Below are 115,343 nucleotides of genomic sequence, written 5' to 3' on the forward strand. Positions count from 1 at the left end.
CCCCTTTCGTCGAGCAAGCCGGGAAAGCTACCTGGCGCGGCCGATCAGTCGACCTCGCATCCGTGCCATCAGGGTAACATTTGCTGATGCGGCAATACGAGGGGTCAAAGTTGCAAGCCGATTGACACCGTAACTGACTGCAAGTCCTACGGACGGTAGGAAGTCATTGAATTCGGGTGGTGTCCGGGTCTCTAGGGGCTCCCCAAAAGCGCTTACCCAGACATCCGCTGAGATCGACGATATGCGGTTCGATCTGACTTCCGCTCATGGCCGTAGCCGGCTTTCTACAACTCATGCCTGCTAGATGGGCCGGCGGCGTCGCCCTATCTACGCCCGGCACCACTGATAAGCTTTCAGCTATTACCTTATCAGTTGGCCAACTGACTGCGTTTCGTATGATAGCTTCTCAGTCGGAAACGCGGTCGAGTATTGCGGGTCATCCGAGTTTAGAGCAGCAACTCGATGGAGGGAGAGAGCCTGGCCTCGAACCTTCTCCGCTCCATCAAAGGACGCCCATCTCAGACTGGGGTTAAAACCAAATAATTTTGTGAGGTAGTCGTCCGTTAAGAAGCGGAATTGAGCGGGGCCGGACAGGCGCGCGTGCGCCAGAGCTGGGTCAGGAACAGGCACAAGAGTTCTCTGAGCCAGGCGAGGATGCGGCGGAAGTTGTGGCCGACGGCAGAGAGGATGACGTTGGCCGCATCGCCAGCGCGGCCTTTGAGATAGCAGCGGCCGAGGTGGCCATCGGTCTTCAGGTGTCCGATGATGGGTTCGATGGCGGAGCGGCGGCGCAGCTCGCGCTTGATGACACCGAAGACGCCGCGCTTCTGGCCAGAGATGAAGATTCGGCGGGGATTTTGTGTGTCGTGGCCGCGGTATCCCTTGTCGACATAGGCCCGCTCGATCGCACAGCCGGTGAGCGTCTCGGTGCGGTCGATGACGTCCCGCAAGGTGTGACCGTCGTACGGGTTATCGGGCAGCGCCCTGACGTGCAGCACGAACAGGCCACCGGGAGCACGGCGGTTGTTGGTGACGAAGGAGGCTTCGACACCGAACTCGTAAGGCGCGGCTGCTTTGCCCTTGCCGATGCACTCCACCTCCGGGGCGTGGAAGGAATAGAGCTTCCAGCCGCGCTGGCGCTGCTGCTGCGAGCGGATCTGCGAGGCCCGGCCAAGCGGGAGGGCGAACGCGTTCTCGATCACGGTCTGACCTTCGATCTTGCGGCGGATATCGCGGATGATCCGGCCCAGTCGGCTGCGCAGAATGCGCAACTGCCGCTGATGCCGCTTGAATTGCTTGGCATGGGCGTAGCGCCCCGCCATCATTGCCGCGGTCTTGGCAATGCGAAGATAGGACTGCCGCAGCCTGACCCCGTGCTTCCTCGCCAGTCGATTGAGCCCCTTGATCGCCGCGTGCAGCAGCTTGGCATCGGTCGGGAAGGTGATGGCCTTCGGCTGCACGGTGGTATCGACCGTGACCCGCTTGAGGTCCTGGCCGCGTAACGCACCGGCCTCGTGCGCCACCCGCAAGCTCTCGGCCAGCAACAGCTCAAGCTTGTCGCCGAGCCGCTTGCGCCAATGGCTCAGGTCCGAGCGCTCGTGCGGGAACGCGTGCTGAAAGAACACTTCGCCGGTGAAGTACTGGAAATACGGGGTCGTGGACCCAACGCTCGCACACCCCCTCATCGGACAGGCCGTAAATGTGCTTGAGCAGGAGTAGCCCGATCACGAAGCGGGTTGCGATGCCCGGCCGACCGTTCTCGCTATAGAGCGGCGCGATCTCGCCGTCGATCCAGTCCCAATCGACCTTGCCGGCAAACTGAACCAGCTCGTGCTTCATATTGATGATCTGGTCCAGCTTGGCCCGGAACAGATCGCCCGATCCCGTCGTCCTGTGCTTCTTCGGTCGCATCGCCACCTCCGATGCGACGAGGGAATCATGACTGGCGATTCGACGGAATCCTGAAAATCAAATTGCAAGGTTCCGATGCCCCAAGCATCAAAACCCTGCAATCGCAAAACAGTCCACAACGACAAATGCGATTCTAGCTCAATCGCTTAGCCGCTCTTCACGGACGACTAGGTAAGGCGTCCCGGGAAGGACCGGCCGTCATTCTTGCGCTTCGCGGGTTTATACGCGATGGCAACCGGGTTGCTGAATGTCAGTGCCCTGATCCGAAAGGCTTGAGGGCACCGTACTCGCGAGTGCTCAGCATTGACGTCCAAAATGCTCGCTCTCTTCAGGTTTCGCGGAACGCGCGCGAGAAGCTGTCGAGGAAAGGCTTCATGATGTACTCGAAAAACGTGCGCTCTCCGGTCTTAATGTAAACGTCTGCGGGCATTCCGGGCGTCGGGATGAATTCAGGCATTCGCCTGAGAATATCGTCCTGGTCCAGGCGCACCCGAACCACATAGAATTCCCGACGGGTGTCACCGTCGGGACGGGTTTCGGTCTTCCCCTGCATTTGCTCCGACAAGGCGTCCGCTGACACGTAGATGACGCTCGCCCCCACCATGGGTGTGACGCGCTGGTTGAGCGCCGACAGTCGTACCAGCGCCTCCTGACCTACGCTCACATGCGAAATGTCCTTAGGATTCACATGTGCCTCGATGAGGCGCTCGTCCCCGATCGGCAGGAGCTCAAGGATCACGGCACCAGGAGAGACGACGCCGCCCGGTGTATGGAAGTTGTTCTTCACCACAATACCTCGGACCGGCGAACGGACATCGACCCGATCGACCACATCCTGAGCGGCGCGAATCTGCTCCTCCGCATCGTCCAGCTCCGCCTCGGTCTCGCGCAGCTCCTTGATCGCGTCCCGAAGCACCGCCGCGTGGAGCTGCGCTATTCTTTCGTTCGCCTGAGCGATCCGCTCCTTCGAATCGGCGATGCGGCCGAGATACTCGCCGAGGTCGCCCCCGAGACTCGCCTCTGAGCGTCGCAACGCTAGCACATCCGACTTGCGGACCAACTGCTGACCAAGAAGCGAATTCTTGTCCTTCAGCTCTTCGGCGAACAAGGCAATACGGTCTTTGGTGGACTGCACTTGCGCCTCATATCCGCGGATGCTTTCCTCCAGCCCAGCGATTTGCTTTAAGAGTACGCTTTCCTCGGCCACCCGACTGGCCCGGCGTGCCCAAAGTTCGGCACGTTGCCGATCAAGAATCGCTTTGATTTCCGGATCACGCGCGCTCTCGCTGAATGCAGCCGGAGTTTCGATTGCGTCCGAAGAGCTCATTTCGGCTTCTAGACGCGCCTTCATGGCGAGCAGTCGATGCTTCTTCAAAACCAGCCGTTTCAGCTTGGCGTTGGCAGCGGTATCGTCCATGCGAACGAGGATCTGGTTGGCCTCGACGACATCCCCGTCCTTGACTGCAATCTCGCGGATGATGCCGCCCTCGAAGTGCTGGACTAGCTTGTTTTGCCCGGTAGCCACGAATGTGCCCGAGGCGACGACCGCACTATTGAGTGGGGCGACTGCGGCCCAAACGCCGAAACACCCTAGCCAAACAACAAGGATGGCGAGGCCGGTGAAGATGGGCCATTTGGCGCTCAGAGGAACACCGCGGTACCACTCGCCGATGTCGTCCTTTACCGCTCTCATGCTGTCCTCCCGCGCCGGTCACCCGCCCGAGGATTCGATGCGTTGCGGCTGCTCCGGCTCATCTCCGCCGGCCCTGCCGGGCGACCGAACCAGGCGATGCAACACGTCGCTCGGAGAGCCGAATGCTTCCGCGCGTCCGGCCCGCAGTATGAGTACTTTGTCCACACTGTTCAGTAGCGCCGGTCGCAGGGTTACGACCACCGCGGTGACCCCCCGCCTCTTGGCGCGCTGCAGGGTCTCGGTCAGAGCCTGCTCGCCCGCCGCGTCGAGATTCGAGTTGGGCTCGTCGAGCACGACAAGGGACGGATTACCGAAGAAAGCCCGGGCGAGCGCGATGCGCTGTTTCTGTCCTCCCGAGAGGGGCCCACCGCCGCGATCGAGCACGGTCTCGTATCCTTGCTTCAACTGGCAGACCATGTCGTGAATGCCCGACAACATCGCCGCCTCATAGATGCTCTCGTCGGGCAAGTCGTCGCGCATGCGGCAGATATTCTGCTTGATGGTCCCGGGAAATAGCTCGACCTCCTGGGGCAGATAGCCGCTATATTCCCCGAACTGGCGGCGATCCCAGTTGCGCAGCTCTGTTCCGTCCAGCCTGACTTTCCCGGCTGTCGGCACCAGACAACCCACCAGAATGCGCGCGAGAGTCGACTTGCCGGATCCGGACGGTCCGACGATGGCCAAAGATTCTCCGGGCGCGAGCTCAAGCGACACACCATTGAGCACCGGCTCCTTCGAGGCCGGCGGCAGATACAAGACCCGATCAACGCTCAGGCGCCCTTGCGGTCTGGGCAAGCGCAGCTTGGGCGCCTCGCGCTGGAATGACTCGACCGCCTGCTTTACGCGGGCATAGGCCGATCGCGCCTGAACGCAGCTGCGCCATCCCTCGATCAAACCCTCGAGCGGCTGCAGAGCGCGGCCGGCGATGATCGAAGCCGCGATCATCATGCCCCCGGTGATCTCGGCGTGGAGGGCCAGATAGGCGCCGGTGCCGAGGATCGTGATCTGGGCCACGAGCCGGACGAACTTCGACGCACCGCTGATCCAGAAATTCCGATCAAGGGCCTGGCTCTGCACCGTCAGCGCTGGCGCCTGGCGGCGCCCCCAGTGGAGAATGCTTTCGCTCAGCATTCCCATCGCATTGATCACTTGCGAATTTCGCGCCAGGGACTCGGCCGCCGCATCGGCCTCGGCGGCATGCAGGCCTGCCTCGCTCAGACGCTCCGAGGTCGCTTTCTGGTTGATCAGCGCAATCAGTGCGAGCGCCAAGCCCGATACGACCGCGATCCAGCCCAGATGTCGGTGAACGAGGAATATGACTCCGAAGTAGAGGGGCGAGAGTGGCGCGTCCATCAGTAGAAGCATGATAGGGCTCGAGATGAAGCCCCGCACCTGGTGAAGACTGCGGATCGCCTGGATGGTTCCGCCCTCGCCAGCCCTGGCGTTGTTGATGCTGCTCGCCAGTACTGCGCCGCCAAGCACCGCTTCCATCTTGGTCGCAAGACGCCCCAGCACCTGCCGACGCAGAATGTCCACAATCGAGAGGATACCGATGAACGTCAGCGCGAGAGCCGAGAGCATCAACAGTGTCTCGAGACTGCGGCTCGTCAGCACACGATCGGATATTTGAAAAAGGTAGATCGGCAACGTGAGCATCAGCAGATTCACAACGACCGAAAATGCCGCGACCGCTATCAAGCTAGTGCGCGCGACCGAACGCCAAGTGGCCAGTGCGTTGACAGGTCCGACATTGTCGCGGGCCTGGTCGTTGGATACGACGCGAAATTGAGCTCCGGACTGGTTGCGCGGCGTATCGTCCAGTGTCTCGACAGCTGTCATGTTTGCCTCCTACTAGAGGATGGCATCGTGAGTTCCAACGTGATCGATCGGAGTACTATCCACGCTGTCGGGAGGCGGCGGCGCGGGTTTTTGGACATCGGCGGCCACCGGCGCCGAAATGTCTTGAGCCGATACGGCGTCCGACTGAGACACGGCAGTCTGGGGGGGCGCGATGTCGCTGCTTAGAGCGACGCCATAGTCTGTATACTGGGTTCCGTTGAACAGCGGATCTGCCGGAGGCGGTGGCGCATCGTTCAACGCGATCACATCGCCCGCGACGGCGGTTGTCGCAGCATTCGATGTGTCCGTCACAACGTTCTCCGGGGCACTGGTCACGGATCCCGAACTCTCGATCGATGCGTCAGTCGTGGCGGCGAGCGTCGAGTCGGCCGATCCAGGAGTTTGAGCGCTGCTGGTGTCCGGCGCGGCCGGCTGTACCGGCTCGGTCGCAGGGCTGCTGAGCGAATCTCCGGCGCTGGCGAGCACCGGCTCGCTCGTGTCCGCGACCGGCGCCGCACTCGCCGAAGCATCGCCAGCCACACTGCCCGTGTCGGCCGGATGCGACAGATCGCTCGGCGCATCGGTCGGAGCGGCAGCCGTTGTGGCGAGCACCGGCTCGCCCGTGTCCGCGACCGGCGCCGCACTCGCCGAAGCATCGCCAGCCACACTGCCCGTGTCGGCCGGATGCGACAGATCGCTCGGCGCATCGGTCGGAGCCGCAGCTGTTGTAATGAGCACCGGCTCGCTCGTGTCCGCGACCGGCGCCGCACTGACCAAAGCATCGCCAGCCACATCCGGGGGCTGTGGTACATCACCAGGCGTACCGTTCTCCGTAACCAGTGCCGACTCCGCGATCTCAAGAGCAGGCGCCGAACTATTAAGGGTGTGAACACCGGTGCTGTCCGATGCAGCTGTTTGCGACAACGCGGTCGACTGACTCTCTGAACCCGTCGTCGGGCCAACCACCTCGTTGCTCAGCGTGCCCATGTTGTCGGCCAATGTCGTGAGCGTCGGCTGTGCCGCCTCGACAGGCGCAATCGTTTCAGCCACGTCGCTGGGCAGGGTGCTGACGGTGTCGGTCGCCGTCGCGAGCGCCGGCGGCACCGCGGCCTCGACCGGCGCAATGGTGCCGGCCGCGTCGTTGCTCAGCGTGCCCACGTTGTCGGCCAATGTCGTGAACGTCGGCTGTGCCGCCTCGACCGGCGCAATCGTTTCAGCCGCGTCGCTGGGCAGGGTGCTGACGGTGTCGGTCGCCGACGCGAGCACCGGCGGCACCGCGGCCTCGACCGGCGCAATCGTTTCAGCCGCGTCGCTGGGCAGCGTGCTGACGGTGTCGGCCAATGTCGTGAGCGTCGGCTGTGCCGCCTCGACCGGCGCAATCGTTTCAGCCGCGTCGTTGGGCAGGGTGCTGACGGTGTCGGTCGCCGACGCGAGCACCGGCGGCACCGCCGCCTCGACCGGCGCAATCGTTTCAGCCGCGTCGCTGGGCAGGGTGCTGACGGTGTCGGTCGCCGTCGCGAGCGCCGGCGGCACCGCGGCCTCGACCGGCGCAATGGTGCCGGCCGCGTCGCTGGGCAGGGTGCTGACGGTGTCGGTCGCCGTCGCGAACGCCGGCGGCACCGCCGCCTCGACCGGCGCAATCGTTTCAGCCGCGTCGTTGCTCAGCGTGCCCACGTTGTCGGCCAATGTCGTGAACGTCGGCTGTGCCGCCTCGACCGGCGCAATCGTTTCAGCCACGTCGTTGGGCAGGGTGCTGACGTTGTCGGTCGCCGTCGCCACCGCCGCCTCGACCGGCGCAATCGTTTCAGCCGCGTCGCTGGGCAGGGTGCTGACGGTGTCGGTCGCCGTCGCGAGCGCCGGCGGCACCGCGGCCTCGACCGGCGCAATGGTGCCGGCCGCGTCGTTGGGCAGGGTGCTGACGGTGTCGGTCGCCGTCGCGAACGCCGGCGGCACCGCCGCCTCGACCGGCGCAATCACTACCACCACGTCATTGCTCAGATCGCCGACCATTCCAAGCAGAGGAAGGGAGGTGACGATCGACGGGGTAAACGAGTCGCAAGGTACATTAGACCAAATGGATTCGAGCGTTGACCCACCGGGCAATTGAGTGCTTCCGAGGTCGGAATCCGCTGTCAGCGAGTTGACGCAATTGACGCTACTAACGTGGGCCGAGGTGTGAGCATGGTGCTTGCAAAAATCGGCATCTTCGCCACCTCCGCCCCCATCCCCCCAGCTCGCAGCGGCCACTGCTTCGCCACGAGCTGTGCTCGGTCTGGGCGCGTCTTCATGCGGCTCCGCCAGAAGCCCGGTCGGATCGAGCTGAGCCGCATGCGTCTCCAACGAGGTGGCCCGCCCTTCGGGCCTTTCAGTCTCCGCGCCCGGTTTCGCGGGATCGCTCGCAGGGAGCTCCTCGTTCGTCGCTTGCGGCCCCGCACCTGCCCGAGCGGCTGTCGCGTCTTCTTGCTCGGCCAGCGCGGATTTGAACGGGGCGGCAAGAAACTCTTCGCAGGCAATCAGCGGGGCAATGAAGAATGACCAGGTCAAGAAACTGAAAGAGCCGGATCGCTTGTCAGCACGCTGCACTCCGGCTTCGAAAATCTTCCGCCCTTGGTCGAACAGTTCGCGCTTTTCTACCTGGTGCATGACCGCCGCCCTTCTCGTTCAAAAACCACTCTCGCCCGGCAGCTTTCACTGCCAAGCGAGTCTCTTCGGCATGTCAGGCGTCCGTGTCGTGCGACGTATCCGTCGCCGTGTCGAAATGCCCTACGTCGAAGTAATCCGTTGGGCCCATCAAACCGATGGCGTATTCGAGCGCATCGTCGGAAGACATCGAAGCGAGCGCACCGTGTATGTCACCCGAATGATCGGGACCGTGCGAGCTGAAATCACCCGGGAAATCACCATGGGAGAAGTCGCACTTGGCCAGCACTTCACCAGGACTGCGATCGGTCTCGCCCCTGCCGCCGTCGTCGTAGTCTTTGGGCTGGTATTCGCCGTCCTTGGCGTCCTTCCAACCACCATCGTGCTCTGGGTAGTCACCCTTGCCGTCTTTCGGGTACGCGGCAATGCCGCTAACTTTGGAATGATTGTCCTTGCCGTCGTCGGTTCTCAAGAAGTCGTCGTTACCGCTGTGATCGTCATTCCACTTTGACAGCTTGCCGTGACCGCAGTCGTCGGGCTTGGTTGACGTAGATTCGTCGGATGGGACGCGGGTTCCCGCAAGCTTTAACAGCCCGGTAATGCTTGCAACGCTGCTCAGGAAAGACATTGTTTCGCTCCTCGCTCAGGCGACGAACAAGGCACGTGCATCATGCGCGCGCCCTGCCTGGGCACCACGCCGTCACTCCTACTGTCGCCGAAGCACGCCTTTGGATGCAGCGGCAAAAAATAAGTTCACGCCTCATTCGAGCTGCCGGCGCATCGCCACGAGCTCTCGCCGGATCCACGCCTTGACGGTTCCTACGGGAACCCGGAGGTATTCGGCAATTTCCTCGTGCGTGCGCCCGTCAACGATTGCCAGAAGCAGGCTCGCGCGGCGCTGTGGCTCGAGTTGATCGAGTATGGTTCGCAGCGTCATACTGTCTGGGATACAGGACGCAGGGTTCGGAACGGGCCGCTCCCGCGCGCAGATGGCATTCAATGCGTCGTCCTCGAGCGCGAGTTCGCGCCTGGCGCTCCGCCGCATCTTGAGCGCCGTGTTGCGGACAATCGCGTAGATCCAGCCCCGGGCAGATCCGCGTGCAGGATCGAAGTTTTTCGCATATCGGAGAATCTGCGCGAATGCGTCGTGGATGACGTCCTCGGAGCGGGATCTGTCGTGCACGATACGGTGCGCCATCGCGCGCAACTGCTCCCTTTCCCGGGCGTAAATCTTGCCGACGGCCGATCGCGATCCGGAGGCGCACTCAAGCAGAGCTGTTTCGTAATTAAGAGCCGTCTCGCAATAGCTATCATGCCGCGCTGCGCCGGGGCGAATCTTTGCCTTCGTTAAATGGACGCATTGATGGGGCATGGTCGAGTCACCCCGGTCCTATCTTCACGCGCAGTGCCACTGCCTGCTAATTTAAACACCCTGCATTTAAATGTATTTCAATTATCTCTTTTAAAAAAATACGAAATCGGCTGTCGGCGAACTCAAGTCAGCAGCAGCGCCTTCGTTCCCGAAGTTTTCAAACTTTTTTGCCAATCGCCAAGCCGCGACGGTGGCGGACCATAACGCGTCGTGCTCGCTTGCCAGGTCGAGGCGCTGAGCAGCGACGCAACTCCTCGGGCCGCCTTCGAAGATGGGAGGCTTCAACACGGGCGCAAAGTCGCATCTATAACTTCGGGGCATGCATCGGATCCGATTTCCTTGATATGCCGTGTAACGCCATCAAGGGTCATTCGGAGCACTTTCAAAAAAGCTAAATTCCAACCCTTCACTTTCCTGCCTCTATCCAACCCGCCTGCAATGCGATCAGCTGGAAGCTTTGTCGTGCCAACAGGCGCGGCGACTGGCGCCATCGAAACAAACTAAAGCGCACCTTGGATCGAGCTCCGCCCCATGGCGTCCCAGCGCGCTTTCCATCTCCGCCGCACCGAACTGATCAGAGTCCAACTCACTATGACGAAACCGCACTGGCTCCTCACTGTAAGACACCTTGCATACGACGTTGCACAATCACGATGCAAACAAGCGTCAAACACGTGTCGCACAGAAAATTTATGCGACAGTGCATCCAGATTGGTCTCTTGCAACTAGTGATGACGTGGCAACCGTTACATCACCGTTCTGCCACTACATCGAAAGGAGACCAAGATGCTAGAGATGACCACTTTTACTCACCCGATCGAACTGTCTGATGAAGAGCTCGACCTCGTGGCCGCAGGCAACGGCGGCTGTGGCTGCCATGATGGCGGATCACTGATCAGAACTGGCGACATCAATGTTCTCAGCGGAAACCAAGTTCAGGTAGGCGTGCTGTCCAACCAATCCCAAACCTTCGTGGGATAAGGGCATGATGCACCGGCGAACCGCTTCTCCATAAGGGGGAGCGGTTCATCGGTATACATCCGCGTCTTGCTGTGGCGGAAAGATACTCCGCGCAGCGCTTAAATATGAAGCAGCGCTTAAATATGAATAAGAGCACAGCAAGGTGCGTCCATGGCGAGTCAGCCAGCTCTATTTCGCAAGGAAGCTATCGACTTTTTGCGCCAGCGCCACAGCTGGGGTGAGGTCGTACTGCTGCAGCCGCTATCAAGCACGCTCCTTAGCTGGAGCCTGGCTGCGCTCGTTGGAGTCATCTTGTGTTTTCTATCCATCGCGCAATACGCGCGCAAGGAGACCGTGTCCGGGTATCTCACGCCGACCTCCGGCACAGCTAAGATTTTCGCACCACAACACGGTTTCATCAAGGCGATACAAGTGAAAGAAGGGCAAGAGGTTGCGGAGGGTGACCCGCTCCTGACCGTAGTCACTTCCCAAATCACCGCCAATGGCGATGACGTCAATTCCACCGTACTTGCAGTGTTGGCGCAGCAACGCAATGTGGTGGAGCGACAGATCGATGCGGAAGATAGCCGAACCGCCTCGGAACAGGATCGCCTCGCTGCCACGATCAAGGGGATCGAAGGAGAAATTGTTCAACTCGAGGACCAGCGAAGCATCCAAAACGAGCGACTGAAGCTTTCCGAGAGTTTTGTATCGACGGGTGCAAAGCTAACCGCAAGCGGTGCATTGCCAACGATTGAGCTGAAACGCCGCGAGCAGGCTGCACTTGAGCAAAAGCAGAGCGTGGTGTCACTCGATCAGCAGATCACCGCGCGACGCACCCAATTGACAGATGCTCGGCATACACTCGAGCAACTTCCAACTGTCGCCGCAGAGAGGATTCGAGTACTGCGTAATGATCTCTCCTCGATCGAACAGCGCGTGGCCGAGGTGAACGGGCGGCAGGCTTACGTTATTAAGGCGCCAACGGGTGGGCGCGTGTCCACGCTGCAGGCGACTGTTGGCCAGATCGCTGATCCAAGGCATATGCAGCTCGAAATAATTCCCCTTGATGCGCACCTGCAGGCGGAGCTGTTCTTTCCGACACGCGCGTTTGGTTTTGTGCGCCCCGGCCAGCAGGTTAGGATACTTTACGATGCATTTCCTTATCAGAAATTCGGCACCTACCGCGGCAGCGTGACAAAAGTCTCTCACACAATCCTGACCGGCAACGAAACGACCGGGCCGATTACCCTCAAGGAACCGGCTTACCGTGTGACTGCGGTTCTCGAACGGCCCGACATCGACGCCCATGGCCGTAAGATGCCGCTTCAGCCGGACATGCTGCTTAGGGCCGACGTTATTCTTGAGCAGCGGTCCCTCATGAGGTGGCTGCTTGACCCGGTGCTAAGCGCAAGGATGTAGCGCATGCAGGGACTATTGAATTTCAGCGGACGCAGATTCCTCCCGCTCATCAGGCAGACGGAGGCGACGGAATGCGGGCTCGCATGCCTCGCAATGGTCGCGTTCTATCATGGTCATCGAACTGACTTGAACACACTGCGTCGCCGGCATCCAGTGTCCCTAAAAGGTGTCACTCTCCGCGACCTTATGGAGATAGCAGCTCACCTGGGGCTGGCATGTCGACCGCTGCGAATCGAGATCGGCCACCTCTGCCAATTGCGCCTACCGGCTATTCTGCACTGGGACATGGCTCATTTCGTTGTACTGAAAGCGTATAGGAAGAAAGGGATCGTGGTGCACGATCCGGCAGCCGGCGAAAAATGGTTTCCCCTCACTGAAGCATCTAGACATCTCACCGGGGTCGCGCTCGAACTCTCGCCCACTGAAGAGTTCTGCCGCACAGACGAGCGAGTACGATTGCCGTTCTCGATATTCTGGAGCGGAATGAACGGCAACACTCATGCCCTCGCCCAAATATTGGTTCTGTCAGTAGTCATCGAAATTCTTCTCCTAGCCGCCCCTTTCTATATGCAGCTCACCGTTGACGAGGTCATCGCGAGAGGGGACGTCGATCTCCTGGTCGTACTCGGGCTAGGGTTCGCTCTCCTTCTCCTGATACAGGTCGGGTCGACCGCTACCCGCTCGTTCACTATACTTGTTCTGCAAAACACGTTGAGCTTTCAAATCGGCGCCCGGCTGTTCCATCATCTGGTGCGTTTGCCACTCTCATTCTTCGAAAAGCGGCACATCGGCGACATCCTTTCTCGCTTCAACTCGATCGAGCCCATTCGCAACGTGCTCGCGGAGGGACTGATCACGGGGTTGATCGACGGTCTCATGTCAGTGTTAATGCTGGCGCTAATGTTCACCTACAGCGTCCAACTCGGACTTGTCGTACTGCTGGCGTTCGCGTTGTACGCCGCCTTGCGGCTCGCTCTTTTCGGGCTGTTCCGGCAACGGAGCGAAGCGGCCATTCACAGCAAGGCAGACGAGAACTCCGCCTTCATCGAAACCGTGCGAGCGGTGCAGAGCGTAAAGTTACTCAACCGAGAGAACGAACGGGAGAGCCAGTGGCTGAACCGCTATGCTGCGTATATAAATGCCAACGTGCGGCTTGGTCGTGCAAGGGTCAGCTTCAAAGCGATGAACGACACGATATTCGGGTTGGAGAACGTAATCACGATCTACCTCGCCGCTCGCCTCGCACTAGACAACCTCATCACGGTTGGCATGATATTCGCGTTCGTCAGCTACAAGCTGCAGTTCGCTGGACGGACAGCGCTGCTGATCGAGAAGCTGGTGGATGTCCGCATTCTCGGGCTGCACCTCGAGCGTCTCGCCGACATTGCGCTCACCCCGATCGAGAAGGGGCACGACCGGGACCTGTCATATGTCCGACAGATGCGCGGCGCGATCGAACTGCGCAACGTGTGCTTTCGGTATGCAGAAAGAGAGCCTCTGATTCTTAATAACGTCAACCTATGCGTTGCTCCGGGACAATTCGTGACGATCATGGGACCCTCAGGTTGCGGCAAGTCAACCCTTGTCAAAATTATGCTTGGGCTGCTTGAGCCAACGAGCGGAGAGGTCCTGATCGACGGCCTTCCGCTGGGCCAGATCGGACCGCGCGCTTATCGCGAGCAAATTGGCGCGGTGATGCAGGAGGATCAATTGCTGTCGGGATCGATTGCCGACAATATCTGCTTTTTTGACACAACATTCGACCTGCAAGGGATGATCGAGTGCGCGCGGATTGCCGGCATCCACGACGACATCATGGCAATGCCGATGAGCTACAACAGCCTCATCGGTGACATGGGAAGCTCGTTGTCTAGCGGGCAGAAACAGCGAGTACTGCTTGCTCGCGCGCTCTATCGCCGACCAAAGATCCTGTTTCTGGACGAGGGCACGGCCCATCTCGACACCGAGAAGGAAAAAGAAATCAATGCGAATCTCCGGCACCTAAATATGACGCGCGTGAGCGTAGCGCACCGACCCGAAATTACCCAGGGAGCCGATATCATCTTCCATCTTGCCGCGGCGGCCGGGGCGTTTCAGGTCGGAATGACGAGCCTCAGACCAGAAGCGGGGCCTGCGCGAGATGTCGCGGTCACCGAGTTTTCCGAAGGTGCGAAATCGGTCGAGACCGCGCACGGACACGATGACTGCCTCGTTGACGCCACGGGCGATTGCTCGAAGCGCAATAATGGCTGGAAGGACGCCGAGGACGACGACTGCCATCCACACAAGGACTACTGCCAGCCGCGGAAAGAGTGCAACCCCAAGCCGTCTGACGACTGCGGCAAAGGCGACAACCCGGGTGAAGCGCTGGCCAAGATCGACTTCTCACGACGCTGATTTCGGCTCGCGATATGCACTGCGCACTCGCTTCGATGTCGTCCGACGACGCTCGGAGGTGCCATGGGCCGGCCAAACGCGAGACTGATTAATACCGTGATGGCCAGATTCTGGAGGGCAATCGAGATAATGGCCGTTGCCACAGAAGATGGGGCTTGCGCGCACCAAGTTGGGCTCCACTCCCACCAACCTCGGTCTTGCCATTAAAGATCACCATACAGACCGCTTCTGGAGTTGGGCTGCGAAAGGCGTCCCCGCCGCACCTTCAGCATGCGGTTGCGAATGGCCAAATTTGCGCGACGGTGCATCCGGATTGTCAGCTTCCGACTAGAAATAACATGGCAACCGCTACGACTCACGAATGTATAGTTGTTGACGCCCAGGAAGAGCACGCGAAGGTTCAGAGGTAGCCATCGAATAGCGGACATCCGGGATCAGCAGTCGGACCAGAGGCCAAACCTTCGGCAGAGATTGGTCGGATCGGTCAGTTAACGGATTAGTAACGGCTTCTTGCCAGCCTATAACTATTGCAGATCGTCGCAGCAGCGACTTCAGAATCATATCGTCTCTCTCAGTTCATACCTGCTCGGTTGGCAGTCTCATCAAGGGACAAGTCCGCTATGTGCAAGGGAATTCTGATTTCGCTTATTGCGCTATTCTTTTTGCTGATTTGCGATCAGTTCTGGTCAAACGGCCGCTATACGGATGTTGCCATCGTCATGGCGAAGCACATCAGTCGCTCTTTCGGGGTCTGATGCAGCTAGTTTCCACGAGCTCGAAATGACTGACGCAGTTACTCTTGACGCATTGAACAAGAGAGAATGCCCGGATTGCTGGTCCAGAAGAATGTCATCTGGATTGCGGGTTGACATTGCGGAGCACTTGGAGTGCCTCGCCTGTGAGGCACGGTTTTACGTTGCTCCGCGACCTCCACATGCCAAGGTCTTCATCCGACAATAGGCCTGCGCGAGGATCAAAATGCGCTTGCTATGGATCAACAGCGCCTGCCGTCATTGCCGACTGCCTGCTTGCAGCCGCGGCAGATCGTAAAGCTTGCGTTTTAATGCCTCATCTTCTTGTTCGACCAGGTGCTGCGCCACGATGCTATCCGCCCTCGAATTGGGCTTGGAACCTCTTGCTACGCGGGACTTCATGGTTCGCGCCGCATAACCCGACATGTCATTATCGTCGAACCGTGCCGACGCTAAAGCCATCGTAGTCCACGGCTGGGCTGAGGACCGACGAAGGCGCACCGATCACTGGTGTAGACCAAGCCTTGTCGGACGCTCCCGGCGGGAGAGCGTCCGTCCGCGATAACGGCCCGCCATTGGTCTTTGCCGAAGGCCTCAAATTTTTGGCGAGCGCTCGTGGCGGCGACACTTTAGCCCGCTGCCGTTGTCGGCCAAGCGTTCTTAGGGGTGGCCGGAGGCGCCGGCTCCTATTCAGTAGAGGGCGGAGCAAGCGAAAGCGGCGGAGCGACTAAGGTCCGGCCTCTGGGCGCTGCCCTGCAACCAAACGCCAGCAGACACGATGCCAAGACCAAGAGCGTCACGCTTTTCATCCGCGTCCTTCAAACGGCTTTGTTTGACCCGTTGACGCATGACCCTCCGAGCCAAGCTAATGACTATCTAGCTCATATGGCGATCAATGTTGACGGAAATGGGCGGGAGGGGCATCTGCCCGGGCCTTGAGCTCATTTCATAGCGTAGCGCCGACGGCCCGCTCTAGACTTCAACTCCAGAACCGCGCTGCACCGCTCTCATGGACATGTTGGACGGAGACCAGACATTGCCTATTCGATCAAAGTGTCGCATTGCCGACTGATACAGGCCAATAGAGCTGACTTTTCTTATCCGGCTCGGTTCGACTAAAACAATTGGGCAAAAGAGCGTCCGCTTCGATTGTCGCGTGGCTAATCGAATGGCCGACCAACCAGTATTGCCGGCATGGAGCGAGGTATCATACTGATATGCAAGGGCCCTCCCCAGTCAACGAAGACCTCCTGAGTCAGCGCCTCATAGAGCTCGGGTCGGCAGCGAGCTGGGCGCCGCGGATCCTTCCGGATCTCGCAGGTTTTATTCACGCCTCCGGCGACTATGATCTCTTTCGCGTCAATCCTATCCAATACGCGACTGCCAACGGCCTAAGTGACGCCGAAGGAATCGAGCTGTTTGTGCACGCCGCGAAGGTTGGCCTATTCGAGATGGAGTGGCTGCTCATCTGCGCCTACTGTCCGCAGGTCGCAGGCACTTTTCGTGAGCTAGACCAGGTTCATCCACGTTTCCAATGCGAATTCTGCAACGCCCTCAATGAGGCGGCCCTTGACGACTACATTCAGGTCACCTTTACCGTCTCGAGTTCGGTTCGCGACATCATATATCGTCATCCGGACATGCTGTCCGTCCAGGACTACTATCTGCGTTACAACTTCTCCAAGGACTTCAAGCCCCCGCACGGAATGACACACGAGCGACTCGTTGCGGCACTCTCGCGGGGATTTGCCGATATCGAGGCGGGTCAGCGGTTGAACTTGGAATTCGACGTAACAGCCGGCCGTTTCGAGCTGCTCGATCTTAGCCATAAGCTTCTTCTGGTTTTCTTCGCGAACGGTGAACCGGCGGAGCGCCAGGAAACGCTGGTCCAGCTCGAATCGGGCCGGTTCGTAGTTGCGGATCGGCCCACTGGGCCGAGGAATATGATTCTTGGCGACGGACGCTTTGCATTTCGACAGACGGCCGATCTTAGCCCAGGCAAACATATTATCCAGATTGAGAACCGCACCAAGGATCGAGGCCGCTTCTGGTTTCTCCAGTACCCTTCCCAGTTCCAGCCCCATCTGGTCGAGTATGAGCCGTTTCTTTCCGGTAAGCGATTGTTGCTCACCCCCTGCTTCGGCGAACTCTATAAGACCCAACTGGTGGATGAGCGCGATAGTCTAGCCGTTTCCGACATCACCTACCTGTTCACTGATCTAAAGGATTCGACTTCGCTGTACGAAAGCATCGGCGATGTGAATGCCTACTTTCTCGTCCGTCAGCACTTCGACATCTTGAATAAGATAATTAGGAAGCGATCTGGCACGATCGTGAAGACGATCGGTGATGCAGTCATGGCTGGCTTCGAGCGTCCACAGGATGCCGTTCTTGCAACCGTCGAGATGATCGAAGAGCTGTCGCGATTCAACAAAACCGCTTCGCAGCCGCTAGGCCTTAAAATCGGCGTGCACAGAGGCAGGGCCATAGCCGTAAGGCTCAACGACCGGATCGACTACTTCGGACAGGACGTGAATATCGCCGCCCGTGTGCAAGGTCTAGCCGGTGTCAACGAAATATGCCTGACAGAAATGGTGATGGAGGCTCCCGGAGTCAGTGACATCGTCAAAGGATGCCCGGCGTCGCGCGACTACCAGAACTTGAAGGGCATCGGGCAGAAAATGGAAATACATCGGATCAAAATTCCTCCGGCGCAGAAATGAACGACCGCGCGCGTCCTGCGCAGCGGCAGACCGGATCTCGGCTGCCGGTTTGTGCGCCGATTTCGCGCTGCGGCGGTGGGTGCCTGTTTATCCCGGGCGGACGACGCCACCAGGCATCAGCGTGTCTGCGTTCCCAAGCCGCGGGATCGTTCGGGTATCCAATGTTATGGAGGAAGTCGGCCTTCGGGTGATTAGGCTCGCTCCAGGAGCCGCACACGTAAGCAGCACAACATTCGCATTTGTACGCCATCGAAGCCATTAGTTTGCAAGTGAGCGGAGGTGACGCCGACCTCTGCGTCCCTGAGAGAGCGAATCCTCTCCACGCCCTTAGGCTCGGCTCCCTCGGTCAAATGGCGTCGCTACTGCATCGCAACATCGCTAATAACCACGTTTCCGTTTTTAATCTATCTTTAGCGATCGACTAAGAATTCCGGTTTCAAGGTCGTCTCAAATGGGAGGCGACCCATGCCGTTGATGAAATATTTCGGGTTTGTCGGCAGCTCCCTTGTCCTATTGCTGATCGGATTGGGGTGGTGTTTGCCGCAGCAAGTGGCGGAACCTACCGGTGGCTCCACCGACAGGCCAGCCATAAGAATCGCCTCGGCCGAACGGTTACCCGAGCGGGTCATTATCGACACGAGTTTGCCGACGATTGTCTCGCCGCCGAGCGTACTGGAGTTTGCTGAACGATGGCCACAAGCAGCTGTTGCAGCTGTCGTCCCGCCTCCCAGGACAACGACTCCGGCGCCGGTTGGTGACGTAGCGATAAGGCCGAATCTCGCAAACCGAGAACGTTCGAAAAAGGTTGCTGTTCATCATGCAGCGTCAAAAACGAATATCGAACCTTCGAGGAACGACAAAGCCATGACTCCACCTGCAGTCGCTGAATTGTCTCTGTTGGACAGCTTGAAGGAAGGGTTGGGGCAAGCGCAGGAAAAACTGATGGCAAGCCTCGAACCCCTGGCTGCCAACGCTTCGAAGTCCCGGCTCGAAAAACGGCGATGATGTTACTACCGAACTTCGTCGTTGGGCGCTGACCGCGATCGCACCTACAGAAATGCCGAACACGACAGATGAGGCACCCGAAGGGGAGCAAGCGTTCCTCGAGCGAGATACTGCACCAGCACGAGGCTGTGTTTTCCAGCCTGCGAGCGCACCGATCCCGACGATCTATCGGAGGGGTCCGTCGTCGAACTGAAGCGCGCAACCAATGACGACGGCTGAGGGGATCATTTGATGATCTCGTCTCCGTCGCCAACAAGGTGACTGGGGGAGCGATGAATAGGAGATGCGGCGCCATGCACAATGTTTTCCTTGGCATCACTTTCGCCGGAGCCCTGGTGCTCGTCTTAGTCTCTCTTGTCGCACTTCAAAGGATAATCGAGTGATCGCCGCCTGACGATCCGTTGCACTGCTTGCGAGACCCTTTGGCCTGTCGCGGTTTCTTCCAAGTGTGTGAGCCATCTCTCACAAGTTTGCGTCGAGTCTAGCGTAAGTTCGGCGTGTAGGTCGCCTTCCGCAAACCATCGTGGAGATCGAAATGGCCAAAAATCCGACGGGCTCTGCAAGTGACCGTCTCCCGCATCCGTTCAGCGAATTACTCGCCGCCGCCACCGTACCGCCGCAAGCCGAGTTCCTCGTGCACAGCGTGAAGGTCGTGTGCGGCAGACAAACCGAGACGAACTGCTGCTGTACCGCAGGCGCCCGGCCGGGCGTGTACGCGACCGAGGTCAACATTCAAAATATTACCGGTCAGCCGGCGCAGGTCGCGAAATTCTTCGTACCCTTGATCAACGCGGGCGCGGTTATTGGGCGCGAACCCAAATTCGCCGATCCAGCCAAAATCTCTCAACACACCGGCGAGCTCATCACCCTTCCACCGCTGGCGGCGACGATGGACGATTGCTGCCACATCGCGGAGTTGCTGCTCGGCGGCCCCCCAAGCGGAGAGTCGGCGCTCACGATCGGCTATCTCACGATCGGGAGTTTCTTCGAATTGGCCGTCTCTGCGGTCTACACAGCGACCCCCCTGAGCGGGGACGGCATCAGCATTGACGTCGAGTACATTCTGCCGCGGCGCCTGGGACGTGGCCCGGGTCAAGGCTGAAAACCGCCTGACAGAACAAAGGTCATTGCGAGGTGTTGGTCGCCCTTTGCGCACGCATGGGCGGTCTTCCTTGCCGCGGAAATCCGCCTGCGGCGCAAGCGGGTCCCGGGCCTTGACGGATTCGGTCGCTGACGCATTTGGCATCTCGCGAGCAAGCATTCAGCTTCGTTTGAAGAACATCCGAGCCGCTGCGCGAGCAAGAACGGAGATTCGCACATCAGATGTTATGGAAGAAGTCGGTCAACGACCCGGTGCGGGCAAACCTGGGCGCACGCTGAGATCGCAAGCTGCAGCAGCGCACTAAGTCCGCCTCGCTCTATATGCGCGGGCTGAGGATGTCCCCCTTGTCCTGTAACGGGCATTGATGGCCTTGACCCAGTGCGGCGCCATTGGGTTGATAGGATTGCTCTCAGGTGTGATGGTGGGCGTGCCGGCCATCGCTCATGTGCTGCAACTCTGGCTCGGCCTCTGCGGCAGTCCGTCCGAGTGGCCGTAGACGTACATGTTTCTCGCGATGCTGATGTGTTTGTCGTTGGGGCGCCGGCCGTAGCCTCGGCTTTGCTGTTTGGCTGCGCGGCAAAGCCCGAGTCATGCGCGAGGAAAAAGGGCCCGATCAGCGGGTTCCTGCATATTGCGGGCTAGTGATTTTCTCATGAGTATCTGACGCAGTAGCTAAAGCGCAAGGCGCATGGATGGAGTTGCCCGTCACGATCAACCTCATTGACATCACGGTGGGCTCGTATCTTGAGCTCACAAGAACCGGAAGACCGCGCCTAAACCGGCTGGGAAAGCTTGGCAGGCCTGTGATGGCACTGGTCCGTGCAGCGACGCTGTTTGTGGCGTTTTCCGCAGCTCGCGCAGCCGCCGCCGACATCGGTCCTCTGGCTCCCCCCGGGGTCGCGGCAAAGGAGTTTCCCTCGCCTCAGCGCCCTGTTGCGCGGATCGTCAGCCCACGCCGCTCTGCCGAAGAGCTCCGCGACGCCCTGAATGAAGCCGGCCAAATCGTCGGTCGTCTTGAACTGAAGCCAGGCATGACGGTCGGCGACATTGGTGCAGGCAGTGGCTACCACACGGTCAGGCTCTCCCACCTCGTGGGGGCCGCGGGCTCTGTCGTTGCCCAGGACGTCACGCGCGATTACCTCATCGAGCTCGCCAAGCGAACGGAGCTCCTGAAGTTGACCAACGTCAAATTCGCGCTCGGCGAACCGCACGACCCGCGCCTACCCGCTTCCTCGCTGGATGCCGCAATCCTTGTGCACATGTATCACGAGATAGCCCAACCCTATGCCTTTCTCTACAATCTCATACCCGCCTTGAAGCGGGGTGCGCGAGTCGGAATTGTCGACCTCGAGCTCCCGACGTCGAAGCATGGGACGCCTATTGAGCTCTTGCGGTGCGAACTAGAGGATCATTTGCTCGCCACAACCCGCAGCCGGCTGACGTTCCACGATCATTTCGCGAGACTCCCGATTGTCGACGCTCTTTGTACTTGGCGACGCCGATGCAATGGCAAACTAGTAGTTAGGTGACCGCAACGCTAATGTTCCCGCCGTCAGGGACGCTATGCTAATCACGCTATGGCGTGGGTTGTGCGCAGCTGAAGCATTGAACGTCCTCCGAATTGATGGACACCTGTAATGTTTCAAGCGGCCAGGAGGCGCTGAATGGAGACGCCAACGTCTGTTATATGCAGGCTACTACAAAGCGGAAAGCAGTCGGCCTGGTGACCGAGCAGCAGCTAGGTCGGACGGCTGCCGAGGAGCTTGGCCTCTTTGTTGGAATTCGGAAGTGAGATCGCGCTTCAACGAATATCGCCGCGCTGACGTCTGTGACAATCCCGTTCGACGTGCGCGGGTGTCTCGCCCGCCCGCCGTTATGTTTGCGCCGCTGGCGTCGGAGAATAAGCATTCGCAGCGTTCACGACATCGGCAGGTGTACGGCAACACCAACGGATACTATAGCGACCCTCGCATTCAAGCCAAGCTAAAGCCTCAAGCCCGCTGCGTGACCCCCGGCCGCATCGAACGATTGATGCGCCATTCACCGTGTCCGGCCATCATGGGGCAGCCACGCGGTGCAGACCACCGAAAGCCGGCACGACTTTCCGATCACCCGATCCTGCTGCAGGCGCTACTTCAACGCCGGCGCACGCGATAAGGGGCAGTTCTTCCCATACCACTATCCACATGATCTCCATATCTGAAGTGGATATGGCCACGACGCCCGCGCGCCGATACCATTGAGCCAACAATAAGAATAATGGGCATACGCAAGAGGAGATCGAACATGGCGAAGGATGCCGCGCGGCATGGACGTACGTCGATTCCGGACGGCGTCGTGCTGGACTTATTGAGGCTCGAGCAACACTCAGAAAGCGGCGCGAGCGGAAGCGTGGAAGCCGCCGCCATTGCCCGCTCGGTCGGGCGCCGTTCCGAGGCCCGAAGAGACACGCGCCCTGCTGCGTATGCCCGTTCGATCACCGCATTGATGAGATTCGTCATGAGAGCGTTTCTGGTCTGCATTGTTGTCGTCCTGTCATCGGGCGCCCGGGCATTGGAGAAATGGCCGAGCCAGATCGTGCGGATCATCGTGCCATTTCCAGCCGGCGGATCCACCGATCCTGACCGCGCGGGAGGTCGCGCAAGGTCTCGCTGCCGAGTTTGGCCAGGCCTTCATTGTCGAGAATCGCGCGGGCGCGGGAAGCACGCTTGGAACCGCATCAGTCGCGAAGGCGCCGGCTGACGGCTACACGTTCTTGATCACCAGCAGCCATTACCCGATCGTGCCGGCACTCTACGACCTGCAGTACGATCCAGTGAAGGACCTCAAGGGCGTTTCGCTCCTGGTCAATCTGCCGGTCATCTTGGTGGCGACACCTAAGCTGCCGGTGAGCAACGTGAAGGAACTAATCGAATATGACCGCGCCAATCCAGGAGAGCTGAACTTCGGATCATCGGGAGCGGGTGGCGTAAACCATCTGAGCGGCGAGTTGTTCAACGCGACGGCGTCGACCAAGCTGGTGCACGTGCCCTACAAGGGAACGGCGCCTGCGATGCAGGATCTGCTCGGGGGCCACGTGCAGCTGATGTTTGATGCGATATCGACCTCACTGCCTAGCATCCGCTCCGGTTCGATCAAGGCGCTGGCATGGGCCGGCGCGAAGCGCGCGGCGATCCTGCCCGACCTGCCGACCATCGCAGAATCCGGCGTTCCTGGCTATGAGATGACGGGATGGCTGGCGATGTTCGCGCCGGCTGGAACGCCGGACGATATCATCCAGAGAGTCAGCACCGCCGTTCGAAAGGTGCTAAATGAGCCTGCCGTGAAGGAAAGGCAGGCCGTTCTAGGGATCGAGGTCGCCGCGTCTTCTCCTGCCGAACTCGATCAGACGGTGCGGACGGAGATGGAGAAATGGTCGGCATTGATCAAACAAATGAGCATCGGGGGCCGCTAGCGATAGTCAGTGGCCCCGGTCGTTTTAGGAACTGCAGATCGCGCGTAGGTTTTCTTCTCAGTCACCGCGTCCAGACGGCGCGAGCACCCTCCAGAGGCCTCAATCCCTGGGCTGGGGCCTTTTGCTGTCTGCTACTCGCATCAATTGAGGTCTAACGCGAAAGCCCCGCCCCGCCCCGCGTCCGCTTCGCTTTCCTTCAGGTCTTTGCTCCACCGAGCGTCGCCAGTCTGCATCTCGGGCTTTTGGCATTGCCTTTGCCGATGGCGTGCAGCTTCAGTTTGCTGAGATGGACCGCCGCCCAAGGGAGCCCCGCCAGCTCGCAGGCGAGTACGGCAGCTCCGAGCATGGGGAAGAGCGCTTTGACACTGGAGAACTGTCCTGAGAATGGCTCTTCAATGCAGACGCCGAAGCAGTCCGGTCCAGCGAAGCGCTGGACGACCCCGTCAACGCCGACCGTGCGACTTCCGGTGTTGCCTTCAAACCGAAGTGCCTAGGCATCGAGACCTCCATCAAGATACACCCTGCTAATGCCGAGTGTCGTTCCCAAGTCCAAGCCGAGCACGTAATTGCGGCCCGATCAAAGCGCTTTGATTGGTTTTCCGACAACGTACACAGGAAGCTTGCGCTTTGCTTGCGGATAGGGGGCTTAACCTCGTCCGCGACTTTGGCTGGCACACGAACAGGAGCGGTATGCTCACCGTACATCAGCGGGCGGCCAGGCCGGCGCCGGTGCGTGGCATGAATTGTCTGCATCGAGGAATCGTGGGCCGAATTGCGCGGCCCGTCAATGACGCTTCTTTCCGAATCGGGTCGGAAATACTCTGGCTTGCGTCAGGCTCTTCGATTCCGGCGTCAACATCCGGCGAGCTGTTGCAGTCGCACGGATCACCGGCACCACACCGGCAGCCAAGCTCTTCGCTCCAGGCCCGGTCTGGATGGTTCTCGCAGACAAAGCGTAGGCCGAAGCAGATGGGACAGTTGGGATTGGTCATGGCATGAAAAAGCGCGCGGGCCTTGCTCCAAAGATCGCAAGCATACCGGGCGCCTCGGTTACGCCGCCAATTCTTTGCGAACAGCGGCGGCCGAATTGCCTACCTTGTCGACGGCTTTCTGCAGCTCGTCCTTGGAGACACCAAGCTGCTTGGTCCAATACTTCACCTCGAAGTCTTCATGAATGTTGATTTTGCTACGCTCGCGCTGGTCCCGTTTGGTGAGATTGTCGCTCATCTTCCTCCTCCATCGCCTGTACAAGCCGTTCATCGTCAAGAACGGCCAGCAGGTCATTGATTGTATTCCGGCAGTCTCGCGGGCCGGGCTCGACATAGCGAGCCAGGATGGCTTGGGCTTCTTTTACCGCTTGGGTTACGCGATCGGGCATGCCGGTACTCCACTCACTCGTGGAGAAAACGCCGTCAGGAACGCCGCGTTCCCTTGCTAAGCCCCTTGAAAGAACTGGCTCGCAGCAGGCCTTCGGAGGTGATGTCGCGGTATTCGATGTCGGCGTAGAACTTCGGCTCGACCCATGTGGCCTTCGGTTTCTTGACGGGCTTTGTGAGCTTTTGCTTCGGCTGACGACGGTATCGAGGGCGTCTCTGATCTTGCCTGATGTAGTCCGACTCCAGCCCGTGCCGACCTTGCCCATATAGACCAGCTCTTTGCCTTCCTTCTTGCCGAGGTAGAGCGCGGCGACGCCGGATGGGTCCTTGATGAACCCGACGACAGGGAACTTCTCGCGTTGGACCGTCTTGATCTTTTGCCAGACCTCAACCCGCTCCGACCGGTACGGCGCATCAACCCGCTTGGACACGATGCCCTCGTAGTTGAGCTTGCTGGCCGCCTCGAACAGAGCCTGCCCGTCACCATCATGGTGCTCACTGTAGAAGATGGGAGCTTCGAGCCCGTTCTCGTCTATCAGCTGCTTCAGCAGCTCCTTGCGGGCAAGCTGAGATAGTCTGCGAAGGTCCTTGCCGTCCAGCCACAGGAGATCGAAGGCGAAGTAAACTAGCCGGTCCTGGTCGCCTCGGCCGAGGTCCGCCTGGAGTTCGGAGAAGTTGGTTCGCTCGTCATGGATGACGACCGCCTCGCCGTCGACGATCGCCTGACCCGGGATATTGAAAGCGCCGGCAATGATCGAGAAACGGTTGATCCAGTTGTGGCCGTTACGGGTAAAGGCCTTCCGGTCGTCGTGGTCGATGTGGAGCTGGATGCGGTAGCCGTCGTATTTGACTTCGTGAATCCACTGAGCCCCGGAAGGCGCTTTCATCTTCAGGGTCGCAAGCTGGGGACTGATAAATCCCGGCATGGAAGCTCGCGGCTTCTCGGTCGGTGCCGGGGTACGCTTTGCCACTAACGCAACTCACAAAAAGCCCGCCGCCGGTGTTGGGAGCCGACGGCGGGGCAATCTACCCAGCTTATTCACGACTCTCCAACCGCGAAGCCGAAACGGCGTTCCCCGACGTTCTGTCATACAACCGCAACCGAGATTCCAGGTTGTATTTTCAACGTCAACGAGAACGGCCGCCGAACGGCTAGGCAACGCGGTGTGCCAAAAGCAACGCCCTCAGTACTGTGGCCTCTTCGAAAGCTCCGGCAGGCGCGAGATCGCCTTTGCGATCCGCGTCGCCTCGTCACGAGTTAGGAATTGCTCGGCGTACTGGTACGGGCGCCGGTGAAGGTCTTCGCGGTGCGGGACAGAGCAGATGGAGAAGCCGTTGGCGTCCTTCACGCGGAAACATTGCTCCTCCTCCACCATTAAGGCTTTTTCGGCGTCTGATCGCACTTCAAGTGTTCAGGAAATCCTGCTGACCGCAAACCGACGATCATAGCTCCGCTCGATCCCTGTCACCGCCCGGCATGACTGATAAGCTTTCTCTCAAAACCTTATCAGTACCCGACGCCGAAAGCCTTCATTGGCGGCAGTTTTGATCGAAGTCGTCTCTGATAGTTGTCTCCGCAAAACGGGAATGTTCCCCGACAAGGTTGGAGACTTTTCGTGCGCGCAAGTCCTGTAGAGACCGCTCGCTTCCGCGCGGCCGGCTCTGCGACCCGTGCCGGCACGCGGCTCAAATTATCGCTTTAATAGGTCGCCCGCGTCCACGCCCAGCGCCTTGGCAAGCTTGCCAAGCATGGTAACCGAAGCGCTGTAGGTGCTGGTCTCCAGCTGGCTGATATAGCTTCGATCTACCTTCGCTCGAAATGAAAGCTCCTCCTGACTCCAGCCTTTTTCATGCCGAAGCCGCCGGAGGTTCTTTGCAACAATGTCTCGCATTCCGTCCATGAAAGACGGCATGCTTCTTGTTGAGCATACTCCTCAATTGAGTATACTCAACAAAGAGATTGCAGAGGCAGTATCCCGTATGAATGGTCCTGAGACAGTACCGCTAGAGCCGTTCGCAGAAGTTGCGGGGGATACTTATCGATTTGGATACCGCGCTATCGGAGTCAACGATTACGTTTTTGCGGTCGAAGTGCCTATCCAAATCGTAGAGCAAACGGTGCTGACGAGAGCTTCATTAACCGTAGGGATTGGTCTGGACGGAACGGTAATTCCGCATTTGCGATGGTCACATGCTGCAAACACCATCCCGTATCCGCCGACCCACCTCGAAGCGCTCGACGTCTTAGTTCGACGAGCCGTAAATTCCGAAAATCTTCGGATGGAGGAAGCAACTGTTTCAGACCTAAATTCGCTTCTGCAGCGACTTGAGTGTTCTATCAGTCTCGTGAAGGATGCAATCAGCCAGATATCAAACGAACCGATTACTCCGGTCTAGATGACGGAAATCTCTGGCTCGGTTCCTCCCTGGTAGCGGGCGGATAGGATGGTTCTTTGCTCTTGCTCGGGCTCTCTCCCAGCTCTTTCTGGGTAGACGGATTAATGAGACGTCGGGGCGCACCAATCGTCGTGTCCTTCGCGCCGCCTGCCCGGCTGGCTCGTTTGAAATCCGCGTCGCCATCAAGAAACGCCTCCAGCATGAACGGAATCAGCTCACCCACTTCCTCCTTAGTCCCGTAGGTTTCGGCGTAGAAGTCAGCATACTCTCGCAGCCTCTGTGCGAGACCCGGCGTGAGTACAACGCTCATCTTCACCGGCATCCGATCCGGTAGCCTCGCAAGCTTCATCCCTCACCTACCCTTTGCCGCTGTTTGGGCATCCTGGTATGGCTTCAGCACCAGATCCTTCGAAACAATCACCCGCAGCGGCCAGCCCAGCCGCACCATGATGGTCGGCTGCACGTCGAGCTCACGCTCCACCAGGCGCTGCCCCGCACGATTGGTCGTTTGCTGCGTGCTTTCCCGCAGAGCCTTCACGAGATCGCTCTCATCATTGCCGATCGATAACTGTGTCCCCACCCCGATCAAAGTTGCCAAGGCCACACCCTTGAGCAACTGCCAGGTATGGAAGTCCACCTGGTCTTCGAGCCCGGCATAGCCTGCAACGTCAGTAGCCGGAAGGTTTTCGATCACGATCGAATTCCCGTTCGGCAGGATCAGCCTTGTCCAGATGACCAGCGCCCGCTTCTGGCCAAAAGCGACGACACTGTCGTACTTGCCCACGATCCTTGTCCCTTGGGGGATCAAGAGATGCTCGCCCGTCACCGTGTCATAGACGTTCTCCGTGACCTGGCCGATGGTTGCCCCAGGCAAGTCCGAATTCAGCCCAGTGACGAGACTCGCCGGGATGATCGCCCCCGCCATCACCGCATAATTGGATGGTGCGGGTTTGAGCGCATGTGGATTAGTGGTCTCCGTGTCAGCCTTCGCGCCGACGAAGGCCAGCTTTCGCGCCTGTGACGAGGGAATGATCTCGCTGGATCGGTCAATCATCGCCTGTGCCGTCTTTGCAAGTTCCGCGGCGGACTGTCCTGTATCTGGCGTTGAAGGCCAGAATGCGGATGGGGCAGCAGCCGGCGCTTCCGTCGTGCTTGCCTGCTTGCGCTTCTCCTGTTTCTCCGACAGGCGGAAAAACAGTCCCGACTCCTTTGCTTGTTGCGCAACCCGCGTCTGACGGATCCGTTCGGCTCGCTCGGCATCCTCCTCCGGATTGGTCCGGAAGCCCGTGTCCGACGCCACAGCGGCTTTCTTCTCGTTTTCGGCAAAGGCCCGGCCGATGTCCCCAGGCGACGGCGGTCCAAGCCGCGGCGTCGATGGTGGCAACTCCTCATAGGACTTTGGCAGCTTGCTCAAGCCTTCGGCGGTCTGCTTGCGGTCGGTATTATAAAGCTCTGTCCGCTCCGACTGCTTGTAGGAGTGCGGTCGGAGCGCAATGAGTATTGCCCCGCCGATGAACAGCGCCGCGACGCCGCAGCCGATCATGAGGGCGCGCCTGTTGAGGCGCCGAACGGGCCGCGGACGTGCTCGCAGTTCCAGCGGCTCCGGATCCTGATCCAATCCGGTCGTCATGAAGCGCTCCCGGTGCTAGAGGCCTGCGACACCGGTCGCGCGTCGATGCGGATGATCCGGACGATGCGCTGTGGATCTTCGCCAAGGCGAAGCTCGGCGGCGCCGAACATCCGATCGACGATGTAGTAGGATCCGCGAACCCGGTAGTTGACGAGGTTCGGCCGGCCATCGGCTCCGGCGACGAACAAGGGTGGTGCCTCCCCTTGCGACACGCCGGATGGCATCTGGATGTAGACCTTGCGGCCGTCGTCGAAAGCGCGCAGCGGACGCCACGGGGGATCGTCTCCTTCAATCCGATAGCGGAAGTTCAGGCTGTCGAGCCGCACGCCGCGATCGGCGATCCGCTCCTCGTTTTCCTGAGCGGCGACATTCTGCTTGTGGAGCGCGACGAGCGTATCGGTCGGATACGTCCACGAGATGGACGCCATATAGGTCTGCTTGGTCGAGACGAGCTCGAGGTGATAGGCCCGCCGATCGGTCAGGACCACGAGGTTGGTCTGGATATCCGGCAATGTCGGCTTGACCAGGATGTGCACGCGCCGGGTGCTCCCCTGCCCGCTCAAGGTATCGCCGACCACCCAGCGAACCGTATCGCCGGTGGAGACATCGATCAGTTCCTCGCCCGGTTGAAGCGCGATGGTCGAGACCTTTTCCGGGCTTGCATAGAGCCGGTAAAGCGCGCCTTCCGTCCAGGGATACACTTGGATGGCATTGATATAGCCGGCGCGCGTCGGCTCCATCCGTGCCGCCTTGTTCGCTTTGGCGATCGCCTGCTCCGGCGGCAGCTTTTCTTCCTTGGCCGCCTTCGTCGGAAATGGCTTCAACTGGCCCGGCATCGGCAGGACCTTGGGCGTTTCGACGACTTGCACCGGCGCAGGCGGATCGGCCTCTGGAAGCGCCTTCTCAAATGTCATCTCGTCATAGGGCGCTTCGAGATTGAGCTTGGTGGCGCATCCGGCAAGCGTAAGCGACAAGGCAAGGACGCTGGTCGACGCGAGCTTGGTGAGGACTTTGGAATTCATTTGGCGTCTCCAATGAGGTCGCGCGACCAGTTGAGGGAATGGACGTAGAGGCCGAGAGGGTTCTTCCGCAGGGTTTCGGCATCTGCGGGTGGCTTGAGAACGGTGGTGACGAGACCTGTGAAGCGTTCGGTCTTTGCGATTGCGCCGTTCTCGTAGGTGTTCTCTTTCCAGCGGATCTCGAAGCTGTCGCCGGACGCGCGCACTACGGACGTAACTTCGGCAGTCACGGTCTTGGAGCCGATCTTTGTGAACGGATCGGCTTCCCGCGCGTAGTCGTTCAAGGCCTGCGCGCCGCGGTCGGTGACAAAGTCGTAGGCGTGCAGCCAGTTCGCCCGAACGATGATCGGATCGATCGACAGCGAACGGACGTTCTCGATGAATCGCGCGAGAAAGTGCGCAATCTGCGCGTCTGACGGCTGGTAGGCTTCGAGCGCCGGCCCGACTGCCCGGACTTCACCGAGCCGGTCGACCTCGACCACGTAGGGAGTGACGCCCGAGCGGGCGATCTGAGTAAAGATCGTCAATCCGAGGATGCTGGACAGGCCGATAGCTGCCAGCGCTGCCAGCCGCCAGTTGCTGGCCTGCACACGGGCAGACCCTAACCGCTCGTCCCAGACCTGGGCTGCCTTCTGATAAGGGGTGACCGGCTCGGGCGTCTCGCCATAGCGAACGGACACGCGCTGAAAGGGATGACTTGCCATGCCCTACTCCTCCCCCAGCTTCGGACCCGAAGAATGTCCGCCCTTGTCACCTTCTTTCAGCGTATGAGCGGCGACTTGCGCCGCTTCCCTTGCGTGTCCGCGTGCCGACGAAGCCGCCGCACGCCCCGCGCCTGAAGCAGACGCTCCGTTCGTTGCGCCGCCGGTGCTCGCGCTCGAGAGCTGATCCACGGTTGAGGCCCGGGCCGACGTGCCCGCCACCGACGACGCGCCGGTGAGCGATGCTGCGGAGCGAACCGCAGCCATTGAACCGCCCGCCGCAACGCGTAAGCCCCCCGCGGCCGCCGCTCCGCCGCCGATCGCGATAGCCGCCGCCCCCGCCACCGTTCCCGCGGCTGCTCCGGCGCCTAACTGGGGTGCACCTGAGACCAGTCCCGCCGCGATTCCTGGGCCGAAGATGCCAAGGCCAAACAGCGAAAGGGCCGCAAGCAACAGGCTCATGGCTGACACGATGTCGACCGGCCGCGTCAACGTGCTCGCGAGCTGACCGAAAATGGTCGAGCCGATGCCGATAATGATCGCAAGAACCATCACCTTCACCCCTGAGGCGACCACGTTGCCGAGCGTCTTTTCCGCAAGGAATGCTGTCTTTCCCCACAAAGCGAACGGCACGAGAATGAAGCTTGCAAGCGTCGTCAGCTTGAATTCGATCAGGGTGACGAAGAGCTGCACCGAGAGGACGAAGAAGGCGAGCACGATCAGGATCCAGCAGAACAGCAGGATCAGGATCGTCGGCAGATTGGTCAGCACGTCGAAGCCCGAGAATTGGCCGGTCTCCTCCAGAAGAGGATGGGCGGCCGTAAAGCCGGCGGAGGCAACAAAGCCCGGCCGCGCCAGATCGGCGGCGCTTAAGCTCCCGCCGGACGCCTTCAAACCGATGCTGGAGAAGGATGCAAAGACGATATCGGCAAGGCTCTTGAAGTTACCGATAATGAACGCGAAAGCACCGACATAAAGCACCTTCTTGGCAAGCGTGACCATGATGTGGTCGTCGGCGCGCATGCTCCAGGCAAGGCCAGCAAGCGTGAGGTCGATGCCGATCAACGTTGAACTCAGGAATGAGACGTCGCCGGACAGAAGACCGAACCCAGAGTCGATGTAACGCGAGAAGGTCTCGGTAAAGCGGTCGATGACGGAGAGATCAGCCATGGCGCCCTCACCTACCTGCCGCCGGTGTAGGCATGGCCATCGCCGATGAAGCGGGTAAATCGCTCCTTCGCCGCGGCCGACGAGGCCTGCTGTTCGGCGGCACGCAAAGTGTCGGCGCGCGCCTGGGTCGCCAGAAGTGCCTGGGTCTGCAGCGACTGCTTGATCTGGAGGCCGAGCAGTTCGTTGCCGGACTGTTGAGCCTGCAACGAGCCGACCGCAGCCGACGAATTGGCCATCAGGGTTCGAAGCGTCTGGCCGTCCTGATCCAGGCTGCTGACAATGGCAGATTGAATTGTGAGCGACTGCTTCAGCCCATCGTAGCTATTGTCCCAACGTGATGTCGCGTCCAGAACCATCTTGTCGGACGAAACGGCTGCTGCATATTGGCGGGGATAGAGGCGCTCAAAATCCTGCTGGGTTTTCTGAACATCGAATGAGATGTTCTTCGCTTGACCAATCAGACTGTTCATCTGAGTGATCGTCGATGTGAGCTGGCCAACTACGCTTGTGGGCAGGCTCGTAAGATGCTTGGCCTGATTGAGCAGTGACTGAGCCTGGTTTTCGAGGCTCCTGACCTGATTGTTGATCTGTTCAAGCGCACGCGCTGCGGTCAGAAGGTTCTGGCTGTAGTTCGTAGGATCGAAGACGATATCGAATGCCCCGAGCCGTCGGGATCCGTTCACGGCGATGACAAACGATAGTATTGTTGTTATGACAACCCTTGAGGTTGTACCCAAGAACGTGCGGCCGATACTTTCGATCATGGAGGACTCCAGCGATTGAGGTTGGGGTCAGGCTTTCTGGGCCTGTTCGAAGGTGCTGATCAGGTTCGCGGCCCAGTGCAGGCCTCGCTCGGTGAGATAGCGCTTGGCAAAGTGACGGGGACCGGCGCGGGACAGGACGGCGTCGATGGTCTGTTGATCCTCAGGCGAGGATGCTGCGGCCAGCGCGAGGGCCACCGGTCCGAGGCCGAGCTCAAACAGGCGGTTTCCGGCGCGGGACTGCAGATAATAGTCGCGCTTGGGGAATGCTTCCGCGATCAGGCGGACTTGCGTGTCGTTCAGGCCGAACCGGCGATAGGTCTCGGTCTGGGTCGGCTCCAGTGCACGCGGATTCGGGAGGAATATCCGGCTTGGACAGGATTCGATGATCGCAGGGGCAATCTGGCTGTCGGCGATATCAGCCAGCGACTGGGTCGCGAAAATCACAGCCACGTTCTTCTTTCGCAGCGTCTTCAGCCATTCGCGAATCCGGCTCGCGAACAGCGGGTCGTCCAGAAACACCCAGGCCTCATCGAGTACCAGCAGCGTAGGCTGGCCATCAAAGCGCTCTTCAAGGGTGTGGAAGAGATAGGTCAGAACCGGCGCCACCAGGGCGGGCAACGCCATCAGTTCTTCCATTTCGAAGGTGAGCACATCTGCACCGGAAAGACGGTCGGAATCTGCATCCAGGAAGCGGCCGTACGGTCCTTCCAGCGTGTAGGGCTGTAGCGCCTGCCGCAGCGCGTCGCGGGCAAGCAGCGCCACGAGTCCGGTCATCGTCCGCTGCGAGACCGGCGCAGAGCCGAGGCTCCTGAGCGCCGACCAAAGCGTCTCCTTGACCTCGGGCGTCACGGTCACGCGCTCATGGGCAAGCACGCCACAGAGCCAGTCGAGCGCCCAGAGTCTCGGCCCCTCTTCTGCGACATCCTTGAGCGGCTGAAAGGCGATGCCGCCCTTGGCGCCCAGCTCATACCAGGCCCCCGACAAGGCCAGCGTGGTGGCCCGGGCCGATCGGCCCTTGTCAAACGTGATCAGCTGCGCGTTCGGATAGCGTCGGAATTGAAGAGCGAGCATCGAGAGCAGGACCGATTTGCCCGCTCCCGTGGGACCGACAATGATGGTGTGCCCGACGTCGCCGGCGTGGAGCGACAACCGGAACGGGGTCGCGCCCTTGGTCTTGGCGATCAGAAGCGGCGGGCCATCAAGGTGCTCGCATCGCTCAGGTCCAGCCCATACTGCCGACAATGGGCACATGTGGGCGAGGTTCAGCGTATGAACGATTGGCTGGCGGATATTGGCATAGGCTTGACCCGGCAAGCCGCCGAGCCAGGCTTCCACAGCATTGACGTTCTCGCGTATGGCCGTAAAGCCCCGGCTATTGATTACCCGCTCGACCGCGCGGATCTTCTCGTCTGCTTGATGCGAGTCCTCGTCGCTTACGGTGACGGTCGTCGTGATGTAGCCGAAGGCAACGAGATCGTCGCCAAGCTCGGAAAGCGCGGCGTCGGCGTCGAGAGCCTTGTTGCTGGCGTCGGTGTCGAGCAGCGCCGCCTGCTCGTTGAACATGACCTCCTTGAGGATCGCTGCAAGAGACTTCCGCTTGGCAAACCACTGCCGTCGATAGCGCGACAGCGTTGCGTTTGCCTGCGTACGATCCAGCGGCATGAACCGGGTCGCCCAGCGGTAGGCAACGCCCAGCCGGTTCAGTTCGTCGAGCAGGCCGGGAAAGGTGACGTGCGGAAACCCAAGCACGGTCAACGCACGCAGATGGCTTCGCCCGATTGCAGGCGACAATCCACCGGTCAGCGGCTCATCGCTCAGGAAGCAATCGAGATAGGCCGGAATCTTGGGAACGCTGACCGGGTGGCGCTTGGTCGAGACGCAGCTATGAAGATAGGTGAGCGTCTCCGCATCGTTGAGGGGCCAGATTTCGGGCAAGACCGACGAAAGCAGATCGATTGCACGATCGGTTTCCTGGACGAACCTTTGAAGATGATCGCGATAGCCTTTCTCGTTGCTGTCAAATCTCTGCTGGTCGTCAGTCTCGCCGTCCTGGATGCCGCCTTGCGCAGGACTTTCGATCGATTGGTCGCGACGAATGCGCTTCCCCTTTCCCCCAACGCTGTGCCTCTCCTTGGGGCGCTCGAGAAATAGACCTTCGAGGCGCGAGACCCTGTCGGCAGGCGGCAGGTACATCAAGGTCAGATGCAGCACGCTCTCGAAATGCTGCCCACCGGGGCGAGACGGATCCTCCCATGCCACCCCGGCGGCGCCTGAGAACGCAGCCCGCCGCTCTTCATCCACCAGCCAGGACACCGCATCAGGGAATTCCGACCGCGGATAGTCGCCAGTCGGGATGCGCGTGGCATCAAAGAAAAGAGCCCAGCCTGAACCGAAACGCTTCAAGACATTGTTGACGCGTGAGGTGACGCTCATCAGCTCGGCCTCGGTCGCACTGTCGAGGTCCGGTCCGCGGTAGCGGATCGTCCGCTGAAAGCTGCCATCCTTGTTCAGGATGACGCTAGGGGCGACCAGGCAGGCCCATGGCAGCCAATCCGCCAGCCGATGGGCATCGCCGCGGAATTCTCTCAGGTTCAGCATGCGAGCCGCCCTTTGTGCTTGGTGTGACGGATGGCGACTTCGACGAAGGCCGGGTCGCGTTTGGCGAGCCAAACGGCTGTGCTGTGGCCGATGACCCAGAGCACCAGGCCAGCAAGCCAAAGGCGCAGGCCGAGTGCCAGCACTGCCGAGAGGGTCCCGATCAGGATAGCGGCGGCACGCGGCGCCCCGCCGATCAGGATGGGTTCGGTCAATGAGCGGTGGAGCACGAGTTCAAAACCTTCCGCGCGCATTAGATCAGTGCTCCACCACCGAACGAGAAGAACGAAAGGAAGAAGGAGCTCGCAGCAAATGCGATGGACAGGCCGAACACGACCTGGACCATCTTGCGGAACCCGCCGGAGGTGTCGCCGAAGGCGAGCGATATGCCTGTTACCGTGATGATGATGACGGCCACGATCTTGGCGACGGGCCCCTGCACGGATTCCAGGACGCGCTCGAGCGGGGCCTCCCACGGCATGCCTGAACCCGCGGCGTGGGCCGCCGAGACGCTGAGAAGTATGCAGGCCGATGCCGCGCCGAGCTGCATCAAGGACAGTCTGCTGATCGAGCAGAAGCCGCGAAGGCGCGAACGCACGTTGAGAGGCAGTCGAATGGACATATTGCAGTCTCCTTCAGGTCAGGGGCGGTGGGAGGTGTTTGGAAGTCCAGGCGGTGTCTCGAGCAGGTAGTCGCCCGACGGATCGAGGCCCTTGAGCTCGGCAACGGCCTCGATGCGCCGTGCGGGTCCCCGCCCCTTGATGAAGACGATCAGGTCGATCGCCTCGGCAATGAGCCGGCGCGGCACGGTTGCGACCGCTTCCTGAATGAGCTGCTCGATCCGGTAGAGCGCAGCTCGTGCCGAGTTGGCGTGAACCGTGGCAATTCCGCCGGGATGGCCCGTATTCCAGGCCTTCAGCATGTCGAGGGCCTCGGCGCCTCTGACCTCGCCGACGATGATGCGGTCGGGTCGCAAGCGCAGTGTGGACCGCACAAGATCGGCAAGGCTCGCCACCCCCGGCTTGGTCCGGAGTGTCACGGCATCCCTCGCCTCGCAGCGCAGCTCGCGGGTGTCCTCGATGATGACCACCCTCTCCTCGAGCCCGGCGATTTCTGCAAGAAGCGCATTGGCAAGCGTCGTCTTGCCTGAGCCGGTGCCGCCGGCGATCAGGATGCTGCGAGCGTCGGTGACTGCGGCGGTCAGCACTTTCGCCATCAATGGCGAGACAATCTGCGCCTTGACGTAATCGGACAGGCGAAACGTGGTCGTTGCGGGTTTGCGGATCGCAAAGCACGGCGCGAGCGAGACCGGTGGCAGGACGCCTTCGAAGCGTTCGCCCGTTTCGGGGAGCTCTGCCGAGACGATCGGAGACGAACCGCTCGCTTCGGCCCGCACATGGCTGGCAACAAGCCGGATGATCCGCTCCGACTCCTGCGGCGTCAGAACAACGCCGGTATCAGCGCGGCCCGTCCCGTGACGATCAAGCCAAAGCCTTCCATCGGGATTGACCATGACCTCGACGACATCGGGCTCTTCCAAAGCCAGGGCGATTGCCGGCCCCATCGCGGTCCGCAGCATGCCCTGGCGTCGTTCGCGGGTTTCTGGCGAGAGGAGATCAGACATTGCCGACCCCCTCTCGCCCTGCCGGAGAATGCTCCGGCGGCTCACCCGTCGCGCTCTGCGCGCGGGATCCAGTATCGTTGGGCGGGACGGCGCCCAGAGGGGCGCCCTCCTCGATATTCCGCATGAAGAGATCAGGCTTGGAAGCACTGACGCGGTCCATGACGTCGGCGACAAGCCGGCCACCGGAGGCAACGCGTTTGCCGACCTGGGCGACAAACATTTCGAACCGCTCGCGGCCCAGCGCACGCGCTGCATCCTGATCTTGCGAAGGCAGCGGCGGGGTGATGGTCAGGTAATAGCGGATGAAAAGTGCGATGGTCTCCGCCAGGACGCTCACGTCGCGGTCGGCTCGTTCCAGTTGCCGGCTCATCCGGTCCAGCCTTCGGATCAGCGCCGCATCGCCGCTCGTGTCCCGCTCAGGATTGAGAAAGCGATCAAGCGCAGCGTCCACGATCGCCGATTTATTGGTTCCCGGCCGCTTGGCCGCGAGTTCGAGCCGTTGCGCCACGCTATCGCTGACATAGGCCGACAGTTTCGGTTTCATCGGGAATGCTCTTCAGAATGAGGGGAGAAGATCGTCATCGTCGCGGGTGACGGCGTGGGCTCGTCGCACGGCGCTGGACGCACCTGCGGCTTGTTGCATCTGGTTGCGGTCGGCGGCGACGTCAGACTCGTCGTCAAGCAATCGCTCCTCGAAGGCGCGAGCATCGTTCACAACCGGTGCGGCTTCGTCGAACAACGCCAGTTGCTGCTTGAGGCCGCCTTCCTCGCCGCCCGTCTGCATGAGCTCGCGATACGGCAGGGTCGCGAGGCGAAGGTCGGTGGCGCGCACCTCGCCGCGCCAATCATTAGTGCGGACCGCCGGCCGATCGGGATACACGTCGCCCACCAAGGACGGGGGCTTGCGCAGACGACTGACGAAGTTTGCGTCCTCATAGTGCCGCAGCTTGATCGCCCGGACCGGTGCAAGGCCAGAAACCAGCACGATGGACTGATCGGGCGGCAGCTGCATCACTTCGCCTGGCGTTAGCAAAGGACGCGCGGTCTCCTGACGGCTGACCATGACGTGGCCGAGCCAGGGAGCCAGCCGATGACCGGCATAGTTGCGCTGTGCACGTAGCTCTGTCGCGGTGCCAAGGGCATCCGAGATCCGCTTGGCGGTGCGTTCGTCATTGGCGGCGAACGCGATGCGGACGTGACAATTGTCCAGAATCGCGTTGTTCTCGCCGTAGGCCTTTGCGATCTGGTTGAGCGACTGCGCGATCAGATAGGCGCGGATGCCATAGCCGGCCATGAACGCGAGTGCGCTTTCGAAGAAATCGAGCCGGCCGAGCGCAGGAAATTCATCAAGCATCATCAGGAGCTGGCGATGCTTGCTGCCAGTTGCATTGACGTTCAAGGTCTCGGTCAGCCGGCGGCCGATCTGGTTGAGGATCAGCCTGATCAGCGGCTTGGTGCGGCTGATGTCCGACGGCGGAACGACGAGATAGAGCGTCACCGGCTTGTCGGCGCTCACGAGGTCGGCGATGCGCCAGTCGCAGCTCTCGGTGTTCCGGCCGACGATCGGATCGCGATAGAGGCCAAGAAAGCTCACGGCGGTCGACAGAACTCCGGAGCGCTCGTTTTCGGACTTGTTGAGCAGCTCTCGTGCGGTCGCGGCGACGACGGGGTGCACCTTTGGCTCGGTCTCGGTGCCAAGATGATTGGTTGCCAGCATGATCCTGAGCGTCTTCTCAAAGGACTGCGCAGGATCGGCCAGGATCTCGGTGACGCGGGTAAGCGTCTTCTGCTCTTCCGCGTAAAGAACGTGGAGAATGACACCGACCAAGAGCGAGTGACTGGTCTTTTCCCAGTGGGTTCTGCGTTCGAGCGCCCCTTCGGGGTCGACCAGGATGTCGGCGATGTTCTGGACATCGCGGACTTCGGCCGCCCCTTTGCGCACCTCGAGCAGCGGATTGTAGCGGGCGCTTCTTGAATCCGTGGGGTTGAACAGCAGGCAGTGCGAAAACGTCGAGCGCCAACCGGAGGTCGATTCCCAGTTTTCGCCCTTGATGTCATGCACCACCGCCGATGACGTCCACGACAGCAATGTCGGCAACACCAGCCCCACGCCCTTGCCCGACCGGGTTGGCGCAAAGCACATCACGTGCTCCGGTCCATCATGGCGCAGATAGTTATTTTCGAGACGCCCCAGAAACACGCCCTGGGCTGCGAAGAGGCCGGCCTCCTTGATCTCTTTGGGCGTCGCCCAGCGGGCTGAGCCGTAAGTGGTCACGAGTTGGTTTTGCCGCGCCCGCCACACCGAGTTGAGGACTGCAAACAGTGCGCCGGCGATGCCGCCAGCGGCAGCAATGGCGCCGCCCTCTTCAAAGATTTCGGGGGCGTACGCCTCGTAGGCAAACCACCATTCGAACAATCGCCAGGGCAGATAGATCGGATAGTCGGCAACCAGGAACCAGGGCGCGCCAAGCCGCTCCTGAAAACCGAGAGCAGCCGCAGTCCATTGCGTGGCTCCCCACGTCGACGCGATCACGATGCCGAAGATGACAGTGATCTGACCGATGTAGATTTTTGCTGGAAACATCTTCCGCCCCATTCACTCGCGCTAACGAGCGCGGCGAGATGAAAAGCGGGAGAAGCTCAAGCATTCAACCGGAATAAAAATCGCGGTCAGCAACGAGATCCGTTGCGATCAACCTCATCTGTGAGAGATCGATGATGGGCCAGTTTCAGCGTGGTTGAGGAAGCGCCTCAATAGAAGGTGAACGGCCTGACCAAACTGGATCGGTCGTCTGGCTCAGCTGATTGCTCAGCTCACCGACGTGCAATCAAGGAAGCGGGCGACGAATCGAACGGACGCGTGGCGCGTCGTTTCTCGAATTTGCGGCATCAACTGAGAATCCGAAGACGGGTCCGCGAAACGAGTATAATTTTGCCCGAGAGAACGGTCGGCGGGGTCGTCCCATCGCCCCGTTCGGGCGCCATGGCCAAGTGATCGTCGCAACGACATTCGCGCGTCGGCGGATTTTCGGCCCGAGAAGCGTCGGGAGCGAGGTCGTTAGGGAAACCGCAACCATAGTCCCCGGCGCGATGCGGAGAACAGCCGCTCTATTCTCCGCATAAATTGCGGCGAACTCCCTTGCGGATGCGGAGAATAGCCGCCATATTCTCCGCAAGGAGTGCGGAGAATGCCGCGATATATCCACCAACTACCTGACTGGCCTCACTTTTCCTGGGATGCTGATGCCCTAGCGAAGCTGCTCGCGGGTGTCCGGCTTCGACAGGGCCAGCTGATAGGACGGATGCAGACCCTGGGTTTCGCACAGCAGGAAGAAGCTGTCCTGACCACCCTGACGGAGGAAGTCCTCAAGTCCAGCGAAATCGAGGGAGAGAAACTCGACAAGGATGCGGTGCGCTCTTCGCTTGCGCGTCGCCTCGGCATGGACGCGGGCGCCTTGCCGTCGGCAGACCGTAATGTCGAAGGCGTTGTCGAGATGATGCTCGACGCCACGCAGAAGTTCAAAGCCGAGCTTACTGCGGAAAGGCTGTTCGGCTGGCATGCGTCGCTCTTTCCGACAGGCCGCAGCAACCTGAAGAAGATCGCGGTCGGAGCCTGGCGGGATGCGTCGGCGGGTCCGATGCAGGTTGTCTCCGGCGATTATGGTCGTGAGCGCGTCCATTACGAAGCCCCAGTCGCCGAAAAGCTCGATGCTGAAATGACCACGTTCCTGAAATGGTACAACACCGAGGAGAAGATCGATCCCGTAATCAAAGCCGCGATCGCGCATCTCTGGTTCGTGACCATCCATCCTTTTGAGGACGGCAATGGACGTATCGCGCGCGCCATCGCCGACATGTCCCTTGCCCGCTCTGAAGGAATTCCGCAGCGCTTCTACAGCATGTCGGCTCAGATACGCAGCGAGCGGAAGACCTACTACGACATGCTGGAGAGCACTCAGAAGGGCGACCTCAACGTCACGCCGTGGCTTGAGTGGTTCCTGGGCTGCCTCGACCGCGCCTTCACAGGAGCTGAGACCATTCTCGCAGCGGTGCTTGAAAAAGCCGACTTCTGGAAACGGCATGCCACAGCCCGGATCAATGAGCGGCAGCGCGATATGTTGAACCGCCTGCTGGACGGGTTCGAGGGCAAGCTGACATCGAGCAAATGGGCCAGAATCGAAAAGTGCTCGCCCGACACAGCCTTGCGCGACATCCAGGACCTCGTTGATCAGGGCATTCTCGCCAAGGACGAGGGCGGGGGCCGAAGCACAACTTATTCGCTTGTCGCTTGAATGCCGTTGGTTGCGGCGAGCGCATCCCCTGGACCGCCAGCTTTCCCGGCGATCATTGTCCACCCTTGCAGCCACCGGTCCGCGGGCGGAAGCCCCACCGCGAGTTATGCCAATCTCGCGAAGACAGTATAACCATCAAGAGTTTCAGCGCGTTGCACGCGATTGCGAGAGCTTTGCGCGAACCGCCTCGCCGAAGAAGTGAGCTGGCTCCCGCCGGCAGCCAGCGTCCTTAACGTCCGATCCCGCGCCTGATGCCGATCGACCAGGATATGCCCTCACCGCCCACGTTGCCGGTGACCAACTGTCCGCGCGCCCTCTCCAGCACCGGCCGCCAGGGCACCAGTACGAAGTCATGCGACCGCTCGATCAGGGCATAGCGGCCGCTGTTCAGCGTCAGCATGCGCCGGTAGACGCCTGTGAAACTGTCGCCGGCCTTGATGTCGAGATGCTCAAGTCCGGTTCGCGCCGCAATCTCCGCAGTCGTCTGCCTGAGTTCACGCGCCTCAAGCGTCCGCAACAGATCCCGCGCGTAGCGCACCTGACCATCCTGCTCGCGCGCAAGCCCCCGCTCGATCAGCCATTGCCGTCTCACCCGCATGGCCGCCTCGACCTCAGCACCCATTCCGCTCGGCCCCAGCACCTCGCGCGTCTTGGCGACAAGCTGACGATCGAGCCAGGTCGCGCCCACCGCTTGCGGGAGATCCTCAAGCCTCTGCCATGACAGCACGGCAAGCCGCACGGGATGGCGGGCGCGCTGGCGGCTCTCATACTGAAGCGCTCGATCAAGGTGATCTTCACCCACGGCCCAAGTCCCGTCACTGAGCCTGCTGACCATGCCCTCCTGCCGCATCCCTTCCAGACGCCGCACATGGGATGCGACATACTCGCTTGAGGCCTTGGAGTCGAACTGGCGATGAAGGTGGTCGCTGTAACGGCCGTCATTGGCGGCGGCGATCTCCGCGATGGTTCGATCGATCTGGCGCGGCTCCGCGGCGCGAGAGCTGAGCTCGACAATCGTGTTCCGGACCGGTGGCTCATCCTGATTGGAGAGGCTGCCGATCTCCGCAAAGTGCGTCTGCCCGTCGATGCCATCCACGACGACATAGCGGCGCTCCCTCAGCTCGTCCGCAAATCCCTCACCGACGACACGCCCGACCAGCCGTTGGTTGCTCCGTCCTGGATCGAAGATCCTGTAGCCGCCAGGGGCCCGCGACAGTCCAGCCGCGGCAAGCTCGCGATGCATGATCTTGATGATATCGCCCCGCTCGCCCATGCGCCTGAGCTTTGCCTCGAGGGCGGCATCGATCCGCCACTGTCCGGGGCCGGTCTCTTCCGCAAGTCCCATCCGCTCGAGCGCTCGTAGCCGCCCCATCCGGGCGGCTTGCCAGACAGGATCTCTTGCCGGCGTCGCGCTGAGTTCAAGGGCGCCATCCGGCGCATCGCGCAGGATGGCCCGGTCAAGGCGCGTGAACCGCTCGGCTATCACCTCCTGCTGGAGCTTGCGTGTGACCTCGATTTCCGTCTCTGGACCGAGCTCCCGTGTGACGAGATCGGCGGCCCGCGCCCGCAGGCCGTGAGAGATATAATCGCGGGCGATCACGAGGTCCTGCCCTTCGTCATCCCTTCCGCGCAGCACGATATGACTATGAGGATGCCCCGTGTTGAAATGATCAGCTGCGACCCAGTCGAGCCTGGTGCCGAGGTCACTCTCCATCTGTTGCATCAGGTCGCGGACGAAGGACTTCAGGTCGGAGAGTTCCGCGCTATCGTCGGGCGCCACAATGAACCGGAACTGGTGGCGATCTCCCTCGCTCCGTTCCGTGAAGGCCTTGCCGTCGGCACGATCGTTGGCGGCATCGTAGAGCTCACCCGGCTCACCGTCCCGCGTGACGCCGTCGCGCTGCACATAGCGCAGATGGGCCCGAACGGCGCCGGCATTGCCGGCCTTGATGCGCACGATGCGCGCCTTGATCACGACCCGGCGCTGGCCCTTGGCTCTCGCCGACCTGGCCAGCACCGTGCCTTGCGCGTGCCCCCGACCTATTCGGCCACCGGAGAAGTTCGACGCACGGCGCGAACTGACGCCGGCCTTGTCTGCCGCCTGACGTACGCGCCGCAGATAGCTGGTAGCTTTCCAGGCTCTGCGATTGCCGATTCGGCCGAGCTTGGCTTCGAATTCGTCGTCATCGACGCCGTTCATGACCCGGCCTCCCGCTGCGAAGACCGCGCATATGTGAAGCCAATGAGCGACCGCCAAGTCGCAGACGCAATCAACGAACGACAGCATTGCCTTGGGGCCGAATTGGCGACATCGCAGCCTGCGGTGGCGCTAACTCTTGGATGTGCAGACAACGGCTTAAGGGCGCTCAAGCGCCAGTGCTTTTATCTTGCCTCCCAATCGCCTTCTGCGAAACGGGCTGGATGTCGTCGCCTCGGCCTTATCTCTATCTTGACCACAGCGTCATTGCGCATGAGGCGCACTGGCCGCAGCTCGACGCCGTCGTCGCTTCCGGCGGTGTCCGGCTGGCGGTTTCCGTCTGGAATTTGATTGAGATCGGCAGCGCGACCGACCGGAAGCAGCAGGAGCGAAGGCTCAATTTCCTCGAGCGCAACAATCCATTGTGGATCGTGGAGCGCGTCGCAGTTCAGCGCCAGGAGATCAAGCGATTTCTGGACCAGCCATTTCGGCGCAACGCCGGATGAGCTTTGCGTGTTCACGCCGCACCTTTCCGTGGTCGACGGGTATCTCTCCGGATCAAGAGTACGCTTGGGCCTAACCGCGCGAGGTTTCATCGACGGTGTCGATTTTGCGCGGATTGAAGAGAACAAGAAGCTGGCGCCGGACGCCTTGCGCCGGCTACAGATGATCGACCGGAAGGCTTTCAAGGCTCGCCATAGCGCCATCTTCAAGGCCTGGATCACGAACCTCATTCCAGACGCGGATCCCGACGGCAAAGCAGTCTCAGCTGCGCAAAAAAGGCGGTTGCTCGACTACTGCGAGCTGCACCACGACGAGTTCTTTGATGCCTGCCCATCGCTGGCCGTCGAGGACGCCATGACGGTGTTGCGCACCGCCGATCCGCGCCGAAAGCCGCAGGCTTCTGACGGCATTGACCTCATGCATGCGGTGATCGCGTTGGCCTATTGCGACTATTTTCTGGTTCGCGACGGCTACGTGAAGACCTGCGCCGTGCAGTCGACCAAGGCCCTTTCTCCGAGGCAACTGGCGCGGGTTTTTGACGATCCCGCCACGCTGTTGAACGAGCTGAAGCCGCCTGGCGCGGTGGCTTCGCCAATTTGCTAGCTTCCTATTCCTCCGCCATCTACCAACATTGAGTGAATGCCCTTGCAAATCTTCTACCTATGGTTACGCTGCCCTTTTCGGCCATTGCCGCTTGGGGGAGCAGCCAATGCCAGACAACGATTTTTCGCTCTTTGATAAGATGCGGTGGGGCTATCACGCGGTCCTCAACCAGTTCAGAACGCCGCCCAGCCGGGCAGAAATAGACGCCGTAGCAGCATCCATGCACGCTTCGTCCGGCGGAGCGGCACCGGCGGCCACGGGCATGTGCCTCATCGTTTTTCCGGGCACGGATCGGGAGGACTATTGCTACAACCGCATGACGAATGATGCCTGCCAGAACCTCGCAAAAACCATCGGCGGCTTCGGTCGCACCGTAATACCCGGCTCGGTCTGCCCTCAATGAAGTCACAAAGGGCACGGTACACGGCGACGTCAAAACGCTCACCATAGGGTTGGCGCTATGCTTTGCGGCCCTCTATTCCGTCTCTTCGTTTGGAGCATTTCGATTGTGCTATCAGGGTGCGCTGCGATCCCGCCGAACTTCGATGTCCCCAGCGACATGCATGGTGCGCCCTCGACCGGCACCATCGTGCAACGTATAAAGTGCGAGCTCATCGACCTTATCCGCGATGACGTGCCTCAGCCATATAAGCATCGGAAGCTCCTGCTTGGCTTCGACTACGAAGTGGCGATGCTGCTGAGCTTGGACGTCAACGATACCGGCGGGTTGGCGCCTTCCTTCAATCTCCCCTATGGCAATTTCGCCTTCAATTTGGGAGCCAATGTCAACCAATCCCGCGAGGATACGCTCAACATCAACTTGACTTACTCCATGAGAGATCTCGCTCATCGGTGGGATCAGGATAGGGACCTTTCCATCTGCCCGGCCATGGATACGAACCTTGCGGGCAATCTGGGCTTGAAGCGTATCGTGACGGCCGCACTTGAGACGCCGGACATGGTCGAAAAGGCGGATCTGTCGCCGTCGGGTGGAGAGTTCGGAGGAATCGTCAACTTCGTTTTGACCCGAAACCTTAATTCCGCGGGCCCGACTTGGACCCTCACTCATTTCGTTGGTCCTGGCAATTTGGCGTCCGTCTCCAGGGTCAATACCGACAAGCTCAGCTTCGGCTTTGCAGTGGGCAAGAACGCGGGAACACCCTTCAAATCGCACCAAGCCGCGCCGCCATCGACTTTCGCAGGCGCAAACCGCGTGCTTCAGCAACAGCTCCTCAACAACTTGGGCACGCAACTGAGCGGAATACGCAGTCTTCAACGGCTTCCGTAGCATACCAGGACGACCGAGAACTCTTGGCCACGCGTCTGGTCTCGTGCATGACTTGGTGAATGTCTTGGTTTTCAATCAAGACGTCCGCAGTGGAGGAACAAGAGCCATGGCGTCGCGCTGGAAAACACTGGTCATAGCGACCATCTTCGCTCTGCCGGCCATCAACTCCGTTATGGCACAGGATAAGCCTGCGCAGACGCTCCCTGCACCTTCCGTCACCATCCCACAGACAACTTGCAAGACACCGCTGGCGCAGGTCTCCGCGGCAGGTTTCACGCTTGCATGCAACAAGCGGATTCCGACGGGAACCTTCCTTGGTGCCTATCTTGTTTCGGCTCTTGATGGACTGAGCGAGTGCGTAAACCGCTGCACGGCAGACGGCAAATGTGTCGCCCTCTCGCTCGACAATCGCGACATCGCCAAACGTATTTGCACCCTGTTCGGCTCGATCGAAAGCCAGTCGGACGCACAGGATTGGATTGTGGGGCTCCGGATACCCGAGAAACCCGTCTTCCGCACCGCTCCGGTTGGGAAGAGTGCCGATATCCAGTGGCTGCAGGATACATCGCCCACTCTAACGAAGATGACTAGGGTCCCTTCTGACGTCACGAGCTTCAATCGGGCAAAAAGCAGCTCTACCAGTGGTCCCTTTAGCCAGTATTCGAACATCCTGGGCTCGAAGACCATCGCCTCGATCACCGGGCAAAAGGCTCCCACTGACACCGGCGCATGGGTGAATATTCCGCCGCCCAGCGATCCAAAGAACATTGAGATTTGGGGTAAGCCGCTGGTCCCGACCGCCGATATGAAGAGCCTGCAACCCGTCTACTTTGCTACGGATCGAACGCTGCCGGCCGGGCCGTTGACAGAAGCATCATTTACCGACGAGCCCACTCTGCAACTCACCTATGGTTATGCCGTAGTGAGCATCCCAACCATTCACGTCATCGGCAACGTCGAACGCCCCAAATTCAAGTGGTACAAGCTTGGTGTCGAGGCGGAATCCGATGCGAACGCTTTCCGGGTCAAGGCAATAGCGACACTCGATCGCAGCGCGTTAGTCGATCAGTTGAAGACCGATTCCGACAGCATCATGCTGTTCATACACGGATACAACGTCTCTTTCACAGATGCGATCTTCAGGGCTGCGCAGATTGCCTTTGACGCGAATTTCGCGGGCACGGTGGTGGTGTTCTCATGGCCATCGGCCGGCAATATGTTCAAGTACGACAAGGATCGTGAGAGCGCAGAGGCGGCCTCCCCTCACCTTGCACAACTTCTCCAACTTGTGTCTTCCGACATCGGCAAGAAAAACGTCTATGTGGTCGCGCACAGTATGGGCAATCAGATCTTGGTCAATGCGTTGCAACAACTCGCACTGGCCAAGTCTCCCATCGGGATATCGGAATTGGTCATGGCAGCCCCCGACGTGGACAAGAACGTCTATCTGAGCAAGGGTGATCAGATACGCTCCGTAGCCAAAAACATCACGCTCTATGCGTCGTCCGCCGACAAGGCCTTGCTTGCGTCGGGCGATAAGACCTTTGGCACACGCATAGGATACGTCGGACCGACCGGTCCGAGCATATTTCCTGGCATCGAGACGATCGACGTGACTGCAGTTGGAGACGACATGTTTGGTCTCAACCACAGCACGTTTTCAACCAGTCGCGTTGTCCTGGACGATGTCGGACATTTGCTGCGATCACTGGGGCACCTGGCTCCCGATATGCGAACACCGACACTTCGACTGATGCCGGACAAGCAGCATGTACAGTATTGGTTGTATCCGCCCTGAGGGGCGAACCTGCGAGAAGTTCATCGGGGGACGAACTGGCTGAAGAGGCCGGCAGGGTCTTCAGCCAGTTCGGTCGGGTCTTGGCTATCCCTCCGGATTCCACGTCCATAGCGGCCTTGCCACGCCCAGGATATCGCACCGCAAGACCGGCCCGAAATATCGGGAATCGAACGAATGCGGGTGCGGCTGCAGCAGGAAATATTCCCCCTCCATCAGTCTCATGCAGCCCTCCCAGGCAGGCAGAGGTCGCCCTTCCGGATCCTTATCGAGAACCTCGGCGACGATCTTGCCATTGATGGAAATGGTGCCGATCGGCGTTTTGGCGCGGCAGATCTCGTCTCCGCCGATCGCCTCGACCCGCTTCAGAAGGGGCACGGGGACGGGCAAGATCTGGTGCGCGATGATGAGGAGTTCGATCCCAGGGGGTGGCTTGAAGACCGCGAGTTCGCCGCGCGCCGGCAGCCGCTGCTCCAGATAGTAGAAGCCAAGCGGCGCGCTGCCAGTAGCATTGTAGATCAGAAGCGGTACCGCGGGCGCGGACGATATCAGTAGCGTGATGATGCCGGCGCACATGGCCGACAGAGTGGTGGCCTGGCGCCGCAGTCTTTTGCGATCAATCGGCATCGGAGGTCGACCTCCTCTTGCTCGCATGAGACCATTCCACGAGGTCTTCGATGTGATAGCGGACGTAGCGTCCGTGCTTGCGGTAGACGGGTCCCCGCCCCTGCACCCGCATCTTCTCCAGCGTATTCTTGGTGAGCCGCAGCCAGGTGGCCGCCTCCACCGTGTTGAGGAACGGCTTGTCCGGTTCCTTGTCGTCAGTTTTCGTGGTCATCCAACGCTTCCCTTCCCGCACTCAGCACAACCAGAGAATGCGAGAAGAAGCGTCGTCAGATCGCAGGCGTTTTGGGGAGTGGCGAAGATGGAAGCTTCTGTTTCGCCATCCCGCGCGAGGAAAATTCGTCCAAAAGAAAACGGAAAATTCGATCAGCCCAGAAGATCGCGATAGCCGCCCTTCATCAATTCGGCGCCCTTGGCAACAAGGCGCCGGGTGCGATCACGCAAGAATTGGCTATGACCGTGCCATTCCTCAGTAACTTTCTTCTCTCCGAAGATCGCAATTGAGATCTGTCGGTACGTCTTGCCCTTCAGGCTCTCATCGAGCGCGATGAGGGCGTGATGAAGTCGTTCATCGCTCGCAAAGGAAGGCTTTTGAATCGCTCTAAAATCGGCGTCGGTGAAGCGTTGCAGACGCTTCAAGAGCTCGGTTTGAGCTGGGAGGTCGTCGAGGTCATGCAGTTCAATGACCGGGACAAATGGCGCTGTCAGGGTGGAAAGACCGCTGATTTCGACGGGAACGCAAATGCCATTGCGCTTCATCATGACCAGCGGAACGCCATCGGCATTGATGACGGCCTGCCGATGGGCGTTGAAGTCGGCCAGCCGACGCACTGTCGCCCCTTCGCCTTCGGTCGGCCTCTTCGCATTCACCCTTACCACCCGCTTCAAGGCGTTGGCATGCCAGAACACATTTGTCTTTTGAGCGCAGAGTCTTGGATCGGCAAAGGCGTGTAGTCCCCACTCCTCTGCGCGCAGGAATCGTCGCCTGAGCCGCAACAGCTTTGTCCCGTCGCTCAGGGTGATGCACGGCAAATGCTTGGGTACGGAGCTTCGCCAGTCAGCAATGTAGTCGGGATTCCGCCGTAAGAACTCCCACGCCCAATCGCCGCCGTCATAGTCGGCGCGACCGCAGGAAGCGGCCCGATCATCGGAGCGACCAGGCGTCGAACTCACCGAAGGATTCAAATTGCGCCCCAGCAAAGTGCTTTCCCGGATCGTTCCGGCCAAATGAGGCAGGAGCGCGGCCCCCGACGAGCTGCTCTCGCGGGACCGCCCGACGTCAATCCACCAGACTCCCGGTCAGGGCAAAGACGCCCGCGTTATGACTGGCCGCGCGACCAGGAAGCGACAGGCTGACAAAATCCTTGCCGCTATCCTAGCCTCAGCGGATCCGGCCCTGCGCCGATCCCAGCGGCGCAACGGACGACGGCTCCTCGCCTGCTTGCCCGGTAAAGAAAGCCCACGGAAGGCACGCCGCCGTTGCGAGCGCTGATCGTGGGGTGATGCTCTTGCCAATGCACGAGCTCGGATCGAAGAGCGACTCAAAAGCCAGAACCAGCGCAAGCGTGACGTCTCAATGTCAATCCAACAAATTCGATGCTACAGTCTCTACCGTGCATGCCGATTCCAAGGTCTGCACGTTGATTGATTTGCTTCACTGGATTGACGGAGGGCTCATGGCCAAGAAAGCGAAGACGGCAAAGACGGCGAAGAAGACCACCGCGAAAAAAGCCAAGAAGAAAAAGAAGTAGGTCTTTTCCCTGACCTGCCTCGCTTCTAACCAGGGCGTCCACCGCGGTTTTCAAGCTCACGCGAAACCGCATCCAGTCGCTTTGGCGGAGGCGTACAACGCCAATGGCTAAGCCGGACCGCAGGCGCGGTTTTGCGCTATGCAGTCCGGCTTTTCATTTTGGGATGGTTCGATGCAGGATGCGCAAGCCTGCGTGCGAATTGGCTCCTTCGCCTCAGTTGAATCCGCCGATCACGGTGGACATCACCTTCGACAACAGCACCGCCGTCGAGGTCAGCGCCGACAGGCAAACAGCCGCTCGGGCGAGACAAATACGCCTCAGCGCGACCGCCTGCGGTTCGGGAAACGCCCTGAAGGGGTCCGCCATCGTCGGCTCCATAATGCGCGCGCGTTTGCGCAAGGCCCGACCTATAGGATGAGTCGCGGCCACCCTATCCGGCTAAATTTATAGTTGCCCCGATTGACTCCGAGACGACTCGGCAAGCGCCAAACCTTCGTACGAAGGAGCCTTCGCGCACCGAATCGAGGCCGCCAAAACCAGGTAAACAAAGCGTTAAGCGCTCCGCTGGTATGAGCGATTCCGAGTGCCTGATCGGGCACCGAAATTGCGCGGCGAGAAGGCCATACATTACCATGATAACCCCTCCGCGCGTCCGCGACTTCGGGCAGCAGCTCGTCGAGCCGGTCCTCACTTGGCATCACGGACGGTCGACTTGACGGACAGGACGGTGCGAAGGCCGCCGCCGTTCCTTCACGGCCGAACGGTTTTGCGCCACCTGCCGGACCGATCTAGTTCGGGGGCAGTGTGTGCCCGCTCCAGGGCTCCCTTTATGAGAAGCACCTGGTAGCGAGTGACTGCTTGAAGAATATCGGTTGAGGCGACGGCAGCGACTGACGGCCAGTTTCCTCGAGCGTCAGTCCGACTTGACCGGAGCGCTTGCGCCGGACGAGGAAGCCCCGCCCGATCTGTCGGGCGGGGCCTGGATGAGCCGAGTTTACTCACCGTTCTTGCGCGGCCGCGACCACAGGAGCGTGTAGCCTTGACCCCCTTCGTCGTCGAACAGGTTTGCGTAGATCGGCGCGTTGAATGAGGGGTCGTCGAGCTTGAGCGAGAGGTAGTCGCGGCCCTCTTCGGAGCGCTTCGACCAGGCTGCCCCAATCTCTGCTCGGCCCACATAGATGCGGTGGCTGGGAGCGTTGTCGTTGGATCGATTGGTCTCGGCGACGATACGGACGCCCTTGGCTTGCAGGCTAAGGGTGACGATCTCGCCCTGGAAATCGTTGCCGACTTTCTTGAATGAACCGATGTTGGCCATGTCTCTTCTCCTGTTTGTGTTTCGAGCCCGCGACCACCGCGGCCTCGATGGCGACGGCAGGCCGAGGACGATCGGCGACGCACCCGCTTGCGGGCCGAAGCACAGCGGAGGACGCCGTTGGAGCGACTTTCTTGCCTCGCGAGGAATGGGCGCAAGCCCAGGGGAAGAAAGTCGCGACAACGGCGTTGCGGCTCAGACGATCGAGGCGAAGCCGGTCTTCGGTCAGATCAAGCCATCAAAGAGGCCACGTGCGTCCGCGTGCCGAACCCCAATCTTACGGAGAAGACTTGGCAAATCTCGGTTGTGCTGAACAAGCGTCGGTACGGTTCGACGCACAAAGAGAAACAATCTGCCGCAAGGGGCGGTATCGTCCCGGAAAGAATGATCGAGCGCGGCGCGCCGCTCCACTGCAACTATGTGGACCAGACAGAGATTGGTTCGGCTTGCTTAAAGCGCTCCGAGGAGAAGTGCGGTTACCTCTCGCTCAAGCTCGACGACCCCTTGTTCAACGTAACGCGCCCCGCGGTCTTGCTCGATTGATGACGGCGACGAAGCGTCATCGCTCACGCCTGGCGGCTGTGAGAAGTGGTGCAGGCATATTCTCCACCGCCCCACCCGTCTCCAACGGGCGGGTCTTCGCGAAAACGGTCAAGCGCGCCCATGCCGTGCCGCCGATGCAAACCGCACCTACGCAAGCAAAGGCCTCGCGCCAAACCGGCGAAGGCACCCCAAGCTGCGACAGGGCAAACATCACATGATAGCCAGCGATTGCCGCAGGGATCGCAAATACGGATGCGATCGCGACGCGCAAGGTCAAGGACCGACTAACGGCGACGGCGACCTGACCAGCGGCAAGCGTGAGCGCGCCAGAAGAAATTCCGATAAGCAGTGCGCCGACGACGCCCGCGCCATCACGAAATGCCAACATCCCGACACTGAGCGCGACGAAAAACGGCAGCGCATACACCGCCAGCGCCAAGATCAGCCAGCAGAACAACCCGATGCCGAATGTGTTGAGGACAAGCCAAGGGCGAGCATGGCGGTGGCTCCAATGCATAGATGTACTAGTCGCGCCTTCCACCACCACCGCGGCACGGCTTCGGACCTAATATCGAAACGAGGCGGAGTTGCGGCGTGCAACTCCACCTTGGTCGTCTTAGAGGCCAGCAAGACGGCGCTCACGCGCCGCCGAACTTCCAGACGGGGATTCCGAGCCGCTTCGCCTTGTCGGCGAGATTGTCCTGAATTCCCGTGCCCGGGAAATGCATGACGCCGATTGGCAAAATCTCGAGCAATGCATCGTTGCGCTTGAAGGGCGCTGCGTTGGCATGTTTGGTCCAGTCGGGCTTGAAGGCGATCTGTGGCACCTTGCGATTGGTCGCCCATTTCGAGGCGATCAGTTCGGCTCCTTTCGGAGAGCCGCCATGGAGCAGGACCATGTCGGGATGCTTGGCGTGAACCTTGTCGAGGCGATCCCAGATGAGGAGGTGGTCATTGAAGTCGAGCCCACCGGTGAGTGCGATTTTCGGACCTGGTGGGAGCATGACCTCAGTCTCGGAGCGACGCTTGGCCGCGATGAAGTCGCGGGAGTCGATTACTGCCGCGGTGAGCGTGCGGTGATTGAGCAATGATCCTGACCGCGGGCGCCACGCTGAACCGAAGTGGGCCTCAAATCGCTCGATGGCCTGGTCGCGGAACAGTTCCAGGCAATTGCGCCGCTCGATCAGCGTAATGCCTTCCGCCGTCAGGCGTTCGAGTTCGACCGATCGCACTTCCGAGCCGTTCTGCTCGCGCTGGCTCCTGTGCTGCGCCTGTTCGTTGTCGTCGAGCTGGCGTTGGATGCGGTCCACGGCACGATGGAACAGATTGACGGTCGACCAGAGCAGATCGTCAAGGTCCGGCTCAAGCCGCGTGTCGTTCAGGGTCGCAACAAGGGCGTCAAAGATATCGACCACGGCGCCGACGATCATCTTGCCCTCCGGAAGCGGCCGTGGATCGGGCTGGTCGTCAAAGGGACGATAGCCGAAGAGCTGTAATTCGGTGAGGACGTGGTCCGTTGGAGACGAGGCATGCGGCGGTTCGATGTCGTCATGGTCGGTCATGGGAAGAGGTCCTTTGCCGGATCGGCCGCGACCATCGCGGCCTTCGTGGCGATCCTCTGACGGCAGGCGGAACGGGCCAGAACCCGAAAGGGCCGAAGCGACAGCGGAGGATGGCGAAGGGCGGCTATTTTGCTTCGCGATGCAAAGCGCGTTGGCCAAACGTTTGATGTGCCCTCACATCGCCGGCGCGCGGCGGAAAATAGCCGGACGCAGCCATTGCCGGCCCGGGCCGCTTGCCGTCCGATCGCCCTCTAGAAGGCCGAGGTCGCGGCCCCTCTTCCGGTATTGGTCTCGCCTATGACCGGCCTGGCAGCATCGATCGAAGACCGGAAGCTATTCCGCAACCGCCGTCGATGAATGCAGGAAGCGAACGACGTCCTCTGGCACGAGCTGAAGCCGCAACGCTGTTCGGAGGACATCGGGACCGAAGATGTGCAGATCCTCGTTGAAGTCGCCCAACTGGGGCAACAGCGCGATCGCTTCAATGCCGGCGTCTGCTGCGCGCTGGGTGAGAATAGCCTGTACCGCATCCCCGGCGGCATCGGCATCGCGGGCGATGTAGAGCCGGCGCAGGCCAGACGGCAGCAACATGGCTGAAAGATGATTGGCTGAAAGCGCAGCCGCCATCGGCATCGTCGGGAGCACGTAGCGCAACGACAGCATGGTCTCGATCCCCTCGCCGGCAGCGAGCACGTCGTCCGCAACGCCGAAGCGAACGGCATTGCCGAGAAGGTCGCCCATGGCCCGTCGCGGTGTGTCGACCGGGGCCTTGCCGAGCCGAATGCGATCAAAGCCGTTCGGATCGAGCCAGGTGCGGTGTGCGCCGGTGATCCTGCCTTCGAGATCCGTGACGCGGGCGATCATCGCCGGCCAAGTTTCGGTCGCCAGGTATTCATCGGGCCGATAGTAGCAACGTGGGTGGAAGCGAAGGCTGCCCCCATGGGGGATGCGGACTATCCCACGACGCCGCAAATAGGTTTCGACCGCCGTGCCTTCGATGGGGCTGGACATCGCGAAGAGCCGACGCGCGGATTCCTGCGACCCGATCGGAACGAGCGAACGAACGGGTTTCGGGGCCGATTGCTGCTCTGAACGAGGCAGCCTCAGAAACCGCCTCGCTTCCTCGGCGACCTCGCGGAAGTCTCGCAGACCCAGGCTTTCGCGGATGATGTCGAGGAGGTCGCCATGTTCTCCGGTCGCCGCATCGGTCCACTTGCCAGGCGGCCGCTTCGGCGATCCCTGGAGCCGCACGAACAGTGAGCGGCCCGGCGTGTTGTGGACGTCGCCGACCAGCCAGTACCGCCCCGCCCGTTTGCCATGGGAGAGATAATGCCGGCATACCGCCTCGGCCTCGCGCGCGAGGCGGCGTGCCAGGTCGCTAGCATCGCGGGGCATCAGGCGGCCTCCCGCTCACTGATGCGCGCGACCGGATAGTGGTCGAGCACCTTCGACAAGACCTCGAGACCGCTTGCATCCGCAGGCACGAACATGCGCAGCTTCCAGGAGATGATCTCTCCAAAGAGGCCGTAGGCCCGCAAGCGATCGCGCATGGTGTCGTTGAAGCCCGCCAGTTCGATGCGGTGTGCGCCCATCACCCGGACACGGCGAAGCTGGAGCCCCTCCGTAAGCTCGAGGACGGTCCGTCCCTCCATCAGCGCGGCAAAGGCAGTGTCCGGCGTCAACGCCGGCGCGTCCGTCGCGAGGGCGTTCGCGACCCAGGAGGCCGACACCTTGCGGCCGATGACGCGTTCGTCCGCATCGGTCTGGAGCCGGTAGACGCGGGTCGATTCGTTTGGCAGCCGCTTCCAGATCGGGAGCAGCAAGCCAGCCACGATTTGGATCGTGCTGTCCGTGTACTCGGGGACCTCGTCAAGCTCTGCCAGCCAGGCCGCGGCGAAGCGCTCACGATCTGCTTCCACCCAATGGCTCTCTGCCATCATGTTCAAGGGAATGTTATGCTGCTCCACCGGCCGGATCAGGCGGACGCGCCGCTCGATCTCGCCGTCGAGCATGGCGCTCGCCGCCGCGACCTGCACGGCGGCTCGTCCCGAGCGCTCATTGATTAGCAGGACGGAATGGTGATCGGAGAAACGAGCAAGTGCATCATCCAGGCTTACTGGGTGATTACGCTGGCGCTGGGTGACCGTGAGAAGCCGGGTTTCGGCGCCAGTGCCGGGATGGACGTAAATCGTGCGCCGGTCGGTGACGACAAAGCTCTCGGCGCGGAGCGTTTCCAGCCCGAGGTCATAGGTGCCTGAGGCAACCGCGCCTTCGATCCGAGCGGTCAAGAGCTGCTCGAACACGGTGAACAGGATATTCTGAAGCTCGATTGTGAGCGCCAGCAAGCGGTTCAGGAAAGTCGTGATCGGCGGCAGGTCGTCCCTGAGCCCGTTGGCATCCGTGAGCTTCAGGCCGGTCGCATCCTCGAACCGCTCGATCGAGCAGCCCTCGACCTTGCCGCGCGCCAGCAGCGTGTAGAGTTGGCGCAACGCGTCGCGGCCATACTGGCTCTCGAGATTGTCCTCGGGCCGAAACAGGCCCTGCCCTCCGGTCTGGCGCTGGCCGCGCGTGATGGCGCCCAACGTGTCGAGCCGCCGCGCAATGGTGCTCAAAAAGCGCTTTTCGGCCTTCACGTCGGTCGCAATGGGTCGAAACAGCGGCGGCTGCGCCTGGTTGGTCCGGTTGGTCCGGCCGAGCCCCTGGATCGCGGCGTCCGCCTTCCAGCCGGGCTCGAGCAGGTAATGGACCCGCAGGCGGCGATTCCGCGCCGACAGCTCGGCATGGTAGCTCCTCCCCGTGCCGCCCGCGTCGGAGAACACGAGAATGCGCTTGACGTCGTCCATGAAGGCCGAGGTCTCCGCGAGGTTGGCCGAGCCGGCCCGGTTTTCGACCACCAGCCGGTCGCCCTTGCGAACGATGCGGCGTGAGCGGCCGGTCACTTCGGCGACCATATCGGTACCAAAGCGTTGGACGATCTGATCGAGCGCCCCAGGCACCGGCGGCAGCGAAGCGAGCTTCTCGATGAGGCGGTCGCGGCAAGCGACAGCGTCCCGGCTCTCGACCAGCTGGCCGTCGCGATAGACGGGCCGGGAGCAGAGACTACCGTCCTGATCGGTGAAGGGCTCGTAGAGCTGAACCGGAAAGGAATGGGCGAGATAGTCGAGGACATATTCGCGTGGGGTGATGTCGACCTGGACGTCGCCCCAGTCCTCGGTCGGAATCTCAGCGAGGCGGCGCTCCATGAGCGCCTCGCCGGTCGAAACGATCTGGATGACGGCGGCGTGGCCGGCGTCAAGATCGCGTTCGATCGAGTGGATCAACGATGGCGTCTTCATCGAGGTCAGCAGGTGACCAAAAAAACGCTGCTTGGCGCTCTCGAACGCGGATCGCGCGGCCGATTTGGCCTGGCCGTTCAGCGTGACGGTCTTGCCGGTGATGTTCGCGGCCCGCATCGCGGCATCGAGATTGTTATGGATGACGCTGAACGCTCCGGCGTACGCGTCGTAGATCCGAACCTGCTCTGGTGCGAGCTGGTGCTCGACGAGCTCGTACGCGACGCCGTCGTAAGAGAGCGAGCGGGCCGCGTAGAGACCGAGCGCCTTGAGGTCGCGCGCGAGCACTTCCATGGCCGCGACGCCGCCCTCCTCGATCGCCTCGACGAACTCGGCGCGGGTGGCGAACGGGAAATCCGTACCTCCCCACAAACCCAACCGCTGAGCGTAGGCCAGATTGTGCACGGTGGTGGCACCGGTTGCGGAGACATAGACGACGCGGGCATTGGGCAGGGCGTGCTGGAGCCTCAGGCCGGCACGCCCCTGCTGAGAGGCCGCCTGGTCGCCGCGCTCGCCCTTCTGGCCTGCCGCGTTCTGCATCGCGTGGCTCTCGTCGAAGACAATCACTCCGTCGAATTCGGAGCCCAACCATTCGACGATCTGCCGAACGCGCGAAAGCTTTTCGCCGCGTTCGTCGGTTCGCAGCGTAGCGTAGGTGGTAAATAGGACGCCTTCCGCGAGCCTGATCGCTGCGCCCTGGCGAAACCGGGACAGCGGCGTCACGAGCAATCGCTCCAAGCCGAGCGCGGACCAGTCGCGCTGCGCGTCTTCGATCAGCTTGTCGGACTTACTGATCCAGACTGCGCGGCGGCGGCCCTTGAGCCAGTTGTCGAGCAGGATGCCCGCGACCTGCCGCCCCTTGCCCGCACCGGTGCCGTCGCCCAGGAACCAGCCCCGGCGAAAGCGGACGGCATTATCTGCATCGTCGCGTGCGGCCGCCACAACATCAAAGGTCGCATCCACCGTCCAGGAGTCCACAAGATACTCGGAATGCGCCTCGCCGGCATAGATGACGCTCTCGAGCTGCGCGTCGGACAGGATGCCATCCGCCACGAGTTTGGCCGGCAGGTGGGGCCGGTAAGACGGCTTCGGCGGCGCGACCGAGGCCATCGCGGCGGACTGCACGAGTTTGGTCGGATGCGCATGCGCGTCCGGAATACGGATCGCCTGCAATCCATATTCCTCATAAAGCGCGTCGGTTAATCGAGCGCTTTCCGGAGGTGTCCACTCGACCGTCTCGTAGGTGAGTTCGACGCCCTCTGGCGCGCCATCTTTTGAAGTGGACGACGGCTGTGCTGCAAAGGCACCTGCCAGCCGCGACGCCGCGGGACGTCTGATGACGTCGACCACGACAGGAGTGGCGACGGGCAGCCTTGGAGGCACATGCTGGATCACCCAGTTGAGCAAGGTGGCGACATCGCCCGCCATGCCCAGCGAGGCCTCAAAGATCTTCGGATCTGCGGCAGGCCGCTTGTCGATCACGAGCAGCCTTGTGTCGGTGTGCGTTCCATGTTTCGCGTAGACCGCGCCATCGATGGCGGCAGAAAACACCACCCGCCCGCGCTCCTGGAGGCGAACGAAGGCGTCTCGCCATGCCGGGTTATCCGGCGTAAGGCTCGCGCCGGTAATGGCGACCAGACGACCGCCGTCGCAAAGCCGCGCCAAGGCTGAGGCGACGTGCCGGAAAGCCACGTCCGCCATCCGTCGATCGACGTTCGCCAATGCCGAGAACGGCGGATTCATCAGGACGACGCTCGGCACGACAGCCGCGTCGAGGTGATCGTCGATCTGGGCGGCGTCGAACCGCGTTACCTCAACGTTGGCGAACAGTTGATCGAGCAATGCCGCGCGGGCCTCGGCCAACTCGTTCAATACCAAAGTGCCACCGGCGAGCTCGGCAAAGATGGCCAGTAAACCGGTCCCCGCGGAGGGCTCCAAAACCCGGTCGGAACGTGTGATGCCGGCCGCGGTGCATGCAGCGAGCCCAAGCGGGATTGGCGTCGAGAATTGTTGAAGGGCTTGGCTGTCCTCGGAGCGCCGCGTGTGGGTCGGCAGACAGCGCGCGATTGTCGCGAGCATCGGCAGCATCGCGGCCGGCGAGCCGGCCTTGACACGGATAGCCGGGCCGAACTTGCGAAGAAACAGCACCGTTGCCGCCTCGCAGACATCATAGGCGGTCTTCCAGTTCCAGACGCCGAAGGCGTCGGAACCGCCGAAGGCGGCTTCCATGGCGCTACGCAGGACAACGGCATCGATGCGACGTCCGCGCTCGAGATCGATCGCGAGCTGTCGCGCGGCCCTGACGGCGGCGGAGGTGAGAGTTGCAGCTGCGCGCAACGAGAGCGGCGCGGCGGCAGCGCCGCCTGCGAGAGATTCGGTCATGACAGAGGTTCTTTCGGAGAGCAGGAACGGGCCGAACCGCCCGGCGCTCTCCTCAAGACCACGGCGATCCAAACCCTTCCCGGCCCACCTCTCCCTCTCAGCCGCTTCCAATAAGAATGGGGACCGGCGCAGCGCACCGGTCCCCAAACAACCGCGGGACAGCGGGAGCCGTCCTGCTCGATGACGTCACTCAGCCGCGTCGAGCTGTTGCGGGTCATCCTCGCTCGCGTTCTCCTGATCCTCGTCATCAGCGAGGAATTCGGGCAGCGGGCCCGCTTCACTCTCCTGCTCCCCTGATGCCGCATCGGGATCGACGAGCCGCAGCGGCTCCGGCAACCAGCCCGAGCCATCGAGAAGACGCTCAGCCTCCTTGGCCATGTCGGCCTTCTTCAGATGGTCGATCAGTTGCGCGGAAGACTCGCCTCTTGCTTCCCGCACCGCCTCCAGGATGCGAGGCTTGGTGACCCGACCAAGATAGTTGTCGACCGTTGGCCGCCAGCCGGCCTAGACCATGTCGAGGTCGACAGCGCGTGCCAGCACATCTGCCTGGTCGAGTCGGGTGCGGACGCCTTGGGCGGAGACGCGGCCCTGATTATAGCGGTTAGCCGGCTCATAGACGGCGTTGACCGCAAATGACGCGCAGTGAGCAAACAGGGATGCCTGAGCGTCGCCATCGAGGGCTGAAAGAGCATCCCAGAGATCGCTCTCGCCCTTCAGCAATCGAGCCTTCCACGACTCATGCCGCGCCTCAACGGCCTTCGCGGACGCGCTTTCCCTCAAGCCAGGCGCTTGGGCCGGAAAGGTCGGCGTGCGAAGTCCGATCTCGAGGCAACTACCGGACGATGCGAACCGGTAAAAGGCCGTCAGTACGAAGTTGTGCAGCACCGCTTGAAACGCGATCGCAGGATTTTTTGCCAGCGCATCCCGCAACGCCAGTGTGCGATGCGCTGTCAGCTCGGTGATCAGCCGATCGGGGAAAGGTCTTGTCCCGTCCTCATCATCTTCTTCCGTATCAGCAGCGCCGCCCGCCGCTGCGATGACCGTGCGCTGGACGGAAGGACCGCCCGCCTTCCCCTCGATCGACTGTGTATCGACGCCCTGCCCGACATCGGGCTCGGCTGCCGACAAATCGTCCTCCGGCCGGACGTAACCCCGGTCCACAGAGAGGCGCCCTTCGGGATCGATGCTGACGAAGACGCCAGCGCGGGCAATCTCGGCCGGATCGTAGATCATCGGCCGCTCTTCGATCGCGATCAGTGCTGTCTCGATTTCGCCGAGACGCTGATCGACCTCATCGGGCAATCCGTTGGCATCCTGATAATCGGATTCAAGCTTGGCCTGCTCGGCCTCGAGGGCGTCGATGGTAATCTGCTCCTCTGGGGAAAGATCGACAGGTTTACCCTCCACCTCACGCAGCCCATCCGCGTGGCCGTAGGGGAAATCGACGGCGACCGAAATCCACTTCCAGCCTTCGCCTGCAATCGTCTCGGCTTCGGCCTTGAGCTTTTCTGTCACGAGACGGTCGAGCAAAGCAACGTCCTGGAGCCAGCCGCCATCATCGTGCTCGAACAGATCCCGCAAAATGCCGCCGCCAGCCTGCTCGTAAGCATCCAGCCCAATGAATTGCACGCGGCGATCGGATGCGCGCACGGTATTCTCCGTGAGCATTCGCCGGATCTGATAGGGCTCGTCATATCCGGATCGGCTGACATTCTCCCAGACCTGTTCCTGTCTGGCGTGGTCGGCCGTAACAGAGAAGGCCATGAGCTGCTCGAGCGTCATGCCATCTTCGGCATAGATGTCGTGGAGCTTTGGCGACACCGACGCCAGCCGCAGTCGTTGTTTCACGACGGCGTCACGAAGTGCCGAGCCGCGATATCCTCCTCGGACAGGCCGGCGCCACTCAAGGTCTGGAAGGCTCGGAACTGATCGAGCGGATGAAGCCCTACCCGCTCATCATTCTCTGCGAGCGAGTCGTCTTCAGCGATGCCTCCCTCACGCACGACACAAGGAACGGCTTGCGTCTTGGCCATGCGCTTCTGCTTGACGAGAAGTTCCAGCGCACGATAGCGCCGGCCTCCGGCCGGCACTTCGAACATGCTTCGGCGTCCAGAACCGCCCGCACGTTGAGACTTTGCAGGAGCGTACGATGCGCGATGCTTTCGGCGAGTTGCTCGATGGAAATGCCCGCCTTCACATGCCGGACGTTGGACTGGCTGAGCACCAGTTTGTTGAACGGAATGTCTCGTGAGGGGGACATCGTGATCTTTTGGACAGCCTTCGTCATCTCGATCCTCCACGACGGGCAGCCGGGAGCCTCTCTCTCGGCCTCCAAACCCGTCGCGGAAAACGAGCCCGCCCTCTCACTCTCGCACCCGCGGCCACCGAGCAGAACTTCAGGCCGGTTGCTGGTCCTCCATATCGACCGCAGCTTCTGGGCGAAAGCCCAGGAGATAATCCGCGACCTTGCTGGCTTGGGAAGCGGCCCGGACAATCGCACGATTGTCCTCGCGCAACACGTCAAGCCACGAGCCAATATAGTCGGCGTGCCGCACCGTCGGCACGATGCCGAGCGAGGCGCAACCGAACGCAGAGGCGATTTCCGCAACCAGCTCCTCGAAGGCATACTTCCTGGTACCGTAGCTGCCTGACAGGTCGCGGTTGAGACGAGACGGATGACCGCTGGCATGCGCCAGCTCGTGCAAGGCCGTTCGATGCCAATTGATCGGCTCGAAATAGGCTTGCGGCGGTGGCATCTGCACGTAATCTTCACTCGGAACATAGAAGGCGCGGTTGCCGCCGATGCGGAAGTCGATGCCGGTCGCCTTGATCAGGTATTCGACCCGTGGCTCGATCAGGCCTGGCGGCGGAGGCGGCGCCGCCGTTGCGATCTCTGCAGGCAAGCCGTCGCACTGATCGAGGTTGAAGAGCGTGAAGCGCTTGAGGAACGGAACGGCCTGCGCTTCCTCACCGTTCTCGCTCGCGCGGCGCTTTTCGTCGATCGGCACAAAGCGGTCGGCATAGACAACGGTCGTGCCGCGCTCGCCCTTGCGGACGTAACCACCGAGCGACAGCGCCTGGCGGAAGGTAAGCCAGCTCTGACCCGTGAATCCGTGTTCGATCGCCGCACCCCAGAGAACTAAAATGTTAATGCCGCTATATTGACGGCCGGACGCTGCGCTTTTCGGTATGGCCAAGGGAGCCTTCGCTGCCGCGGTGCCCCAAGGTTGCACCCACGGCACGCGGCCGGCCTCGAGCTCGGCGATGATCTTGTTGGTGATGTCGTCATAAAGGCTTGTCCGGTCCTCACCGGCGCACGCCCGAGGATGATATCTGGACATCGCGGATCTCCGCGACGGGCGCCGCGAGCCTCTCTCGCAGCCTGTAACCCGTCACGGCAAAACCGCGCGACGCTCTTACTCTCAATCTCTAATTCAGAATGGGACATGGGCGACCCGGTCCGCCGTCCGTCCCAGATCTTCACGGCACTTGGCATTGAGATGCCCGGGCCGAAGGCCCTGGCCAGGCCTGCGTCAGGGGCGCATCGCATCAACAGAAAATGGCACCCGGAGAGCGTGAGCATAGCGACCCGAAGGGGCACGCGGGTCCGAGTGCAGCGACGAGACCGGTTAACAGCGGCACCCGGGAACGGGGCAGTGATAGCGATCGCCGAAGGCGAGCCCCTTTCACGAGTGCCCCCGGCAAGGAGCTCCGCAGCTCTTGCGCGAGGGATCGACGCCGGACGGCCGAGACGCAAAGCGGCTCCGTTTACAAGAGCCCGCTGCGGCGGAAGCCGCACGCGCTCTGGCCAAGCAAACTCCGCCAAAACTTGAATCAGCGGATCTAGATTTCCTCGCGCACATGCGTCTGCGCGTCATAGATCCTGATCTGAAGCATGGGAAAACGTTTCTTTAGTTCTTCGCCGCCCGCCCTGGCGCCGTCTTTCGTTGCAAATTCGGCCTTCAGCCGGCCGTCCACTTCAAGCGCGTAACCAGAGGCCGGCAATTCACGGGTGGCTGCAACCATTTCATTCCCATTGTGCAGTGAGGTGGCTGGGGTGATGGGTAGCGTGAGTCGCCCAAACCGCGCCAGAGCCACCGGCCGAAGTGCAGTGATTGGCCAACGCAGGTGTGGATTGGGCGGCCGGCTCCTCCTCAAAGCCTCGCCTTGACGCACAACTCCGGCATGGCGGTAGGGCCGTCGCGCTCAATCGGTCATGGAAACAGGATTTGAGTCCCCAAGCCGTAGACGGCGTATTTGCGCCAGGGATTGACGCTGAAGCCCGCGACCGCAAAGCGACCCCGGTTCATGAGAGCCCAGCCCCAAGGCGGGCCGCTTGCGGGAGGCGCCCGTTTACGAAAGCAGGTCTTGGACTACGGCCGACGGCCTGATCGCCCAGCGACACGGCCCATTCGAGGAGGGCCTGTCGGATGGTTGTGGCGAGGATGCCGTGGTGGACTAGTCGAGGTAGAGCGATCGACCGATCGGCTTCATCACGTGCGACCGACAAATCCGAGAGCAGCCGGATGTCGTAGCCGTGCTCCGCCCCTTCCAATGCTGCGATCAGCACCTCTTCTTCAAGGAATGCTCCGCCCAAAAAGATCACGCCGGCAGCTGATTCCGCAAGACGTGCCGCAAGTCGCGGATCCCGCCACGCGTACAAGGCATCGACGTCGAAATGCTCAGTGGAAGCAGTAGTGTGAGCGGGAAGAATGCCGGGCTGATACTCGCCAACTGCTATTTGGCGAATGCCAAAGACGTCCAGGCAGGCAGGCAGCAAAGCGAGGTTTCCGCCGGGGCCGAGGGCGAACGCCTGAGCGTCCACCCACCCGCCTCGTGTCATATTCAACGCAGCTATGTCGGGGATCGGCCAGCACAGCGAGGCCTCGGCAACCACTGAGAGATCAGGCGGCCTTGCTTTCCAAAGCCGGTGGGATCAGAACCGGTCCGCTCACCCCCGCTTGCCGGTACATGGCCTCGAGCGCGTGATCTGAATCGTGCAGAAATCCTGCAAGCGCGATGGTCTGCCCGAGCGGCCGTGGATCAGACAATCTCTCCAGAGGCCAGCCGGCTCGCCTCAGGATGCGTTCCATACGGGCATCGGTGACGGTCACGATGGATTGCACTGCCCTCGCCCGCATCACCTCGATCATCGCGGCAAATAACACAAAGGTGGCGCGATTGAGCCCATATCGGCCGGGCTCGACGCTGCGCGCCGTGTCGACGCAAAATCGCGAACTCTCGAGAATGCGCTCATCACTCGGCCCTGCTTTGGCGCCCAGCAGATTGGCGAAGGTGTCGGCGAGCATGTTGGGGCCGGTGGTTGGCAGCAGCCTGACGCACCCCAGAACGTCGCTATCGTCCGAGACGGCAAGAAGGTAAGTCGGACTCAGAGCATCATAAATATCGATTTCCAGGTCACCCGAGACCGACACGCTCCAGTCCAGGCGGTCTTTGAAGACACGCCGCCGAAGCCGATACATCGAGGTTAGAAACTGCAGATGACGACCAAACTGAGACGTGTGAAGCGCGATGGCATGCATGCCAACCTCCTCGAGTTACGGGGAAGCCTTGACAGCAGAAAACGAACACCTCAGCGCCTGTCAGATTTTGCAGGTGGACTCCGATCAGCTGGAGCAGGTTAGACCACTTTGGCTGGCGTTCAATGCGACATCGGTGTTGCAGGCCGCACGCATGGGCAGTCCTCGTACTTTGCCGAAAATTGGGTACGGGGCTGGCCGTCAGCTCAATAAACCGCGGCGCAAGGCTATCGCGATACACTGCGCGATCGATGCAGCGCCGAGTTTGCGGCGCGCGTTCTCCAGATGAAACACGACCGTACGTGGCGCAATCGCAACAAGGACGGCAATACTGGCGACTGTTTTGCCTTGGGCGGTCCATGCAAGGCATTGACGCTCGCGCTGGGTAAGTTTAGCTCCATGGTCCTGCTCGGTGGGAAAGGGGGCGCCGAGCCGGGCGGCAACGTGAGCGTGGAAATATAGCCCTGCCTGGTGGACGACATCGCTCCATTCGCCGACAAGATGCTCCAGATCAATCTCGCGGTCGTTCGTCGCCAAGGTGAAGGCGGCCATTCGTCCGAAACCGCCTCTGATCGGCACAGTGATTCCGGATCGAATGCCGAACGTCGCAGCCTCATCAAAGAACTGACGTTGCGCTCTAGATCCGGACGGCGCGCGGGCTTCCCCGCCCCAACTGAAGAGGTCACGCTCGACCCTAGCGCGAATGATCACCGGATCGAGCTGCTGATATTCGAGATGAAAGTAGCGGCTGGTCCAGGATTTCGGGTATGACGAGATCAGCGTGGGGGTGTCGCCGCTCAGGCACAGATAAGCAAATTGCTGGAACCCAAGCTTTTGCGCTAGCCGTGCGGCGACGCGTTCAAACGCAATCGCATCGCCCGCCGTCTGGAGGGCATCAACGAACTCCTGGAAGGTGTTCTCGATTCGATTCATTCTGTTTGGAGCGCATCGAAACCGCGTTCGGATCGCAACCAACGCAGGCGATAGGGACGTCCGCCACGCTTGAGAGAAGGTGAACTGGTCTTGTCTGCTCGCAACCCTTGCAACAATTCGCTCTTCGCCTTGGCAGGCGGCGCCTGCGCTGAATCAGGCAGATGCTGTTAGCTACCCAATGAGTCCACTCCCTCCGATAACTCCGCAATTCTGGTAGATGTGCTTGATCTCGATGAAATCGATCAATGCATCGTAGCCGTGCAGCCGGCCGAGCCCACTTCGGCGATAACCACCAGTCTCGGCTTCTGCGAACAGCTTGTTATGGTCATTGATCCAGACAGTGCCGTTGCGCAGCGCGCGCGCTACCCGCATAGCGAGGGCGCCGTCTCTCGTCCAGACGCTGGCGGACAAGCCATATTCACTATGGTTCGCGCGCGTGACAGCTTCTTCTTCGTCCTCGAACTTCTCAATGATCACCAACGGTCCGAAGATTTCCTCCTGGACGAAGAACGCTGAGGTCTCGCGATGAGCGACCAAGGTCGGCGAAAGGAAGAAGCCCTTTGAACGATCGCCTGCTGGCACCTCACCGCGAAGTACGACCTCGTCCGCGAGTTGCATTGTCTCGGCTATCCGCTGCGCTACATGCGCCCGCGACGGCCCGTCGATGAGCGGCCCCATTTCCGTGGCCGCGTCGGTGCCAGGTCCGATTTTTATGCGCGCAAGGGCCGCACCTAGCGCATGTTTCATTTCGTCAAAGCGGGATGCATGGACGATGATGCGGCGAGCGGCTGTGCATTGTTGTCCCGCGATGATGGTGGCAGCGGCAGCGAGCTTCGGAGCGACTTCCGAAACGTCCGCGTCCTCGAATACGAGACAGGCCGACTTGCCGCCGAGTTCCAGCGACAACTTCTTCATTGTGGGGGCGGCGGCCGCCATGATCCGTTGGCCGGTAACGTTCGATCCTGTGAAACTGATCACGTCAACGTCCGGTGAAGTCACCAGGTGCTGCGCCACCTCACTTCCGTCTTCGAAAAGCAAGTTGACGACGCCGGGTGGCAAGCCGTCGGTCTCCTGGAGACATTTGATGAGTTCAGCTGTGATCAAGGCCGTTTGCGCTGCGGGCTTGATCACGACGGTACATCCTGCGGCCAACGCGGGCGTGAGGGCGCGGATCAGGAGCACCGCTGGAGCGTTCCATGGGATAATCAATCCGGCGACGCCGGCCGGCTCCTTCAACAACGTCGAATAAATGCCCGCCTCGACCTCGAAAACGTGGCCGGGAATGTAGCGCGTCAGCCCGGCATAATAGCGGATTTCCGATACGCTGCCGGCAATTTCGCCGCGCGATTGCGCAAGCGGCTTGCCATTTTCCGCCGTAAGGAGGCGCGCAAGTTGTTCGCTGCGACTTTCCATCAGGTCGGCCCAACGCAACATTATCAATTGTCGCAGACGGGGATTTTGTGACCATTGGGGGCGATCAAAGGCGCGTCGCGCGGCCGCGATTGCCGCCTCCGCATCGACTTTCCCGCTCGCCACATGGGTTCCCAGCACCTCCCCATTTGAGGGATCGATGCTTGGCGCGGTCCGCTCCGAGTCGGCAGGCTGCCATACGCCGTCAACGAGATTTAGGGCGGATTTTGAAGTCATGGGCGAAAGGCTCCTGAGGGACATCAAGCGTCGCTATGCAACCAGATAAGGGGTCAGTGGAAATTGCCTCTGGTTTCCGGAACGCTCAGCGCCCCGATCAAAAAGATGAGGAAGATCACAGCCGAAAATACTGCGAGCGACATCGGAATCTGCTGCGTCCCGGCGCTTGCCAGCGAAACGAAGGTCGGCATCATGCCGCCCAATGCAAAGCCGATATTCCAGGACAATCCCGTGCCGCTCGCACGCAATGCAGTCGGGAATCTTTCATTTAGGAATATCAGGACCGGCGCATACCCGGCATTGCCGATGAATGCGATCGCCAGAGCATAGAGCGTGATCTGCGTCGTATCCGAAGCCTTGGCCATACCGAGGTAGCACAACGGGAGCAGCACGAGGGCGCATGCGCCGACGCCGAGGAAGGTCGACTTGCGGCCGATCTTTTCACTTAGCGCACCAATGGCCACGGCCGAGATGAATGCGATTACGCTTGCGCCCATCAGGATCAGGGAAGAAGCGTTGTTGGGGACGCCGTTGACGACCTTCAGGAACGTCGGAAGATAACCTGAGGTGAGATAATAACCTGCCCCGCCACCGAAGGTGATCAGCAGGTTGATCAGCACCACTGAGCGGTGCCCGCTCGAAAACAGCATCCTCAAAGGCGACGCCGTCACCGTGCCCTTTCGGCTCGCCTTCTGTTGCTGCAGCTCCTTGAAGAATGGTGATTCCTCGAGGTTCTTGAAAATGAACCATCCAAGCAGCGAGCTCAGAAGGCCGGAAAAGAACATAAACCTCCATCCCCATTGCGCGAACGCTTCTCCGGGAAACGCGGAGGAGGTAACCAGGAACACCACCGAAGCGAGCAGCGCGCCGATGCCGGCTCCGCCGCCGCCCACCAGGCCAGACATCGCCCCTCGCCACTTCGCAGGAACGGATTCAGTGCCGATCGTATGCGTGGACGCGACAACGCCGCCGACGAAGACACCTTGAACCAGGCGCAGGATCAGGAAGATGATCGGCGCGGCGATACCAGCTTGCGCGATTGTCGGCAGCGTGCCGAACGCCGCAGTGCTGATCCCGACGCCGACGATGGCGACCAGCATCGCGCCTTTGCGGCCATGGACGTCGGCGTAGTGGCCGAACACCGCGGAACCGATCGGGCGCATCAGCAGCGTCACCGCGAACGATGCATACACTGCTGCAAGCGAAAGAGTCGCGTTGGTGGACGGGAAAAACAGCGCGCCGATGACCGGTGCAACATAGAGCAGGATGAACAGGTCGAACAGATCGAGCGACCACCCGAGCACGGAGGCGATGATCGCGTTGATCATTTGCCGATGGCCGGCAGGTGCTTGAGCGTCCATCAGCGTCGAGCTTGTCACGGTCATTGCAACCCCTCCCCTTTTGTGATTTGCGAAATTCCGCGGTCCTGCCGACGACAGGCAAAGCGAACCGACGGGCCCGCACAATAGACTGTGCCGGACCTCATCCGATTTCGGCTATAGTCCGGTAAACTTCGGGGCGCGCTTGGCGTTGAAAGCCTCGACGCCTTCCTTGAAATCCGCCGATTGCCGAAGACGACTGTAGCAATGGCCCTCGAGTTCGATGGCGATCGCGAGCGTCGAGTCCTCGGTGTCATTGAGGAGCTTCTTGGCCGTACGCTGAGCCAGCGGTGAAAACGCACGAAGCTCGTCGACGAGCTTGTCGACCGTCTTTTCCAGCTCGCTGTCGGGCACGCACTCGGTTGCGATGCCCCATTCAAGCGCCTGCTTGCCGGAGATGCGCTTCGAACGCATGACGATGTCCTTGGTACGGGTGATCCCGATCATCTTCTGCAGCCGCGCCGACCCGCCCGAGCCTGGAATCTGCCCTAATTTCTGCTCCGGCAATGCATACAGAGTCGTCTCTGACGCAATCCGGAAGTCGCAGGCGAGGGAGAGTTCAAATCCAACGCCGAAGCAATATCCGCGATTAGCGACGATCACCGGCTTGGCGCAACGTGCGGGCGAAGCGATATTCCAGGCGAGCTTCGACACGTGCTCCGGCGTGGCTTCCATGAAGCCACCGATGTTTCCGCCGCTGGAGAAATGCTCACCGATTGATCGAACGACGATGATCCTGACGCGCGCGACCTCGTCGAGAGCTTCGAAGGCCAGCCGGAGTTGGTCTCTCTGCGGCATCGAAACGACGTTATACGGGGCACGTGCCAGAATGATGTCGGCCCGTTCGCGGGCTCCGTCAAGTTCTACCGTGAAGCCGTCCAGCTTTGCCAGGCGTGGATCGGAAAATGAAAACGACGATGGCATGTGAGGGCTCCTTTTGAAGTTTCGGTCGATCAGACGGCGTCCGGGGGGGACCCGTGCTCCGGCTCGTACTCTCCTGCGACGAGTAGGCGCCGCAGTAGTTTTCCAACTGGAGATTTCGGGAGAGCGTCGACGAAGACGAATCGGCGAGGACGCTTAAAATTGGCCAGTCCGGATGTGCGGCAGAACTGTTCCAGCTCCTGCGCGCTTACGGGGGCATTTCGCCTCACGAAGGCGGCAACGATCCTTCCCCATTTCTCGTCGGCAAGACCGACGACGGCGACCTCCGCAACCGCGGGATGGAGGGAAATGCAACTTTCGATCTCGACCGGCGAGACGTTCTCGCCGCCCGTAATGATCATGTCATCCACCCGTCCCGTAACGAACAGATCGTCGTCGCGATCGACAAAGCCGGTATCACCCGTAAAGTACCATCCATCTCGTAGCGATTTCGCATCGGCATCCGGGCGTCGCCAATAACCTTCAAATGCTTCGTCGCCTGCCAGCAGGGCGACGATTTCGCCTTCTTCACCCGTTGAGGCCGCTTCCGCCACCGAGCCAGCCCCAATCTTGACGACCCTGACGTGCTGGTTGATGCCGGCCTTTCCGGCCGATCCCGGCTTCGCGGTCGCATTCTGGTCGACCGTGAACGTGTAGATCTCGGAGCTACCGTAGTGGTTGACGAACAATTCCGGCTTGAACGCCGTATTTAGTTTCTGGAGCAGTCCGCCAGTCATCGAAGCGCCGGCAAAACCGAGCTTTCTGACGCTCGAAACGTCGGTATCGGCGAATTCGCTGTCATGGACGAGGTCGTGATAGAGCGTCGGCACAAGATAGAGATTGGAGATTTTTTCGGTTTGGATGATGGCGAGCGCTTCACGCGTGTCGTAGCGCGGAAGGCAGACGAAGGTACCGCCGATCAAGGACATCGCGATGAGTGATCGTACCCCCATCGTGTGATACAGCGGCATCACCCCGAGCGTCCGCTCGGCGCGGCCATAGAGGTTTTGCGCGACGTGAGCGATCGCAGCCGCGCGCTCCGCGCGATGGCGGCGTGGTACACCCTTCGGCCTCGACGTGGTGCCTGATGTATACAGCATGATGGACCAAGCGTCCGCGCTGACCCGTGGAACGGCGTCAGGCGCTTCGCCTGCAACCATGTCTGCGAAAGCGGCGGCACCGCCGATATTGGCCTCTCCGACCACGATGAGCCGCAAGCCGTTCGCGCGGCTTGAATTGCTGACGGCCTCGGCGGATACATCTTGAAAGACAACGGCGCAGGCTTCCGAATTCTCGATGCAGAAATCGAGCTCCTCCGCCTTCGCCCGCCAGTTGATCGGCGTGATCACGATTCCAGCCAGCTGACACGCCCAGTGGATCGTCGCGGTCTCCCAACGATTTTGCAGCACGGTGATCAAGTGATCGCCGGGCCTAAGTCCGATGGCGTCGAACGAAGCGACCAGCGAAGAAACGCGACCGTACCATTGCCGGTAGGTAAGGCGCAGGCCGCCGTCCACAATCGCGGTCGCGTTAGGGTCACGCGCAGCACTGGCGATGAAGCTGCTGCCGAGATCAAGCATCTGACGCCTCTTTGTTTCGGGATTCTTCCGAAAGTTCCGCCGCCGCTTCGAGGGCCGCCCGTACGATCGGGGTGTACCCGGTGCATCGGCACAGATGGCCGCTCAGCAGGTCGCGTATCTCACCTTCGCCAGGCGACGGGTTCCTGCGCAGGAAATGATCGAGCGACATCAGGATACCGGCGGTGCAAAAGCCGCATTGCAGGGCGTGGTTACGCCGGAAGGCCTTCTGCAGAATCCCAAGCCTGTCGGGCGACGGTGCCAGGCCCTCGACGGTACGAACGTCGGCACCGTCGATCTGCACGGCGAGCATCAGGCAAGCTCTCGTGAGCGATCCATCGACCGTGACGGTGCAGGCGCCGCAGACGCCATGTTCGCAGCCGACGTGCGTGCCGGTTGCGCCGACACTCTGGCGCAGGAAGTCGGTCAGCAGCGTCCGGGGTTCGGCTTCGCCTTCCATCTTCGTGCCATTCAAGGTAAAGCGGATTAGATGACGCTCCCCAGCGCGCAAACGGGTCATTGCGTGACCTCCCGCACCAGATCTCGCCCGATCATGCGCACCAGATCGCGCCGGTAGCGCGCCGTGGCGTGAACATCGTCGCGCGCATCGAGCTCATAGGCGAAGGCGTTCAGAGCGTCATCGAGGGCGCTCCCCTCGAGGCGAGGCCAGGCGCGCGCTGCTGGCATGTCGGCGACGCCGCCTACCGCAAAGCGCACTCCCTCCGGCGTCGCGATCGCCGCGCAGGCTACGATCGCGAAGTCGCCGTGCCGGCGCGCGACTTCGCGGAAGGCGCAGCGCCCCGCCTTGGCTTCCGGAAACGATACCGCTTCGACCAGTTCATCGTCTTCGCGCGTCGTGGCCATCATGCCCACGAAAAAGTCCTTTGCCGGAACGCGGCGGCGCTTGCTTGCGCTCCGCAGATGTACCTCGCCGCCAAGTGCAACCATGCAAAGCGGGATCTCCGCGCTAGGATCGGCATGCGCCAGCGAACCGCAGATCGTGCCGCGGCTGCGCGTTTGGACGTGCCCTGTCCATGGTAGCGCCAGCGCAAGCAACGGGAGCTTTCGCGCCAGTTCCGGCCATCCGAGCAGGGCCGCCTGTCGGACGCCCGCGCCGACGGTGACGACGCCCCCCTTGTCTTCGATTTGGCCGAGCTCCTTAAGCTGCATGATATCGACCAGCACTTTCGGCTTCGCCAGGCGCATGTTGAGCATTGCCAACAGCGACTGTCCGCCGGCGAGGATGCGAGCATCGCCGCCTTCCGCGGCAATGGTTTTCAGAACCTCGTCAAGAGAGTCGGCGCGCACATAAGCGAAGGCTGCAGGTTTCATCGCCGCCTCCCGAACATCGCCGTTAGTCTGGCAAGCAACGGTAGACGTGCAAACCAGGCGGACTCACTTGCCCCACCTCCACCGGCTTTGCGGGCTAAAGCTGCAAAGAATTTCCCGATGATGACCCGGGTCGCTCCGTCAAGAAGACGACCGCCGATACTAACGATCTTGCCCCCTATGGCAGCCTCGTAGACATAGTGCATTCTGGTCCCGCCCTTGCCGTCCGGCTCAAGCGTGATGCGTCCTTCGCCGCTGCCAAAACCGAGTGCGCCGTTCGCGATGCCGCCGAGCGTGACCGCGCGCGGCGGATCGAGGTCCGACAACTCGACGTCAGCACGATAACGGCCTGTCACCGGCCCGATCCCCAGCGTGACTTCGGCGCGAAAATGCGTGTCCGAAACTTTATCTACCCTTTGGCATCCTGGAATCACGGCCTTCAACGTGTCTGGGTCGAGCAGCATCGCCCAGATATGCTCCGGTTTGGCATTCACGGACGCGCTGCCCTCGCCATGTAGCCGCCTGTCGCCCGCGCGAGGCGTAGCGACGGCAGAGCGCCCCACTGGCGCAGCCCGCTCGACCCCGCGAACGATATTCGCGAGCTTTGAAGGCACCAGCGGCAGTACGATGTCGCTAACGCCCAAAGCATCGGCGACCGCGTTCGCGATGCATACCGGGGTGGACATGCAGTTGCCCTCGCCCACTCCTTTCGCGCCCAATGGCGTAAAAGGCGACGGAGTCTCCATATGGAGAATGACCGGATCGGGGACCTCGGTCGTGGTCGGCAGCAGGTAATCGGCGAATGTTCCGGTCAGGAAACTGCCGTCGGGCGCATAGGCGTATTCTTCGTAAAGAGCCGCGCCCAGCGCTTGCGCAAAACCGCCCCGTATCTGTCCGTCCACCATCCCGGGATGAAGGATGGTCCCACAGTCATGCATGGTGACGTAGCGATCGATGCGCGTTTGGAGTGTGGTGCGATCGATTTCGACACCACAGAAATCGAAGATGAAGCCATGGCACAGCGACGAGTTGATCCGGTCCTCATCGTCCGGCGCCGTCAATTCGGGCGGGCTCCAGAATACCGTTTCGCGAATGGTGTGGCCGAGATCCTCCGGCAACGAACCCGGCGACCAGTGGCTGAGTGCGGCCAGCCGGGAAAACGGTATTCGGTTGTCCGGGTTGTGCTTCGATAAGACAAAGCCGCCGGCGAACGCAATATCCGACGCCTCGACGTTCAACTGGCTTGCCGCGATACGCGCGATCCGCGCGGCTATGCGCTCGGCCGCAAGCTTTGCGGTACCTGCGACTGCGGCCGCGAACCGGCTTGCATAATTTCCCGAAGCAATCGACCATGCATCCTTCGTCGTGTCGATTTCGGTATTGACCCGCACGTCTTCCGGTTTGAGGCCAAACACATCCGCGACGACTTGAGAAAGCACCGTGCGATGTCCCTGGCCCTGCGGCACCGACGCAACGTGCACCGATACGCTGCCAACCGGATCAAGCGCTACTGTGGCGGTCGCCTGCGCACCGTTCTTCGGGCCGGCCTTGCGACGCTCCGCTGGCGTGAGGACCGTTGAAATATAGCCCATATTCGACACACTTGGCTCGACTACCGCGGTGTAGCCGATGCCGTAGAGCCTACCATTTGCGCGGGCCTCATCGCGTCGCGCCTTGAGGGCGCCAAGCGCCCCCTCCTCAACGCCGCGTGCGATAGCGCTTGGATAGTCTCCAGAATCCAGCAATGCGCCGGTCGCCGTCCGGTAGGGAAATGCGTCAGCCGGAATGAGATTACGTTTGATTACTTCGAGCGGATCGAGGGAAAGTCCGACTGCAATCTTGTGGACCAGGCGTTCCAGGGCGAAATAAATCTGCGGGCCACCGAAGCCGCGGTTGAGGCCGGTCGGCGTCTTGTTGGTGACAACGACACGGTTTCTGACGACCACGCTTCGGATATCGTAAGCTCCGGTGAGATTGCCGTGCATCCGATACAGCGTCGCCGGCTCCGGCGCGCGCAAATGCGCTCCGCAATCCTCGACCTGATCCCAATCCAGCGCGAGAATTTTGCCATCGTCGTTCACCGCCGCAGCCAGTCTCGTCGCCCTATTGGTCGCGGACACCGACGCGGTGAGATGCTCGAGCCGGTCTTCGATCCATTTTACCGGACGCCCGACCGCTCGAGATGCTGCGGCGATCAAAACGATGTAGGGAAATATTCCCTGCTTAACACCGAAGCTCCCGCCTGAGTCCGGGGGGGTGCGCAGGCGCAAGCGATTGCCCGGCACCTTCAGCGCCCGGGAGATCACGGCGTGAATGCTGAAGGGGCCTTGAAAGTTAGCGAGAACGTCGAATTCGTTCTCGGCTGCATTGTAATCAGCAATTACGCCGTAAGTTTCGATGGGCGTGCAGGAGTTGCGCGGATATCTGGTATCGATCTCGAAGCGATGGGCTGCTTCTGCGAACGCCCGCTCCGGTTCTCCATAATGGAAGATACGATCACTCGCCACATTGCCCGCAAAGCCGTCGTGCAGCACGGGCGCGTCAGGCGACAGCGCAACGAGCGGATCGATCACTACGGCGCGCGTCCGGTACTCGACGTTGATGAGATCGGCCGCGTCCTCGGCGCATGGCCGGTCCGCCGCGATAACGATCGCCACTGGCTCCCCGACATAGCGAACACGCCCTACGGCGATCGGCCAGCATTCGACTGGGGCCTTTACGCCGACGACGAGACTGGAGGTCATTGCCTTGATGTCGGCGCCGGTAAGAACAGCCGATACGCCGGGCGCCTGCCTCGCCGCCTCCAGGTCGATTGCAACAATATCGGCGTGAGCATGGGGCGATCGTAGAATGGCCGCATGCTGGGTTCCGGCGGGTGTGCCCAGATCGTCGATAAAGCGCCCGCGACCAGTCAGCAGCGCCGCGTCCTCGACACGCTCGATCGAACGGCCGACCCATGGTCGGTCCGCATCGTCGATGCCTGATATCGATGCAGCGGCGGTCTGCGCCATCCTGACAAATCCTCCCGGCGCATTCTTCTCGGCGCCTCGCAGGAACTACTGCCAGAATGCCCGGTGGGCAGCCATGCCTCCAGCTCTCACAACTTACCAATCCGTCTCATTTCGCAAGAGCGTCTTGCACCGCGGCATCAGTTCGCGAGCCGCGAGACATTGCGGAATTCGCGCGGGCTTACGCCAGCATGGTCACGAAAGAACCGCGTGAAGTGGGCGGGTTCCGGAAATCCCAGCCGGTCGCTGATCTCGCTTACGGTGATGTTCTGATGCAAGACGGCGTCCAGCGCATGCTCCATGCGCACTACGTTCAGATACACTTTCGGTGGCACTCCGATCGACGATTCGAACAGCCGAAAGAAATGCGCCCGCGACATCCCCGCTTGTTTCGCGAAACTCTCGACACTTGCGAAGGACTCTTTCTGGGCACGCATGGCGTCAACCACCCGTCTGATCCGCCAATCGCACACGGACGTATTCATTCCCCGTATCGAATTCGGGAAACTCCGCCAGGGCGTGAAACGCTCGATCACAGCAATCATGAGGTCCGAGAGCGTTTCCTCGTGGGCGGCGAGACATTCGGGGCGCGCCATCATATCGGCCGCCAGAGTCATTGCGAGCTTGCGAATGCGCGGAGAGACTTCACCGTAAGGTTGTTCAAAAAAGCCGGGCGCCCCGCTCGCCGCCCATCCTGGTCGAAACTCCTTCAGCCAATGGGGTTCGACATAGAGCGCCAGAATAAGGCTTCGCGGCCGTGTCGAATCGTGCACATAGGAGTGCGGCTTCCAGCCGTCGACCAACACTGCACTGCTGTCGGTCAGTGGATAGACCCGATTGCCCACGATGAACTGGGTGTCGGCACCCTCAACTTTCAGTAATACATGACAATGCGGATGGGCATGGCGCACCAGGGAGCGATCCATATCCAGCAGCGCAACTCTGCCGAATGGCCCGTGCGCGATCCGCAAGGCTATCGACATCCGAGCCTCCCCAGTTAGCCGTTGGTCGCCGGCCCTCTCATTATCATGAACCACCGTGGGCTGCGAGCACGCGCTGTCGCAACTGCGTCAGTGTTGTACTGGGCGTGATCGCCTCTGGATCTATCTTCAGTTCCAGGAGGGCTGGTTTACGTTTTTCGTCGGCGAAAGTGCGGGCCCGGGCAAAGGCATCGGCGAAACTCGCGGTGTCCAAAACAAGTTCACCGTGACCGCCAAATGCACGCGCCAGTGCAACGAAATCAGGATTCTCCAGCGTGGTGGCATGGACCCGTCCTGGATATTCCTTCTCCTGGTGCATCCGGATGGACCCATACATGCCATTATTGACCACGATGACAATGACACCGAGCCCATACTGGGCGGCGGTGGCAAGTTCATTGGCACTCATCAGGAAGCAGCCGTCGCCGGCAAAGCATACCGTCGTACGCGTGGGATCAACGAGTTTGGCGGCAATTGCTGCCGGAAGCCCGTAACCCATGGATCCGGAGGTGGGAGCCAGCTGGGTTCTGAAACCGCCGTAGCGGTGAAATCTGTGCACCCAAATCGCGTAATTGCCAGCGCCGTTCGAAATGATGGCGTCGCTGGGCAGCACATCGCGCAGATGCATCATCACAGCGCCGAGGTCGACCGGTCCTGGCATTGATCCCGGCGTTTGGTCGGCGACAAACTCTTCCCGCGCCGCTCTTATCCATGCCTTCCGTGCGGCTTCTGCGTCCGGCTTGGAGAATGGACGTGGTCGCACCGCGGCAGCCGCCGCCGCAAACTCCTGCATACCGGCATTGATCATGAGGTCGGCTTGATAGATGCGGCCAAGCTCATCCGGATCGGCGTGCACGTGGACAAAACGCTGCAACGGCTGCGGAACGTTAAAGAGGGTATAGCCCGACGTTGTGGTCTCCCCGAGACGTCCTCCTACGGCAACGATCAAGTCCGCGGACCGGATACGCTCGACAAGTTTGGCGCTCGGGCCGAGCCCTGCATGACCGGCGTAGTGCGGGTGGCGATTGTCGAAAATATCCTGCCGCCGGAATCCGCTCACCACCGGCAGGCCGAAGGCTTCCACGAACACCGTGAGATTTGCGCAAGCGCGGGCATTCCAGCCACCGCCACCGACAATGAGCAGCGGGCGCTCAACCTCGCTGATCAAGTCCGCCAGCCGGGAGAGTTGGTCGGCACCCGGATGAGCCGCGGAACGTTGATAAGGCCCTGCATCTGCAGCCTCTGCCTGCGCCGCAAGCATATCCTCGGGCAAGGATACCACCACTGGTCCGGGACGTCCTGACACGGCCGTATGGAATGCCCGGCTGACCAATTCCGGAATGCGCTCGGGACGGTCGATCTCCACGACCCACTTCGCCATGCCGCCGAACATTTGGCGATAGTCGACCTCCTGCCACGCTTCACGGCCCAGCATACCTCTCGCGACCTGACCAATGAACAGGACCATCGGCGTCGAATCCTGAGAGGCGGTATGCACGCCAATGCTGGCGTGGCTCGCGCCGGGACCACGTGTGACAAAGCAAATGCCCGGCTTTCCGGTCAGCTTGCCATAGGCCTCCGCCATGTGGGACGCGCCCGCTTCGTGCCGCGCCACGACAGTGCGGATTTCATCGCTGGCGCCAGCGAGCGCATCGATGGCAGCGAGGAAACTTTCGCCGGGAAGGCAGAAGACCGTATCGACGCCGTGGATTTTCAGCGCATCAACGAGGATCTCTCCGCCGCTGCGAAAGCCCGAGGAAGCCAACATCGATATTCTGTCCTGCCTTCGAGAGGTACGGTTCGGCAATGCGGACGCACCCCGCTACTCAGGCGCGCGCCTTCCAGGGAATGAGACGGTGCTCGATCTCGTCGAGCACGAGCGAAAACAGGAATCCGAGCACCGCGATCACCAAGAGGCCGACATACATGGTGTCGACCGTCAGCACTTGCCACGCGTTCCAGATCATGTATCCGATGCCGTCATTGGCGGCGACCATCTCCGAAATTGCGATCAGGATCAGGCCCATGCCGACTGCGAGCTTGACGCCGGCCATGATCGACGGGAGCGCGCCCGGCAAGGCGATCGTACGAAACACCTGCCAGCGACTGGCCCGGTAATTCTGACCGACATCCAGATAGATCTTGTCGATATTGGCGACCCCCATGACGGTATTGATGACAATCGGGTAGAACGCGCCGAGCGCGACCATCACGACCTTGGACATTTCGCCGAGACCGAAGATCAAGAGAACGAGCGGCAAGATGGCGCTTTTCGGAATTGGATAGGTCGCAGAAATCAGCGGATCGATTGCGGCGCGCAGCGGCCGCGAAATCCCCATCGCGAGCCCCAGAAACAGCGCCGGCAGACCGCCAAGCAGCATGCCGAGACCAAGCCTCTGAAGACTTGCCGCAACATTCGTACCAAGCTCTCCAGATGCGATGAGCGCCCCAAACTGATGCACAATACTCGACGGCGGAGGAAAAAAGCGGGCGTCAATGAAATTGAAATGGGCGGCGAGCTCCCATAATCCGAGAAGGACAACAGGGGTGATAACGCCGATAAAGCGATTGGAACCTTTTGCGGTCGCGCTCATGAATTTCCTCCTTCCGCGTTTTCACGCGCACGCTGCACTTCCTCGCGCAGTTGCTCCCAGATATGAAAGACGAGATCACCATATGCCGGCTTTTGGCGTAGCTCCAACACGTTGCGAGGACGCGGGAACGGTACGTCGAGCAGCGCCTTCGCCCTTCCTGGATTTGCAGTCATGATCATGATGCGGTCACCGAGCGTCACCGCCTCGTCCACGCTGTGGGTGATGAAGACGACGGTCTTCTTCGTCGCCTCCCAGATTTTTAGCAATTCCTCGTGGAGCAGGACCTTGTTCTGCTCGTCGAGGGCCGAGAACGGCTCGTCCATGAACAGTATCTCGGGGTCATTCGCGAATGCCCGGACGATCGAGACACGCTGGCGCATCCCTCCGGAGAGCTGATTGGGATACCGATCGCGGAAACGCCACAGGCCGATTCGTTCGAGCCACAGCCGAACGGTGTCCGCGATCTCCCGTTCAGGGACACCCCGCATGCGCAGGCCGTAGGCGGCATTGTCATGAACGGTCATCCATGGAAAAAGCGAATCCCCCTGAAAGATCATGGAATTTACCGGGCGCGATTCGTCGGTACGGTTGATGGTGACCGAGCCTGAACTCTGCTTCTCCAGGCCGGCTAGAATCCGCAGCAAGGTGGTCTTGCCACAGCCGCTGGGGCCGACGATCACGAAGAACTCCCCCTGAGGAATGTCGATCGTTATGCCATCCAGCGCGACGAAGCCGGATCCAAAGTATTTGCTCACGCCAGACAACGAGAGCTGCGGCTTCTGCGCAACAAGCTCAGGTCTTGCCTGTTGTTGGGTCACGATGCTCGCGATGGCCATCAACTTCTCCCTTGGATTCTCGCTTAGTTTTGAGCTGCCTTGTACGGACCAAGTTTCCTCACAGCTTTTTCCGCAAATGAGGCATCGAGGACGTCCTGTACTTTGGAAGGCCGCTCGAGGTAACCATTCTCGGAGAAGAAGTTCAGATCCTTCGCCATGCTTTCCGCGTCGACCTTCCCGTCGGGATCGATGCCGTTGGGCACCATCTTCTTGAAGAGGTCCACGTCTTTCAGGCCGGTACTTTTCATGATGGTCTTGATCACTTCATCGACCCCCTTGCCCTCAAACCGCCCTCCCGCCGTCGCATCATTGTAGACGCGCGCTGCCTTCACATAGGCAACCATGAAGCGTTCAGCGACGTCGGGGCGTTTGGCGATGAAATCGCCACCATAAAGCAGCACCGCCACTTGTTGGCCGGGATAGCCGTCCGCGACGAATTTCACAGCGACGCCGCTGTTGACCGCCTGCGTCACAGACGGCTCGGTCGTGATGGCCGCATCAATAGCACCCGTGCTGAAGGCGGCGATCTGCTGCGGGTAGTTGATGAAGTTATGCGACACATCCTTATAAGTCAGGCCCGCTTGGCCAAGGATGTGACCGAGTTTGGCGTTAGTGGCGGCCCCCGGCCCGACCTCACCGAACTTCATGCCCTTGAGATCGGCAACGCTTTTCACCTTACCGGTGTCCACCAGTTCCTTCCTTACGAGCAATGGCATGTAGTCGTAGCTGTGCGGCGTCGAGCCTTTGTCGGCCACCACTTTGACGTTGATGCCCCGGGCTACCGCGTTATAGAGACCCGCCGAGGATGCCCCCGCTCCGACGTCGACCTGCCCCGCGCCGAGCGGCGCAATCATCTTTGGGCCGGAATCGAAGGGAATGAGCGTGACGTTCAATCGTTGCTCAGTGAAAAATCCGCGCTCGGCAGCGAGGTGAAAGACCACGTCGCTCACTACATTGTTGATGGCAACTTTGACCTCATCCATCTTTTCGGCGCCGGCCGGCCTACCCCCAACCACCGCCAGGACACCCAAAAGAAACACGAACCGCATCACCCTGAACGACATATAACACCCTCCCAGATTTGTCGGCGACGGTGGAGTCCTTGCGGGCTCCGGTGCTTCGTCGTCCGTTCGTATAAATGCTAGTCAAATGCACGGGCTATCGGGCCTGCGCAACAAGGCGCGCGAATGCGGCGTTTGGATCTTTCTGAAGCGCCGTTGCCAGATCAACGAACTCCTCACCCTTCACATGGATCCGCTTGAACTCAGGCTCTGGCGCATCGACAGGGATCGTCGCATCAAGGCCCATCTTCGCGCTGATGCCTTTGTGCGCCGATGGATCAAGCTTGGATCCCTGCGCGCCGGATACGATCAGGAGATCGCGATCAGCCTGGAAACGAGTCGCGACGGCCCATTCGATCTCATCCGGATCGTTGATGTTGACGTCTCGATCGACGACAACAACTTGCTTGATGTCGTAGTGAGCGCCAAAGGCGGACATGATGATATTCTTTGGTTCGCCGTCCTCGACCTTCTCGATCTTGATCGCCAGATGATACCGGCACGTCCCCCCGCGGGTGAGGCGTACGTCGAGTACGTTCGGAAAACTGCGACGTAGATGCTGGAGAAGGGTCGCCTCGCGCGGCACGGCCCCAAGAATGAGATGCTCGTAGCCGCCTCCCACGATCGTGTGAAAGATTGGACGGGCGCGGTGAGTAACCGCATCCACCTGGATCACTTCGCGATTGGCCCGCGGCCCGTAATACTGCGGAAATTCTCCGAAGGGACCTTCCGGCTCGCGCACGGCGGGCAGGATTCGGCCCTCGATCACGATTTCCGCATGCGCCGGCACGCGAACCGCATTGGTCTTGCACTTCACCACATCGACAGAGCAACCGAGCAGCGCGCCGGCAATTCCCATTTCATCTTCATCAAGCGCCGCAATGGCCTGGGATGCCAAAATCAGGGCCGGGTGGACACCGATGACGATTGCGATTTCGAGAGCAATGCCGTTTTCCTCCGCCATGCGAAAATATGACAGTGTGTGTCGAGGCAGCAGCAGAACGCCAATTCGGTTCGACCCGCTGATCTGGCAACGGTGTATGGAGACATTCTGGATTCCGGTGCGAGGGTTGCGGGCAATAAGCAGACCCGCTGTGATGTAGGGGCCGCTATCGTGCTCGTTGTGCTTGGGTATGGGCAACTGCTTCAGAAGATCGACTTCGTTGTGAACAACGTCCTGGACCGGTCCGCTCACCACCTCGCGGATGGGTAACGGATTGAGAGCTGCGGTTTGAAATTGCTGCAGCAGCTGGTCCTCGCTTACGCCGATGGAATCCGACACCCAACTGCGGGCTGCGAACAGGTTGGCGACCACGGGAATGTCATGGCCATCCGGCCGCGGAAACAGCACGGCACGTTCGCGCTCCAAGGACTTGGAGACTGCAGCAAGTTCATCGGTAAGGGACACGCCCTCGCGCGCCACGGCGAGTTGGCCGCGCTCAGCCAAGTGCCCCAGCCAGGAGCGCAGGTCCAAAGGCACCTCCGCCGAAGCCGGCCTCGCAAGATTATCGGTACGCATGCCGCTATCTCCTGGAAAGCAGTGATTTAATCAATCAAGGGCCAATTTTTCGAAGCGCCGACGGCCGCCGGGCCAGCCTCTCATCTTCGCCCCAGCGCCGCACCACGCCGATGTCGATGTCAAAGAGGTCAAGGACACGTCCGACGGTATGCTCGACCATATCGTCGATGCTCTCTGGCTTGGCGTAGAAGGCCGGCACCGGCGGAGCGATGATCGCGCCCATTTCGGACAGAGCGGTCATAGTGCGCAGGTGCCCTGTATGCAGCGGCGTCTCCCGCACCATCAAAACCAGGCGGCGGCGCTCCTTGAGCACCACGTCAGCCGCTCTCGTCAGGAGTGTCGTCGTGGCCCCTGTAGCGATCTCTGACATGGACCGCATAGAGCAAGGGGCGACGATCATTCCTGCGGTTCGAAACGAGCCGCTGGAAATAAACGCGGCCATGTCGTCGATCGAATGATTGACATTGGCGAGCGCCTTGACATCCGCGAGCTTCAGATCGGTTTCGTAGGCGAAAGTCACCTCAGCCGTCTTCGACATCACGAGGTGCGTTTCGATACCGGCATTGCGCAGCAACTGGAGCAGCCGGACGCCATAGGTGACGCCCGAAGCGCCGGATATGCCGATGACGAGTCGCTTGCGTGCCTGATCTTGCATGAAGTCCCGTTCGCTCCCTGTTTGTCCCAGCGCACCGAAAGTACCGGGATCGATCGGGAGCAAATGCTACAAAGTCCCACGGATCGATCTCCGCGAGCCCGCGTACCGTGCTCCACCTAATCGTTGCCGCTCTGAGCGGATGAGTGGTGAAACGTTACGACGCGAGCTGGATCACCACAAATAATGATTGATTATGATTTCGATCACTTTTAGTGATGCCTCTGGGTAACGTCGGCCGTATGCCTTTGGAAGGTACCGCTTCAGAAAGAAACGCTAATGGATCTCAGGCAGATGCAATACTTCCTTTGCCTTGCAGAGGAGAAGAACGTCACTCGCGCCGCTCGCCAGCTCAACATTGTGCAGCCCGCTTTGAGCATGCAAATAGCCAAACTCGAAGCCGAGTTTGGCCAGAAGCTGTTTGATCGCAACGCGCACGGCATAACTACGACCGTCGCCGGTGACGCGCTGGCTCGCCTTGTGGCTCCAATCGTTCGCGATGTGGAACATGCCAAAGAGGAAATGGCACGACTCAACGGTCGAATATCCGGCAAGGTGTCCGTCGGGCTGATTACGTCGGTGGCGCAAAGCACCATGGCGAGTTCGTCCGCGACGGTAGCCCGTAGGTACCCAGACATCACGCTGTCGGCATGCGAGGGATACACGGAAACCCTGACCGACTGGGTGAATTCCGGTCAACTCGACTTCGCGATCATCAATGTTCCCCGCAAGCGGGTATCGCTCGCCTCACATCATATGATGGATGAGGAAATGGTGTTCGCCTGCCGCAAAGAGGCGACGGTCGCAACACCGGCCGAGCTGCGGTTTAGCCATCTGGCCGGTCTCGATCTGGTCATGCCCTCCAAGCGACACGGTTTGCGCACGATACTTGAGGAGCATGCTGCCATGGCGGGCATCGAACTAAAGCCACGACTGGAGATCGACACGCTGCCAGCCCTTTGCGAGGTGATCGCCACCACCAACCTCGTCACGGTGCTTCCAACCATTGCACTTCAACATGTGTTGGCAGCAGGAACCGTAAGAGCGCATCGGTTCACTGAACCGCGCATTTCCCGTTCGATTGCCTGGGTGCACCATCCACGGCGGATAATTTCGGCGGCCGCACGTGAGGTCCTAGAGATTATCCAGTACGACCTTGCCGCGGCCGCAGCTTCGGCAGCCAAGTACATCATTCCCTCCTCTACCGTGCGAACGACAGCCAAACGCAGGACGCCGTCGCGGCCGAGACCAGGCAAACGCCGGGCTTGATCATCAATAATGATCATCCATATCATTTGTAATTATTTGCGATGATGGCCCGCCACGCCTTATGAAAAATGCCGCTGCTTGAATAAGGGCATTTTTCATGACCGACGGTCCTCGTCCCACAGTCGCGATGCGCGGCTCCCCGCAAGCGTGGGGTGCCGGAAGCGGAACGAGTCCTCAGGCGCGTCTGCGTCAACGTCTGCCGACCCTTGAATATGTCGAGCGCCGAGCCCGTCGGCGAATTCCGCGCTTCGCATTCGATTTTCTGGAGGGCGGCACGGGCGACGATGTTGGCGTCGCCCGCAATCGGGCGGCGCTCGATGCGGTTGAGCTCGTGCCGCGATTCGGTGCACCGATGCCGGTGCAGACCAAGGTCAAATTGTTCGGCGTCGAATATGCCGCCCCGATCGGCATTTCGCCCGTCGGCGTCGACGGCATCGTTTGGCCTGGGGCCACAAAGCTATTCGCGGCCGCTGCGCGGGACGCCATGATTCCTTACATCACCGGTACGCTCGCCACCGCCTCCATGGAGGAGGTCGCCAAAATCGCGGGTCCGTGCGCCTGGTTTCAACTCTACGGGCTTCCGACCGACGATCACAGCGTGACGTTCGATCTGATGAAGCGAGCGGATGCCGCAGGTGTGCGTGTGCTTGTTGCGACGCTGGACGCGCCGGTCCGATCGAAACGTCCGCGCGATCTGCGTAACGGTCTTGTCGTACCGTTCCGCCCTACTCCGAGCACCGTGCTGGACGTTGCATTATCCCTGCCCTGGTTGATTGCACTTATGAGAGCCGGAACACCCTCCTTCCGCAACATGGAGCGCTATGTAGAGTCACCGGCGACGCTGGCGAAGACGGCCGGCTTCGTACAACGCGAAATCAAAGGAACCTTCTCGTGGGACGCGATCAAGCGGATGCGTGACGCTTGGCCGGATACACTCGTGGTCAAGGGCATCTTGCATCCCGCGGACGCCACGCAAGCCATTGCGGCGGGCGTGGATGGCATACTGGTCTCGAACCACGGTGGCCGTCAATTTGACGCGGCGCCCGCCGCCATCGACATGCTTCCCGCGATCGCGGCGACGGCAGGAAGACAAGCTACCGTCCTCTTCGATAGCGGCGTTCGCTCCGGACTTGACGTAGCACGTGCCATCGCGCTTGGCGCGCATGGTGTGTTCGCAGGCCGAGCATTCCTGCTCGGCCTCGGCGCGCTTGGAACCGGGGGCGCGAACTATATCGCAGAACTGCTGTTGGACGAATTGCAGGTGGCAATGGGACAGCTAGGTACGCCATCGCTGGACGCCCTGTCAAAAGCAGAGCGCCGCCATCCCGGCGCCTTCAACTTCGCCTGATTGTCCGGATCCGGAGACCCTACCCATGTACATCACGACCACAGGCGAAATACTGACGAGAAGTTTCGCGGATCGGTTGCGCCTCTTGATGGGGCCGCAAGGTTTAGTGGAGGATGAAGCTGATCTCGAACGATACTGTGTTTCATTCGATGGTTCATTTTTGGGACGTACCAACCTCGTGGCGCGGCCGTCCTCCACCGCTGAAGTAGCTGCCGTCGTAGCCGCTTGCGCCAAAGCCCGCGTACCAATGGTGCCGCAGGGCGGCAATACGGGACTTGCAGGCGGCGCTCAGCCCATTGCGTCAGGCAGTGTAATCATCTCGCTGGAGCGCATGCGGGCGCTGCGATCAATCGACGTCGCGAATGACACCATTACGGTTGAGGCTGGCATGACGTTGGCCGAAGTCCAGTCAAGGGCGGCCGAAATGGACCGGCTATTTCCGCTCAGCCTGGCTTCCGAAGGCTCATGCCAGATCGGCGGGAATCTCTCGACCAACGCCGGAGGCACGCAAGTCTTGCGCTATGGCAACACGCGCGCGTTGACCCTGGGCTTGGAAGCCGTGCTGCCTGACGGAAGAGTGTGGAACGGACTGCGTGGACTGCGCAAGGATTCTGCAGGTTACGATCTGAAGCACCTGTTTATCGGTGCTGAAGGCACGCTCGGCATCATCACAGCAGCGACGTTGAGGACGGTCCCGCGGCCCCGCGATGTCGCAACCGCGTTCATCGCGCTAAGCGACCCTGAGTCTGCGCTGCACCTGCTTCAGCGCGCGCGCGGACTTCTGGGCGACAGTCTCAGCGGCTTCGAACTGATGCGGCGCGAATGTGTCAAATGGGTACTGGTTGCCTTGCCAACCGAGAAACCACCTTTTGCCGAGCCGCACCCGTGGTATGCGTTGATCGAAGCGACTGCCCAGAGTGAGCCGGGAGGCCTTCGCGGCCCTCTCGAGGAACTGCTGGCTGTGGCTCTTGAGGAGGGACTTCTGATCGACGCGATGTTGGCAGACTCGGAGTCGCAACGCCGCCGCCTGTGGAGGCTGCGTGAAGGGCAGGCTGAGGCGCAGAAGGCGGGCGGCGCTGGCATCAAGCATGACGTGTCGGTTCCGGTCTCGCGTGTGCCCGAGTTCATCAAGCGCGCCGATGCGGCCCTCGCGCGCGCGATTCCTGGTATCCGTCCGTTTGCATTCGGGCACCTCGGCGACGGCAACATTCATTTCAATCCCATGCCGCCCGAAGGCATAGCCACGGCATCGTTCGTGACACGCCGTGAAGAGGTCAACCGCATCGTCCACGATATCGTCGCAGAACTTGACGGCTCTATCAGCGCCGAGCATGGAGTTGGTCAGTTACGCACTGCGGAGATGACGCGCTACAAGTCAACTATCGAGCGGGAGATGATGAAGACGCTTAAGCGCGCGTTTGATCCCAACAACCTGATGAATCCGGGCAAGGTGATCGTGTAGCAACATGCTCGAATCCATCGCACCTTGCGCCGCGCATTTTCGGCCCCGGCGAGGACAGGTCGGTTCAGTAGCCGCCTGGCGGAGTGAGTGTCAGGCGCCAAATCTGGGAGCGCGTTCTGGTTGGACAGCGGGCGCAGACTTGCCATACCAGCCGATCCATTGCGCGCGAACCCATCAGCTGAATTCTGAGTCTACCGGCCGAGATACTCTCGCGTTAGGAAGGCGCGTACCGTCCTGCCATTTCGAACTGGCGCCGGTTGAGATCATGGTTCATACGCATTCGCGCTTCGCGAGCGACATGGGCATTAATTGGCTCGATCCGAGTGCGCGCACGCCGTGCGTTGTGCAGGTTGGCCAGCCCGTTGCCAAGGCCTGGCTCACAGTGCAGCAGCGTGGCAGCCGGTTGCTCGGCCATGCGGCCGTTGCCGTCGGTGCAGCCGGTGACAACTGTCTCGGCCAATCCGCACCGGCGCTGTGGTGGCCAAGCAGGTCGACACGCCGCAAAGCGACAGCGTGCGCACCAGCAATTCGGCGCCGTTCATCTCACGCTTCCAGCAACTGCATGCCCGCTTGCACAGCGGGCCGCTGCGCGATGCGCTTGGCCCAGGCGCGCAGGTGGGGCAGATCGGCCAATCGCTCGATCAGCGTGCTGCGCAGCACGTAGTTGGGATACAGCATGATGTCGGCGAACGAGAAGTCGCCGGCAAGGAAATCGTGGCCCTGCAGCTGCTCGTCCACGTAGCCGAAGTAGCGAATGAAGCGCTGCTCGAACAAGTCGACCGTGCTCTGCACCTTCTCGGGCGCGACCACCGCCACCTGCTGCAGGCCGGCGCTGGCGCCGCCGATGTCGCTGGCGGCCTGCATGTACCATTGCATCGCCGTGTAGAGGGTCGCCTCGTCCGTCGGAATGTGGCGGCCGGCCTTGTTGCATGCGTACAGCACGATGGCGCCCGATTGCGCCAGAATTCGCGGGCCTCCGGGCGCGCCATGGTCGATGATGGTCGGGATCTGGCCGGCAGGGTTGATCGCCAGGTACTCCGGCGTCTTGTGCGCCTTCCGGCTTAGGTCGACCGGGATCACCCGGTGCTCGAGCCCGCACTCGGCCATCGCAAGCGTCGCGCGGAGACCGTTCGTGGTCCCCCATGCGTACACATCAATCATGCAGTTGCCAGTTCCTCGGGGTGTGTCCTTCGCCTGCGGCCATCACTCGACCTTGATGCCCGCATCCTTGATCAGCTTTGCCCAAGCTACTGCCTGATCCGCCAGCCAGGCCTTGTACTCGGCGGAGGTGTAAGCGCGCGGCTCGACCTTAAGCTGCTCTGCGCGGGCCGCCATCTCCTTGCTGCCCATGATCTGATTCACCGTGGCATTGACCTTGACCACGATGTCGTCCGGGGTGCCGGCCGGCGCAAACAGGCCCTGCGAGATAATTGATTCGAAGCCCGGCACGCCGGCCTCGGACATGGTCGGCACCTCCGGCGCGAACGGCGAACGCTGGAGCGAGGCGATCGCCAGCGCCTTCACCGTGCCGGACTTCAGATACTCGGAGATGCTGGGCAGGCCACTGAACACCATATCGACCTGGCCGCTGATGGTGTCGGAGATGGCCGGCCCGCTGCCCTTGTACGGTACGTGGATGAGCTTGATCTTCGCCTCGGCCTGGAACTTCTCGGCCGTCAGATGGGGGCTGCTGCCGTGGCCGGCCGACGCGATGGTCAGCTTGCCGGGATCCTTGCGCGCGGCCTTGAGCACGTCGTCCAGCGAGTTGAAGCGCGAATTCGCGGGCACGATCAGCACGTTGGCAAAGCGCGCCAGGTCCACTACCGGGATCAGGTCCTTAGCCGCGTAAGGCAAGGTGGGATAGAGCGACGGGCTTATTGTGTAGGCAGCAGAGTCGGACACTAGGAACGTGCGCCCGTCCGGCGCCGATTTGGCCACATGTTCGGCGCCGATCACGCCGCCGGCGCCGGCGCGGTTGTCCACGATCATGGTCTGCTCGAGGGCCTCGGACAAGCCGGGCGCGATCACGCGCGCGAACAGGTCCGACCCGCCACCGGGGTTGAACGGCACGACCAGGCGAACGAGAGGCCGCCCGCTCTGCGCCGAGGCGGCGAACGCGCTGGCGAACAGCAGCATGGCAAAGCCCAAAATGAATCTGCTCTTGATCATGGCCTTGTCTCCGTCGAGGAACAGGTGATGGGCAGTCGGGTCGTCAGCCGGTGATGCCGATTTGCCAGGGCACAAATTCGTTATCGCCCAGGCCAAGGCTTTCGCTCTTGCTCTCCTCGCCGGAAGCGATAGCCAGCATCAATTCGAAAATGCGCTGGCCCATGGCCTCGATATCTGCCGTGCCGTCCAGGATCTCGCCGCAGTTCATGTCCATGTCCTCGGACAGGCTCGCGTACATTGGCGAGTTGGTGGCCAGCTTGATCGTCGGGGCCGGCTTGGCGCCGAACATCGAGCCGCGGCCTGTGGTGAAGCAGATCAGGTTGGCGCCGCCGGCGATCTGCCCGGTGGCGGAGACCGGGTCGTACCCCGGTGTGTCCATGAACACCAAGCCGCTGGCCGTGACCGGCTCGGCGTATTTGTAGACCTCCATCAACGGTCCGGTGCCGCCCTTCATGGCCGAGCCCAGCGACTTCTCGAAGATGTTGGCCAGGCCGCCAGCCGCGTTGCCCGGGGCGACCTTGCCGTTGATCTGCACGTCACGGCCTTCGGAGTAGCGCTTCCACCACTGAACGCGATCAACCAGCTTCTGCGCCACGTCGGGCGTTGCGGCACGGCGCGTCAGCGTATGCTCCACGCCGTATATCTCGGGCGTCTCCGACAGGATGGCGGTGCCACCGTGGCGCGTGAGGATCTCCACGGCGCGGCCCAGCGCCGGGTTGGCGGTGATCGACGAGAAGGTGTCGGAGCCGCCGCACTGCAGGCCCACCTTGAGGTGGCTGGCCGGCACGCGCTGGCGCGTGGCTCGGTTGCAAATAGGCAGCATCTGCCGCACGGCCTCGATGCCGGCTTCGACGGTCGCGCGGGTGCCACCAACCTGCTGCATGGTCAGCACGCGCAGGCTGTCGCTCTCTTGCAGCCCCTGCGAGGCCAGCAGCTGCGCGGCCTGGTTGCGCTCGCAGCCAAGGCCAACCACCAGCGCAGCGCCGATGTTGGGGTGCTTGATGTAGCCCCCGATCGTGCGGCGCAGGAGTTCGATCGGCTCGCCGGTCTGCTCCATGCCGCAGCCGGTACTGTGCGCGAAGGCCACGACGCCATCGACGTTGGGATAGTCGGCCAGCCGCTCGGGCGTGAACCACTCGGCGATCTTGCGGACGACGGTGGCTGAACAGTTGACGGTGGCGACCAGCCCCACATAGTTGCGCGTGGCCACGCGGCCGTCCCGGCGCACGAAGCCCTTGAAGTTGGCGCGCTCGGATTCGGGCAACTGCGCGGACGGCTGGTAGGCCTTGCAGAACGCGTAGTCGCGGTCGAACTCACGGTACTCGATGCGGTCGGCACCAATCGGCTCGCCAGGCGCGATGTCGGTGATGGCAAAGCCGATGGTGGTGTCGTACTTGAGGATGGGCTCGCCCTTGGCAATGGCTCGCGAGGCGATTTTGTTTCCCGCCTTGACCGCGTGCAGCAAGACCAGGCCGCTGTCGTCGATCGGCACGCCGGGCGGAAGGTCGACGCGCGCTATGACGAGGTTGTCCGCCGGGTGCATGCGGATCACGGGGTTGTCGATGAGGACGGCCGTGGGGCTGTCTTGACTCATGATTTCTCCTAAGGACATGCGGCCAGGGTTAGAAGGTGCCGAACGCCTGTGGCATGCCGCAGCGGCGGGCGAGGGTCCCGCGGCGGCTCCTTGAATGATGATTTTACTTAGATGTAAAGTTGTCAGTCAAGTTATTAAGTTGACAACTGCGTGCTTCCCGTAGAAGACGCTCGAATGGCTCTGCCCCCCTCCTCCTCATCGCTGCGCTTGCCGCGCGGTGGCAGTCAGTTGCTGGGAGCCAAGGCGACGCGAGCGCCGCGGCTGGCCGAGCAGCTCTACACGCAGATCTACAAGCTGATCACCGCGGGGCACTTCGCGGTCAACAGCAAGCTGCCCTCGGAGGCAGAGCTGTGCGAGGCCTTCGGCGTGTCGCGTCCGGTCGTGCGCGAAGCGATGTCGCGGCTGCACGCGGATGGCGTGGTCGAAACCCAGCGCGGTGCGGGCTCGTTTGTGCGGCTGCGCCACGACGCGGAGTTGTTCAAACTGGCGCCCATCGGCGGGCTTCCCGACCTGCTGCGCTGCATGGAGCTGCGCAGCGCCATCGAAGGCGACGCAGCCTTCCTCGCGGCCAGCCGACGGACCGAAGAAGACCTGGGAGAAATGCGGGGCGCGCTGGACGAACTGGCTCAAGCCATCGAGACGCGCCAGATCGGCCACGCGGCCGACCTGCGCTTCCATCAGGCCGTGGCTGTAGCCTGCCGCAACGATCTGTTCACCAACTGCCTGCAGGCCCTGTCGACGCAGATCTTCGACTTCATGCGCGTGATGCGCAGCTTGGCTTTGAGCAGCACCCATGCCCGGCTGCGCATGGTGCAGGACGAGCACGTGCAGATCTACCGCGCCATCTTGGAAGAAGACCCCGACCGCGCCCGGCAGGCAATGCGCCAGCACATCGCCAATTCCAAGAGCCGCACCCTGGCCGACACGGTCGCTACTTGAATCAAACCATTCCGTTTGGACAAGACGCGGTACCCGCGAGGGGACTCGCAACACATTGAGGTGGCGTGACCGCCTGGCCGGATGAAAAACGCCCGCACCTAAAGCGCGAGCGCACGGGCTTTGGTTAGGAGTCGATCGCGCTCCAACACAGGGGCATCATCATGCAAGGCGTGGTCGCCTAAGAACGCGGCTGGTCGCCGCGGCTCTTTTCTCTGCCGATCAGCAGCGCAAGCGCGTGCCGGGAGCTCGAGCAGCGCCATCGCCGCGCACGCTACTCAATCGGCAGGTCGGCCACTATCGGGGCTGTCGGTGGCGGCGGCGCCTGCTCCGCCTCGGTTGCAGCGTCGGCTTCCAGCAGAACGCAGCGGGCAGGATCGATCGATAGATACGCCGTCGATCCTTCGGCCGGTGCTGTCGAGGCAGTCTGGCGGACGACGAGCTCACGGCCGCCCCACTCGACGTGCACCTGCGTCAGGTCGCCTAGAAACACGGTGCGTCGCACCCGCACCGGCCAGACATTGATCGAGGCCGTCGGCTGCGTCGAATTCAACTGTAGATGCACCGTGCGCACCGACATCGTCGGCGTCGGCCCGGCCTCGCGGCCGCGCGCCTCGCCATACAGGATGCGACCGGCGTCGGCTTCGAGCGCGATCAGTCCGTCGCGGGCCAGGTCCGCTCGCAGCCGGCCAGAGATCAGGTTCGCCGAGCCGACGAAATCGGCGACGAACGCGGTACGCGGGTAGTTGTAGATATCGGCCGCCGGTCCCACTTGCTCGATGTGACCGCCGCGCATGACGATGATCCGGTCCGACATCGCAAGCGCCTCTTCGAGATCGTGCGTCACATACACCGACGTGACGCCGAGCCGATGCTGCAGTTCACGTAGCTCGATGCGCATCTGCGCGCGCAGCTTCGCGTCGAGGTTCGACAGCGGCTCGTCAAACAGCAGCACCTTCGGCGAGAATGCACACGCACGAGCGACGGCGACGCGCTGCTGCTGGCCGCCGGAAAGCTGCGAAGCGTTGCGGCTCGCATAGGCACCCATCTTCACGAGATCGAGCGCGTGCCGCACCTTGTCGTCGATCTCAGCAGCGCTCGCATTGCGAACGCGAAGTCCGTAGGCGACGTTCTCGAACACCGTCATGTGCGGCCAGATCGCGTACGACTGGAACACCATCGACAAGCCGCGACGCTCGGCCGGCACATTGATGCGGCGTGAAGCGTCGTACACGGTGTCGCCGCGGATGCGGATCGCGCCGGCAGTCGGCCGCTCGAGCCCGGCGATCGCGCGCAATGTCGTCGTTTTCCCGCAGCCCGAGGGCCCGAGCAGCGTCAACTGCTCGCCCCGGGTGACGCTAAAGTTGACGGGTCCGACAGCCGCGACCGCGCCATAGCGGATCACGAGCCCCTCGACTTCGATTTCTGGCGCGCGGTCGCTATCGGCCATCGAGGTCACGCTCCATGCACCGCGGCGCGGCGCGTCATCAAGGTGAAAACCACCATCGCGGCGGCAACGACAACGGTCTGGATCAGCGCCATTGCGGCGGTCAGCTCCGAGCTGGTTGAGAAGAATGCTTCGGCGATGGCCGGCGTCATAACCTTGGAATCCGGTCCCATGAGAAGGATCGAGGCGCCCAACTCGCGCACGCTCGCTACGAAGATCAGCAGCCATGCTGCCAGGATCCCGGGCCACAGCAGCGGCGCGACGATGGTGCGCACCCGGAAGGCCCATGACGCGCCGCATACCTGCCCGCATTCCTCCAGACTCTTGTCAAGCTGCATGATGACGCCCGAGATCGTGCGGACGCCGAGCGGCAGGAACACTGTCAGGTACGCGATGAGCAGGATCCAGAACGTGCCGTAGATCGGGATCGGAAACGCCAGCCACGCCCACATCATGCCGAACGCGAACACCAACCGCGGCACTGCCTGCGGAAACATTACGATGTATTCGAGCACGCCACGTCCCGGCAGCCGGCTGCGCTGAATGATCCACGCCAGCAGGCCGGTGAGCACGACGCCAATCGTTGCGGTCAGCAAGCCCAGGAAGAGGCTGTTCGACAGCGCCGAGCGAACAGCGTTGAGCGACAGCGCCGTCCGGTAATTGTCGAGCGTGAAGTTATCGGCAGCAGGCCAGGCCACGGCCAACTTCTGAAACGACGCGAAGACTAGTGTCGTGATCGGCAGCACGACAGAGAGGAACACATAGCCGGCGCAGACGGCGAACAGCACCCAGCGCAGCCACCCCATGTCGATCGGGCGGGGGCGGAAAGCCTTGCCGCTGATCGTCACGAAGCTGCGATTGGCCGTGATGCGGCGGTACAGGTACAGCATTCCGAACATCACGGCGAACAGCGATACGCCGAGCGCGGCAGCCAGCGGGAGGCGCGGCGGATACTGCGAGACAAACTGGTAGATCGCAGTAGTGATGACATAGAATCGGGCCGGCGTGCCGAGCACGAGTGCCGCCGAGAACGAACCGAGCATCTCGGCGAACACGAAGATCGCCGCGCCGAGAACGCCCGGCGCGACCAGCGGCAGCGTGATCCGCAGCATCGCGCGCCAACGGCCTGCGCCCGACATCTGGGACGCTTCCTCCAGTGCCGGGTCCATCGACTTCATCACCGCACCGATCATCACAAACGCGACCGAGCCTTCGAACAGCGCCATCACCCAAGCGATGCCAACGGCCGACGTGATGTCGATCAGCGCCCCCTGTCCCCCGCCTGCGCGCCAGATCTGGTTGATGAAGCCGCTCTCGGGTGCCCCGAGGAAGTTCCAGGCGAGCGCGCCGAGCAGTGGCGTGACGTAGTACGGCACGGCCATTAGCTGCTCGAGGGTGCGCTGAAATGGCACGTTGGTCCGGGTCAAAATCCATGCCGTCAGGAAGCCGGAAATCAGGGCCATGATCGTCGCCGCAAAGCTAACGACCAGCGTGTTGAGCATGATCTCCCAGTACTTCCCGAGCGCTGAGAAGTTGTCGAACCCATACGCGGCCGGCGGGCGGACTTCCGCCGGACCGACGTCGAATGCTGCCTGCAGCAGATAGAACACCGGGTAGAGAACAAAAATGGCCACGACGACGATCACCATCGTCATGGCGACCATCTGCGTCGAGATAGCTCGGCGCGGCCGCGAAGCCGGTGCTGCAATCGCAGTGGACAAGGGCACGGCCTACAGCCCGAGCATCGCGTTCCATTCCTTGGTGAAAGATTCCTGCGCTGCCATGTAGGCCGGCATCTCCGCCGCGGTCGGCGCGAGCAGCTTGAAATCGCGGAGGCGCGTGCCGCCGGGCATCGGCGGCGCGTCCTTGCGCACCGAGCCGTAGTAGAAGAACGGGTTCGTCTGGTAGTGATTCTGTCCGCGCGGGGACATCAGCCAGTCGACGAATAGCTTCGCGGCTTCCGGATGCGGCGCCTTGTCGACGACGCCGTTCCACAGCGTGCCGGCCGGCAGGCCGTCGGGCGGCGCGACGAATGCGATGTGCGCGCCCTTTTCCTTCTGCAGCAGGTAGCCCGCAAGTTCAGCGAGGCCACAGATCTTGTCATCGCCTTTGGCCAACCGGTCGAACAACTGCGCGCGCGAATCGAAGCCGCGCGGCTTTAGCTTCGCGAGCTCCTTCCAATAGCTGCCGCCGTATAGCTTCTTCAGCTCAAACCACTGAACGAATTGCAGCCCCGATGTCGATTGCTTGACGCTCATCGCGTTCTGCCAGCGAGGATCGAGCAGATCCTTCCAATTCTTCGGCACTTCCTCAGGCTTCACCTTATCGGTGTTGTAGCAGATGCCGGCGAACGTCACGCCGGGGCAGAAGAAATCGCCGACCGGATTGGACAGATACTCCGCCGCATAGAACTCGGATTGCGGCGACACGTGCCGCATGTACCCGCCGCGCTTCTGGAAGTCGAGCGCGGTTGCGGGCTCCGAGAATTGGATGACATCGACGACGTAACGTCCCGCGGAGCGCTCGGCCAGCACCTTGGTGAACAGCGCACCGTTCTGCGCGCGAAGATACTTGCCCTTGATCTTCGGAAAGTCCCTCGCGAAAGCTTCGACGACGCTGGCGCCCGCCGGCTCGCTATCGTGGGTGTAGAACAGGAACTCGCCTTCCTGCTCCGCCTTGGCGATGTCGGCAGTCGTCGTGAAATCGAGCACTTTCGTCGCGGGTTTTGTCTGCGCCGCAGCGTAGCTAGCGAAGATGCCTGAGAAGGGGAGCGCCGCGACCGCCAATCCCGCCTGCAGCGAGGCGCGCCGCGTGATCGGTTTGGTCGTTTTGGAATCGGACATCGGTAATCCTCCAGGAGTACGTATCCAGAGTGGCGCATGTGGAAGAAGAAAAGCGCGTTCGTCCCAGTCGAATGCCTACTGCAGCCCGCAATCATCTGCTGTCGCGCATCGAACAAACGCTTTCAGCAGGCTGCATTGCATACCGCTCCTACAACGACGACGGATCATACTTAGACGTAAACTTGTCAGTCAAGTTATTAAGTCAAAGCCTGAGCCTGAGGCCAGCTTCCATAGAAGACGCTCGGATGGCTCCGCCCTCCTCCTCGTCGCTGCGCGTGCTGTGCGGTGGCAGCCACCGCGACTCGCCGAGCCGCTCTCCGCGTGGATCTACAAGATCATCACCACGGGATACTTCCGGTCAACAGCAAGCTGCCCTCTACGTCCTACGCGTGACGCCCAGGCTGGCTTGGCGACATCGTCGTGATGGACAATCTGGCGGCCCATAAGGGTACTGCTATTCGCACCGCCATTTAATCCTGCGGTGCGACTCTCATCCTGTAGCCGCCGTACTAAGCCGCCGCCATCAAGGCGATGATATGAGACCTTCTTGCAGGCACGCCAGTAGGATCAACGCTGTTGGATTTCCGTCTGCACTCTTTTCCGGGCATGCGCGACACCCCCCGTTGTTAGCCCGCCATCTGCCGTCACCTCACTGCCGGTCATGAACGACGCATGGTCCGACGCCAGGAACAGGACGATATTGGCGATCTCGTCGGGACGGGCTTCCCGACCCATCGGGATCATTGCGCGATTAGCCTCCATGTGGCCTTCCGGCGCAGCGAACGTGAGCGGCGTAGCGATCATAGCCGGGTGGATGGAATTGACCCTGATCCGGTCGGCGCTGAACTCGAGCGCCGCCGATTTTGTCAGGCCGCGAACAGCCCATTTGCTGGCCGTATAGGAAGGGTCGTCGTGAGCGATGATACCAGCGGTCGACGAGACGTTGACGATCGCAGAAGGCGCTGCTTCCACCAGCAGCGAGCGGCAATGTTTCATCCCTAGAAAGATGCCGGCGACATTGACGCTCATCACCCTGTCCCATTCGGATTTCGAGGTTTGCATCAGCGGCTTGCGGATGATGATCCCCGCGTTGTTGACAAGCACGTCGAGCCCGGCGCCGGCCGCGTCGATGGCGGCCACGAGTTTCTCCCAATCGGCCTCGTCGGCGACGTCGAGCCGATGCGCCGTCGCCAAGAGACCCTCGTCGCGGAGGCTGCGGCCCAGCGCTTGGACCTCCTCGTCAAGCAGGTCGGCGACATGGACGTGAGCACCGGCGATCGCAAAGCGCCGCGCGATGACCGCGCCCAGGCCCCGGGCGCCTCCGGTGACGCAGACGGATTTGTTGCGGAATTTCGGCTCGGTCATGCGGATACCAACGGGACGGTCTACAAATGGGCAGCGAGCTCAAAGCGAGGCACCGCCGCAGACGATGATCTGCTGGCCTGTGATGCTGGCAGCGCCTTCGGAAAGCAGAAAAGACGTGGTCGCAGCGATTTCCTCCGGCCTTACGAGACGGCCGATCGGCGGCATCTTCGGCGCGACCGATGCGCGTCGCGGGTCTCTCAGCATCGGTGTGTCGGTGGCACCGGGCGCCACGACGTTCACCGTGATCTGACGTGGTGCGAGCTCGATCGCGAAGGAACGTGCCATCCCGACCACTGCAGCCTTGGTCGCCGCATATTGGGCGCGCCCGGGAGAGCCGGCGGCCGTTCGGCTGCCGAGCAGGACGATGCGGGCGCCGTCGGGAAGCGAAGGTACCAGCGCCTCGACGATCTGCTCGGCCGCATCGACATGCAGCCGCCACATCTCGCGCGCGTTTTCCGGATCGAGTTCTCCAAGGTGCCCCACGCGCAGAAGGCCGGCTGCATGGACGATGGCCTCGAGCGACCCAAGGTCCTTCAACGCTTCGGCGAGCGCCTCTCGATTGGAGAGATCGACCTGCTTGTGGATCAGCCCTTCCGCTGCGAAGGCGGGCCTGCTGCGGCTGAAGCCTACCACGTTCCAGCCCTCGGCGAGCAACCGCTTCGCGATTGCCTCGCCAATGCCGGAACTCACACCGGTCACGAGCGCACGTCTGGCGCGCCCGTCCTGCGATGCGATGATAGTGCTCATCAGGAACGAGCCTGTGCCCGGATCTGCTCGACATCGAACTTATTAATCTCGTCGATCAGGTCGTTGGTGTATATTTTCTTGAAATCCTTGATGTCCCAGCCGTTCATTTGCGCTTCTGTGGCGAACTCCTCTTCGCGGATGCTTCCCATCTTTGCGCCCTGATAGGGTGGCTCGTAGAGCTTGATGCGCCGGCTGATCGCCTCGATTACCGATTTGACCGCCTGCTCCGCGGTAGAGCCGCGCGGGGCCGTCTCGGGATACATTTTGAGGAAGGCCTGCGCTCCGGCCGAGGGGTTGGCGAGCAGAAAAACGGATGCCTTCGCGACCGAGCGGCCATAGCCGACGAAGAGGGCACGATCGGCCTCGATGCGCGCGCGATGCGCCATCAGGAACTGGCCTCCGATCATCGGCAGCTTCTCCGGGCGGGGGAGCATCTCGATCGCGATGCCCGCCGCCTCGATCTGGCCGAAGCCGGTGTCGTAATAGGCGAGCGCGTCGATGGCACCACGATCCAGCGCGACGCCGGCGGGGATGCCGTTGCCCACCGCAGTCCATTTCACATCCCGGTCGGGATCGAGACCGAGACTGCGCAGAACGTTGCGGGTGACCGGGTATTCGGTTCCAGCAAAGTCCGAAACGCCGATGTTCTTGCCTTTGAGCTCGGCATAGCTTTTCGTGCCTGCGCCCTTCTTGATGGCGATATCCCATTTGTAGGGATAGGTGTATTCGTAGAAATTGAGGGCGCTGCCCCATTCGCCCTTTGACAGGATCGGCAGCGCGGTCGATGGGACGCCAACGCCGACATCGACGTCGCCCTTGTCGGTCGCGACCTGGACGTTGTTGTTGCCGCCCAGTGCCATGCCCTGGACCTTGAAGCCTTCGGCGGCGTTATAGCCGAGCGTCTCGCCGATCAGCAGGTTGATGAGGTTGGGACTGATCGCCTTCTGCCCGAAACCGACCTTGAGGGTCTTGGCTCCCTGCGCGAAACCCGTGCGCGAGCCGATTGTCAGCGCCGCGGCGAAGGCGCCGCTCGCCAGAAGCCATTCTCTGCGTGTAGCCATCGCTTCTCTCCCTTCGTTCTAATTATGGCCTGGACCACGGCCGTTATCGGAATCCATAAAGTTGCTCAGCATTCTTGCTGAGAATTGCCCCGCGAAGGGGCTCGCTATCGAAGACGCCAGAGAACTCGTCGAGCAGCGCCCTGGTGTCGGGCTCAATGTCCATCAAGGGATGAGGCCAATCCGTGCCCCAGAGGCAGCGTTCCGGCGCGGCAGCAGCAAAACGCCGCAAGAACGGCACCATCTCGCCGCCCCTGCCGCCAGGCGGCAGCGATCGGTAGCTGATGAGCTTGATCCAGCCTCGTCCCGTCTCGAGCAGCTTCAACATCACACGCATCGCCTCTTGGTCCTCGCCTTCGCGCGGATCGATCCGGCCGCAATGGTCGATCACCACATCGACAGGCAGATTACGAAGCAGAGCCGCATGCTGCACGATCTGGTCGGCGCGCGCGTGGAACTGGATGTGCCAGCCCAACTGGGCAATCATGTTCGCGCGGGCCCGGATAGCATCGGCGTCGATGCCTTTGTCCGATATGACGTTGATCCGAATGCCGCGCACGCCGCCTTCATCCAGCCGGCGGAGGTCTGCGACGCTCGTGGCCCCGTCGATGATGGCGATTCCGGATGCGCGATCAGCGCCGAGGCTCTGCACGGCAGCAAGCATGGCTTGGTTGTCGGCGCCATAGCAGCCGCCCTGGACGACCACCATGCGATCGATGCCGAGCCGACTGGCGACATCGCGATATGCCGCCACGGTCGCTTCCTTCGGCCGATAGGAAGCGTCGCGCGGCAGTGGGAAGCGATCATAGGGGCCGAAGACGTGGAAATGCGTGTCGCAAATACCGGCAGCTGCCGGCGCATCGATGCGCCGCGCTGTCGCCATATCCATCTTTGTCGCCCCTATGCTCATGCGTGGGACCGCGCCTGCCGTTTGATCTCCTCGCGATCGAAGCGGTTGATCTCATCGATCAGCTCGTTTGAGTAAAAGCCGTCAAAAGAGGCAATCTTCATGGCGTTCATCTGCGCCTCGATCCGGAACTCCTCCGGATTGATGCTGCCTAGCTTGGCACCTTGGTAGGGCGGCTCGTAGAGCTTGATGCGCCGCGCGGTTGCGACCAGCACGGACTTGACCGCATCCTCCTCGCTGGAGCCGCGCGGGGCCGCTTCCGGATACATCTTCAGAAAGGCACGCGCACCGGCACGGGGGCTCGCTGCGAGAAAAACGGATGCCTTTGCAACCGATCTGCCATAGCCGATCAAAAGTTCGCGGTCCTTGACGAAGCGATCGCGCAACGCCATCAGGAACTGTCCACCGACCATCGGCAGATCCTTGGGCAGCGGCAAAAGCCTGAAGTCGATGCCCGCTCCCTCGATCTGTCCAAAGCCGGTGTCGTAATAGGCAAGTGCGTCGATGGCGCCGCGCTGGAGCGCAACGCCGGCCGAAACGCCGCTACCAACTGCAGTCCATTTCACGTCGCGGTCGGGATCGATGCCGAGATTGCGCAGAACGTTCTTCGTTACCGGGAATTCGGTGCCGGCGAAGTCCGAGACGCCAATATTCCTGCCCTTGAGCTCCTCATAGCTCTTGAGGGTCGAATCCGGCTTCACCGCCACGTCCCACTTGTAGGGATAGGTATATTGGTAGAAATGGGTAGCCTTCCCCCAATCGCCGCGCGCCAGGATGGGTAGGGCGAAGGACGGCACGCCGGTCGCGATGTCGACATCGCCTTTGTCGACTGCGACTTGCGCGTTCGAGACGCCGCCCACCATCAGGAACTGTGCCTTGAAGCCCTCCGCCGCGTTGTAGCCAAGCCCTTCGCCGATCAGCAGGTTGACGAGATTGGGAGCGATCGTCTTCTGACCGATCGCGACTTTCAACGTCCTTGCGGATTGCGCCGACGCTATTCGCGCGCCGATCGCGGCCGCAGCCGCGAAGGCCGCACTCGCGGCAAGCCAGGCTCGACGTGTGATCATTGTCGTTCCTCCCTTCCCCATTTGGTTTGATCACTTTCGACCGCGATCGCCCCAATGAACGATTTTCTTTTCCAGCCCGCGGACGATGCTGTGCAGAAGAATTCCCATGGCACCCAGGATCACCAGCGCGGCGAAGACGCCCGCCACGTCCGTGACGGCCTGGGCCTGCGTGATAACGACGCCCATGCCCTGCTGCGCGCCAAGGAACTCGGCGACGATGGTGCCCAGCAGGGCATAGACAACCGCCATGTCGAGGCCGGCGAAGATGTATGGCGCGGCGTTCGGCAGCTTCACGATGCGATAGGTCTCGAAACGCGAGGCCGAGAGCGAACGCATCAGGTCGATGCGCTCGGGTTCGACGGCGCGAAGGCCGGTGAAACTGTTGATCAGCATCGGAAAGAACGCGAGGAGCGAGGAAATCGCGATCTTCGAGCCGTCGCCAAAGCCGAACCAGATTACGATCAGCGGGGCGATGGCGACCTTCGGCAAGCTCTGCAGTGCGAAGGCATAAGGCATGATCAGCTTCTCGATCAGCCGGCTTTCGGCCATCAACGAGCCGAGTACCAAGCCGAGGCCGGAGCCGATGGCGAGGCCGAGCGCCGCGTTCTTCAGCGTACCCCAGAGCGGCAGGTAGTAGCCGAGCGGGCTCGTCGGGCTGACCGCGATGCCCGACCAGAGCGCCTTCCAGACAGCGAGCGGCGTGGGAAGGATGTAGGACGGAATGTCCAGATACTTCACCGCCAGGGACCAACCGGTGAAGAGCAGCACCAGGCCGACGAGCGTGATCGCGGTGCCGTTGACGCCCCTCGCGTCCTTGTGCTTACCAGCCGCCGTCTTCGGCTTGGCTGCGGCGCGCTCGATCGTTGCGGAATCGGCGACGATGGTGGTGTGTGCCTGGCTCATCACTCGTCTCCCGAAGCGTTGAGAAGCCCGCGGATCTCCTGGGCGAGCGCAGGATAGGCCGGGTGGCTGATGATGGTGTCGTTCGAGCGAGGGCGCGGGATCGGCACCTCGAGCTCGCGAATGACCCGGCCGGGCCTTGCCGACATCACCACGACGCGATCGCCGAGGAAGATCGCTTCCGAGATCGAATGGGTGATCAGCAGCACGGTCTTGCGGCTCGCCTGCCAGATGCGCTGCAGCTCGAGGTTCATCCGCTCGCGGGTCAGCGCGTCGAGCGCGCCGAAAGGCTCGTCCATCAGCAGCACGCGGGGTGAGCGGACCAGCGCCCGGCAAATGCCGGCACGCTGCTGCATGCCGCCCGAGAGTTCGTAAGGGTAGCGATGGCCAAAATCCTTGAGGCCCGTGACGTCGAGCAGACGATCGATGTCCTCCGCCTGGCCGACCTGCTTGCCGCCGACGCGCAACGGCAAGGCGACGTTCTCGCGGACCGTCAGCCACGGCAGCAGATTGGCCGCCTGGAAGACGACGCCGACATCCCGCGAGGGACCGGTGATGGTCTTGCCGTCCAGCGCCGCATCGCCGCTGTCATAGTCGTCGAGCCCGGCGAGGATGCGCAGCAAGGTCGACTTGCCGCAGCCGGACGGACCCACGACGCAGACGAATTCGCCATCCTTGATGTCGAGATCGATGTTGGACAGCGCATGCACACTGCCGCCGGCATAGGTCTTGTCGAGCCCGCGGATCGCGATGAGGTCGCGGGTCGGCGGCGCGGCATCGAGCGGGTGGTTCTGAGCGAGGGCGGCCATTGGCATCTCCGGGTTGTCTTTCTGGAGTTTCGTGGCGTGCGATCAGGCGCCGCTCGCCCAATCTGGCGGGACGCGGACATGCTTGATGGCGCGGCGGTAGTAGGTGAAAGCGATTTGCAGCAGCCCGTCGGGCGTCTGCGTGATCGATGGATAGGAAAACTCGCGGTTGAGCTGGTCCTTCGAGTTGTTGGTCATGCAGAAGCCGTCGCCGGTTTCGAGATCGCGGATGGCCGGCCAGGATCGACCGCCATCCGCGGAGATCGCGAGCGTCATCGGCGCCCGTGGTGCACCCCAGAAGGCTGTGCGACCCGTCGCGACGGACGTGGGCGCGGCTTCGCCGCCCGCCTCGCCCTCGTCCTCGATATCGTCGTAAAGGCCAGTGCGCCGGCCCGAAGCGTCGGCTGCGCTGGAATGGTTGAAGACCAGCGCGATGCGTCCGTCGGCGAGCACGGTCGCCTGGATCGAAGAGTTGTTGTTAGGCAGCGCGGTGGGCTCGGGCGCCGACCAGGCGCGGCCATCCGTCGAGCGGCTAGCATGGATGAAATCGGCCCAGCGGCTGCGATAGAGCGCGAGCAACCCGTCCTTGAGCTTGAGCACGTTCATATGCACGCAGCCGAGCGAGCCGGGCACGACATGTTCGCTCCAGCTTCGCCCCTGATCCGTCGAGATCCGCACGGCACTGATGTCGCGATCGCCGACCCATTTGGCGCCCGGCACGCTGACGCAGTGAACCACCGGGATCAGCCAGGCGCCGTCATCGAGCACGACGGGCGGCTGGCGCACGAACAGACCGTACCCCTGCGGCGCCTCGAACAACGTCTCGATCGGCCCCCATGTCTGGCCATGGTCATGCGAGACGCGCTTGCGTATGAGCGAGGTGTCCTGGTTACCGGAGACCTGCGCCGTCCAGATCAGCCAGAGTCCGTCGGTCGGCGTTGTGAACAGCACCGGGTTCTGCTCGGAGCGGGTCGGGTCGTCGGACAGCTTGATCGGCGCCGTCCAGCGCTGCGCCCCCCGTGCGAGCCGGGAAAAATATACCGAAATGTCGGGAATCCCCTCCTGCGTGCCGCCGAACCAGACGGTCGCGAGGTCGCCATTGCCGAGCACGGCAATGTTGGCGGCATGGTTCTGCACGCAAGGCGAGGGAAGATAGGCTTCGCTTCGGGCCGGATCGCCCTGCCGCGGGTGAAGGATGCCGGTGCGCTCGGACAATCCGGCAGGCTCGATGGTGGTCGGGTGGGCACCCATCAATAGGCCTCCTCATAGAGCGCGAGGATTTGCTCGCGGCTGATGTCGCGCGGGTTGTTGTCGAGCAGGCGGCGGATGGCATGGGCCTCGCTCGCCATGGCCGGCAGGTCGTCACGCGGGACGTTGAGCGCCGAGAGCTTCATCTCGCAGCCGAGATCGGCGCAGTAGCGATGCGCGGCTGCGAAGACCTCGGCCTCTCGTGACGAGGCCTGAAGGCCGAGCGCTGTAAGGATCGCAGCGGTCTTCTCCGGCACGGCAGGCGTGTTGAAGGCAAGCGTGTGCGGAAAGATCAGCGCGTTGGCCGCGCCATGGGCGATATGGTGGCGGGTGCCGAGCGGATAGGCGACGGCGTGGCCTGCTGCGGTGTTCACCGGGCCGAGACAGAAACCGCCATAAAGAGAGGCGAGCGACAGGCCGGCCCTCGCCTCGATATCGGAGCCGTCGGCGATGGCGCGGCCGAGGAAGCGGCCGACCAGCCTGACGCCTTCCAGCGCATACATGTCGATCAGCGGATGCGCCTTCCTGCTGGTGAAGGCCTCGACGCAATGCGCCATGGCATCGACGCCGGTCGCGGCGGTCACCGCCGGCGGCAGGCTCAGTGTCAGCGCCGGATCGATGATCGCAATGTCGGCGAGCGCATGCAAGCTCTGCACCGCGAGCTTGTTCTGCGTCGTCGGGTCGGTGATGAGCGCACGGGTGCCGGCCTCGCTGCCGGTGCCCGAGGTGGTCGGCACCTGCATGAGCAAGGCGCCCTTGGCCCTGACCTTCTCCGGGCCGACGACGTCGTGCAGCGTCTGTCCCGAGCCCGGCAGCACCGCGACGAGCTTGGCGAGGTCCATGGCGCTACCGCCGCCGAAGCCGATGACGAGATCAGGCTTCACTTGGCTGGCGAGTGCCAGCGCCGCCTCCAGATTGGGTACGTCCGGCTCGGGGCGGACCTCGCCGAACATCGTGACCTCACCGTTCAGCTGCAGAACCGCGATGCGGTTCGCGTTGAAGGCGTCCGCCACAACGAGAATGCGGGTAAGCTTCTGCTCGGCCGCCCAACGACCGGCGATCGCGGCCGTGCCCGCGCCGAACTCGATGATCCGCGGCCGTTGGATGGTGATCGGCGTTGCCAGGCTTGCGGCAGCGAACGGGCTTGGTGCATGTATGTTCATGGCTAGCCTTCTCTATGCTGCGGATTTGGCGGCTGCGCCGCGCGCCGCAGCCAGTCTCTCGGCGTATTCGATTGCCTCGATCAGGCTCAGCTCGTTGGCGATGCCCTTGCCTGCGATGTCGAAGGCGGTGCCGTGATCGACGGAGGTGCGCACAATCGGCAGGCCAAGCGTGATGTTGACCCCCGAAAGCGAATCCCAGGTTCCGGTCTTTGGATTGACGTTGAATCCAAGCAGCTTGACCGGGATGTGCCCCTGATCGTGATACATGGCGACGACGGCGTCATACTGGCCGGCGCGCAGCTTGACGAACACAGTGTCGCCCGGCACGGGGCCGACCACGTCGAGCCCGTCGGCGACCGCCGTTGCGATGGTCGGGACCGAGACTTCATCGTCCTCGCGGCCGAAGAGTCCGCCTTCACCGGCATGGGGATTGAGCGCGGCAATCGCGATCCTGCGGCGACCGAGATCGAGCGCGCGCAACGTCTCGTCCGTGCGGTCGATCACGTAACGCAGTCGCTGCGGCGTCAGCTTACCCGGCACGTCCTTGAGGGCGACATGGGTGGTGACGTGGCTGACCCGCATGCCACCATGGGCGAGCATCATCACCGAGTCCTTGGCGCCGGTCAGCGTCGCCAGCATGTCGGTATGGCCAGCGAACTTGTATCCCGCTTTGTTCAGCGCCTCCTTGTTGAGGGGCGCCGTCACGATGCCGCCGATGCGGCCGTCTCGGGACAATGCCACGCCCTTCTCGACGGCAAGATAGGCGAAGCGTCCGCCATCGGCGCAGAGCATTCCGGGACGGATCGGCTCACCCTCGGGTCCGGCCTGAAGGCAGGCGAGATGCGGCCAGGCCTCGGTCTCGGAGACCTCCGGTATCGCGATGTCGACACCGAGCATGCGACGCGCCTCGAACAGCGCCGGGTTGCTGCCGATGACCAGCAGTCGCAGATCGCCGCTCGCGAGCCGCTCCTTCAGCGCCAGGCAGGCCTTGACGATGATCTCGGGGCCGACGCCGGCGGGATCGCCCATGGTGATAGCGAGGTGAGGTTTCATGTTGCCGCTCCGGCCGTGGCTGCGACCGAGGCCGCCACGAGTTGTTGAAGAAGGTCCGGGTTGCCGAAGGCGCCAGATTTGGAAACGATTGCGACGCCATCCCAGCGTCCGCCGCGCATGACCGAGCGCGGCACGCCTGGCATGATCTCGCCGACGACGTCGAGCCGGTCGGCTTTGAGCGCTTCGCAAAGACCACGCAGGGTCTCCCCTCCTGCCGCGATGAGCGTCCCGGGCCGCGGCAGCCGCGACAGGAGCCCGGCGAAACGCCGTTCGATCACAGCGGTGGCAGCTCGACGGGACGTGCCGGGCGAAATATTGACGCTGGCGAATACGACGCCTTGGCCTTCGAGATGGCCTGCCACCATGTCGTCATCGTGGCCGGTCTCGCTCAACGGACAGTGCCGCGTGCCAAGCCGGGCCAACTGTGCGCGGATCGCGGCATGCTCGGAGCCGATCAGCCCAAGGATGGGTTGCTGCAGCGGCGCCGGAGCAGGCTGGCCCGGCAGCAAGCCGGCCGCTCGGGCCAACGCCGAGGCGAGCCCGGCGCTGCCGACCCAGAGCACGTCCGGCAGGGCAGATCCGGCAGCGACGATCGCGTCGAGATCGGCATCCGTCGTGGCATCCCAGAGGCTGATGCCTGTGGGGAGCGCATCGCCTGCGGCGACCCGGATTGCCGGGTGACCGGTGGCGGCCAGCGCTGCCGCGAGATCCACAGGAACCGGCCTAAAGCCGCCTTCCGACCAGACATGCTGGTGCCCGCCTCGCGTGATGCGTCGCTGCGCCGGAAAAGCCGGGGCGATGATGCAATGGGCCGGACGAAGCACATCGAGGATGGCAGCAAGCTCCGCCGCCTCCTGTCCGCGCAGCAGGCTGTCGATCTTCTTGAAGGCGAGACCTGTTCTGGCCGCCCATAGCTTCGGCGCCACCGCCGCGACCGCCGCCTCCGCTTCGTCGGGCGTGGCCTCGCGCGTGCGGCTGTCGAGCGCAATGGCTCCTCGCGTCGGCACGGAGCCGCGCCAACGCACTGCTACCGGCTGATCGACAGAGCCGAACGCAGCGGCGCTGTCGAGCGCCCCGGTCAGGTCGTCGGCGAGCAGGCGCAGAGGCGTCCGGCGCGCGGGCACGTCAGGCGCCCTTGACCATGGAAAGCAACGAGCGTGCACCACGCGTTATCAGGGTGGTGTCATTCGCGATGCCGACGAAGTCGATGCCTTGTGCTACCCGGCGGACCGCCTCGTCCTCATTGTTGGTAAGGTAGCCTGCCGGCTTTCCGATCGCCTTGAGGCGGCGGAAACCGTCGTCGATCGCCTCCTGCACCTCAGGATGCTGCGTGTTGCCGAGATGGCCCATCGATGCCGCGAGATCGGCCGGGCCAATGAACACGGCATCGACACCATCGACCGCCGCGATCCTTTCGATATCGGCCAGCGCCTCCGTCGTCTCGATTTGAATGATGACGCAGATTTCCTTCTGGATCTTAGCGAAATAGTCCGGGATCAGCCCATAGGCCGCTGCACGTGACGAGCCCGAGACGGCGCGCTGGGCGTCCTCGGCATTCTGGACATAGGGAAAGAGCAGCGTCTGTGCGCCGAAATCCAGCAGGCGCTTGACCAGGATCATGTCGTTCCATGCGGGCCGCACGATCGGATCGGCCGCAAGCGACTCCATGACCTGGAGCTGCGCGACGATGTCGCCCGGCTCGTTGGGGCTGTGTTCAGTGTCGATCAAGATCCAGTCGAAGCCGAGCTGCGCGAACATCTCGGTCAGCGCCGGACTGGCCAATGTGGAAAATAGCCCGAGCATCTGACGTTTGCCGAGATCGCGCTTGAAACGGTTCGTGCTGACTTCTGGCATCGTCCACCTATCTCCAGGAGGCTTGGGGTGCGGCGCGGTTTCGTCAGCTCGTGCGAGCCGCCAATGCGGCTTGGTTGGCGTGTTTCCTGTCGCCGACCTCTGTGGGTCTTGTGCGATGTTCAAGCGCATCCAAGCTGACATGTCAACATGTTGTAATTCCTAAGCCAGATTTGCCATAGACCACGTCAGTGACGCTTGACTAAGTTGTCATAAGTTGTAAATCTGACGTCGTGAATCAGTTTGCAAACTCCGAGAACCGCACCGCGTCGCCGCCATCGCCGCTCGTCCAGCGCGTTCATCACCAGCTGCGCGCCAGGATCGCTTCGGGCGAATACGCGGCGAACACGCGCTTGCCCGGCGAACACGATCTTTCGGCGCTTTATGGCGCCTCTCGGCCAGTCATCCGCGAGGCGCTGCGGCGCTTACGCGATGATGGGCTGGTGTTCTCGCGACAGGGCGCGGGCACCTTCGTGCGAGGCGTTGAGACGGAACAGGGCAAGACGCTTACTTTCGCCCCTGCCGGCACGATCGCTGATGTGCAGCGCTGCTATGAGTTCCGCCTCGAGGTCGAGCCGGCGAACGCCTTCTATGCGGCCATGCGGCGCAACGAAGCAGCACTGCGGGCAATCCAAAGAGCCCTGGAACTTATGCGGGACACGACGCGAGCCCACGGCCATCGCGAGGATGCCGACTACGCGTTCCACATTGCGATTGCGGAAGCCGCGAACAACTATTTCTTTCTATCGTCCATGCACGCACTCAAGGACCATATCAACGTCGGCATGAAGCTGCATGGGCTATCGTTGCTCGGCCCGGCCGGTGGGTTGGTTGGCGTGTTGGACGAGCATGACGCGATCTTCGCGGCCATTCGCGACCGCAAGAAGGAAGACGCCCGCGACGCCATGCGCCGCCACATCAAGGGCTCGTACGACCGCCTGTTCGAAGGCAAGGTGCTCGATTTGTCGCTTTGAAGCCCTGAACCAGAAATACGAGCACCGATCCCGTTACGATCTGATGAAATATCTGTCGAGCGAAATGCCCCGATGGAGCTCGCCTGCTTCACTATAGTCTATCGGCACGACCATAGTGGTGGCCTGATGCATCGCATCTTCCAAATGACGGTTTGCCGAGCATTTCGGATCCAGAAACACTTCGTGATGCAATGACTCAAGCGGGCGGCCGGACTTGATCTCAGCTGTCGAAGTATAGATGACAGGGTTCAGGCTCACGCAAGGACGCGTGACCTGGTCTCGTCCGAAGCGCCAATGATGCTACCGGTGGTCGGTTTCGAAAAGACGAACTCTCTCCAATGCCGGCACCAACCGGATCTCGTCACCAGGTGCCAGATCGAGGCGGTCGTTGGTGGTGGCGCAGACCTCTTGTGCACCGACGTCGGCATAAATGTGAAGCTCAGGGCCGGTCGGTTCGGCTTGGCCGCGTGATCGTGGGTCGAACGCTTAGACATGATGATCTCCGCTCGCTCCTCTTCCGCGCCCTGCCCCCGAAAGGCGGGGTGGGCGGCGAAGAGCGACCGGAAAGCCCCGAACGCGAGAGGCGGACCGCACCGGAACGGCCGCAGCGAGAGCGGAGGACCGCGCCAAGCACACAAGCGACACAGAGAGCCCTAACGAGGCGCGGTTGAGGGACCGCCGGTTCGGGGCAATACGGGAGCGCCGCCCACCCCGCCTTCCGGGGGATCATCAAAAGCGCCGGCCGCCTGCGGTCGGCTCCTCAAAACATCGTCCTCAAGCGCATCGGCGCCACGTCAGCGAGACGATCGCGATCTATCGAAAACGCAGACGACGCGTGGACGCGCGGACCCTTGGACGACGTGTCCGCGCCAGGGATCGAAGCCGCAAGGCCGAGACCGCAAAGCGGGCTCGGTTCAACAAGAGCCCGGCCCGCAAGCGCCGCTGCGGGAGGCGGCCGTTTACAAAAGCAAGTCCTTCACCCACTGAATGGCAGCCTGATCGCCCAGCGACACGGCCCATTCCAGGAGAGCTTGTCGGATGGTTGTCGAGAGGACCCCGTGATGGGCTAATCGAGAGAAAGCGACGGACCGATCGGCTTCATCACGCGCAACCGACAAATCCGAAAGCAACCGAATGTCGTACCCGAGCCGCACCCCTTCCAAGGCAGCGATCAGCACCTCCTCTTCGAGGAATGCTCCGCCCAGAAACACCAAGCCCGCACCCGTTTCCGAAAGGCGTGCCGCAAGCCGAGGATCCCGCCACATGGACAAGGAATCGATATCGCAGCGCTCTACGGCAGCGGCAATATGATCAGGAAGTAGGTCCTGCTGGTACTCGCCAACTGCGATTTGGGGAATGCCAAAGACCTCCCGGCAAGCGGCCAGCAAAGCGAGGCTTCGCTCGGTGCCGCGGACGGACGCATGAGCGTCCACCCCACGACCTCGGGTCATGTTCAAAAGAACAACGCAGCTATGTCGCGGATCGGCGAGCATGGAACGAGACCTCGGCGACAACCGAGCGAGAGATCAAGCAGCCTCGCGCTCAGATCCAGGCACGATCAGAACCGGTCCGTCCACGCCGGCTTGCCGGTACATGGCCTCGAGCGCTTGATCTGAATCGTGAAGAAATCCCGCAAGCGCAATGGTCTGCCCAAGCGGCTGCGGCTCGCACAGCCGCTCCAAGGGCCAACCGGCTCGCCGGAGGATGCGCTCCATTCGTGCATCGGTGACAGTCACAATGGATTGCGCTCCCGTCGCTCGCATCGATTCCAGCATCGCGGCAAACAGCACGAAGGTGGCGCGATTGAACCCGCTTCGGCCTGGATCGACACTGCGCTCTGTGTCGACGCAGAAGCGTGAGCTTTCGAGAATACCCTCGTCGTTCGGCACCGCCCGGTTGCCCAGAAGATGGGCAAAGGTGTCGGCGAGCATGTTTGGGCCTGTCGTTGGCATGAGCCTGACGCAGCCCAGAATCGCATTCTCATCTGAAACGACCAGGAGATAGGTCGGGCTCAGAGCATCATAGATATCGATTTCCAGGTCGCCCGACACCGACACGCTCCAGTCCAGCCGGTCTTTGAAAACACGGCGGCGGAGCCGATACATCGATGTCAGAATATCCAGATGGCGACCAAATTGAGACGTCTTAAGCGCGATGGCATGCATGTCGACCTCCTCGAACTATCGGGAAGGCTTTGACAGCAGAAAACGGACACGTGATCGCCTGTCAGATTTTGCAGGTGGCGCGATATCCGCCGGACCACGTTAGATCACTTTGGCTGCAACGCAACGCGCCATGCGTTGTGCAGACGGCATGCATGCTCCTTTTCGATCTAACCTTGCTGGAAATCGAATGAAAGTACCGTCAGCTCAACAGACCGCGGCGCAAGGCAATCGCAACACACTGGGCGATCGACGCCGCGCCCAGTTTGCGACGCGCGTTTTCGAGATGAAAGACAACTGTACGCGGCGCTATCGCGACCAGAACGGCAATATCGGCGACCGTCTTGCCTTGGGCCGTCCATGCAAGGCACTGGCGCTCGCGCTGGCTCAGCTCACTTCGAGTGAGTTGTCGCGTGACGAAAGCAGCATCGAGCCGAGCCGCGACGTGGACGTGAAAATACAAGCCGGCCTGGTGGATGATGTCCCTGCACTCGCCAGCAAGACGATCGAGATCTGTCTTGCGATCGTCCGTCGCCAGCGTGAAGGCCGCCATTCGTCCGAAACCGCCCCTAATCGGCACGGTTATGCCGGATCGAATGCCAAAGGTCGTAGCCTCATCAAAAAACTGGCGTTGCGCGCGCGACCCAGCCGGCGCGCAGGCCGCTCCGCCCCAACTGAAGAGGTCCCGTTCGACCCTGGCACGGAGGACCACCGGATCGAGCTGCTGATATCCAAGATGAAAGTAGCGGCTGGTCCAGGATTTCGGGTAGGACGAGATGAGCATGGGCGCCTCGTCCGTTAGGCGCAAATATGCAAATCGCTGAAACCCAAGCTTTTGCGCCAGCCGCGCGGCGATCCGCTCAAATGCGTTCGCATCGGCCGCCGTCTGGATGGCATCAACGAACTCCTGGAATGAATTCTCGACCAAATTCATCAATCTAAAAGCTCGGCCAAATCTTAGCGATGTGGCGATGTCCGGCGTCAGAAAGTCGAATCGAGTTCGCTAGTCGCGATGTTCGCACCAGGACCCGTGACGCGCCGCTGCGCTTTTTCAATTGTCGTTGCGACAAGATCGTAGCGACGCATGGCCGGCCTTCACGACAACATCCCGCGCCGGAGATTCCTGTTCGGAAAGATCCTCATCCAGACCCTTCGGCCCTTTGCGTTTGGTTGCAGGACGCGCGGATTTCACAGCTCGCTCAATCAAGGGCGCAGGGTTTACCTGCGCCGGCAGCCGGTGTGCGAGTCATGGTGCGAGGACGATGCCGTACATCAGCTCGGGGACTGGGGTGAAGGGGCGAAATAGCTGGTATTGGCGTGCGACATGGAACAGGTCTCTCCGTTGCAAATAACGTCCGTCTTAAGTATCTAGAATATACTTAGCGTCAACTAGGCACCCCAAATCGCCTTGGTATGTCGGAGGAAACCGCCTTGCTCGACCTAAAGCCGCAATGCTTCTCATCGGACTGTCCGAGTCGCGCATTGTTCGACGAGATCGCCGACAAGTGGTCGGCGATGGTTCTGGCCGTCCTGAACGACGGACCGCAGCGCTTCAACGCGATCAGGCGCCGGCTGGAAGGTGTCACCCAGAAAGCGCTTACCCAAAGTCTTCGCCGCCTCGAGCGCAACGGGCTAGTCTCGCGGCAGGTGATCTCGTCGTCGCCGGTGGCCGTCCAGTATCAGATCACAGCCCTTGGCCGTACTCTGCAACAGCCGCTTAGAGAGCTTCACGCTTGGACACTCGCCATGCTGCCACAAGTCCAGGAGGCGCGGCAGGCGTTCGATCGGATGTCATCAGGGCTGAGTGGCGGATCCTTGCCCAGCCCATCTGCTGAGTCAGGCGCTAGCGAACAGAACGAGCGAACTTAGGGCCGCGCGGCGTTGCCCAGGAGGGCCCCATGGTTGGACCATACTCGAACAAAGAAAGGCACGCTTGCCGGTCAAAGCGGAACTGGGGTCGCGTTTGAGGTCGATTGGCAACATATTCGACCATCTGAGAAAGAGGTTGAGCATCTCTATGCGGCAATAGAAGTGTCCCGCGATGCAAGGCGTGTCCGGCAGTGATTCTGGAAAGACCTTGCCTCCTCCTCCTGTTCCTCGCTAGAGACCTCTCGACTTTTGCTCTTCATGATACCAGGGGCGTCGCACGAACATCAACTATAGACGTTCATCCCCAAGGCTTGATCCGGTACGGAAACCGAAACGCGTTGTTCCGATTTTCCAGACCGGACCCAGTTCGTCAAACCTTTATGCGGATTGCATTCGTGTTCGCTGGTTCGAAAGCCGAGCGGGCATGTTTATCAAGTCAGACCATGCGCGTTAGGCTGCTTTGCGAGAGCCAACGATCGCCTTGGTTTCCAGGAATTCGCCGAACGCGACCTCGCCCCATTCGCGTCCGTTGCCGGATTGCTTGTATCCGCCAAACGGCGCCGCAAAATCCATGTCAGCATAATTTAGCGTGACCTGTCCGGCCCGCAGCTTGCGCGCCACTGCCTCTGCGGCAGAGTGTTCGCCCTGAACATAGGCGGCGAGTCCGAACACCGTATCGTTCGCGATCGCCACTGCATCGGCTTCGTCCGCATAGCCAATAATCGAGAGCACCGGGCCGAAAATCTCCTCCCGCGCGATGGTCATATCATTCGTCACGTCGGCAAAGACTGTCGGGCGCACATAAAAGCCAGTATCCAGTCCCTCTGGTCGGCCAAGGCCGCCGGTAACGAGCGTCGCGCCTTCGTCGATGCCAGCCTTGATAAGGCGTTGGATCTTATTCCACTGCGCCTCTGACGCGACCGGACCCATCTTGGCGTTGCTGGCCGGATGTCCGACGACCCACTCCTCGGCTGCGGCGCGGGCAAGCTGAGCGACTTCGGCCATCCGCTTGGCCGGTACGAGCATCCGAGATGGCGCATTGCACGACTGGCCGCTGTTGAGCATGACCTGGGCCACGCCCGCTTTCACCGCCGATGCCAGCTCGGCGCTGGGCAGGAGGATGTTCGGTGATTTGCCGCCTAGTTCTTGGTGAACGCGCTTAACTGTCAACGCAGCGTTGCGCGCCACCTGAATGCCGGCGGGCGTCGAGCCGGTGAACGAGACGAGATCAACGTCGGGATGACTCGTCAGGGCGTTGCCTACGCCTTGTCCGTCTCCATGTACCAGGTTGAACACGCCGGCAGGCACCTGCGCATCTTGCAGGATCTCCGTTAAGATCGTCGCGGAAAAGGGCGATACCTCGGACGGCTTCAGCACCATCGTGCACCCGGTCGCCAATGCGGCGGCCACCTTGCAGGTCACCTGATTCACTGGCCAGTTCCACGGAGTGATGAGCGCGCACACGCCAATCGGTTCGCGCACGACCTCGGTGGTACCGATGCCCTGCTCGAAGCTGTAGTTCGCCAGCGCGGCGCGCGCGATCTGGAAGTGGACGAGACCCACCGGTGCCTGCAACTGCTCTGCAAGCCACAGGGGTGCGCCCATTTCTTCCGACACCGCCAAGGCCAGGTCGCCGATCCGCCGTTGATAGGCGGCGATGATCCGGTCAAGCAGCGCAAGCCGCTCTTCGACCGACGTCTGCGAGAACGTCTCAAACGCCTTGCGCGCCGCGGCGACCGCCTTGTCGACGTCGTTGGCGTCGCCGAGCGCGACCTGGCCAGCCACGGATTCATCCGCCGGGTTGATGACGTCGATCACGGCATGGCTACTGGGCTGCACCCACGATCCGTCGATATAGAACTGACGATTGCTGCGCATAGGGTCCTCATGATTCTCGAGTTGTCGTTGGAAGGTTTGGCCGCCGCGTTCGTCGCGTGCAGCATCAGCATCGAAGGCGACTGGCCGAGCAACAGGCGCTGTCGGCCCGCGCCGATCAAGGGTCGAACTGCGTCGTCGGTACTCCAATCATCCTCGTTGGAGGCATAGGTATACCGAGTAACCCCCGCGTCAATCAGGCACTTGAAGTCGCGCTAGTAGGACAAAGCATACCGCAGGCAAGCGATCGATCGTCGGTCTCTCGCGAGTTGGAGCGGAAGAAGCTGCGATGCTTCCGCTGTTATCAGTCCGTCGGCCACCGCCCGAATAGCACGACCGTCCATTCACGCATGCCCGGATCGCCTGCTGCAACAGAGGCACAGCGGCGGGATCTGATATCGCACAGCCGCTGACAAAGGCGAGATCTCCTGCCGCGAAAACATGCGTTCTAAGGGGCGGACGCAGTACGTAGAGCCTCCAGTGATTACAGTTGGAGCAATGCAGGGTCGGCTCGTGCGAAGCG

97 protein-coding genes and 3 pseudogenes are annotated in these 115,343 nt (G+C 61.5%); 23 read left to right on the top strand and 77 right to left on the bottom strand.

The window, feature by feature from the left end; genetic code table 11:
• Window positions 1-563: 563 nt before the first annotated feature.
• The 6 genes and pseudogenes from IVB27_RS33235 to IVB27_RS33260 all read right to left on the bottom strand — a co-directional run bounded on the left by IVB27_RS33235 (window position 564) and on the right by IVB27_RS33260 (window position 9,455).
• Window positions 564-1,911 (bottom strand): annotated as a pseudogene (locus IVB27_RS33235) (IS5 family transposase).
• Between the two features lie 328 nt (window positions 1,912-2,239).
• The gene (locus IVB27_RS33240; RefSeq protein ID WP_247447005.1) at window positions 2,240-3,604 is read right to left on the bottom strand and encodes an HlyD family type I secretion periplasmic adaptor subunit; all 1,365 of its coding nucleotides are present in this window, start codon (window positions 3,602-3,604) and stop codon (window positions 2,240-2,242) included.
• Between the two features lie 18 nt (window positions 3,605-3,622).
• Window positions 3,623-5,443, bottom strand: a complete 1,821-nt coding sequence (locus IVB27_RS33245; protein WP_247447006.1) for a type I secretion system permease/ATPase — start codon at window positions 5,441-5,443, stop codon at window positions 3,623-3,625.
• Between the two features lie 12 nt (window positions 5,444-5,455).
• Window positions 5,456-8,086, bottom strand: a complete 2,631-nt coding sequence (locus IVB27_RS33250; RefSeq protein ID WP_247447007.1) for a hypothetical protein — start codon at window positions 8,084-8,086, stop codon at window positions 5,456-5,458.
• A gap of 73 nt (window positions 8,087-8,159) precedes the next feature.
• Complete coding sequence (locus IVB27_RS33255; protein WP_247447008.1) at window positions 8,160-8,711, bottom strand: hypothetical protein; 552 nt, start codon at window positions 8,709-8,711, stop codon at window positions 8,160-8,162.
• A 132-nt stretch (window positions 8,712-8,843) separates the two neighbouring features.
• Entirely contained in the window at window positions 8,844-9,455 is a 612-nt protein-coding gene (locus IVB27_RS33260; protein ID WP_247447009.1) for a sigma-70 family RNA polymerase sigma factor, read from the bottom strand.
• Between the two features lie 786 nt (window positions 9,456-10,241).
• On the opposite strand from IVB27_RS33260, the gene IVB27_RS33265 reads away from it, so the two are divergent.
• The 3 genes from IVB27_RS33265 (at window position 10,242) to IVB27_RS33275 (ending at window position 14,234) form a co-directional block, all read left to right on the top strand.
• Window positions 10,242-10,436 carry a hypothetical protein gene (locus IVB27_RS33265; protein ID WP_247447010.1) on the top strand — a complete coding sequence of 65 codons (195 nt, stop codon included), beginning with the start codon at window positions 10,242-10,244 and terminating at the stop codon, window positions 10,434-10,436.
• A 150-nt stretch (window positions 10,437-10,586) separates the two neighbouring features.
• Window positions 10,587-11,837 (top strand): beta-barrel domain-containing protein, encoded by a 1,251-nt coding sequence (locus IVB27_RS33270; RefSeq protein ID WP_247447011.1) that lies wholly within the window; start codon window positions 10,587-10,589, stop codon window positions 11,835-11,837.
• Window positions 11,838-11,840: 3 nt separating this feature from the next.
• Window positions 11,841-14,234: a peptidase domain-containing ABC transporter gene (locus IVB27_RS33275; protein ID WP_247447012.1), complete on the top strand. Its 2,394-nt coding sequence runs from the start codon at window positions 11,841-11,843 to the stop codon at window positions 14,232-14,234.
• A gap of 1,010 nt (window positions 14,235-15,244) precedes the next feature.
• Here IVB27_RS33275 and IVB27_RS33280 read toward each other — a convergent pair.
• Complete coding sequence (locus tag IVB27_RS33280) at window positions 15,245-15,412, bottom strand: hypothetical protein (protein WP_247447013.1); 168 nt, start codon at window positions 15,410-15,412, stop codon at window positions 15,245-15,247.
• 791 nt (window positions 15,413-16,203) lie between these two features.
• Between IVB27_RS33280 and IVB27_RS33285 the strand changes: the two genes are divergently transcribed.
• From IVB27_RS33285 to IVB27_RS33300, 4 genes are all read left to right on the top strand, one after another.
• Entirely contained in the window at window positions 16,204-17,709 is a 1,506-nt protein-coding gene (locus tag IVB27_RS33285; RefSeq protein WP_247447014.1) for an adenylate/guanylate cyclase domain-containing protein, read from the top strand.
• Window positions 17,710-18,174: 465 nt separating this feature from the next.
• Window positions 18,175-18,714 carry a hypothetical protein gene (locus IVB27_RS33290; RefSeq protein WP_247447015.1) on the top strand — a complete coding sequence of 180 codons (540 nt, stop codon included), beginning with the start codon at window positions 18,175-18,177 and terminating at the stop codon, window positions 18,712-18,714.
• Window positions 18,715-19,249: 535 nt separating this feature from the next.
• A complete protein-coding gene (locus tag IVB27_RS33295; RefSeq protein ID WP_247447016.1) occupies window positions 19,250-19,816 on the top strand; it encodes a hypothetical protein in 567 nt (188 codons plus the stop codon).
• A 692-nt stretch (window positions 19,817-20,508) separates the two neighbouring features.
• The gene (locus tag IVB27_RS33300) at window positions 20,509-21,345 is read left to right on the top strand and encodes a class I SAM-dependent methyltransferase (RefSeq protein ID WP_247447017.1); all 837 of its coding nucleotides are present in this window, start codon (window positions 20,509-20,511) and stop codon (window positions 21,343-21,345) included.
• Between the two features lie 606 nt (window positions 21,346-21,951).
• Here IVB27_RS33300 and IVB27_RS33305 read toward each other — a convergent pair.
• Entirely contained in the window at window positions 21,952-22,404 is a 453-nt protein-coding gene (locus IVB27_RS33305; protein ID WP_247447133.1) for a hypothetical protein, read from the bottom strand.
• Between IVB27_RS33305 and IVB27_RS33310 the strand changes: the two genes are divergently transcribed.
• Entirely contained in the window at window positions 22,341-23,270 is a 930-nt protein-coding gene (locus IVB27_RS33310) for a tripartite tricarboxylate transporter substrate binding protein (RefSeq protein WP_247447018.1), read from the top strand. The genes IVB27_RS33305 and IVB27_RS33310 overlap by 64 nt on opposite strands.
• Before the next feature lie 1,050 nt (window positions 23,271-24,320).
• On the opposite strand, the gene IVB27_RS33315 is transcribed toward IVB27_RS33310, so the two are convergent.
• The 4 genes from IVB27_RS33315 to IVB27_RS33330 form a co-directional block, all read right to left on the bottom strand.
• Window positions 24,321-24,497, bottom strand: coding sequence for a DUF3606 domain-containing protein (locus tag IVB27_RS33315; protein WP_247447019.1), 177 nt, complete (start codon window positions 24,495-24,497; stop codon window positions 24,321-24,323).
• Complete coding sequence (gene ligD / locus IVB27_RS43850) at window positions 24,457-25,572, bottom strand: non-homologous end-joining DNA ligase (RefSeq protein ID WP_247447020.1); 1,116 nt, start codon at window positions 25,570-25,572, stop codon at window positions 24,457-24,459. The genes IVB27_RS33315 and ligD overlap by 41 nt, the downstream gene beginning before the upstream one ends.
• A 258-nt stretch (window positions 25,573-25,830) precedes the next feature.
• Window positions 25,831-25,995, bottom strand: a complete 165-nt coding sequence (locus tag IVB27_RS33325) for a hypothetical protein (protein ID WP_247447021.1) — start codon at window positions 25,993-25,995, stop codon at window positions 25,831-25,833.
• 342 nt (window positions 25,996-26,337) lie between these two features.
• Entirely contained in the window at window positions 26,338-26,559 is a 222-nt protein-coding gene (locus IVB27_RS33330) for a helix-turn-helix domain-containing protein (RefSeq protein WP_312010565.1), read from the bottom strand.
• On the opposite strand from IVB27_RS33330, the gene IVB27_RS33335 reads away from it, so the two are divergent.
• Complete coding sequence (locus IVB27_RS33335) at window positions 26,546-27,043, top strand: hypothetical protein (RefSeq protein ID WP_247447022.1); 498 nt, start codon at window positions 26,546-26,548, stop codon at window positions 27,041-27,043. The two genes, IVB27_RS33330 and IVB27_RS33335, sit on opposite strands and share 14 nt — an antisense overlap.
• Here the strand turns inward: IVB27_RS33335 and IVB27_RS33340 are convergent.
• The 12 genes from IVB27_RS33340 to IVB27_RS33395 form a co-directional block, all read right to left on the bottom strand.
• Window positions 27,030-27,392, bottom strand: a complete 363-nt coding sequence (locus IVB27_RS33340) for a DUF2274 domain-containing protein (protein WP_247447023.1) — start codon at window positions 27,390-27,392, stop codon at window positions 27,030-27,032. The genes IVB27_RS33335 and IVB27_RS33340 overlap by 14 nt on opposite strands.
• A gap of 3 nt (window positions 27,393-27,395) precedes the next feature.
• Window positions 27,396-28,673, bottom strand: coding sequence for a TraB/TrbI/VirB10 family type IV secretion system protein (locus IVB27_RS33345; RefSeq protein ID WP_247447024.1), 1,278 nt, complete (start codon window positions 28,671-28,673; stop codon window positions 27,396-27,398).
• Entirely contained in the window at window positions 28,670-29,695 is a 1,026-nt protein-coding gene (trbG, locus tag IVB27_RS33350) for a P-type conjugative transfer protein TrbG (RefSeq protein WP_247447025.1), read from the bottom strand. The genes IVB27_RS33345 and trbG overlap by 4 nt, the downstream gene beginning before the upstream one ends.
• Window positions 29,692-30,396 carry a conjugal transfer protein TrbF gene (trbF, locus tag IVB27_RS33355; protein ID WP_247447026.1) on the bottom strand — a complete coding sequence of 235 codons (705 nt, stop codon included), beginning with the start codon at window positions 30,394-30,396 and terminating at the stop codon, window positions 29,692-29,694. Before trbF ends, trbG begins: the two co-directional genes overlap by 4 nt.
• A 3-nt stretch (window positions 30,397-30,399) precedes the next feature.
• Complete coding sequence (trbL, locus tag IVB27_RS33360; RefSeq protein ID WP_247447027.1) at window positions 30,400-31,563, bottom strand: P-type conjugative transfer protein TrbL; 1,164 nt, start codon at window positions 31,561-31,563, stop codon at window positions 30,400-30,402.
• Between the two features lie 11 nt (window positions 31,564-31,574).
• Complete coding sequence (gene trbJ / locus IVB27_RS33365; RefSeq protein ID WP_247447028.1) at window positions 31,575-32,327, bottom strand: P-type conjugative transfer protein TrbJ; 753 nt, start codon at window positions 32,325-32,327, stop codon at window positions 31,575-31,577.
• A gap of 27 nt (window positions 32,328-32,354) precedes the next feature.
• Window positions 32,355-34,925: a conjugal transfer protein TrbE gene (gene trbE, locus IVB27_RS33370; protein WP_247447029.1), complete on the bottom strand. Its 2,571-nt coding sequence runs from the start codon at window positions 34,923-34,925 to the stop codon at window positions 32,355-32,357.
• Complete coding sequence (locus tag IVB27_RS33375) at window positions 34,919-35,176, bottom strand: VirB3 family type IV secretion system protein (protein ID WP_247447030.1); 258 nt, start codon at window positions 35,174-35,176, stop codon at window positions 34,919-34,921. Before IVB27_RS33375 ends, trbE begins: the two co-directional genes overlap by 7 nt.
• Window positions 35,176-35,472, bottom strand: coding sequence for a TrbC/VirB2 family type IV secretion system protein (locus IVB27_RS33380; RefSeq protein WP_247447127.1), 297 nt, complete (start codon window positions 35,470-35,472; stop codon window positions 35,176-35,178). Before IVB27_RS33380 ends, IVB27_RS33375 begins: the two co-directional genes overlap by 1 nt.
• Window positions 35,473-35,562: 90 nt before the next feature.
• The gene (gene trbB / locus IVB27_RS33385; RefSeq protein WP_247447031.1) at window positions 35,563-36,546 is read right to left on the bottom strand and encodes a P-type conjugative transfer ATPase TrbB; all 984 of its coding nucleotides are present in this window, start codon (window positions 36,544-36,546) and stop codon (window positions 35,563-35,565) included.
• Window positions 36,539-37,090 carry a CopG family transcriptional regulator gene (locus tag IVB27_RS33390; protein ID WP_247447032.1) on the bottom strand — a complete coding sequence of 184 codons (552 nt, stop codon included), beginning with the start codon at window positions 37,088-37,090 and terminating at the stop codon, window positions 36,539-36,541. Before IVB27_RS33390 ends, trbB begins: the two co-directional genes overlap by 8 nt.
• Window positions 37,091-37,102: 12 nt before the next feature.
• A complete protein-coding gene (locus IVB27_RS33395; protein ID WP_247447033.1) occupies window positions 37,103-39,130 on the bottom strand; it encodes a conjugal transfer protein TraG in 2,028 nt (675 codons plus the stop codon).
• Window positions 39,131-39,734: 604 nt separating this feature from the next.
• Between IVB27_RS33395 and IVB27_RS33400 the strand changes: the two genes are divergently transcribed.
• Window positions 39,735-40,838, top strand: coding sequence for a Fic family protein (locus IVB27_RS33400; protein WP_247447034.1), 1,104 nt, complete (start codon window positions 39,735-39,737; stop codon window positions 40,836-40,838).
• A 229-nt stretch (window positions 40,839-41,067) separates the two neighbouring features.
• On the opposite strand, the gene rlxS is transcribed toward IVB27_RS33400, so the two are convergent.
• On the bottom strand, window positions 41,068-43,038 hold the full coding sequence (gene rlxS, locus IVB27_RS33405) for a relaxase/mobilization nuclease RlxS (protein WP_247447035.1): 1,971 nt from the start codon (window positions 43,036-43,038) through the stop codon (window positions 41,068-41,070).
• Between the two features lie 221 nt (window positions 43,039-43,259).
• Here rlxS and IVB27_RS33410 point away from each other — a divergent pair, with 221 nt between their 5' ends.
• The 5 genes from IVB27_RS33410 (at window position 43,260) to IVB27_RS33430 (ending at window position 47,228) form a co-directional block, all read left to right on the top strand.
• Entirely contained in the window at window positions 43,260-43,541 is a 282-nt protein-coding gene (locus IVB27_RS33410; RefSeq protein WP_247447036.1) for a PIN domain-containing protein, read from the top strand.
• 7 nt (window positions 43,542-43,548) lie between these two features.
• Window positions 43,549-44,142 (top strand): hypothetical protein, encoded by a 594-nt coding sequence (locus IVB27_RS33415; protein ID WP_247447037.1) that lies wholly within the window; start codon window positions 43,549-43,551, stop codon window positions 44,140-44,142.
• Window positions 44,143-44,248: 106 nt separating this feature from the next.
• Complete coding sequence (locus tag IVB27_RS33420; protein WP_247447038.1) at window positions 44,249-44,545, top strand: hypothetical protein; 297 nt, start codon at window positions 44,249-44,251, stop codon at window positions 44,543-44,545.
• A gap of 156 nt (window positions 44,546-44,701) precedes the next feature.
• Window positions 44,702-45,430 carry a hypothetical protein gene (locus tag IVB27_RS33425; protein ID WP_247447039.1) on the top strand — a complete coding sequence of 243 codons (729 nt, stop codon included), beginning with the start codon at window positions 44,702-44,704 and terminating at the stop codon, window positions 45,428-45,430.
• A 106-nt stretch (window positions 45,431-45,536) separates the two neighbouring features.
• A complete protein-coding gene (locus IVB27_RS33430; RefSeq protein ID WP_247447040.1) occupies window positions 45,537-47,228 on the top strand; it encodes an alpha/beta hydrolase in 1,692 nt (563 codons plus the stop codon).
• Between the two features lie 84 nt (window positions 47,229-47,312).
• Here the strand turns inward: IVB27_RS33430 and IVB27_RS33435 are convergent, their stop codons facing one another.
• The 3 genes from IVB27_RS33435 to IVB27_RS33445 form a co-directional block, all read right to left on the bottom strand.
• Window positions 47,313-47,852, bottom strand: coding sequence for a S26 family signal peptidase (locus IVB27_RS33435; protein ID WP_247447041.1), 540 nt, complete (start codon window positions 47,850-47,852; stop codon window positions 47,313-47,315).
• Entirely contained in the window at window positions 47,842-48,063 is a 222-nt protein-coding gene (locus IVB27_RS33440) for a helix-turn-helix domain-containing protein (RefSeq protein WP_247447042.1), read from the bottom strand. The genes IVB27_RS33435 and IVB27_RS33440 overlap by 11 nt, the downstream gene beginning before the upstream one ends.
• Before the next feature lie 152 nt (window positions 48,064-48,215).
• Complete coding sequence (locus IVB27_RS33445; protein ID WP_247447043.1) at window positions 48,216-49,049, bottom strand: DUF2285 domain-containing protein; 834 nt, start codon at window positions 49,047-49,049, stop codon at window positions 48,216-48,218.
• A 314-nt stretch (window positions 49,050-49,363) separates the two neighbouring features.
• Here IVB27_RS33445 and IVB27_RS33450 point away from each other — a divergent pair, with 314 nt between their 5' ends.
• Window positions 49,364-49,600 carry a hypothetical protein gene (locus IVB27_RS33450; RefSeq protein ID WP_247447044.1) on the top strand — a complete coding sequence of 79 codons (237 nt, stop codon included), beginning with the start codon at window positions 49,364-49,366 and terminating at the stop codon, window positions 49,598-49,600.
• Between the two features lie 213 nt (window positions 49,601-49,813).
• Here the strand turns inward: IVB27_RS33450 and IVB27_RS33455 are convergent, their stop codons facing one another.
• Window positions 49,814-49,966: a hypothetical protein gene (locus tag IVB27_RS33455; protein WP_247447045.1), complete on the bottom strand. Its 153-nt coding sequence runs from the start codon at window positions 49,964-49,966 to the stop codon at window positions 49,814-49,816.
• Between the two features lie 628 nt (window positions 49,967-50,594).
• Window positions 50,595-50,915: a DUF736 domain-containing protein gene (locus IVB27_RS33460; RefSeq protein WP_247447046.1), complete on the bottom strand. Its 321-nt coding sequence runs from the start codon at window positions 50,913-50,915 to the stop codon at window positions 50,595-50,597.
• Between the two features lie 258 nt (window positions 50,916-51,173).
• On the opposite strand from IVB27_RS33460, the gene IVB27_RS33465 reads away from it, so the two are divergent.
• Window positions 51,174-51,455 (top strand): DUF736 family protein, encoded by a 282-nt coding sequence (locus IVB27_RS33465; protein ID WP_247447047.1) that lies wholly within the window; start codon window positions 51,174-51,176, stop codon window positions 51,453-51,455.
• Window positions 51,456-51,471: 16 nt separating this feature from the next.
• On the opposite strand, the gene IVB27_RS33470 is transcribed toward IVB27_RS33465, so the two are convergent.
• From IVB27_RS33470 to IVB27_RS33585, 24 genes and pseudogenes are all read right to left on the bottom strand, one after another.
• Window positions 51,472-51,972 carry a hypothetical protein gene (locus IVB27_RS33470; RefSeq protein WP_247447048.1) on the bottom strand — a complete coding sequence of 167 codons (501 nt, stop codon included), beginning with the start codon at window positions 51,970-51,972 and terminating at the stop codon, window positions 51,472-51,474.
• A gap of 121 nt (window positions 51,973-52,093) precedes the next feature.
• A complete protein-coding gene (locus IVB27_RS33475; protein ID WP_247447049.1) occupies window positions 52,094-53,017 on the bottom strand; it encodes a DUF2493 domain-containing protein in 924 nt (307 codons plus the stop codon).
• A 333-nt stretch (window positions 53,018-53,350) separates the two neighbouring features.
• Window positions 53,351-54,412, bottom strand: a complete 1,062-nt coding sequence (locus IVB27_RS33480) for a DUF7146 domain-containing protein (protein WP_247447050.1) — start codon at window positions 54,410-54,412, stop codon at window positions 53,351-53,353.
• Complete coding sequence (locus IVB27_RS33485) at window positions 54,412-58,731, bottom strand: strawberry notch-like NTP hydrolase domain-containing protein (protein ID WP_247447051.1); 4,320 nt, start codon at window positions 58,729-58,731, stop codon at window positions 54,412-54,414. Before IVB27_RS33485 ends, IVB27_RS33480 begins: the two co-directional genes overlap by 1 nt.
• 186 nt (window positions 58,732-58,917) lie before the next feature.
• Window positions 58,918-61,018 (bottom strand): annotated as a pseudogene (locus tag IVB27_RS33490) (ParB/Srx family N-terminal domain-containing protein).
• Window positions 61,019-61,127: 109 nt separating this feature from the next.
• The gene (locus IVB27_RS33495) at window positions 61,128-62,072 is read right to left on the bottom strand and encodes an ArdC family protein (protein WP_247447052.1); all 945 of its coding nucleotides are present in this window, start codon (window positions 62,070-62,072) and stop codon (window positions 61,128-61,130) included.
• Window positions 62,073-62,574: 502 nt separating this feature from the next.
• Complete coding sequence (locus tag IVB27_RS33500) at window positions 62,575-62,757, bottom strand: hypothetical protein (RefSeq protein ID WP_247447053.1); 183 nt, start codon at window positions 62,755-62,757, stop codon at window positions 62,575-62,577.
• 280 nt (window positions 62,758-63,037) lie between these two features.
• Window positions 63,038-63,556: a cysteine hydrolase family protein gene (locus IVB27_RS33505; RefSeq protein ID WP_247447054.1), complete on the bottom strand. Its 519-nt coding sequence runs from the start codon at window positions 63,554-63,556 to the stop codon at window positions 63,038-63,040.
• Between the two features lie 79 nt (window positions 63,557-63,635).
• Window positions 63,636-64,274 (bottom strand): acyl-homoserine-lactone synthase, encoded by a 639-nt coding sequence (locus IVB27_RS33510; protein ID WP_247447055.1) that lies wholly within the window; start codon window positions 64,272-64,274, stop codon window positions 63,636-63,638.
• Window positions 64,275-64,472: 198 nt separating this feature from the next.
• Window positions 64,473-65,204 (bottom strand): autoinducer binding domain-containing protein, encoded by a 732-nt coding sequence (locus IVB27_RS33515; RefSeq protein WP_247447056.1) that lies wholly within the window; start codon window positions 65,202-65,204, stop codon window positions 64,473-64,475.
• Between the two features lie 171 nt (window positions 65,205-65,375).
• A complete protein-coding gene (locus tag IVB27_RS33520; RefSeq protein ID WP_247447057.1) occupies window positions 65,376-66,851 on the bottom strand; it encodes an aldehyde dehydrogenase family protein in 1,476 nt (491 codons plus the stop codon).
• A 53-nt stretch (window positions 66,852-66,904) separates the two neighbouring features.
• Window positions 66,905-68,236 carry an MFS transporter gene (locus IVB27_RS33525; protein WP_247447058.1) on the bottom strand — a complete coding sequence of 444 codons (1,332 nt, stop codon included), beginning with the start codon at window positions 68,234-68,236 and terminating at the stop codon, window positions 66,905-66,907.
• Between the two features lie 111 nt (window positions 68,237-68,347).
• Complete coding sequence (locus IVB27_RS33530) at window positions 68,348-69,154, bottom strand: enoyl-CoA hydratase/isomerase family protein (protein WP_247447059.1); 807 nt, start codon at window positions 69,152-69,154, stop codon at window positions 68,348-68,350.
• A 29-nt stretch (window positions 69,155-69,183) separates the two neighbouring features.
• Window positions 69,184-70,731, bottom strand: a complete 1,548-nt coding sequence (locus IVB27_RS33535) for an AMP-binding protein (RefSeq protein WP_247447060.1) — start codon at window positions 70,729-70,731, stop codon at window positions 69,184-69,186.
• Complete coding sequence (locus IVB27_RS33540) at window positions 70,724-71,248, bottom strand: (2Fe-2S)-binding protein (RefSeq protein ID WP_247447061.1); 525 nt, start codon at window positions 71,246-71,248, stop codon at window positions 70,724-70,726. The genes IVB27_RS33535 and IVB27_RS33540 overlap by 8 nt, the downstream gene beginning before the upstream one ends.
• Window positions 71,245-72,060, bottom strand: coding sequence for an FAD binding domain-containing protein (locus IVB27_RS33545; protein ID WP_247447062.1), 816 nt, complete (start codon window positions 72,058-72,060; stop codon window positions 71,245-71,247). Before IVB27_RS33545 ends, IVB27_RS33540 begins: the two co-directional genes overlap by 4 nt.
• Entirely contained in the window at window positions 72,057-75,068 is a 3,012-nt protein-coding gene (locus IVB27_RS33550) for a xanthine dehydrogenase family protein molybdopterin-binding subunit (protein WP_247447063.1), read from the bottom strand. The genes IVB27_RS33545 and IVB27_RS33550 overlap by 4 nt, the downstream gene beginning before the upstream one ends.
• 137 nt (window positions 75,069-75,205) lie before the next feature.
• A complete protein-coding gene (locus IVB27_RS33555; RefSeq protein WP_247447064.1) occupies window positions 75,206-76,048 on the bottom strand; it encodes an AraC family transcriptional regulator in 843 nt (280 codons plus the stop codon).
• 43 nt (window positions 76,049-76,091) lie between these two features.
• Window positions 76,092-77,813: a thiamine pyrophosphate-binding protein gene (locus tag IVB27_RS33560; RefSeq protein WP_247447065.1), complete on the bottom strand. Its 1,722-nt coding sequence runs from the start codon at window positions 77,811-77,813 to the stop codon at window positions 76,092-76,094.
• A 58-nt stretch (window positions 77,814-77,871) separates the two neighbouring features.
• Window positions 77,872-78,639 carry an ABC transporter permease gene (locus IVB27_RS33565; RefSeq protein ID WP_247447066.1) on the bottom strand — a complete coding sequence of 256 codons (768 nt, stop codon included), beginning with the start codon at window positions 78,637-78,639 and terminating at the stop codon, window positions 77,872-77,874.
• Complete coding sequence (locus tag IVB27_RS33570; protein WP_247447067.1) at window positions 78,636-79,475, bottom strand: ABC transporter ATP-binding protein; 840 nt, start codon at window positions 79,473-79,475, stop codon at window positions 78,636-78,638. The genes IVB27_RS33565 and IVB27_RS33570 overlap by 4 nt, the downstream gene beginning before the upstream one ends.
• A gap of 23 nt (window positions 79,476-79,498) precedes the next feature.
• Window positions 79,499-80,539: an ABC transporter substrate-binding protein gene (locus IVB27_RS33575; RefSeq protein WP_247447068.1), complete on the bottom strand. Its 1,041-nt coding sequence runs from the start codon at window positions 80,537-80,539 to the stop codon at window positions 79,499-79,501.
• Between the two features lie 94 nt (window positions 80,540-80,633).
• Window positions 80,634-82,055, bottom strand: coding sequence for a UbiD family decarboxylase (locus tag IVB27_RS33580; protein ID WP_247447069.1), 1,422 nt, complete (start codon window positions 82,053-82,055; stop codon window positions 80,634-80,636).
• A gap of 34 nt (window positions 82,056-82,089) precedes the next feature.
• Window positions 82,090-82,710 carry a UbiX family flavin prenyltransferase gene (locus IVB27_RS33585; RefSeq protein ID WP_247447128.1) on the bottom strand — a complete coding sequence of 207 codons (621 nt, stop codon included), beginning with the start codon at window positions 82,708-82,710 and terminating at the stop codon, window positions 82,090-82,092.
• 276 nt (window positions 82,711-82,986) lie between these two features.
• Between IVB27_RS33585 and IVB27_RS33590 the strand changes: the two genes are divergently transcribed.
• From IVB27_RS33590 to IVB27_RS33600, 3 genes are all read left to right on the top strand, one after another.
• Window positions 82,987-83,976, top strand: a complete 990-nt coding sequence (locus IVB27_RS33590) for a LysR family transcriptional regulator (RefSeq protein WP_247447070.1) — start codon at window positions 82,987-82,989, stop codon at window positions 83,974-83,976.
• A gap of 127 nt (window positions 83,977-84,103) precedes the next feature.
• Entirely contained in the window at window positions 84,104-85,324 is a 1,221-nt protein-coding gene (locus IVB27_RS33595) for an alpha-hydroxy acid oxidase (RefSeq protein ID WP_247447129.1), read from the top strand.
• A 25-nt stretch (window positions 85,325-85,349) separates the two neighbouring features.
• Window positions 85,350-86,786: an FAD-binding oxidoreductase gene (locus IVB27_RS33600; RefSeq protein WP_247447071.1), complete on the top strand. Its 1,437-nt coding sequence runs from the start codon at window positions 85,350-85,352 to the stop codon at window positions 86,784-86,786.
• 316 nt (window positions 86,787-87,102) lie between these two features.
• Here the strand turns inward: IVB27_RS33600 and IVB27_RS33605 are convergent.
• From IVB27_RS33605 to IVB27_RS33620, 4 genes and pseudogenes are all read right to left on the bottom strand, one after another.
• Window positions 87,103-87,328: pseudogene (locus tag IVB27_RS33605) on the bottom strand (acetolactate synthase large subunit); the annotation flags it as partial.
• A gap of 1 nt (window position 87,329) precedes the next feature.
• Entirely contained in the window at window positions 87,330-87,947 is a 618-nt protein-coding gene (locus IVB27_RS33610) for a glutathione S-transferase family protein (RefSeq protein WP_247447072.1), read from the bottom strand.
• Between the two features lie 42 nt (window positions 87,948-87,989).
• Window positions 87,990-88,922 carry a Bug family tripartite tricarboxylate transporter substrate binding protein gene (locus IVB27_RS33615; protein ID WP_247447073.1) on the bottom strand — a complete coding sequence of 311 codons (933 nt, stop codon included), beginning with the start codon at window positions 88,920-88,922 and terminating at the stop codon, window positions 87,990-87,992.
• Between the two features lie 76 nt (window positions 88,923-88,998).
• A complete protein-coding gene (locus tag IVB27_RS33620) occupies window positions 88,999-90,549 on the bottom strand; it encodes a D-arabinonate dehydratase (RefSeq protein ID WP_247447074.1) in 1,551 nt (516 codons plus the stop codon).
• A 174-nt stretch (window positions 90,550-90,723) separates the two neighbouring features.
• On the opposite strand from IVB27_RS33620, the gene IVB27_RS33625 reads away from it, so the two are divergent.
• Complete coding sequence (locus IVB27_RS33625; protein ID WP_247447075.1) at window positions 90,724-91,488, top strand: FadR/GntR family transcriptional regulator; 765 nt, start codon at window positions 90,724-90,726, stop codon at window positions 91,486-91,488.
• Window positions 91,489-91,759: 271 nt separating this feature from the next.
• Here the strand turns inward: IVB27_RS33625 and IVB27_RS33630 are convergent, their stop codons facing one another.
• The 15 genes from IVB27_RS33630 to IVB27_RS33700 form a co-directional block, all read right to left on the bottom strand.
• Entirely contained in the window at window positions 91,760-92,935 is a 1,176-nt protein-coding gene (locus IVB27_RS33630; protein ID WP_247447076.1) for an ABC transporter ATP-binding protein, read from the bottom strand.
• Between the two features lie 5 nt (window positions 92,936-92,940).
• Window positions 92,941-94,653, bottom strand: coding sequence for an ABC transporter permease (locus IVB27_RS33635; RefSeq protein ID WP_247447077.1), 1,713 nt, complete (start codon window positions 94,651-94,653; stop codon window positions 92,941-92,943).
• Between the two features lie 9 nt (window positions 94,654-94,662).
• Window positions 94,663-95,775, bottom strand: a complete 1,113-nt coding sequence (locus IVB27_RS33640) for an ABC transporter substrate-binding protein (protein ID WP_247447078.1) — start codon at window positions 95,773-95,775, stop codon at window positions 94,663-94,665.
• A 567-nt stretch (window positions 95,776-96,342) separates the two neighbouring features.
• A complete protein-coding gene (locus IVB27_RS33645) occupies window positions 96,343-97,140 on the bottom strand; it encodes an SDR family NAD(P)-dependent oxidoreductase (RefSeq protein ID WP_247447079.1) in 798 nt (265 codons plus the stop codon).
• A 39-nt stretch (window positions 97,141-97,179) separates the two neighbouring features.
• A complete protein-coding gene (locus tag IVB27_RS33650; RefSeq protein ID WP_247447080.1) occupies window positions 97,180-97,887 on the bottom strand; it encodes an SDR family NAD(P)-dependent oxidoreductase in 708 nt (235 codons plus the stop codon).
• The gene (locus IVB27_RS33655; RefSeq protein WP_247447081.1) at window positions 97,887-98,948 is read right to left on the bottom strand and encodes an ABC transporter substrate-binding protein; all 1,062 of its coding nucleotides are present in this window, start codon (window positions 98,946-98,948) and stop codon (window positions 97,887-97,889) included. Before IVB27_RS33655 ends, IVB27_RS33650 begins: the two co-directional genes overlap by 1 nt.
• 43 nt (window positions 98,949-98,991) lie before the next feature.
• Entirely contained in the window at window positions 98,992-99,855 is an 864-nt protein-coding gene (locus IVB27_RS33660; RefSeq protein WP_345946954.1) for an amidohydrolase family protein, read from the bottom strand.
• Window positions 99,852-100,919: an ABC transporter substrate-binding protein gene (locus tag IVB27_RS33665; RefSeq protein ID WP_247447082.1), complete on the bottom strand. Its 1,068-nt coding sequence runs from the start codon at window positions 100,917-100,919 to the stop codon at window positions 99,852-99,854. Before IVB27_RS33665 ends, IVB27_RS33660 begins: the two co-directional genes overlap by 4 nt.
• Before the next feature lie 30 nt (window positions 100,920-100,949).
• Window positions 100,950-101,822: an ABC transporter permease gene (locus IVB27_RS33670; protein WP_247447083.1), complete on the bottom strand. Its 873-nt coding sequence runs from the start codon at window positions 101,820-101,822 to the stop codon at window positions 100,950-100,952.
• Window positions 101,822-102,628, bottom strand: a complete 807-nt coding sequence (locus tag IVB27_RS33675) for an ABC transporter ATP-binding protein (protein WP_247447084.1) — start codon at window positions 102,626-102,628, stop codon at window positions 101,822-101,824. The genes IVB27_RS33670 and IVB27_RS33675 overlap by 1 nt, the downstream gene beginning before the upstream one ends.
• A gap of 42 nt (window positions 102,629-102,670) precedes the next feature.
• Window positions 102,671-103,876: a sialidase family protein gene (locus IVB27_RS33680; protein WP_247447085.1), complete on the bottom strand. Its 1,206-nt coding sequence runs from the start codon at window positions 103,874-103,876 to the stop codon at window positions 102,671-102,673.
• Window positions 103,876-105,036, bottom strand: a complete 1,161-nt coding sequence (locus tag IVB27_RS33685) for an iron-containing alcohol dehydrogenase (RefSeq protein ID WP_247447086.1) — start codon at window positions 105,034-105,036, stop codon at window positions 103,876-103,878. The genes IVB27_RS33680 and IVB27_RS33685 overlap by 1 nt, the downstream gene beginning before the upstream one ends.
• A gap of 12 nt (window positions 105,037-105,048) precedes the next feature.
• A complete protein-coding gene (pdxA, locus tag IVB27_RS33690; protein ID WP_247447087.1) occupies window positions 105,049-106,089 on the bottom strand; it encodes a 4-hydroxythreonine-4-phosphate dehydrogenase PdxA in 1,041 nt (346 codons plus the stop codon).
• Complete coding sequence (locus IVB27_RS33695) at window positions 106,086-107,213, bottom strand: four-carbon acid sugar kinase family protein (protein WP_247447088.1); 1,128 nt, start codon at window positions 107,211-107,213, stop codon at window positions 106,086-106,088. Before IVB27_RS33695 ends, pdxA begins: the two co-directional genes overlap by 4 nt.
• A 1-nt stretch (window position 107,214) precedes the next feature.
• Complete coding sequence (locus tag IVB27_RS33700; RefSeq protein ID WP_247447089.1) at window positions 107,215-107,943, bottom strand: HpcH/HpaI aldolase family protein; 729 nt, start codon at window positions 107,941-107,943, stop codon at window positions 107,215-107,217.
• Between the two features lie 209 nt (window positions 107,944-108,152).
• Here IVB27_RS33700 and IVB27_RS33705 point away from each other — a divergent pair, with 209 nt between their 5' ends.
• Complete coding sequence (locus tag IVB27_RS33705; RefSeq protein WP_524536530.1) at window positions 108,153-108,914, top strand: FadR/GntR family transcriptional regulator; 762 nt, start codon at window positions 108,153-108,155, stop codon at window positions 108,912-108,914.
• 959 nt (window positions 108,915-109,873) lie between these two features.
• Here IVB27_RS33705 and IVB27_RS33710 read toward each other — a convergent pair.
• From IVB27_RS33710 to IVB27_RS33720, 3 genes are all read right to left on the bottom strand, one after another.
• Window positions 109,874-110,407, bottom strand: a complete 534-nt coding sequence (locus tag IVB27_RS33710) for a cysteine hydrolase family protein (protein WP_247447091.1) — start codon at window positions 110,405-110,407, stop codon at window positions 109,874-109,876.
• Between the two features lie 33 nt (window positions 110,408-110,440).
• Entirely contained in the window at window positions 110,441-111,079 is a 639-nt protein-coding gene (locus IVB27_RS33715; protein WP_247447092.1) for an acyl-homoserine-lactone synthase, read from the bottom strand.
• A gap of 199 nt (window positions 111,080-111,278) precedes the next feature.
• Window positions 111,279-112,010 carry an autoinducer binding domain-containing protein gene (locus tag IVB27_RS33720; RefSeq protein ID WP_247447093.1) on the bottom strand — a complete coding sequence of 244 codons (732 nt, stop codon included), beginning with the start codon at window positions 112,008-112,010 and terminating at the stop codon, window positions 111,279-111,281.
• Between the two features lie 497 nt (window positions 112,011-112,507).
• Between IVB27_RS33720 and IVB27_RS33725 the strand changes: the two genes are divergently transcribed.
• Window positions 112,508-112,945, top strand: coding sequence for a winged helix-turn-helix transcriptional regulator (locus IVB27_RS33725; RefSeq protein ID WP_247447094.1), 438 nt, complete (start codon window positions 112,508-112,510; stop codon window positions 112,943-112,945).
• Window positions 112,946-113,395: 450 nt separating this feature from the next.
• On the opposite strand, the gene IVB27_RS33730 is transcribed toward IVB27_RS33725, so the two are convergent.
• A complete protein-coding gene (locus IVB27_RS33730) occupies window positions 113,396-114,823 on the bottom strand; it encodes an aldehyde dehydrogenase family protein (protein WP_247447095.1) in 1,428 nt (475 codons plus the stop codon).
• Between the last annotated feature and the right edge of the window lie 520 nt (window positions 114,824-115,343).

This window comes from Bradyrhizobium sp. 197 (assembly GCF_023073375.1).
Classification (GTDB): Bacteria; Pseudomonadota; Alphaproteobacteria; order Rhizobiales; family Xanthobacteraceae; genus Bradyrhizobium.

Bases quoted from the DNA above. Each gene is read 5' to 3' on its own strand.
- IVB27_RS33645 (WP_247447079.1), bottom strand. From the start codon at position 97,140: ATGACCGAGCCGAAATTCCGCAACAAATCCGTCTGCGTCACCGGAGGC.
- IVB27_RS33565 (WP_247447066.1), bottom strand. From the start codon at position 78,639: ATGAGCGCGACCGCAAAAGGTTCCAATCGCTTTATCGGCGTTATCACC.
- IVB27_RS33440 (WP_247447042.1), bottom strand. From the start codon at position 48,063: ATGACCACGAAAACTGACGACAAGGAACCGGACAAGCCGTTCCTCAAC.
- IVB27_RS33240 (WP_247447005.1), bottom strand. From the start codon at position 3,604: ATGAGAGCGGTAAAGGACGACATCGGCGAGTGGTACCGCGGTGTTCCT.
- IVB27_RS33255 (WP_247447008.1), bottom strand. From the start codon at position 8,711: ATGTCTTTCCTGAGCAGCGTTGCAAGCATTACCGGGCTGTTAAAGCTT.
- IVB27_RS33535 (WP_247447060.1), bottom strand. From the start codon at position 70,731: ATGCTTGATCTCGGCAGCAGCTTCATCGCCAGTGCTGCGCGTGACCCT.
- IVB27_RS33720 (WP_247447093.1), bottom strand. From the start codon at position 112,010: ATGAATTTGGTCGAGAATTCATTCCAGGAGTTCGTTGATGCCATCCAG.
- IVB27_RS33590 (WP_247447070.1), top strand. From the start codon at position 82,987: ATGGATCTCAGGCAGATGCAATACTTCCTTTGCCTTGCAGAGGAGAAG.
- pdxA (WP_247447087.1), bottom strand. From the start codon at position 106,089: ATGAAACCTCACCTCGCTATCACCATGGGCGATCCCGCCGGCGTCGGC.
- IVB27_RS33250 (WP_247447007.1), bottom strand. From the start codon at position 8,086: ATGCACCAGGTAGAAAAGCGCGAACTGTTCGACCAAGGGCGGAAGATT.
- IVB27_RS33300 (WP_247447017.1), top strand. From the start codon at position 20,509: ATGGAGTTGCCCGTCACGATCAACCTCATTGACATCACGGTGGGCTCG.
- IVB27_RS33500 (WP_247447053.1), bottom strand. From the start codon at position 62,757: ATGGTTGCAGCCACCCGTGAATTGCCGGCCTCTGGTTACGCGCTTGAA.
- IVB27_RS33670 (WP_247447083.1), bottom strand. From the start codon at position 101,822: ATGAGCCAGGCACACACCACCATCGTCGCCGATTCCGCAACGATCGAG.
- IVB27_RS33665 (WP_247447082.1), bottom strand. From the start codon at position 100,919: ATGATCACACGTCGAGCCTGGCTTGCCGCGAGTGCGGCCTTCGCGGCT.
- trbB (WP_247447031.1), bottom strand. From the start codon at position 36,546: ATGTCTGATCTCCTCTCGCCAGAAACCCGCGAACGACGCCAGGGCATG.
- IVB27_RS33285 (WP_247447014.1), top strand. From the start codon at position 16,204: ATGCAAGGGCCCTCCCCAGTCAACGAAGACCTCCTGAGTCAGCGCCTC.
- trbL (WP_247447027.1), bottom strand. From the start codon at position 31,563: ATGGCTGATCTCTCCGTCATCGACCGCTTTACCGAGACCTTCTCGCGT.
- IVB27_RS33730 (WP_247447095.1), bottom strand. From the start codon at position 114,823: ATGCGCAGCAATCGTCAGTTCTATATCGACGGATCGTGGGTGCAGCCC.
- IVB27_RS33295 (WP_247447016.1), top strand. From the start codon at position 19,250: ATGGCCAAAAATCCGACGGGCTCTGCAAGTGACCGTCTCCCGCATCCG.
- IVB27_RS33715 (WP_247447092.1), bottom strand. From the start codon at position 111,079: ATGCATGCCATCGCGCTTAAGACGTCTCAATTTGGTCGCCATCTGGAT.
- IVB27_RS33315 (WP_247447019.1), bottom strand. From the start codon at position 24,497: ATGAGCGACAATCTCACCAAACGGGACCAGCGCGAGCGTAGCAAAATC.
- IVB27_RS33475 (WP_247447049.1), bottom strand. From the start codon at position 53,017: ATGACCGACCATGACGACATCGAACCGCCGCATGCCTCGTCTCCAACG.
- IVB27_RS33430 (WP_247447040.1), top strand. From the start codon at position 45,537: ATGGCGTCGCGCTGGAAAACACTGGTCATAGCGACCATCTTCGCTCTG.
- IVB27_RS33450 (WP_247447044.1), top strand. From the start codon at position 49,364: ATGCACGAGCTCGGATCGAAGAGCGACTCAAAAGCCAGAACCAGCGCA.
- IVB27_RS33685 (WP_247447086.1), bottom strand. From the start codon at position 105,036: ATGAACATACATGCACCAAGCCCGTTCGCTGCCGCAAGCCTGGCAACG.
- IVB27_RS33575 (WP_247447068.1), bottom strand. From the start codon at position 80,539: ATGTCGTTCAGGGTGATGCGGTTCGTGTTTCTTTTGGGTGTCCTGGCG.
- IVB27_RS33650 (WP_247447080.1), bottom strand. From the start codon at position 97,887: ATGAGCACTATCATCGCATCGCAGGACGGGCGCGCCAGACGTGCGCTC.
- trbF (WP_247447026.1), bottom strand. From the start codon at position 30,396: ATGGCAAGTCATCCCTTTCAGCGCGTGTCCGTTCGCTATGGCGAGACG.
- IVB27_RS33710 (WP_247447091.1), bottom strand. From the start codon at position 110,407: ATGCTCGCCGATCCGCGACATAGCTGCGTTGTTCTTTTGAACATGACC.
- IVB27_RS33400 (WP_247447034.1), top strand. From the start codon at position 39,735: ATGCCGCGATATATCCACCAACTACCTGACTGGCCTCACTTTTCCTGG.
- IVB27_RS33510 (WP_247447055.1), bottom strand. From the start codon at position 64,274: ATGCATGCCATCGCGCTTCACACGTCTCAGTTTGGTCGTCATCTGCAG.
- IVB27_RS33570 (WP_247447067.1), bottom strand. From the start codon at position 79,475: ATGGCCATCGCGAGCATCGTGACCCAACAACAGGCAAGACCTGAGCTT.
- IVB27_RS33340 (WP_247447023.1), bottom strand. From the start codon at position 27,392: ATGAAGCTTGCGAGGCTACCGGATCGGATGCCGGTGAAGATGAGCGTT.
- IVB27_RS33460 (WP_247447046.1), bottom strand. From the start codon at position 50,915: ATGGCCAACATCGGTTCATTCAAGAAAGTCGGCAACGATTTCCAGGGC.
- IVB27_RS33625 (WP_247447075.1), top strand. From the start codon at position 90,724: ATGGCTCTGCCCCCCTCCTCCTCATCGCTGCGCTTGCCGCGCGGTGGC.
- IVB27_RS33700 (WP_247447089.1), bottom strand. From the start codon at position 107,943: ATGCCAGAAGTCAGCACGAACCGTTTCAAGCGCGATCTCGGCAAACGT.
- IVB27_RS33425 (WP_247447039.1), top strand. From the start codon at position 44,702: ATGCATGGTGCGCCCTCGACCGGCACCATCGTGCAACGTATAAAGTGC.
- IVB27_RS33330 (WP_312010565.1), bottom strand. From the start codon at position 26,559: ATGCCGTCTTTCATGGACGGAATGCGAGACATTGTTGCAAAGAACCTC.
- IVB27_RS33585 (WP_247447128.1), bottom strand. From the start codon at position 82,710: ATGCAAGATCAGGCACGCAAGCGACTCGTCATCGGCATATCCGGCGCT.
- IVB27_RS33595 (WP_247447129.1), top strand. From the start codon at position 84,104: ATGCGCGGCTCCCCGCAAGCGTGGGGTGCCGGAAGCGGAACGAGTCCT.
- IVB27_RS33530 (WP_247447059.1), bottom strand. From the start codon at position 69,154: ATGCCATCGTCGTTTTCATTTTCCGATCCACGCCTGGCAAAGCTGGAC.
- IVB27_RS33420 (WP_247447038.1), top strand. From the start codon at position 44,249: ATGCCAGACAACGATTTTTCGCTCTTTGATAAGATGCGGTGGGGCTAT.
- IVB27_RS33270 (WP_247447011.1), top strand. From the start codon at position 10,587: ATGGCGAGTCAGCCAGCTCTATTTCGCAAGGAAGCTATCGACTTTTTG.
- IVB27_RS33480 (WP_247447050.1), bottom strand. From the start codon at position 54,412: ATGCCCCGCGATGCTAGCGACCTGGCACGCCGCCTCGCGCGCGAGGCC.
- IVB27_RS33485 (WP_247447051.1), bottom strand. From the start codon at position 58,731: ATGACCGAATCTCTCGCAGGCGGCGCTGCCGCCGCGCCGCTCTCGTTG.
- IVB27_RS33290 (WP_247447015.1), top strand. From the start codon at position 18,175: ATGCCGTTGATGAAATATTTCGGGTTTGTCGGCAGCTCCCTTGTCCTA.
- IVB27_RS33455 (WP_247447045.1), bottom strand. From the start codon at position 49,966: ATGGCGGACCCCTTCAGGGCGTTTCCCGAACCGCAGGCGGTCGCGCTG.
- IVB27_RS33675 (WP_247447084.1), bottom strand. From the start codon at position 102,628: ATGGCCGCCCTCGCTCAGAACCACCCGCTCGATGCCGCGCCGCCGACC.
- IVB27_RS33435 (WP_247447041.1), bottom strand. From the start codon at position 47,852: ATGCCGATTGATCGCAAAAGACTGCGGCGCCAGGCCACCACTCTGTCG.
- IVB27_RS33380 (WP_247447127.1), bottom strand. From the start codon at position 35,472: ATGCAGCTCGGCGCGGCATCGGCCTGCATACTTCTCAGCGTCTCGGCG.
- IVB27_RS33470 (WP_247447048.1), bottom strand. From the start codon at position 51,972: ATGCATTGGAGCCACCGCCATGCTCGCCCTTGGCTTGTCCTCAACACA.
- trbG (WP_247447025.1), bottom strand. From the start codon at position 29,695: ATGAATTCCAAAGTCCTCACCAAGCTCGCGTCGACCAGCGTCCTTGCC.
- IVB27_RS33525 (WP_247447058.1), bottom strand. From the start codon at position 68,236: ATGACCGTGACAAGCTCGACGCTGATGGACGCTCAAGCACCTGCCGGC.
- IVB27_RS33245 (WP_247447006.1), bottom strand. From the start codon at position 5,443: ATGACAGCTGTCGAGACACTGGACGATACGCCGCGCAACCAGTCCGGA.
- IVB27_RS33335 (WP_247447022.1), top strand. From the start codon at position 26,546: ATGAAAGACGGCATGCTTCTTGTTGAGCATACTCCTCAATTGAGTATA.
- IVB27_RS33630 (WP_247447076.1), bottom strand. From the start codon at position 92,935: ATGGCCGATAGCGACCGCGCGCCAGAAATCGAAGTCGAGGGGCTCGTG.
- IVB27_RS33375 (WP_247447030.1), bottom strand. From the start codon at position 35,176: ATGCGCGCGGAAGGTTTTGAACTCGTGCTCCACCGCTCATTGACCGAA.
- IVB27_RS33680 (WP_247447085.1), bottom strand. From the start codon at position 103,876: ATGGGTGCCCACCCGACCACCATCGAGCCTGCCGGATTGTCCGAGCGC.
- trbJ (WP_247447028.1), bottom strand. From the start codon at position 32,327: ATGATCGAAAGTATCGGCCGCACGTTCTTGGGTACAACCTCAAGGGTT.
- IVB27_RS33615 (WP_247447073.1), bottom strand. From the start codon at position 88,922: ATGCTGCTGTTCGCCAGCGCGTTCGCCGCCTCGGCGCAGAGCGGGCGG.
- IVB27_RS33495 (WP_247447052.1), bottom strand. From the start codon at position 62,072: ATGTCCAGATATCATCCTCGGGCGTGCGCCGGTGAGGACCGGACAAGC.
- IVB27_RS33560 (WP_247447065.1), bottom strand. From the start codon at position 77,813: ATGTTGGCTTCCTCGGGCTTTCGCAGCGGCGGAGAGATCCTCGTTGAT.
- IVB27_RS33610 (WP_247447072.1), bottom strand. From the start codon at position 87,947: ATGATTGATGTGTACGCATGGGGGACCACGAACGGTCTCCGCGCGACG.
- IVB27_RS33600 (WP_247447071.1), top strand. From the start codon at position 85,350: ATGTACATCACGACCACAGGCGAAATACTGACGAGAAGTTTCGCGGAT.
- IVB27_RS33265 (WP_247447010.1), top strand. From the start codon at position 10,242: ATGCTAGAGATGACCACTTTTACTCACCCGATCGAACTGTCTGATGAA.
- IVB27_RS33540 (WP_247447061.1), bottom strand. From the start codon at position 71,248: ATGACCCGTTTGCGCGCTGGGGAGCGTCATCTAATCCGCTTTACCTTG.
- IVB27_RS33280 (WP_247447013.1), bottom strand. From the start codon at position 15,412: ATGTCGGGTTATGCGGCGCGAACCATGAAGTCCCGCGTAGCAAGAGGT.
- IVB27_RS33550 (WP_247447063.1), bottom strand. From the start codon at position 75,068: ATGGCGCAGACCGCCGCTGCATCGATATCAGGCATCGACGATGCGGAC.
- IVB27_RS33515 (WP_247447056.1), bottom strand. From the start codon at position 65,204: ATGAATCGAATCGAGAACACCTTCCAGGAGTTCGTTGATGCCCTCCAG.
- IVB27_RS33660 (WP_345946954.1), bottom strand. From the start codon at position 99,855: ATGAGCATAGGGGCGACAAAGATGGATATGGCGACAGCGCGGCGCATC.
- IVB27_RS33410 (WP_247447036.1), top strand. From the start codon at position 43,260: ATGTCGTCGCCTCGGCCTTATCTCTATCTTGACCACAGCGTCATTGCG.
- rlxS (WP_247447035.1), bottom strand. From the start codon at position 43,038: ATGAACGGCGTCGATGACGACGAATTCGAAGCCAAGCTCGGCCGAATC.
- IVB27_RS33555 (WP_247447064.1), bottom strand. From the start codon at position 76,048: ATGTCGATAGCCTTGCGGATCGCGCACGGGCCATTCGGCAGAGTTGCG.
- IVB27_RS33655 (WP_247447081.1), bottom strand. From the start codon at position 98,948: ATGGCTACACGCAGAGAATGGCTTCTGGCGAGCGGCGCCTTCGCCGCG.
- IVB27_RS33520 (WP_247447057.1), bottom strand. From the start codon at position 66,851: ATGACTTCAAAATCCGCCCTAAATCTCGTTGACGGCGTATGGCAGCCT.
- IVB27_RS33545 (WP_247447062.1), bottom strand. From the start codon at position 72,060: ATGAAACCTGCAGCCTTCGCTTATGTGCGCGCCGACTCTCTTGACGAG.
- ligD (WP_247447020.1), bottom strand. From the start codon at position 25,572: ATGCCGGGATTTATCAGTCCCCAGCTTGCGACCCTGAAGATGAAAGCG.
- IVB27_RS33395 (WP_247447033.1), bottom strand. From the start codon at position 39,130: ATGTTTCCAGCAAAAATCTACATCGGTCAGATCACTGTCATCTTCGGC.
- IVB27_RS33305 (WP_247447133.1), bottom strand. From the start codon at position 22,404: ATGATCCGCACGATCTGGCTCGGCCATTTCTCCAATGCCCGGGCGCCC.
- IVB27_RS33640 (WP_247447078.1), bottom strand. From the start codon at position 95,775: ATGTCCGATTCCAAAACGACCAAACCGATCACGCGGCGCGCCTCGCTG.
- trbE (WP_247447029.1), bottom strand. From the start codon at position 34,925: ATGCTGAACCTGAGAGAATTCCGCGGCGATGCCCATCGGCTGGCGGAT.
- IVB27_RS33390 (WP_247447032.1), bottom strand. From the start codon at position 37,090: ATGAAACCGAAACTGTCGGCCTATGTCAGCGATAGCGTGGCGCAACGG.
- IVB27_RS33260 (WP_247447009.1), bottom strand. From the start codon at position 9,455: ATGCCCCATCAATGCGTCCATTTAACGAAGGCAAAGATTCGCCCCGGC.
- IVB27_RS33275 (WP_247447012.1), top strand. From the start codon at position 11,841: ATGCAGGGACTATTGAATTTCAGCGGACGCAGATTCCTCCCGCTCATC.
- IVB27_RS33580 (WP_247447069.1), bottom strand. From the start codon at position 82,055: ATGCGTACCGATAATCTTGCGAGGCCGGCTTCGGCGGAGGTGCCTTTG.
- IVB27_RS33620 (WP_247447074.1), bottom strand. From the start codon at position 90,549: ATGAGTCAAGACAGCCCCACGGCCGTCCTCATCGACAACCCCGTGATC.
- IVB27_RS33345 (WP_247447024.1), bottom strand. From the start codon at position 28,673: ATGACGACCGGATTGGATCAGGATCCGGAGCCGCTGGAACTGCGAGCA.